This window comes from Natronomonas aquatica, assembly GCF_024449025.1.
In the GTDB taxonomy this organism is placed as follows: domain Archaea; phylum Halobacteriota; class Halobacteria; order Halobacteriales; family Haloarculaceae; genus Natronomonas; species Natronomonas aquatica.
The window spans coordinates 1-109,304 of the sequence record NZ_JAHLKM010000001.1 but is presented as its reverse complement, the minus strand read 5'-3'; the positions used below and the strand labels follow the sequence as shown (position 1 = coordinate 109,304).

The window sequence follows — 109,304 nt, the reverse complement described above, 5'->3', positions numbered from 1 at the left end:
ACCGGTAGATACAGCGTCGACCCCGCGGTGAGGTGTTTGATGTCCATGTTGCCGCCGACCCGCCGTGGCGGTATCGTGCTGTGTTCCCCCGGTTCGGCCGGGGCGACACCGACGATCCCCGGGAACGGCTCCAGTGGGATCTCGATCCCGTTCACGAACCGGCCGACGTCGCCGTCCAGCTCCCAGGTGTGGAGCCCGGGCTCTTCGAACGACTCGGGGAGCAGCCCCTTGTCGGTGTCGCGGGAGTAGAAGTAACTCACGCCGAACCCCTTGTGCTGGAATTCGAGCAACTCGACGGCGAGGACGTCGCCCGGTTCGGCTCCATCGACGCGGATTGGCCCCGTCAGCGGGTGGCCGCCGGACGGTTTCGTCGCCATCTCCTCGACTGTCGATTCGGCGTCGAAGTGGTTGTCGGTCGCGTCCCGACACTCGAAGCGTACGACCGATCCCGGCTCGACGGTGCGGACGGGATCGAGGCTGTTGTCCCAGACGCCGACGTGGACGTTCTCGTCGCGGTCGCTGATACGGTAATCGACCGTATGTCCCATCGCCATATTCACGCCAGCGTGGCGCCGTACATACGTCTGTTGCCGGTCGTCGGTCCCCTCCGCGCCGCCGGCCGTCCGCTTGAACTCTGGTTTCCGGACAGCCCGACCGCGCAAGTATTGCCGTAACTCTCGGTTATAGATGTGTTGAGAGTTATGCACGAGATACATGAACGACGAGCCGGAACTGGGGTTCGGAACGCGGTGTCTCCACGTCGGGCAGGGGCCGGACCCGACGACAGGTGCCGCCGCGCCGCCGATCTATCAGACGAGTTCCTACGAGTTCCCGGACGCCGACACCGCGGCCGCACGATACGCTCTGGAGGACGAGGGCAACGTCTACTCCCGGATCGCGAACCCGACGGTGCGCGCCCTCGAGGAACGGCTCGCGTCGCTCGAGGGCGGCGTCGACGCCCTCGCGACCGCCTCGGGGATGGGCGCGCTCGACGCCGCGACCTCGGTTCTCGCCGAGGCGGGCGACAACGTCGTCTGTGCCGCCTCAGTCTACGGCGGCACACACGGATATCTCTCCCATACCGCCGCCCGGCGTGGGATCGAGGCCCGGTTCGTCGACACGCTCGATCCCGCTTCCTACGCCGAGGCGATCGACGACGACACCGCCTATGTCCACTGTGAGACGATCGCCAACCCCGCTCTCGTGACGCCGCCCCTCGAGGAGATCGCCGACGTGGCCCACGAACGGGGCGTGCCGCTTTTCGTCGACAACACCTTCGGCACACCGGCGCTGTGTCGACCGCTCGAACACGGCGCCGACATCGTCTGGAACTCCACGACCAAGTGGATCCACGGCTCGGGGACGACCCTCGGCGGGATCCTCGTGACCGACGGCTCCTTCCCGTTCGCCGAGTACCCGGAGAAGTACCCCGAGATCGCCGCCCCCAACCCCGCCTTCGACGGTGTCACCTTCACCGAGCGCTTCGGCGACCGGGCGCTCATGATGGCGGCCCGCCATCGGGGCGTCCGGAGCCTCGGCGACCAGCAGTCGCCGTTCGACGCGTGGGTGACGATGCAGGGCGTCGAGACGCTGCCGCTCCGGATGGAACGGCACTGCGAGAACGCCGTCGCGGTCGCCGAGTACCTCGCCGATCACCCGGCGGTCTCGTGGGTCGCCTACCCCGGCATCGAGTCCCACGAGACACACGACCTCGCCTCGACGTACCTGGAGGGCGGCTACGGCGGGATGGTCGCCGTCGGCCTCGAGGGGGGATACGAGGCGGCAAAACGGCTCTGTGAGGGCACGGAGGTCGCGAAGTTCCTCGCGAACATCGGCGACGCCAGAACGCTCGTCGTCCATCCGGCCTCGACGACCCACGCCGGGTTGAGCGCCGAGGAACAGCGGGAAAGCGGCGTCGCCCCCGAGATGGTCCGGCTGTCGGTCGGCATCGAGAACGTAGACGATATTATCACAGACCTCGAAGAAGCACTATGACCGGGCCAGACGGGACAGAGAGAGGAGACGGGACGGACGGCCCGGAGACGGTCTCGCTGGGGGAGTTCACCTTCGAGTGCGGGGAGTCGATCCCCGAACTCGAGATCGCCTACGAGACCTACGGCGACTTCACCGGCGACAACGCCGTGTTGGTCTGTCACGCCCTCACCGGTAGCGCCCACGTCGCGGGCGGCCGCCGCCGGACGGACACCGCAGGGCAGGCCCACGCGTGGTGGGACGACATCGTCGGTCCCGGGAAGGCCGTCGACACGACCGAGTACTACGTCATCTGTGCGAACGTCCCCGGATCCTGTTATGGCTCTTCGGGGCCGCCGTCGACGAACCCCGAAACCGGCGAACCCTGGGGCACCGACTTCCCGGCGGTGACCGTCGCCGACTGGACACGCGCCCAGCGCCGGCTGCTCGATCATCTCGGGATCCCGCACCTGCACGCCGTCATCGGGGGCTCGGTCGGCGGGATGAACGTTCTGGAGTGGGTGAAACGACACCCCGATCACGTCGACCGGGCGATCTCGGTCGCCGCGGCGGCCCGTCTCGATCCCCAGTGTCTCGCGCTGGATGCGATCGCCCAGCGGGCGATCACCACCGATCCGAACTGGAGTGGGGGCGATTACTACGGCGGCGACCCGCCGACCGGGGGGCTGGCACTCGCCCGCCAGATCGGCCACGTCATGTACCTCTCGAAATCGTCGATGGCCGACAAGTTCGGCCGCCGCTCGGCCGGGATCGACGCCGGCCGGGACACCTTCGAGATGGACCCGGCGGCGGGGTTTTTCCCCTACCGGGAGGTCGAGTCCTACCTCGACTATCAGGGCGAGAAGTTCGCGAAACGGTTCGACGCCAACTCGTATCTGTACCTGACGCGGGCGATGGACAACTACGATCTCGCTTCGGGCTACGAGAACGACACCGACGCCCTGGCGGCCTTCGACGGGGAGGCGCTTTTGCTCTCGTTTACCGGCGATTGGCACTTCACCGTCGAACAGTCGGAGGTGCTCGCCGACGCCTTCAGGGCGTCCGGTACCGACACCGCCCACCACGTCATCGACTCCGATCACGGCCACGACGCCTTCCTCGTCGAACCCGACCGGGTCGGGCCGCCTGTCGCCGACTTCCTCGAAGCCGGGATTCGCGGCAAGGCGGTCACCGACACCGACGCGAGCGAGGAAGGCGACGAGTTCGCGCCGGTCCACACGAGCCTGTTTTCGGACTGAATCGGGCTCTCGACGCCCTTTTGAGGGCGACCCGCCTACCGATCGACGATGACAGACGAGCTTCCGGATCGGGCCGTGCGGGCGTTCGAGGGCCACGACGCCTTCGAGCGGGACAGCGAGTGGTTCTCCGTGACGACGACCGCCTTCGACGCGCGGGTGACGGCCGCCGAAACCGACGAGTGGGCGCTCGCCTACACGCTTGAGGTTCGCGCCCCCATGCTCTCGAACGCCGCCGAGGAGACGGTCGGATCGGCGGTCGAAGAAGGGTGGTTCGACACCTACGAACTCCGCCTCGAGGACGCCGTGATGGCGCTCCGGGAGGACCTCGCGTTCGACGACCAGCGCGTCGTCGAGGAGGCCGGTGAGGCCGTCGCAGTCTTCGAGTTCGAGTTCGGCAACGCCGGCCGCGTCCCCGACATCGCGAAGGCGATCGCCGAGTACGCCGAGGGCACCTACGTCGAGGGGATCGTCCCCGGCTACGAGTACGGCCCGCCGGTTTCGGCGCTGCTCTCGCGGGCCAGACAGTCCGACAGCGAGGGCGACCGCGGCCCGATGCCGCTATAGTCGTCCGAACGGTTTTACTGTTCGAGACGGACCTCGACGGCTGAAAGCACCCGATAGATCGATCAGACCACCCGGTTCGCCAGCCCCTCCCCGTCGTCGCGCCGTCGCACGTTCTCTCTGACGAGCGTCGCGATCCGACGGTAGTACGCCCCCGTCGCGGCCGCGGCGTGCGGCGTTACGATGACGTTCTCCATCCCCCACAGCGGCGAGTCGGCCGGCAGCGGTTCGGTCTCGAAGACGTCCAGCGCCGCGCCGCCGATCGTGCCAGTCTCGAGTGCGTCGACGAGTGCCGTCTGATCGAGCACTCTCCCGCGGGCGACGTTTATCAGGACGGCGTCGGACCGCATCGCCGAGAGTTCGGCCGTCCCGATCAGTCCCTCGGTCCGATCGGTCAGCGGGACCGTGACGACGACGAACCGTGCCTCGGCGACGGTCGTTTTCAGTTCGCCCGACGGATAGACCGTCCCGACGTGATCGACCGGGATCGGCGTCCGTTTCACCCCGACGACGTCCATCCCCAGCGCGTCCGCCCGCGCCGCGACCCCGCGACCGAGCGTGCCGAGACCGACCACACAGACGGATTCCTCGCCCAGCGTGAACGGGACGTCCCAGTCCTGTCTGTCCCACTCGTGGTCGGCTTCGTTGTCCCGGTAGTGATGGAGCCCTCTGGCGAACGAAAGCATGTACCCGGCGACGGTCTCACCGACCGCGTCGCCGTGGATGCCGGTGCTGTTCGTCAGCGTGATCCCAGTCGATTCGAGCGCGTCGAACGGGAACCGATCGACGCCGGCCTGGATCGAGTGGATCCACTCGAGGTCGGCCTCCAGAAACGCGTTGTCGTAGGCGAGGGTTACGAGCGCGTCACAGCCGCCCAGATCGCCCGTCGAGACGATGCGTACGTCCGGGTCGATGTCCTCGAGGGCGTCACGGAGCGCTTCCGGCCGAAAGACGGCGCCGACGGACTCGTGGATGCCGATCGTCGAGAGCATGCCGGCCCTTCGGCGGGTACTGATATATAAGCATCCGTCGGTCCGTGACCGGCGCCCGACGCCCTACTTCGGATCCGATCCCCACTCCGGGTCCGGACGCGCCGGCGAGAATACGTCGATGCCGAAAACCCTCGTCTCGCTGCGGTTCTCCATTCCGTGCGGCATCCCGCCCGGAATCACGAACGACTCCTCGGGGCCGATCTCGATCTCCTCGCCGTCGACGAGGAACGTCAGCGTCCCCTCGAGGACGATCCCGGTCTGTTCGTGAGGGTGGCTGTGCTCGGGGATGACCGCCCCGGGTTCGGCCTCGAACGCCTGTGCGCTCGTTTCCTCGCCGACCGACAGTTGCGTGAGAAAGCCCCCATCGACGACTTCGATCGTCTCCTGATCGGTAACGCCGGCGTGTTTCATACCGTCGGTTGCATCCCCGACCGTGATAACTCTTCAGGTCGGCGACAGGACCGGCCCGGTGGGGGTGCACCTGAAAAAGAGAAATTCGAGTAGTCACGTCATTTCGACCGGTGGGTTCGCTTCGACTGGACGTGTAGGGGAATCCGACTCTACCCACCGTGACACTCGACCCCCAACGAGATCGCGGAGAAACAGCGCGGAGCGCTCGCGAAGGCCGTCACCGAAGGATCGAGGAGCGTCACGCTACGATCTGAGCTTCCTGCGGAGTTCGGCTTCGTTGACCCGATATTTGAACGCTGGCCGGCCGTCGACGAGGACATACGGGACGCGATCCCCTATTTCACGCTCCGTGACGACAGCGCCGTCAGCAGTGGCGTCCCACTCGAGGACCTGACCATCGTTGAGGAGGTCGATATAGTAGCCGGTAGAACTGTTTACATACCACTCGCACCGGGATGGCCAGCGACAGCCACGCTGGCCGGACACTCGCGAGTGGATCTGCACTGACTTCTACCGACTACTACAGTGAACGGCGTTTGTGATAGTCCAGTCTCGATTGAACCGAACGGTTCAGTACTGTATAAGCCGTGGCGTGTTGTTTCCACAATTCAAAGGATAACTTCGAGAACGGTGTCACCTGGTCACTCGGTCGATTTCGGTGGTCTCGGATTTTCCGGGATAGATCCCGGAATTTCTACTTAACCAACAATACTGAATCAGACTGTGGGGTATATTGGTTGCGATTGTGATGAAACGCTTCGCGTTTGGAAGGCTTGGAGAACAATATAATGACCCACAGATTATTATTCCCATCTGCCGTTGTTTAGTATATCATGTCTAAGGAGACGCCCCCACCCGGCCGAGTGAGTCCAGATGGTGGTACCGAACGCCGTGACGTAAACGACGTTGTCGTCGAGGAATGGATCGAGGAGACGACTCCCTTCGAGCGAGTCTACGAGACCATCCGCCGGACCTACGATCCGACGTCCGCATCACAGATTGCTGACCGCGCTCGTGTCTCCCCGACGACGGCACGAAAGCACTTGCGGACGCTCGTGAACGCTGGCGAGGTGACGACATCTCGGGAAGGCCAGACGATGCTGTACCGCCGGTCGGAAACGGGTATCGTCACCGAGCATGCACAGTCGCTGCTTGCGGAACGAACACCCGAAGAGATCGCATCTGGGATTGCCGAGATGAAAACGCAGATCCAGGAATGGCGTGACGAGCACGGTGTCGATTCTCCCGAGGAACTCGCTCGGGAACTGGACATCGAAGACGCCGACAGCGACTGTGGTGCGTTGCTCAGAGAATGGCAAACGACCCGCCGCAACCTCGCGCTCGCACAAGCGACACTCGCAATTGGTGAGGCAAGTCGCACTGGCCACCTTACTGGCACGGACACAGACGACGATGGCAACAGCGACACGTCAATTGTCGTATGACCGATGACGAGGGACTCTCTCAGGATAGCCAGCCAGCCGAACAGGCCGAGGTGTTCGGCCCGATTGATGCCGGGGCGTTACGCGAGATCCGGGATCTGGTCGTCAACCAAGAGCCGCTAGTTGAGGCGGCATCATTAGACGATCCGCTGAATCCACAAACACTTTCGGTCGAACTGTCCGACGGCGTCGGAGCGGCATCAACGGCGCGGATAGACATCCGGTGGAGTCTGACTGGGAACTACGCCGCGCACTACACGGACAACCAGGGGCGGGATTTTCGGTTCGACTGCCATCCGAAACCCGACGCGCCGACACGACACTTCCATCCACCACCCGACGCTCCAAGTCGTCCCGTTGGGCCTTCCTGTATTACTGTGCGTGAGGCTCCGTTGTTCACGCGAGCGACCCTCCAACGGTGGCGATACGCCTACACGAACGGCATCTTCGAGGGACTCAACGACGCAGACAATCCGCCATAGAAGCGATTCTTGATCACACAGATTCTTTTACACGCAAGAAGCTTCCCGGATTGGGGGGACACACCGCATTTCCGGTGAAATCGTGCGTGACGCTGCAACTGAACGTTGGCTTCAAAGCCCCGTCGTGGCTTCTTTGCGTCCAGTGAGCCCTTCGGGAACGAGTCGATAGAACGAAAAGTCGATATCTGCGGGTCGCTCGCCGAAGATATCCACGAACGGGATCGTGACGCCTTCGAGTCCCTTGAGCGCTTCCGTGGCAGTCTCCTCGTCCGTCGTCCGCTCGAGGGAGCCCTGTGCCACGACGCTGACGTAGCCGCCGATCGCTTCGTCCGTCCCGTACGTGACGAACGTCACTGCTCTGCCGTCCAGTTCGCCCTTCCGCTCGGGAGGGAGGTCCGCGATACGGAAGTAGAAGACGGTCCGGGCGGCGTTGTATCCGAACGAGACGGGGACGCTGTGTGGGGCCTCGCCGCCCGGCGTTGACAACGAGAGAACCCCGGTATCGACACGATCCAGAAACGCGTCTCTCTCGGACTCGTCCAGCTGGATCTCCTCCGGGCTACTATCGACCATACGTCTACGTACGCGGTCGGATAATAAAAGCCAAAGGGTCGTCTGTATTCGAGGAGAGGGATATCCCGCGACCGGGACGACATACTCTTTTTAACCACATCGAGGAGACAGCTGCCCGGGCCGTTTCCCCCGGGGTTCGCATCCGCGGATCCTCCGGGACCGTCGAGACGTCCGTCCTTGTGTGTGACTCCTTTCGCGGGGACTGGGTGTCCGTGGTCCGCACATCGATCCTTCAAAACAGTTTAATCATTTTTCAACTACAAAGATCCGAGTAGTTGTCAAGATTCGATTTTGTGCTATAAAAGAGCACTTCGGCGGAATCAGTCTGCCCGTACCGAAATCGTTAATTGAATTTCTGTTCAACTATTGATCGATGGGACAAGCTACGGAACGACTCCGACGCTATCTCGACGACGAGATCGGGGAGTGTCGCAACGAGGACCTCGAGCGCCGACTCGAGGAACTCTCCACGCTCGAGGCCGGACTCGGGACGGCACAGGCCGAGGCCGAACTCGACGTCCTGTCCGCGCTCGCAAACGAGACGCGCTATACTCTCGTACGCGTTCTCGTTGCAGCCGGGGAGGAACTCTGCGTCTGTGAACTGAACGCGGTCGTCGACGTGACCGAGAGCGGACTCAGCCACGCCTGCTCGACGCTCGTCGATGCCGGCCTCCTCGAGGGCCGGAAGGACGGCCGCTGGAAGAAGTACCGGGCGACCAACCGCGCGGTAGCGCTCGTGACGGTCCTCGAAGGGAGTGTGGACGCCGATGAGTAACCTCGAACACCAACACGGGCCGGACTGTGACTGCCCGGACTGTGGCGATCCGCGATCGATGGACTTTCTCGACAAGTACCTCACCGTCTGGATCTTCGGCGCGATGGCGATCGGCGTCGGGCTGGGCTTCGTTGCCCCGTCGGTGACCCAGCCGATCCAGGACCTCCATCTCGTCGAGATCGGACTCATCCTGATGATGTACCCGCCACTCGCGAAGGCCAATTACTCGCAACTTCGGTCCGTCTTCAGCAACTGGCGCGTGCTCGGGTTGAGCCTCGTCCAGAACTGGCTGATCGGCCCGACCCTGATGTTCGGGCTCGCCGTGTTCTTCTTCAGTGGGCTCGTTCCCGGACTGCCGGCGCGCCCCGAATACTTCCTCGGGCTCGTGTTCATCGGGATGGCCCGGTGTATCGCGATGGTGTTGGTCTGGAACGAACTCGCCGAAGGGTCGGCCGAGTACGTGACAGGGCTCGTCGCGTTCAATAGCCTCTTCCAGATCGTCACCTACGGCGTCTACGTCTGGTTCTTCGCGCTGTTCCTTCCGCCGCTTTTGGGAATGGAGTCCCTCGTCGCCGGCATCACGACCTTCGATATCACGCCGATGCAGGTGGCCGAGGCGATCGTCGTCTTCCTGGGGATCCCCTTCACCGCCGGGTTCTTGAGCCGCTACGTCGGGACCCGCGTCAAAAGCGAAGCCTGGTACGACGAGGAGTTCATCCCGAAGATCGATCCAGTGACGCTCGTTGCGCTTCTCTTTACCGTCATCGTGATGTTCGCGACCCAAGGTGGCAGAATCGTCGCCTCGCCGGCCGACGTCCTGTTGATCGCGGTCCCGCTGACGATCTACTTCGTCGTGATGTTCTTCGTGAGCTTCGGGATGGGCCGGGGCATCGGCGCGGACTACTCAACGACGACGGCGATCGGCTTTACCGCCGCCTCGAACAACTTCGAACTCGCGATCGCGGTCGCAGTCGCGGTCTTCGGCGTCGGTAGCGGGGTCGCCTTCGCGACCGTCGTCGGTCCACTTATCGAAGTTCCCGTCCTCCTCGCGCTCGTGCACGTCGCGCTGTACTTCCAACGGAAGTTCGACTGGCGCGGCTTCGATACCGGCCGTCTCGATTCCTCCGAGCCCGAGCCGACGACTGACGATTAACCACGAAACATGTCATCAAACACCGACACAGACGATCCGATCCGTATCGCGTTCATGTGCGTCCAAAACGCCGGCCGCTCGCAGATGTCCACAGCGTTCGCGGAACGCGAACGGGACCGACGCGGCCTCGGGGATCGAGTCGAAATCCTCACCGGCGGGACTCACCCGGCCGACCACGTACACGAGGCGGTCGTCGACGTGATGGACGAGGCGGGGTTCGATCTGTCGGATCGAACGCCGCGTGAGATCACGCTGGACGAACTGCGGTCGTGTGACTGCGTGGCGACGATGGGCTGTTCGACACTCGAGGTCGGCGACGTCGGCGGGGACGTCGACGTCCGTGATTGGGCGCTGGAGGATCCCGGTGGGCAGGATCCCGATCGAGTACGTGAAATCCGCGACGAAATAGAACGGCGAGTCGTCGATCTCTTCGAGGAGATAGCCGTCGAACGGGAGTAGTGTTGAAGGATACTTCCCCTATCTCGTCTGTTCCAGCTGTTTTCGCCGTCGTTCGAACTCCTCATCGGAGAGTTCACCGCGGGCATAGCGCTCCCGGAGAACCGAAAGCGGTCGGCCGTTTTTTTCCTCGGAACCGCTGTTGAGAAGCGAGTAGCCGAGATAGAGCGGCACGCCAATCAAAAGCCCCATCCAGAGGAGCCCCCAAAGGCCCATCCCCGCGCCGAAGAGCCTCCAACTGCCGCCCGTCATCCCGCCATCGTAGCCTCCACCACCGTGAGCTGCTGCGGCGCCCGTCGCTGCAACTAACAGCGGCATAGCGAGTAGCGCGATTCGGCGAGTCGTTCGTCCGAGGGTGTTGGTGTAGTGCTTCATTGTGATCGTGGGTTGGTAGTTCGAGTTTCTCTCGTGTCGAACGAGTGCTCCTGGGCAGGGACGCTATAGTAGTCAGTAGAACTGTTTACACACCACTCACAGCCGGATGGCCAGCGACAGCCACGCTGGCCGGACACTTGCGAGTGGATCTGCACTGACTTCTACCGACTACTATAGCAGCCGTGTCCCTGTCCGTTCATCCCGGCGGCGTGATCCTCGTCCGCCATATCTCGTGGCATCTCGTCGACGGTTACGCCCATGTGCGCTTCCATCTCGTCAACGGCGTCCGGTCCCATGTGATCGGTCATGTGACCCTCCATCCGGGCCGCCCACTCCGCTGTATCACCATCGGCTGGCGTCCCTTCAGCTGCCGCCTCGTTCTCCTGGGCCGGGTCGTCACCGTGTGCGCTCACCACCGGCGCGGCGAACGCGAGGCTTCCTCACCCATCGACGGAGGCACCGCCGTCGGTGCCCGATCGGGATCGATCTGCTCCGTCGAGTCGGCAGAGGCCGACTCGGTGAGCTCCCCTCGAACCACGTAATACACACCACCGATACTGCCCGCGACCAGGAGAGTTCCAATCCCGTACCAGAGCGGGTCCGGGCCGTGCATCGTCCCCATGGATGAATCCATCATCGACCCCATCGATCGCTCGATAGCGCGACGCTGTCGATAGGCCTGCCAGGTGAAAACAGCCCCGCCAACCAGAACTGCCGAGACGAGAATTGCAACCACACGATCTCCCCGGCTTCGATTCACCGCTGGCACCCCCATTGATCGATATAATTGGTCATAGTAATCCGTTCACTATTCGGCGTAGAACCGGTTTCGGTTTACAACAGGTGGCTAATGATCCCCCGCACTGATCACGATTGTGTAAGCGACCGTCGAATAGCAGCCATCGAGCGGTCCCGTTCGTCCGAACGTTGCACTGCGAGAGAGGAGCCGTCTAGAGAAGACCCGCCTAGAGCAGACCAGCGAACACGGTGTTGAACAGCACACCCACGGTAACCCCGGTGGCTACCACTGTCGTCGCGTAGATGGCGAGCAGTCGGCGTTCGAAGAGTTTGTTCAGCAGGATCAGGTTCGGGATGCTGATACCCGCGCCACCGATGACGAATGCGATCACGGTGCCGATCGGAACCCCCGCTTCGGTAAGCGAATGTGCGATCGGAAGCATGCCACTGAGACTCACGTAGATCGGCGCGCCGGCGAGCGCCGCCATCGGCGTCGCCAGCGGGTTTTCCGGTCCGGCGATCCGCTGGAGGAACTCGGCCGGAACCGCGCCGTGGATCACCGCACCGATCGCGATCCCGATGACGATGTACGGGAGCGTATCCCGGAAAAACGAGAGCGCGCCCTCCCCAGCCGCGGTCACTCGTTCCCTGTGGGTGCGATTCGCCGAGGAAGCGCTACATTCGTTACAGCCCCCTGCCGTCGCTGCCCCGCCGTCGGTCGCGATCTCTCTACCGCCGGCGGTGATTCGGACGTCTTTGATATACCGGTCGAGATCGAACGTACCGATGACCAATCCACCGACGATGGCTGCACCCAGTGCCGTCGTCACGTACGCGACGGTCACACCGGCCCCGAACAGCCCGAACAACAGGAGCACGGCGATCCAGTTGACGATCGGTGAGGCGAGAAGGAAGGAAAACGCCATGCCGGTCGGCGCGCCGGCACCCAGCAGGCCGGCGAGAACGGGAACGGTCGAACACGAACAGAACGGCGTTACAGCCCCGAGACCGGCCGCGAGGACGTTCCCGCTCCCGTGGTCCCGCGACCGAAGGAGTTCCTCGACGCGTTCCGGCGGGAGATACTCCTGTGCGAGGCCGACGAGGAACGAAGCCCCGATGAAAAGCGGTGTGAGCACGATCGCGAGATGCAAAAAATAATCCCACGAGTCGAGCATCGCGGTCTCGATTCCGGAGGGAATCATTCAGTCTCCCTTCCGAGCGCGACGGCGATATCGAGTAACTGGAGCACGGCGGTGTCCCCGATCCGATAGTACGTCCACTTACCCTGTCGCCGCGTCTTGACCAGTCCCGCGTCCTTCAGTTCCCGGAGGTGGCTGCCGACCGTCGACTGTGGCGCATCCAGTATCGCCTGCAGTTCACACGCACACAGCTCTCCCTCTCTGAGCGCTTCGAGGACGCGAATCCGGTGTTCGTTCGAGAGCGCTTTGAAGACTGCTCGTGTCGTCTCGATCTCCCCGTCGTCGGGCGTCAGCTCGAACAGCGACGTGAGCCGCTCCTCCGAATCGTCGTACAGCCGGTCAAGCGTCTGTCGCGTCGATTCTGAGACGGAATCAGCCATCCTGGATCATTCCCCGCCGTCGACGTCTTCGATTTCGATGCCACAGCAGGCGTCGTCGTCCGTGTCTTTCCCGGTCCCGAACAGCGTGTCCGCGATCTTCCCGAGTAGCGAGTTCACCATACACTTCGATAATTTTCGGTATGATACTAATATCTTTCGCTGATATAGTATTGTGCTCATACGGTCAGTATCTACCGTAAGAGATGGTTTAGGGCCATTAAAAGCACAAACTATGCTATATTTTCTATCGGAATGATTCTATAACGTGTCCCCAATCCAGTATTCCATATCGTTATATATCGAATCGTTTGGGGCTGGGGTGAACAACGTTCTCAGATACTGTATTCGAGTTACGGATCACTCGTAGTCCAACCGGCGCACACGGGGCAGACACGCCACGCTTGCAGTCATATCGGTACAGTAGCCGAGCAGGCGGAACGGAGCCGATCAGGGCACGTTCCGGTGGACGAACGATGCTTGAGGGGGCGGGGACCAAGCCCGTTTTCCGTTCACGGCAGGGGGGATCTCACTCGTAGGTGTGGACGCTGCCGGTCTTGTTCTCCTCGATGTAGTCCCAGTCGTACTCGACGCCGAGGCCGGGGCCGTCGGGGACCGGAACCGTCCCGTCCTCGTCGACGGCATCCAGGAAGTCGGCGTACCCGTCCTCGTACACCGGCGGCTGGGTGTTCTCACAGTTCGGGTGGACCAGCGCCATCTCGTAGTAGTTCGTGTTGCGCAGCGCCGCCATGAGCTGTCGTTGTGCCGGCCCGGGGGCGTGGAGTTCGACGTCGAGCCCGAACCCTTCCGCGACGTGGGCGATCTTGTACGCGCCGGTGATGCCGGCGTCGTACTCGGGATCGGCACGGACGAAGTCGGTCGCCTCGTTGGCGATGAAATCCGTGTGGGGCTCCAGTCCCCGGACGTGTTCGGTCTGCAGTATCGACGTATCGAGCTTGTCGGCCAGTTTCCGGTGGGAGTGCTGGGAGATCCCGCCGTCGCGGTAGGGGTCCTCGAACCAGAAGAACCCCTCCTCGTCGCAGGCCCGCCCGAGCCGCAGGGCGTCGCCGAACGTCTCGGGCTCACAGTAGGGATCGATCATCAGGTCCATCTCGTCGCCGACCCGCTGGCCGACCGCGTGGACGGTGGCGATCTCCCGATCGATATCGCGCATCTCGTCGCTGCCGCCCCAGCCGTGGATCTTAAAGCCCGAGTAGCCCATCTCGAGACACTCCTCGGCGAAGTCCGCGTACGCCTCCGGGGAATCGAGGCCGCCGTTGTCGTCGCCGGGGTACGTTGAGGCGTACGCCGGCAGCCGGGTCCGGTACGCCCCGAGCAACTCGTGGATCGGCGCGTCGTTGTACTTGCCCGCAAGATCCCACAGCGCGATGTCGATCGGCCCGATCCCCATCCGGTCGTACTTGCGGAGCGCCTTCTTCAGTTCGCTCCAGATGCGCTCGCGGTGGAGCGGGTTCTTGCCGACGAGGTAATCGCCGAACATGTTTACCTGCGCCATCGCCGGCGAGTTCCCGCCGACGTACTCGCCGGTGACGCCGGCGTCGGTCTCGATCCGGATACCGAAGATCTTCCGTTCGGTGTTCGCCCCCGGTTCGTATATCGGATTGAACCCGTCCGGGCTGTACCCGACGTCCTCGATCGGATAACTGAACTCCGTGGTCTCGACTCGCGTGATCTCTGGGGCCATGCCGACTCAAAGATCGACGAACGGGTACATATGTTTGGGGGTCCGAACGGCGGCGGGCGTCGGTGTCCCGGCGACACCCTGCCTCGATCGCGGCGCGTGAACGAAGAATATATACATCCGGGATCCGCCGTGAGGGGTGTTACTCATGAGCAGCGACCGAAACGAACCGCGACCCAGCAGGGAGGTTACCGAAGGCCCCGAGCGGGCCGGACACCGCGCGATGCTGTATGCCACCGGGCTCTCGACCGAAGACCTCGATCAGCCGATGGTCGGGATCGCGAACCCGGCGGCCGACGTGACGCCGTGCAACGTCCACCTCGACGATGTCGCCGACCGGGCGGCCGCGGGGATCGAAACCAACGAGGGGACGCCGATGGAGTTCGGCACGATCACGATCTCCGACGCCATCTCGATGGGTCATCTCGGGATGAAGGCCTCGCTCGTCTCCAGGGAGATGATCGCCGATTCCGTCGAGACCGTGGTCTTCGCCGAGCGCCTCGACGCCTTCCTCGGGATCGCCGGCTGCGACAAGAACCATCCGGCGATGATGATGGCGGCCGCGCGGATGGACCTTCCGAGCGTGTTCCTCTACGGCGGGGCGATGGTCCCCGGCGAACTCGGCGGCGAGGAGATCACCAGCCAGGACGCCCTCGAAGCCGCCGGCGCGTACGGGAAGGGCGAACTCAATGAGGCGGATATGGAGGCCATAGAGCACGCCGCCTGCCCCGGCGAGGGCTCCTGTCCGGGGATGTACACCGCCAACACGATGGCGTCGATAAGCGAGGCCATCGGCCTCGCGCCGCCCGGATCCGCCTCGGCCCCCGCCGAGACGGACCAACGCCTCGATGTGGCCTACGATACCGGCGAACTCCTCATGCGAGTCATCGAGCAGGACATCCGTCCCAGCGACATCCTGACGAAGAAGGCCTTCGAGAACGCCATCACCGTCCAGATGGCGATCGGCGGCTCGACGAACGCCGTCCTCCATCTGCTCGCGATCGCCGAGGAGGCCGACGTCGACCTCGAACTCGAGGACTTCGATCGGATCTCTCATGGCACCCCCTGTATCGGGAACTTCCTCCCCGGCGGCGAGTACGCGATGTCGCATCTCCACGAGAACGGCGGCGTCCCGGTGATCATGCGGCGACTGCTCGAGGCCGACCTGCTCCACGGCGACGCGCTCACCGTCACCGGCGAGACGATCGCGGAGAACCTCGCCGGCCTCGAACTCCCCGATCCCGACCCGGACGTGGTCCGACCGCTCGAGGATCCCGTCCACGAGGAGGGTGCGGTCGCGGTGCTCCGTGGGAACCTCGCCCCCGGGGGTGCGGTCGTCAAGATCTCGGGATACGAGGAAGACTTCACCTTCGAGGGGACCGCCCGCGTCTTCGAGTACGAGGAGGCGGCCTTCGAGGCGGTCCAGAACGGCGAGATCGGTTCGGGCGACGCGGTCGTTATCCGGAACGAGGGCCCCCGCGGTGGCCCCGGAATGCGCGAGATGCTGCAGGTCACGGCCGCTATCGTCGGCCGCGGCCACGAGGACGACGTGATCATGGTCACCGACGGGCGGTTCTCCGGGGCGACCCGCGGTCCGATGGTCGGCCACGTCGCCCCCGAGGCTTACGTCGGCGGGCCGATTGGCGCCCTCGAGGACGGCGACACGGTCGAACTCGACATCCCGGAGCGTCGGATCGAGGCGGACCTCACTGACGAGGAGATCGACGCACGGCTCGAAGCTCGGGAACCGGAGCGATACGGGGAGATTCCCCGTGCGCTGAAAAAGTACGGCGCGCTCTTCGACTCGGCGGAGCGGGGCGCCGTGACGCGCCCGCCCGGGGAATTCGAGTAACGAGCGACGCGTCGGCGTCCGTCACCGCCGGTACCGTTCGATCGCCTCTTCGTCCAGCTCGATCCCGAGCCCCGCCCCCGATGGGATCGGTACCCGCCCGCTGTCGTCGGCGACGAACGGGTCCGGGGACAGCTCCTCGCGTAGCGGGTTCGCCGATCGATCGAACTCCAGCCACGGCTCCCCCGGGAGCGTCGCGATCAACGAGAGACTCGCCGCCAGCGCGATCGGCGTCCCCCAGACGTGCGGGACGACGGGTACGCCCGCGGCCCGACACTCCGCCGTTATCCGACGGGCGGCAGTGAGGCCGCCGACGTTGCAGAGATCCGGTTGTGCGACGTCGAACCCACCGACATCGAGGGCTCGGGTGAACTCCTGAGGGGTGTGACACTCCCCGCCGGCGATCCGTACGTCGAGCGTCTCCCGGAGGTCCGCGTAGGCGCCGAGAAGCTCCGGACGGACGGGCTCTTCGAACCAGTGGACGTCAAACTCCTCGAGCGCCCGCCCGACCTCCCTCGCGGTCGCCGGATCGTACGCGTAGTTGGCGTCGACCATCAGTGTCGCATCGCCGACGGCCTCCCGGATCCGGGCGACGAGTTCGATGTCCTCCTCGGCCCCGTACCCGAGGAGCCCGAGCCCGATCTTGGCCTTCAGGGCACCGATCGCGTCCGCGTTCTCGCTCGCCTCCGCCGCGATCCGCTCGTATTGCTCTTCGAGGCTCGCCCCCTGTTTGAAGTAGTGTCCGGTCGCGTACGCCCGTACTCGGTCGCGCCGCGCCCCACCCAGAAGCGCCGTGACCGGGGTATCGAGGAGCCGCCCCTTGAGATCCCAAAGCGCGATGTCGACGCCGGAAAGCGCCGGCAGGGGGACGACCGACTGGTAGGCCGCCCTCGTCCGCTCATAGAGCCGATCCGAGAGCGCCTCGACGCGCGTTGGGTCCTCCCCGATCAGCTCGGGGGCCAGAAGCTCCTCGATCGTCCCGAGGGTCCCCGCGGTCGGCCCCCAGCACTCCCCCCAGCCGACCGTTCCGTCGGCGGTTTCGATCCGGACGAGCGTGGCTTTGCGGGTGTCGACCCACGCCTGGGCGTACCCGAACGGTTCCTCGACCGGCGCCTCCAGCGGTATCGCCTCGACTGTCTCGATCCGGTGTTCGGACATCCTCCAGTCGTTCGGGTCCCAGAGCAAAAACGTTCCGTCGGGACGGCGACCGTCGTCGATGCCCGGCAGATCGGTGTCCGGGGATTCTACTGGAGCGTGATCCGACCCAGTAGCCGCGGGCGCGATAGCGGGCGCTACCGACACACGGTCAGACGCACAGTCACGGAAAAACCGGAAACGAAACGGTCGGAACTGTCAGACTACGGCGCGTTCAGAACGGCGCTTCGGGGCCTTCGTCCTCGTTTTCCCCGCCGCCGTCGCCGGGGAAGGAGGGCGAGGTCTGCCCGCCCGCCATACCCTCGCTGCCGCCGTCCATGCCCGTGTCGGCGTGAACCGTCTCGATTTCGGGGATCTCCTGGGTCATGCGGCTCTTGATCGCCTGGATCGTCATCGGCGAGATGCCACATCCGGAACAGGCGCCGCCGAGCATGACCGTCACCTCGCCCGTCTCGCGGTCGAGGTTCTGGATCGCAGCGCTGCCGCCGTGCATCTGGATCTGCGGGAAGTTGCGGCGGAGGAAGTTGCTGATGCGCTCGCGGAGTTCGTCGTCGGTGTCGGCCGTTTCAGTGCTCATACCTTCACTATGCCGCCCAGGGGTATGAAGATTTGGCTCCGCTCTATCAATCCATCCGGAACGTTCGTGTACTTCCCCCCGTCGGGAGGTGCCGTCCGAACGGGTCCCGCTCCGGCCGTCCGTCCGACCGGTGTCTGACGTGGGTTTATACGCTCCGACGGCTTCGGATAGCGTATGCACACGCGCCGTCACCTGCTCGTCGCTGTCGGGGCCGCCGGGGCCGCCGCGACGGCCGGCTGTACGGGCGCGCTCGGTGGAAGCGAGGCGACCGGTGACGCCGACCGCGTCCGTCTCGGCGAACTCTCGGTCCAGAACAACCACGTCGACCACCACCAGGTCCAGCTGGCGGTCGAGGCCGACGACGAGATGCTCCATCTCGGGACTTACGATCTCGGTAGCGACGGCGAAACGCGGACGATCGAGGGAGTCTGGACCGACGACGCCGGGGGCTATCGGATCCACGCCAGGCTCGACGACGGCGAAATCCAGTCAGCCGACGTGACCGAGGAGGTCGGCTCGAGCACAGACTGCGTCCGGGTGCTGGTGCGGATCGACGCGTCCGGCGAGTTGGCCGTCTGGAACGGCTCGGACTGTGGGACCGACACCGACGCCGGCGAGGGCGAGGGCGAGGACCTCGAGAACGTCTAGCTGAAGGTCCGCTCCAGCTCCGTCTCGAGCTCTTCGATGTACTCTTCGAGTACCGTCTCGAAGCGATCCTCGGCGACGACGACCTCGGTGAGCCGCTCGTATGGCTCGTCGGGCAACTCGACGTAGAACGCCTCCGTCTCGTCGTCGTAGAACGGTTCGGATTCGTTGAGTATCTGCTGGTCGATCCCGTGGACGAGCGTCGAGTCGTACTCCTCGTTCATCCTGTTGAAGACGTTCTTGTACGCCTGTTGCAGCTGCGGGAAGAGATCGACGTACTTCTGCTCGTCGAAGGTTTCGGCATCCATACCCGCCGGTTGGGCGGCGACAATTAAAAGCCGGTCGGAGACCGGGCGCCGTCGGGACGTCGCCGGAGCGCAACCGATTTGTCTCCGAGGGCTGATCGGCCGGTATGTACCGAAGCGGCCGCTTCGTCGCCGACCACGTCGAGCCGACGACCGACGACCAGCTCCAGCCCAACGGCGTCGATCTGACGCTCGGGGCGGTCTTCGAGCAGTCCGGGGCCGGCCGGATCGGGCGGGACGGAACAACCATCGGTGACCGTCGCACCGTTCGGGCGGAGACGATCGATGCCGGGGACGGAACCGAAGCCGACGGCCGGGACGTATACCGGCTTTCTCCGGGTGGGTACGTCGTCCGGTACGGCGAGACGGTTGCGATCCCGGCAGACCACGTCGGCTTCATCTATCCGCGCTCGTCGCTGCTCAGAAACTCCTGTATGCTCGATACGGCGGTCTGGGACGCCGGTTACGAGGGGAAAGGCGAGGGGCTCCTCGAGGTCCACCACGGGATCGAACTCGAGGCGGGCGCCCGCATCGCCCAACTCGTCCTCGCGGACGCCGACCACGAGGGGACCTACGACGGGAGCTATCAGGGCGAGAACGTGTAGACAGCGGTCAGGGAGCGACGCCGACCGTCAGAAGCGTTCCCCACGTCCGGTAACGATCGACCATCGCCTCCCGGGTCTCCCAGGAGTCGGTCGGAAACGCCTCTTCGGGCGGGATCTCGATCTCCTCGTCGGCGATCGTATCCTGGGACGCGACGGACAGTCCGGCATCTCGGAACGCCTCTCGGTACTCTTCGCGCGTCCAGCGTTTCATCTCGATGCTGATATTCTCCTGCCAGCCGTGGGTGTGTTCGCTCTCCTCGAAGAAGTTGACCGCACAGAAGAACGTGCCCCCCGACCGGAGAACACGGCGGATCTCTTCGAGGACCTCGATCGGCCGCTGAGCGTAATAGAACGCCTCCATGCTCCAGACGTGATCGAAGCTATCGGCCCCGAACGGGAGGTGATGGAAGTCACCGCTCACGTACTCGATCCGACCGTCGTCAGTGTACTCCCGGGCGTTCCGCACCATCTCGGGGGCGCCGTCGAGACCGACGCATGCCCCCGCGTCCCGCGTCTCACGGAGCGCACGCAGCGCGTATCCGGACCCCGTCCCGAGATCGAGTATCCGATCGCCAGCCTCGACGGGCATCCGGGCGAGCGCGTGCTTTGCCGTGTGCCAGTGTCGCTTTTCCATCCCGCGGTCCTTGCCGGATTCGGCCCACGAGTCGAACTCCCGTTGGACGCTCATTACGATACGCGAGGGTCCCAGCACAAAAACAGGCGACGGTTTCGGTTCGCGGCCGCCCGAACCGTTCGTCGAGGTCCCTGGTATCGGGCGATTCTCTCCGAGCGTGAACCCTCCGCCCGGTCCCCTACCGGCGCCGCCACTCTTCGAGCGTGAACCGGTCGTAGGCCGTCTCCGAGGTCAGTTCCCACTCGTCTTCGTCCCACTCGGGATAGTACGTATCGCCCTCGTAGCTCCCGTTGACGCGGCTCAACACCATCCGGTCGAGATGTGGCTGGAAGAGTTCGTAGATCCCGCCGCCGCCGATGACGTAGGCGGCGTCGCTCCCGAACGACCGTGCTCGGTCGATCGCCCCCTCGACGCCGTCGGCGTGGACCGCGGTCTCGACGTCGTAGTCCCGCTCGGTCCGGCTCAACACGACCTGTGCCCGGCCGGGGAGGTCTTCGAGCATCGACTCGAACGTCCGCCGGCCGAGAATCACCGGTTCGTCGGCGATCCGCGCCCTGTACTGGGTCTTGTCGGCCGAGATCGACGCCCAGGGGAGTTCGCCGTCGCGGCCGATGACGCCGTTTTCGGCGACCGCGGCGACTGAGACTAGTTCCATATCCTCGATTGGATACGGGGTGGCATACGCGTTTCTCCCCCGGCCATCCCCGCGCCCGTCGCTCCGTCCCGTCCTCCCCCGACGGTTTATATACGAGGCCGGGACCAGACGGCGTGGACGCCGTCGTTCGGCGCGACCGCGGTCGACCGCGACCGTGAGTCCGGCTACGCTCGTGTGATCGAACGCACGGGCCGCATCAACCACACGGGCCGCATCAACCACACGGGCCGCATCAACCGAAATACGCCGCGAGCCGACCGGCCGCTTCCGTGACCCGGGGCGTGACGACGGCGAACCGCAGCCAGTCGGTTCGCGTCTCCCCGAACGCGTTGCCCGGCATCCCCGCGACGCCCGTCTCGTCGATGAGCCGTTCGGTGTTCTCGAGCGTTCCGGGATAGCCCTCGAAGCGCGCCATCACGTAGAACCCACCCTTCGGACGGGTGTACTCCGCGCCCGCCTCCTCTAGGGCCGCACAGAACGTCCGGACCCGCTCGGCCAGCATTTCGCGGTTCCGCTCGTAGTACGCTTCGGGCGTCTCCGACAGTGCATCGAGCACCGCCCGCTGTGCCGGCCGGGAACTGGTGACGTTGACGAGCATGTGTCGCGTCCGGATCTCGTCGACGATCTCGGGCGGGAAGACCCCGTACCCCACCCGGTATCCCGTAATAGCCATCGATTTCGAGAACGAGTTGGTCACGACGAGGTTCGGTGATTCGAACGACAGCGCCGTCTCGAAGGCCCCCTCGTCGTAGACGAACCGGTCGTACACCTCGTCGGAGATGAAAAGCGCGTCGTTGGCTTCGGCGATCTCGACCAGCTCGCGCTTCGTCTCACGGCCGTAGACGCCGCCTGTCGGGTTGTTCGGCGAGTTGACGACGATCGCTGCGGTGTCGTCGCTCGTCACGTCCCGGACCGCCACCGGATCGAGCGTCCCGTCGGCCTCGCTCGTGACGAATCGCGGGGTCCCGTTCAGCATCTCCGTCCGCTTGTGGTAGTAGGGGTACACCGGATCGGCCAGGACGATCTCGTCGCCGCTGTAGGTCTCCAGCGCGGTCGCCATCGCGAGGTAGTTCGCCTCCCCGGCCCCGTTCGTGATGACGACCCGATCGACGTCGACACCGCGGCGTTCGGCGATCGCTTCCCGGAGACCCGAGAGCCCGTCGCTCGGCGGGTACTGGAACGACCGGCTGTCGCCGTCGGCGTACCGCTTCAGCCCGTCCCGGAGCGCTTCCGGGGGCTCCCAGTCCGGGGTACCGGATACCATATCGATGACGTCACCCTCCGCTTCGGCCGCATATTCCATCAGATGGAAGAATACCGGCCGTTCGTACTCGTCCATACGTCCGAATCGGACGGCAGCTACCTCGGTCTGTCGCTTCCGGACGACGCGTTTCGGCTATTGGATCCGGACGTCAGTCCTCGTATCGCTCGCCGGCCGGGATCGCTATCTCGAGCCAGTTCTCCCGGGGTGGGAGCGGACACTCGTAGGCGTCGCTATACGCACAGAACGGGTTGTACGCGAGGTTGAAATCCAGCGCGAACGTTTCGCCGTCCTCGAGTTCTCCCTCGTAGTGAAGCTCTATGTACCGGCCGCCGGGGTATGTCTGTTGGCCCGTCGTCTTATCGCGGAACGGGACGAAAAGCGACCCCCCGGACTGGTCGACCCGCCGGTAGCCGACGAGGGTGTGTTCGGCCGTCTCGCCGCGCTGGTCGGGCAACGCGAAGTGAAGGCGGGCCGCCCGCTCGTGGAGCTGTTCGCCGTCGGCGGTCGTCTCCATCGTGACTGTCTCGTCGCTTTCGTCGAGTTCGACCGTCGCTTCGACGCGATAGTCGGGATCCGGCTCGAAGTATTCGATGCCGTCGAACTCCCGGCGGCCCTCCGGACCCAGCGGCGAGGAGTGGGGGACGCCGAACTTCTCGTCTTTCTCTTCGCGGTACTCTCGGAGTTCCGTACGCCAGGATTCGACGTCGAAGTCCATACCGAGCCTCGGGCGTTCGGACGGATATACTTCCGGATCACACCTCGACGAGGACGATCTGCTCTGTGAGCCACGCCTCCGCCTCGTCGAGGACAGCCCCGTCCGAGTCGCGTATCTTCAGCCGGTTGTGTCCCGCCTCCCGGTCCGGATAACAGCCCACCTGGACCCCGAACCGGTCTCTGACCTCGTCCAGGCGCTCGATGAGGTTGGCTTCCGGCTCTTCGGTGTAGAGCGTCCGGGCGGTGACGTCCCCTTCGAACTCGTCGGCGACGTCCTCGAACATCCGCTTCATCTCGGTGGGGATCCCCGGTAGGACGTAGACGTTCTCGAGCACACAGCCGGGTGACATCCCCGCGCGGTTCAAAAGTGGGCGGGCGCCCTCGGGGATTCTCGCCTCGGCGGCGACGTCGACGTTCAGTTCGGGGTATTTTTCGGCGACCGACTCGAGATGCTTCTCGACGTCGGCCCGCGCGAGTTCGTTCTCGATTAGGCCCCGACCGAAGGCCTTCGCCACGCTTTCGATGGTGATATCGTCGGGCGTCCCGCCGAGTCCGCCCGTCACGATGACCGCGTCGAAGGCGTCGCTGTAGCGTCCCACCGCGTCGGCGATGACGGCCGTCTCGTCGGGGACGGTCAACATCCGCTTGACGGTTACCCCACGCTCCGTGAGTTGCCGTCCGAGCCACGTCGCGTTCGTGTTCTCGGTGTCGCCGGAAAGCAGTTCGTCGCCGACCGTCACCAGTGCCGCGTTCATACCCGACCGCACGCCGGCCACGAGCAAAAACGCCCCGGCTATCGCTCGATAGCCTCTTTTTGGCTATAGCGGTCGGGAGGGAGTCAGAGTCCGATCCGTTCTCTGAATGACTCACGGCGAACGACGCGCAGCCGGTTCGTCACCTCGCCGATCGGTTCGTCGGTGTCGGCCGAAGACAGCGTCCCCTCGATCGTGAGCGTCCGATCGGTCACGTCGGTCAGTTCGGTCCGGACGTGAACCGCTTTTCCGACCGGGATGGCGCTCAGGTGGGTCACGTCGGCGTCGATCCCCACCACGCCGCTCCCGTCGGGGAGCGTCCCGCGGAGCGACTGCCGGCCGAGGAACTCGACCTCGGCGAGGAGCTGTGGGGTGCCCAACACGCGTATCGATTCCTCGGGGGTGGCGTCCGTCGCGGCCGGCGCCCCCGGCGGCGTCTCCTGCTCCCCGAAGAGGTTGGTCGTGTGTCGCCGCTCGATTTCGAACGTCCGTTCGGCGGTGATCCCCGGCTCCGGGAGGTCCTCTGTCATACTCGGACGGAGGGGCGAGACCGACAAAAAACGGGACGCTCCGGCACTGTTTCCGGTCCGTTCCCGGCCTCGCTCGTCGGCCGCGTCCCGGCAGTTTAACGGCCGCCCCGTCGAAGGCGACCCCATGAGTACGCTCCAGATCACCGGCGGGACGGTCCTCCGTCCGGACATGACGGCCCGGGAGGCGGACGTGCTGGCCGACCGCGAAACCGGACGCATCGTCGAGATCGGCGACACCGCCGCGGGCGAGGAGACCCTCGACGCCTCGGGCTGTCTCGTCGTCCCCGGGCTCGTCAACCCCCACTGTCACGTCGCGATGACGCTTCTGCGCGGGTACGCCGACGACAAGCCGCTCGACGCGTGGCTCAGAGAGGACATCTGGCCGGTCGAGGCCGCACTCGAGCCGGGCGATATCGAGGCCGGGACCCGCCTCGGCGCCGTCGAACTGCTGAAAAACGGCGTGACGGCGATCGGCGACATGTACTTCGAGATGCCGACGGTCGCGGACGTCCTCGGGGAAGCCGGCCTCCGGGCCCGGATCGGCCACGGGATCGTCACGGTCGGCAAGGACGACGCCGACGCCCGGGCGGACTTCGAGGAGGGGCTGGCGGTCGCACGTGACCTCGATGGTGCGGCCGACGGACGTATCCGGACCGCGCTGATGCCCCATTCGCTGACGACGGCCGACGCCGACCTCGTAGAAGAGTTCGTCCCCCGGGCGCGGGACGCCGGCGTTCCGCTGCACTATCACGCCAACGAGACCCGCGAGGAGGTCGAGCCGATCGTCGAGGACCACGGCGTCCGGCCGCTGGAGTACGCCGACGATCTCGGGATGCTCGAGGACGGCGATTTCATCGCCCACGGCGTCCACGTCGACCGAACCGAGATCGAACTGCTCGCCGACAGGGATGTCGGTGTCGCCCACTGTCCGGCCTCGAACATGAAACTCGCAAGCGGGATCGCTCCCGTCCAGACGATGCTCGATGCGGGCGTGACCGTCGGGATCGGCACCGACGGGGCGGCCTCGAACAACGACTTGGATCCCTTCGACGAGCTGCGGGACGCGGCGATGGTCGGCAAACTCGGGGCCGACGACGCGGCAGCTCTCGCCGCCCCCGAGGTCGTTCGGGCTGCGACCGAGGGCGGGGCGGAACTGCTCGGGTTCGACGCCGGCCGTATCGAGGAAGGCGCGCTCGCCGATCTGGCCGTCGTCGACTTCGAGAAGCCGCATCTCACGCCGGCGCACGACCCCGTCAGCCACCTGGCCTACGCCGTCCGGGGATCGGACGTCGAACACACTGTCGTCGGCGGCGAGGTCGTCGTCCGGAACCGGCGGGTACAGACCCTCGACGAGGCGGCCGTCCGACGGGAGGCGGAAGCGCACGCCGAGGCGCTGATCCGGCGAGCCGAGGGGAACTGACCGCGTCGGTCGTGACCTTCGGTAGCGTTTTCCCGGCGTCGGCTCATGTATCCGTATGAACCATCCGACGATCACCGAACGGCTCGCCGACCCGGCCGAGGCCCGTGAGTCGGGCCGCCGGAAGATCGAATGGGCGCGCCAGCACATGCCGATCATGACCGCCATCGCCGGGGAGTTCCGCGAGGAACAGCCCCTTGATGGAGAAACCGTCGCCATGGCGATGCACGTCGAGGCCAAAACCGCGGTGCTGACCGAAGTTCTCGCGGAGGCCGGCGCCGAGGTCGCGATCACCGGCTGTAACCCGCTTTCGACCCACGACGACGTCTCGGCGGCGCTGGACGCCCACGAGGCGATCACCTCGTATGCGGAACGCGGCGTCGCCGACGAGGCGTACTACGCCGCCATCGAGGCGACGCTCGAACACGGACCGACGATCACCGTCGACGACGGCGGCGATCTGGTGATGGCGATCCACGACGAGTATCCCGAACTCATCGACTCGATCGTCGGCGGCTGTGAGGAGACCACGACCGGCGTCCACCGCCTTCGCGCGATGGACGACGACGGCGCGCTCCGATATCCGATGTTCGCCGTCAACGACACGCCGATGAAGCGGCTCTTTGACAACGTCCACGGTACCGGCGAGGCGTCGCTTTCCAGCATCGCCATGACGACGAACCTCTCGTTTGCGGGCAAGAACGTCGTCGTCGCGGGCTACGGTTACTGCGGGAAGGGTGTCGCCAAGAAGGCCAAAGGACAGAACGCCCACGTGATCGTCACCGAGGTCGAACCGAGACGCGCCCTGGAGGCCCACATGGAGGGCTATGAAGTCTGTTCGATGACCGAGGCCGCCGAAAAGGGCGATATCTTCGTGACGACGACGGGCAACCGCGACGTGATCGTCGAAGAGCACTTCGAGCGCATGTCCGACGGCGTCGTGTTGGCCAACGCCGGCCACTTCAACGTCGAGATCGATCTCGACGCGCTGGACGATCTGGCCGTCGGTCGGACGGAAGTCCGGGACGGAATCGAGGAGTTCGGGATGGCCGACGGCCGCCGGATCAACGTCCTCGCGGACGGCCGACTCGTCAACCTCGCCGCCCCGGTCGCGCTCGGTCATCCGGTCGAGGTGATGGACCAGAGCTTCGGGATCCAGGCGGTCTCCGTCCGCGAACTCGTCGAAAACGGGGACTCGTACGGCCCCGGCGTCCACGAGGTCCCCGACGAACTCGACCGGGAGGTCGCGGAGATCAAACTCGAAGCCGAGGGGATCGAGACCGACGAACTGACCGACGAACAGGCCGACTACATGGACAGCTGGCAGCACGGAACCTAGTTCTTTGTAGTCGCCGCCCACACGCCCCGGTATGGAAAACACGCCAGTCGACGAGTTCGGCTCGCGCCGATCGACCGTCTACGGCCCGAACGGGGCGGTCGCGACCAGCCAGCCGCTTGCGGCCGAAGCCGGCCTCGAAACCCTCCGGACGGGCGGCAACGCGTTCGACGCGGCCGTCGCGACGGCCGCGACGCTGAACGTCACCGAACCGACGATGACGGGACTGGGCGGCGATGTCTTCATGCTGTATCGTGACGCCGACGGCGAGGTCGGTGCCATGCGCGCCTGCGGGGGCGCACCGAGCGACGCGACGAGAGAGCAGGTCCGATCGGCCATCGCCGACGAGCAGGGACTCGGCCGGGACACCGTAGCGATGCCGGAGACGGGCCCCCACACGGTCACGGTCCCCGGAACGGCCCGCGGATGGGAAGCGACCGTCGACGAGTTCGGTCGCCTCTCGCTCGCCGAAGTCCTCGAGCCGGCCATCGAGTACGCGATGGAGGGCTACCCGGTCACCGAAGTGATCGCCGACCAGTGGACGCAGGCCGAGACGCTATTCGAGTCCGACCACGCCCGGGCGGCGTACCTCGTCGACGGCGAGCGCGCCCCAGAACCCGGCGAGACGGTCCGGCTGCAGCGGCTCGGTGAGTCGCTCCGGGCGATCGCCGAGGAGGGCGCAGACGTCGTCTACGAGGGCTACATCGCCGAGGCCATCGCCGAGGAAATCCAGCGGGCGGGCGGTTTTCTGACCGTCGAGGACCTCGCGGACTTCGAGGTCGAGTACCCCGATCCCGTCTCCGTCGAGTACGGCGACGCGACGGTGTACGAACTGCCGCCGAACAACCAGGGACTCATCGCCCTGGAGGCGCTCGCTATCGCCGAAGAGATCGGCGTCGACGAGTACGAAGCCGGTTCGGCGGCCCGGATCCATTACCTCGCAGAGGCGATGAAACGGGCTTTCCACGACGGCCACCGCTATATCACCGACCCCGACTTCGAGGAGATCCCGCCGCTTGCCTCGGAAAAATGGGCACAAAAGCGGGCGGCGACCGTCGACGGGACGGCGTCGGACGTATCCTTCGGCGTCCCCGAGGCGAACGCCGAGGACGCCGATACCGTGCTTCTGTGTGTCGGCGACAGCGAGGGCAACGTCGTCTCGTACATCAACTCCCGGTTTGCTGGCTTCGGCAGCGGGCTCGTCGCCGGCGAGACGGGGATCGCCCTCCAGAACCGCGGAGCGTCCTTCTCTTTGAATCCGGATCACCCCAATCGCATCGAACCGGGAAAGCGTCCGTTTCACACGCTGATACCCGCCATACTCGAACGCGGTCCCGAGGACTGCTCGGCGTTCGGCGTCATGGGCGGATACATGCAGCCACAGGGCCACCTCCAGACGCTCGTGCGGTTGCTCGACGACGGGGCGACGCTGCAGGAAGCGCTCGACGTCCCGCGGTGGCGCTACCGGGAGTCCGGCCGGTTGGCGATCGAGGCCCGCCACTCGACGGCGGTCCAACACGGGCTGCTCCGGCGGGGCCACGAACTGGAAGTCCTGCCGCCGGGGATGTTCGGCGGCGCACAGATCGTCCGGAACCGGGAGGGAACCCTCTCAGGAGCGACCGAGCCGCGGAAGGACGGGACCGTAACGACGTTCTGAACCGACTCGGCGTCCGGCGGTGTTTACTCGTTTTCCCGCCGTTTCCGCGCCCGCTCGAGCGCCTCGTAGTAGGTCGCCGCGTCGGCCTCGTGGACGAACTGTGCCAGCTCCTCGTGGCCGAGGTCCTGGGCAGCGAAGCCGGCGCCCATGTAGTTGTGCTCGTCGTCCAGGAGATCCGCCTCGAGGACGTCTTCGAGCTGTTCGACGACGGCCTCGGTGATCGGTACGCGGGTCATCCGATGTACCGGAGGTCCTCCTCGCTGGGTGTTCCGCTCTGTTCCATCTGTCGGATGCGTTTGACGACTTCCTCCATCTCCTCGGCGCGCTCGACGAGCGAGTCGTAGCCGATCCCGATCCCGATCGCGGCCTCGATTATCTCGAGGATCGCCCGGGCGCTCTTGGGGTCGACGAGGTAGCCGCTGGTCTCGCCCATCAGACAGGCAGCCTCGTATCCGCGGCGCTCGCCGAGGCCGAGCAACAGCCCCGAGACGCCGACGATCCCGCCGGCGGGCTCGTTTTCGCGGAACTCGACGCCGGTGGCCTCCAGATCCTCGACGAACGCGTCGGTCGTCGCCGCGCCGATTACGTCCGGCTCGTCGACGAGTTCGCCGGTCGGAACGCCGCCGAGGGCGTAGATCCGCTCGACGTCGAAGGCCGCCGCGACGTCGAGGAAGGTCGCAGCCAGCCGGTAGTGGCCGGGGCCGTCGCCGGCCTGGTGGTCGCCGGTCAACACCAGCAGATCACGTTCGGCCCCGGTGATCGCGTACACCTCGGCGCAGGCCAACTGCGTCCGGCCGTCCTCGACTGTGACCTGCGGCGGGAAGTGCTCCGAGTAGATCTGCCGTACCAGTTCGGACTCGAACTCCTCTAGGAGGTGTTCTGCCGCGAGTTTCCCGACGTGGCCGACGCCCGGCAGCCCCTCGATCAGGATCGGATCCCCGAGGTCGGGGTCAGCCGGCCGCTCGATATCGAACTCGTCCATACGGTTCAGTGGGTGGCTACCGCCTTAAGAACACGGCGATACGCGGCGTCGCCCTAGCGACGGCGCGCGCGGCGTCGGTACTCCCCGTAGGGGTCTTCGGGGCTAAATGGGGCCGGCGCGCTGTTTTCGGCGTCGGCGCCACACTCCGGACACGACTCCGAGAGCGTATACACCGGCCGGTCGTGTTCCGCCCGCCACGCCGAACAGACCCGGATGTCGGATTTCGCCATTACTCCTCGTCGGTCCGCCGCTCGCGGTGGAAATCGCCGGTCCCGTCGCCGGCCTCGATGGCCTCGCGGGCGCGGGCGGCACTCTCCTCGAGTTGGCTCTCTGCGGTCTTGTAGTTCGGCGCCTGCACCCGGATCCGGTACTCGGGCGCGCCGACGTAGGCGACCTCGAGATCGACCTCGTCGGGCACCTCGCCGTTGCCTTCGGCGGCTTCGAGTGCCTCCCGGACGGTCTCGACGCCCTCGCCGCCGGCGGCCTCCAGATCGACGTAGCCGGTCACCGTCACGTACGGCACCGAGACGTTCTCGCGGGCGGTATCGACGATGGCGTCGATCTCCTCGTCGGAGAGATCGGTCTTCTCGAGCGCCTCGGGGCCGAGGATCGCCGCCTGCTCGAACCCGTCGTACAGCGACCCGTGTGCGTCGATGAGTTCGTTGGCGATCCGGCGGAAGTCATCGTCGACGATGTCCTCGCCGAAGGCGATCTCCATCCACTTGTCGGCCTTCTGTTCGTTTTTCCACTCCTGGATCTTGTCGGATCGCTGGTGGTCGTTGACGTCTTTGATCGAGAGATCGACCTGCTGGGCGTCCTCGTCGACCTCGATGACCTTACAGACGACCGTCTGATCCTCGCTGACGTGATCGCGGACGTTCTTGATCCACCCGGAGGCGACCTCGCTGACGTGGACCAGCCCGCGTTTGTTCTCGTACTCCTCGAGGTCGACGAAGACCCCGAAGTCCTCGATTTCGTCGACACGACCGACGACGAGTTCGCCGGGCGTGGGCCAGCCACTGTATTTCATACTCCACGCTAGCCGTGTGACGAGAATAAAAGCACCGTTCGCCCGCCGGTTTTCGGCTATCGCGCTTCGACGACTTCGAGGACCTCGCCGTGGAGGTCCGCTTCGCCGCCGGTCGGCGTCGAAAGCGTTGAGCCACAGACAGCACAGTCGACCGCCCCGGCGGCCTTGCCGAATACCACCTGTTCGTTCTCACAATCGTCACACCGGACGCGGATGAAGTCTCCCGCCATCGTTACTCCTGGAAGGTGAGCCGCCCGGCGCGCCATCCCTCGCGGAGGTGGGCTTTCCCACACTCGCTGCAGCGGTACTTCAGGTCGGTCTTCTTGGTCGGCTTGTCGCCGCCGGGCACCTTCGAGAACCGGCCGGCGTTGCCGATGACCGCCTTCCCGCGGCGGGTCCGGCGGGCGTCCCACTTCGTCCCGGAGGAACGACCCGTCCGGACTTTCTCGACCTCGTGTTCGTGGTGGGTATGACAGTGCGGACAGTACGTGTTGAACCGGCGTGGCATCTCCATAGGTACCGATCGATAACGTGCCGTAGCTTAAAACGGGTTTGGTTTCTCCCGCCGTCGGACGTCACCGTTCGGTCGCTCCCGGACAGTCGCCGGCGATCGGGCGGAGACAAGGCTTTCACGCTCGGGTCTGATAGGAGCGATAATGGCAGACGATGGCGGCGAGGCGGTTTATTACGTCATCAGCGATCTCCACATCGGCGGGGACGAACAGCTCGGGGAGGTCGAGTTCCTCGAGGAACTGCTCGGCTTTCTCCGGCGGCTGGAGCGGACCGAAGAACGCGTCGAACTCGTCATCAACGGCGACGCATTCGGGCTCTGGGAGTTCACGGACGTCGACGGGATCGAGAAGTTCGACGTGCTCGTCGAGACGTATCCGGAGCTCTTCGAGCAGCTTCGGGCGACCGGCGAGTCGATCAGGATCACGCTGTTGCCGGGAAACCACGACCACGAACTCGCCGCCTACGACGCCTACGTCGATCGGCTCGCCGAGTACAACGTCGATCTCGTCCCCGAACAGTCGATCGAACGCGCGGTCGGCGACCGGACGGTCCACTTCGAGCACGGCCACCAGCAGGACCCCAACAACCGGATCGAGGACTGGGGGAACCCCTACGCGACGCCGCTGGGCTATTATTACAACACGCTCGTGACGACCCGGGCGGGACAGCTCTCCGATCGGGGGAAATTCAACTGGCTCAAGGACGTCCAGGCGGTCACGCCGACCGAACGGATGCCGGTCTGGCTCGGCTCGAAGTATTTCTACCGGGAGATGAGCCCTCTGCTCCGGTACGCGCTCGTGCCCTTCCTGTTGCTCTTCAACATCAGCGCGATCCTCGCCGTGGTCGCCGGACTCGATCTGATCGGCGTCTGGTCGATGCCGGTCGACCGGACCACGACCTTCCTCGGCCAGTTCGGTGCCGCGGGGACGGCCGCGTGGTTTCTGCTCAGCGTCAACGTCGTCGTCGCCGGGCTCTTGATGCTCGTCGGGATCCCGCTGTATCTCCTCAGACGCGACATCAGGAAGACGATCGACCGGTTCGGGATCTTCGAGACGGGCCTCACCGTCGACGCGGAAAAACCGTACGTCGAGGCCGCCGAGACAGTCTTCGAGGAACGCCCCGAGACTGCGGTGTTCTGCTACGGCCACACCCACCGCCCGCGGACACGGAAGGTAGATGGGCGCCTCCTGGTCAACACCGGGACGTGGCTCAAACGGCTACACCGCCGCGACGGGATCATCGGCATCTTGCCGCCCGTCTTCTATCCCTCCTATCAGCTGTGTGCCGTCCGGATCGAGGCCGCCGACGGCGGCGGCGTCGCCGCCGAGTACGAGGCGATCGAGAAACCGAGCCCGATGGTCGAGGAACTCACGCTGACCGAACGGCTCTTCACCGTCGGCCGGGAGCCGAACGTCGCGTTGCCCGACCGGACGGTCGTCGGCGGCGACGCCGGAACCGAGCCGACGGAATGAGCGATTCCGGCGACCCCGGTGCCGGTATCGGTGTCGAAGCGCTTAACCCGAATTCGGCCGAACGCCGCGTATGAAAAAGCTCATCATCCACGGCGATCCGGGGATCCGGAAGGGGGCCGTCATCGAACACGACGGCGAGGAGTACGTCTGTTTCGGGATCTCCCGACAGGGCGAATGGCACGGCCCCGAGGAGGTCCAGCTGTGGTGTACGATCGGAACGCCCGACGAACGGGGGGCCTTCGAGCGCCGCGAGTTCGTCCCGATGCAGCTTGAGACCGAGGCCGTCGATAGCGAGGACGTGACCGTCATCCAGGCCAAAGGCGACCCCGCGACGGCCTGATCCGGCAACCGGTCCTATTTTTCGGCGACGCCGCTCCAGGTGTTCGTCGCGCCGCCGTCGACGATGACTGACTCCCCGGTGACGAACCCCGACAGCGGGCTCGAAAGATACAGGACCGCATCGGCGATGTCCTGCGGTTGGCCGACCCGTCCAAGCGGCGCGGTCCGCTCGTAGGTGTCGGTGGCTCCCCGGTCCTCCCCGAACATCCCCAGGTCCTGTCTGGTCATCGGCGACTCGATCAGCCCCGGACAGACGGCGTTCGCCCGGATGTCGTGGGGGCCGAGCGCGGCCGCCATCGCGTAGGTCATCACCCGCACGGCACCCTTCGAGGCACAGTAGTGGACGCCTGTCGCCCGTCCCGTCACCCCCGAGATGCTCGCGAGGTTGACGATCGACCCTTCCCGGCCGGCGTCGATCATCCGGTCGGCCGCGGCCTGGGCGCCGAAGAACACCCCCTTCGCGTTGATCTCCATCATCCGATCGTACGCCGCCTCGTCGATCTCGAGGAAGTCTTCGGAGCGGGAGATCCCGGCGTTGTTGACCATGATCGAGACCCCGCCGAGCGTCTCGGCGGCCTCGACCGCCGTCTCCAGTTCCGAGGGCTCCGTGACGTCACACTCGACGTACCGCCCCGTCCCCTCGAACTCGGCGTCGATCCGTTCGTGGGTCGGGTCACCGCCTTCCCGCGGGTCCGACTGGAGGTCAGCAACGACGACGTCCGCCCCGTGTTCGGCCAGCGTGAGGCTGATCCGCCGTCCGATACCGCTCGCGCCGCCCGTGACGACCGCGACGTCTCCGGTGAGATCTATCTCGCTCATCGGCCGATATGTCGCGATAGACCGTTATAAATACCTCCGTCACGGCGGGACATGGCGGCCGTTCACTCGCGGAAAGTCCCCGAACTCGCTTCGGACCTGATCACCACGGCTCGTCTTTCAGCCCGAACGCGTACGCGAGCGCGTTCGTCGAGACGTGCAAAATCGGCGTCAACACGAACACGGCGACGACGATGGGGAGGGTAAACGTCCCGAGGAACCATCCGGTCGCGGCGATCGCAGTCAACACGAGCGCGACGACAACGAAATCGAGCTGGTCGACGAGCGGGAACGACGCTCCCCGTTCCCTGCCGGTCCGGCGTTTGAGAAACGACGCGAGAATGTCACCGAGCAGGGCGCCGGCGGGAAGCGAGACGGCGGCGGCGACCGGGAACGGCCCGACGGGGATTCCCACGAAGGGGTTCAACCGGTTGAGGAGCAACGCCACGACGAGGCCGGCCGCGATCCCGACGGCGGTGCCGCGCCACGTCTTGCCGTCGCCGAGGACCCGGCTTCCGTCCTCGAGCGTCAGCCCGTTGTCGATCGGGCGGCCGCCGCCGGCCAGAACCGCGACGTTGTTCGGGATGTAGGCGGGGAGCATCACCCAGATCGCGACGGCGACCGTTTCGACGACCATACGGCGTCTGTGGCCCCCGACAGTATAAGAAACGTTGGTTCTTCGACCGGCCGTCGTCCGCCCCACTTTATGTACGCCCGGTGACCAAACCCCGTCATGGACCCCGATGCCCTCCGGCCGGAAGTCGAGACGTGGGTTCGCGATGGGATCATCACCGAATCACAGGCCGAGACGATCCTCGAACGCTACGAGGACGACGGCGGCGGCCGCTCCCGTGCCGTCCTCGCGCTGTCGGCCGTCGGCGCGGCGCTCGTCTTCATCGGCGTCGCGCTTTTTTTGGCGACTAACTGGAACGACCTCCCGACCGCCGCACAGGTCGCCGTCCTCGTTGCGGCTCCCGGGTCCGCCTACGCCGGCGGAGCCGTCGCTTATCGCCGAACGCTCCCACGGATCGGCCTCGCCTGTAGCCTGCTCGGGTCGGTACTCGTCGGCCCCTCGCTGTTTTTGCTCGCCGACCTCGCGGCCGTCGAATCCGAGATCGCCCGAACCGGGCTCCTTTTCGTCTGGACGGCGGTCTCGCTGTCGAGCGGTCACGCGCTCGACTCGCGGGCCGGCGTTGGGATCGGATTCGTCGTTCTCGTCGCGCTCGTCGCCGATCTCGCCGGTTCGGCCGACCCGGTCCCGGCGGTGGCCTTGCTCGGAGTCGTGCTGTTCGCCCTCGCGAACCGCCAGGACGATCCCGTCGCCTGGACCTATCGGACCGGCGGCGCGGTTCTGGTGCTGTCGGGGCTGCTCTTTGTGACGACGCTCGAGGGACGCTACGGCCGGTTCGACGTCGATCCGACGCCGATCCTCGTCGCCACCGCCTCGGCGAGCCTCGCCGGCATCGGCTGGCTCGGCCGGCAGGGTGACCGACACGACGGCGCGTGGGCGGCGACGGCGGTCATCGCGGTCGCGGTCGCGACCGGACTGGCGGCCCTCGCGCCGGACCAACTGCCCGGTCTGGCTGCCTTCATCGGCAGTCACGCCGTGACGCTCGCCGCCGTCGGCGCGACCGGATACGTCGGCTATCGACGCGGCTCACGGCGACTCATCGATCTCGCGGCGCTGGCGGCGCTGGGACAGACGCTGTCGTTCGTCGCCTCGACGATCGTCGACTCGCTCTCCGGTTCGGTCGCGCTCGTCGTCGCCGGACTGATCCTGCTCGGTGCCGGTGTCGTCCTCGAACGGGGCCGCCGCCGGCTTCTGGCCCGTCTCGAACGGTAGCCGGAGACGGCTCTCGGCACGCGAAAACAAAGAGAGGATCGGGGTACTCGAACGGGCGATACGGTGTGGGTATGCGGCGTCGGCTGTGGGTGGGTGGTTGGCCGGGCTTACATCATGCCGCCCATGCCGCCGCCCATGCCGCCGCCCATACCGCCCATGCCGCCGCCCATACCGCCCATGCCGCCGCCCATACCGCCGGCGCCGGGTCCGCCGTCCTCGCCGTCGTCGTCGTCGGAGCTACCGCCCTTGAGATCGCCGGCGGCGATGACGTCGTCGATGCGGAGGATCATCACGGCCGCCTCGGTCGCGGACTCGATGGCCTGTGTCTTCACGCGGAGGGGTTCGACGACGCCCTCTCCCTCCATGTCGATGACCTCGCCGGTGTAGGCGTCCAGCCCGGCGCTGTCGTCGCCGTCGGCGTGTTTGCTGCGGAGATCGACCAGCGAGTCGATCGGGTCGAGGCCGGCGTTCTCCGCGAGCGTGCGCGGAATGACGTCGACGGCGTCGGCGAACGCCTCGACGGCGAGCTGTTCGCGGCCGCCGACCGAGTCGGCGAAGTCACGCAGCCCGAGACCGAGTGCGATCTCCGGGGCACCGCCGCCGGGCAGCACCTTGCCCTCCTCGAGGGTGGTGCGAACGACGCCCAGCGAGTCCTCGACGGCGCGTTCGATCTCGTCGACGACGTGTTCGGTGCCGCCGCGGAGGATGAGCGTGACCGCCTTGGCCTCCTCGACGTCCTCGACGAAGATCTTCTCGTCGCCCGCGATGGGCTTTTGCGAGACGGAGCCGGCGAAGCCGAGGTCGTCGGCGGTGATATCGTCGATGTTGGAGACGAGCCGGCCGCCGGTCGCACGCGAAAGCGCCTTCATGTCGGACTTCTTCCCGCGGCGGACCGCCAGGATGCCCTCCTGGGCGAGGTAGTGTTGGGCCATGTCGTCGATGCCCTTCTGGCAGAAGACGACGTCGGCGCCGGCCTCGACCAGCTTGTCGACCATCCCACGGAGCTGTTTTTCCTCCTGTTCGAGGAACTGCTCGAGCTGGTCGGGGTCGGTGACGTTGACCTCGGTGTCGATCTCGGTCTCTTTGACCTCGATCGGCGTATCGAGCAGCGCGATGTCGGCGTCCTCGACGATTGCGGGCATGTTGTCGTGGACGCGCTCCTTGCCGACGAGAACGCCCTCGACGAGTTCGGATTCGTCGACGGCGCCGCCGACGACCTTCTCGATCTTGATGTTGTCCGTGTCGATCCCCTGGTCGTCGGCGACCGCGTTGACGGAGTCGACGACGAGTTCGGCGAGCAGATCCTTGGAGGCTTCCGCACCCTTGCCCGTCATCGCCGTCGAGGCGATCGATTCGAGGGCGTCGATGTCGTCGGCGCCGACGTCGATAGCGATGTCCTCGAGGATCTCTTTGGCCTCGGCGGCGGCCTGACGGTACCCCTGTGCCAGCACCGTCGCGTGGATGTCCTGCTCGAGGAGGTCTTCGGCCTGCGAGAGGAGTTCGCCGGCCACGACGACGGAGGTCGTCGTCCCGTCACCGACTTCCTCTTCCTGTGTTTCCGCGACCTCGACGATCATGTTGGCCGCGGGGTGTTCGATGTCCATCTCTCCGAGGATGGTGACGCCGTCGTTCGTGACGACGACGTTGCCCGTCGAGTCGACAAGCATTTTGTCCATCCCTTTCGGGCCGAGCGTCGTCCGTACGGACTCGGCGACGGCCTTGCCGGCGGTGATGTTCATCGACTGTGCGTCCTGCCCGGAGGTTCGCTGGCTCTCCTCCGAGAGGACGATCATCGGCTGGTTGCCCATCTGTTGTGCCATAGTCGTCCGAATGATTGTCTGTGGTTCTATATAAAGCTTGCTGAAACGGGAACGAAAAACCGCCTGACGGGACACGGACTACCGTGACAACCGGTGGCACGAAAATTTTATATAACGGTTCGTTGCGGTTCGGGACCCCACGCCCTCGGACGGTCTCGGCCGGGTGCCGGAGCCGCTTTCGGTGAGTTATGCCGATCGCGAGCCGTCGGGAAAGCGGTGATACTCGATGTCGTTGGACCGCATCTCGTTGTGCCGCCGTTCGAGGAAGGAGTAAACCGCCCCGTGGGGCGCGCCGTCGAGGATCATCTCGGCGGCGCTGCGGACGGCGTCGACCTGCTCCGGGGAGCCGATCGCCCCGAGCGTCGTCCCGTAGATGACGACGTCGGCGCCGCTGAGTTCGGCCATCAGCTCTCGCGTCCGGCCGTTCTCGCCGATGAGCCGGCCCTTCTTGCGGCGGAGGTCCTTCTTGTTGCGGGTCGCGGCGTCGATGTCGATCAGGTCGAACCGCTGCATCTCGTCTTCCAGGAGTCGGAAGGCGTCCTCCGGGGCGAACCCCCGGCCGATCGCCTTGACGATGTCCGGTCCCTTCAGCCCGAGGATCGGGTCCCCGACCGGCTCGACGCGGACCGACCCCGTCTCGGAGTCGATATCGAGCCGAACCTCCGCGCGGGATTCGATCTCGCGCATCGTCTCACCCCCCTCTCCGATCAGCACTCCGATCCGGTCTTCCGGGACTGTGACGTGTTTCATACGCCCGTTTCGTGATCCGGGCTTTTAAGGGTTCGTTGACGGTCGTGGGATGGTCCGGGGATGGGGCGTCTCAAAGCGGCAGTTCGTACTCGTACTCGGGGTGGATCTCCCCGGCGATCTCCGCGTCGGTCTCGCGGCCCCGCTCGAACCCGACGGCCTCGAAGAAGCCGATCCCGACGGCGTTGTCCGCCAGCACCCCACAGGCGATCCGATCGACGTCCCGCTCGCGGGCCCACGCCGTCACCTCCCCGAGGAGGGCGGACCCGATCCCCTCGCCCCACCGGTCCGGGTGGACGTATATCGTGTGGAGTTCGGCCTCGTCGGCCCACGTCCGTTCGGCGCTCGCAAAGCCGACGACGCCGTCCCCGGCGGCGACGTAGAAGGCGATCTCCTCGAGTTCGACGGCCGTCCCGAGCAGTTCCGGATCGTAGTACTCCTCGATCGCCGCCGCGATCGTCGAGGGGTCCAACATCCCCCCGTAGGCGGCGTACCACACGGCCTCGGCGACGTCGGTTATCGCCTCGATGTCGGCCGTCTCAGCCGGCCGGATCTCGACCTCGATGGTCATATTGAACCGCTGAGTCGGAGGAATTCGAGGCTGTCGTCGTGGGTATCGACGACCGCGACGGTCCGGTGCTCCCCGGGGACCGTCGGGAAGTGCGCTCCGGGGTTGATGACGACGGTGTCACCGACCGTCCGCTCCTCACGGACGTGCCAGTGGCCATGGAGGACGTAATCGTACTCGCCGGACGCCGCGAGCGCGTCGATGATCGGCCGCTTTTCGCCGTGAAGGAGCGCGAACGTCCGACCGTCGAACGTCAGCTCCGCGAACCGGCCGTGGAGCGTCCCGCCGTCGAGATCCCCGAAGGCATCGAGGAGACCCTCCCGTTCGCCGTCGTTGTTACCCCGGACGGCGTGGACCTCGATCCCGTCGCGGTCGAGATGGGGGATCACCGGCGGCGCGACGAAGTCACCACAGTGGACGACCGCCTCGACGTCGGCCGTTTCGAAGCGGTCCATCGCGGTCTCGACGATCGGCACGTTGTCGTGGGTATCGGAGATAGCACCGATCTTCATGAGTGCGGCTACGTACGGGGCCGAAAAGAAGCCTCGGGGACGGAAATCACTATCCCCCCGGCAGCCCACGTCCCCGTATGACCGAACGCAACGTCCTCGGCGAGGAACTGCAACCCTGCAGTACCGATCCAGTCACCGGATTCGAGCGGGACGGCTGCTGTGGGACAAACCCCGGAGACAGGGGACGCCACGAACTCTGTGCGGTGATGACTGCCGAATTCCTCGAGTTCAGCAGGGAGCGCGGTAACGACCTCGTGACCCCACAGCCGGCGTTTCAGTTCCCCGGCCTCTCACCGGGGGACCAGTGGTGTCTCTGTCTCGGCCGGTGGGTCGAAGCTCTCGAGGCGACGCGCTGTCGGCGGCTCCCCGAGACGACGGTCCCCCCGGTCGTTTTGGAGGCGACAAACGAGGCCGTCCTCGATACCGTCGAGATCGAAACGTTGCGGGCGCATGCGTACGATCCCGATTGAGAACGGCCGTCTCCGAACCGGGAGACCGAAACGGTCAGAACGCGATGAACTCCCCGTCGGCGAGGAAGAAGACGATGTAGTACGCGACCAACGAGAGCGCGAGGATCCACTGTCCGAACGTGATCTCGCGTCGCTCGCCGACCGCGGTCTTGATCAGGGGGTAGCTGAGGATTCCGGCCGCGAGCCCGTTCGCGATCGAGGCCGTAAGCGGCATCGCGGTGATCGTGAGCCCGGCCGGGATCGCCCAGGCGGGGTCGTTCCAGTCGATGTCGGTGACGCCCTGTAGCATGATGATCCCGACGACGACCAACGCGAGGTACGTCGCATAGAGCGGCAACAGGCTGATCAGCGGGACGACCGCGAGCGAGGCGAAGAACAGAAAGCCGACGACCAGGGCGGTAAAGCCGGTCCGACCGCCCTCTTCGATCCCCGTCGAGGATTCGATGTACGTCGTGACCGTCGAGGTCCCCATCATCGAACCGAGCGTCGTGCCGACCGCGTCGGCCATGAGCGGCTTGTCGATATCCGGCAGGTTCCCCTCCTCGTCGAGGAACCCGGCGATGCCCGAGACGCCTATCAGCGTCCCGGCCGTATCGAAGAAGTCAACGACGAAGAAGGTAAAGACCACAAGCAGGAAGACGAACGGATCCTCGGTGATCCCGCCCAGGCCTTCGATGAACCCCCTGGCAAGCGGGAGGAAGTTGTACTGGACGTCGGTCAGGAACGCGACGAACCCGACCTCCCGGATGACGCCGATCGTCCCCGGCGGCGCGAAGGCTTCCTCCTGTCCGGGGACGAAAAGCGCCACGAGCCAGCCGACGACGGCCGTCAAGAGGATCCCGAGGACGATCGAGCCCCTGACCCCACGGGCGTACAGGAACAGGGTGAACGCGAGGCCCGCGACCGCGACGATCGCGGTCGGATCGACGAAGAAGTTCCCGAGCGTGACGAGCGTCGCGTCCGCGTCGGCGACGACGTTCATCTCCTGGAGCCCGAGGAACAGCAAGAACACGCCGATACCGGCTCCGACGGCCAGTTTGACCGGTTCCGGGAACAGCTCGATGACGTATCGTCTCGCCCCGACGGCGGTCAACGCGATGAAGAGCAGTCCCTCGACGAACACCGCGGCGAGGGCGACCTGCCAGGGGACGCCGAGCCCGAGTACGACCGTGAAGGCGAAGAAGGCGTTGAGCCCCAGTCCGGGTGCCAGTCCGAACGGCCGTTTGGCGTACAGCGCCATCACCGTGATCGCGGCGATGGACGCGAGGATCGTGACCACGGACAGCATCTGTAACACCTCGGTTTCGCCCATCCCGGCCGGCGGATCGGTCATGATCGCCGGCGTGAGGATCGCAGGGTTCACCACGATGATATACGCCATCGCGAGAAACGTCGTCGTCCCGGCCAGCGTCTCAGTTCTGAAGTCCGTCCCGTGCTCCTCGAAATCGAAGTATTCCGCCAGCGAGTCAGCTATACCCATATTTCTCGTTTGAGCTTACCACAGAAGACGAGTATAAAATTTCCCCTCGGGAACGTACGCAAACATGGGGAACTGCGGCCTCACTCGCGGGAAAGCAACGCACCGACCGGCGCGTCGGTGCGGGACCGTGCACGATCGATCCCCTCCTCGCCGACTGCGATGAGCACGAACACCCCGGTCACGTCCGCGCCGGCGGTCGCCGCGATCTCGAGGAGAAGTTCCTGCGTCTCGCCCGACCGGATGAGGTCGTCGACGACGAGGACGGACTCGCCCGTCGAGATCGCGTTCGCCGGCAGATAATAGTCGATCTCGATGCCCGACGAGAGTCGCCGTCTGGCTTCGATGAACTCCTCGACGGCGGTCTCTCTGGACTGTTTGGCGTACACACAGCGCGCCCCGAAGTAGCGAGCCATCGCCGCCGCGAGCGTGATCCCGTCGGTCGCGGCTGTCAGGACGGCGTCCGGCGGTTCGACCCCGAGCGTTTCGGCGGCAACCGGCGGGACAAGCGACAGAAGCGCCTGATCGAAGACGAGCCGGGAGTTGTCGACGTAGCCCTCGGCGTCAACCGTGATACGGGCATCGAGCTCGTCGGCCAGAAGCTCCCGGCCGGCGTTCTCGACGACCGCCCGGGCGCGGCGCTCGCTCGGCAGCACGTGGCCGTTAACGTACCGGTTGAGATCGCCGGCCGGCAGCCCCGTCTCGGCGGCGAGTTCCTCGTACGTACGCGTCTCCTTCAGCGTTCGCAACACGTCGACGGCACGCAACTGGAGGGCGGCCTTCTCCGAGCGGTTCATACCTTCCAGTGGCTTACGGCACGTTCATGAATACTTCGGTGTCGTACCACGGAGAAATACGCACCAGTCTGGATACCAGTCCCGATCCCACCGGCAATCCGCCGATCAGACGCTCTCGGTGATGTGGCCTTCCTCGCGGAGCTGGTCGGCTTCCTGTTTCTCGTAGCGCCAGACGACGTCGGCTTTCTCGTCCTGCCAGTCCCACGGTTCCACGAGAACGACGTCGTCCTCGCGGATCCAGATGCGTTTTTGCATCCGCCCGGGGATCCGGGCAGTTCGTTCGGTACCGTCCATACACCGTACTTTCACTCGGTTCGCCCCGAGCATGTCGGTTACGATGGCGAACACTTCCTCGCCCTCGGGCATCCGGAGATCCTTTCGCCCCTCGTTATCGCTCATAGTTCAGGGTTGGACAGGAACCGTGTTAAGACTTTATCGACGCGAAACCACACGCCGTAGGGCTGTCGCGCGAAAGCGTGAACTACCCCACCCTACTCGCTCACCGCTTGCGCGGTTCGCTCCTTGAGGGTGGGGCTTCCTGTTTCAATGACGCACTTTGCATCCACGACGGTGGACGAGTCACCAGTCGTAGACGTAGGGAGTGCAGTCTCCGCAGGCGTGACTTCGGCGTGCCCCACACCTAACTCCTGAAGACCACGTTGTAGGACATTGTACGCGGCGTTTTCATCACGGTCAGTCTCGAACCCACAGGTCGGACAGGAATGCTCACGAACCCACAACTCCTTCTCGACCTCAACACCACACTCGGCACATTCTTGCGTCGTGCCTTCAGGTTCGACTTTCACGAAGTGAGTTCCCTCGCGCTCGCACTTGTATTCGAGGAAGTCGATGAACGTTCGCCATGACGCCGACGCTCGGTTCCGACTGTTCGACGGCAATTGCATCATCCCGTGAACGTCAAGGTTTTCCACCGCTACGAGGTCGTACTCACGAGCATAGTACGCTGAGAGTTTGTGCAAGAAGTCTCGGCGTTTCCACACGATGCGAGCGTGGATGCGAGCCACACTACGCCGTTGCTCGTGCCAGTTCTGCGACCCCTGTTCTTTGCGGCTCAACGCTCGTTGCTCGCGTTCGAGTCGCTCGTACTCGGAGTTGAGGGTGAGGCTGCCGACCATCGTGCTGTCGGTGTCGTGGGAGTACTTGATGATGCCCACGTCGATACCAACCATATCCTCGCGGTCAACCTCATCCAGAGCGGGCTTTTCGGGTACGTTGTCTTCGGTTTCGATACCGAATATGGCGTACCACTCGCCAGTTTTCTCTTGCTTGACCGTGACCTGTTTCACACGGGCGTCGTCGGGGATGTCGCGGTGGAGATGTATCGGCATCTCACCAATCTTGGACAGTGAGAGGACGGTCTGGTCACTCGTGTTCTTGAGCTCGAAACCAGACTGATTGTAGGTGAGGCTCCGATACTCTCGCGGTGGCTTCCACTTGAGCATCCCGACTTTGTGCCCGTTCTCCTTCTTTTCTTTGAGGCGGTCGAGGTTGTCACTCACGCGGCGAGCAACCATTTGCAACACTTTCGAGTACACGTCGTTGAGGTCGTCCCACCAGTTTTTCAGGTCGGGCAGCATATTCTGCATCGCAGTGTACGACAGGTACTCGTCGGTGTTGCGAAGTTCGTACAGGAAGTGGTTGTAGAGTTGCCTACAGGTATCGATATGCCGTTCTAACGCGGCTTCGACGGCTTCGTCAGGCTCGATGCGATACCTGTAGTTGTAGTTCATCGCGTTACTCGTCTTGGTCGTCGGTTTCGTCGGGGTCGCTGACGCGGATGACTTTCACGTCTGCGCCGCGCCAGTCTTTGGGGACGGTAACGTGGGCACTCCCGCCGAACTCTTTTGCTTCACGGTCGATGATTTCCTCGCCTTTCAATTCGAACGTGCCCATACACGACTATATATTCAGTATATATTTTATGCGTTTCGGTTGAGTGACAATGGCGTACGGCTGTATCCCCGCCCTACTGCGTCCTCAGAACGCGAAGCGTTCTGATGTGCGAACGAGACGCGCCGCGTCTCGTTAACGCTACTCGTTCGCTCCGCTCACTGCGTTGCTCCTTGAGGACGGGGACTTAGCCTGTAAGAGTTAAACCGATCGGCGACGAGCCCCCGAACGTCATGTCGATGCGAGCCGTGGTCTTTGACGAGCCGGGCGAACTGATGGACGTACAGGAGATCGACCGACCCGAACCGGATCCGGACGGGATCGTCGTCGAGACCGAGGCCTGCGGGATCTGTCGGTCCGACTGGCACGCCTGGCGGGGCGACTGGGAGTGGCTCGGTGTCTCGCCGACGCCCGGACTCGTCTTCGGGCACGAACCGGTCGGCACGGTCACGGCGGTCGGCGAGGAGATCCGGACGCTGAGCGTCGGCGACCGCGTCTGCGTGCCGTTCAACCTCAGCGACGGCACCTGCCGGCACTGCAAATCGGGGCGGGCGAACATCTGTGAGAGCGTCGTCCCGCTCGGGTTCGTCCCGTTCCAGCCCGGCGCGTTCGCCGAGGAATTCCCCGTCCGGTACGCCGACCACAACGTCGTGAAACTGCCCGACGGCGTCGATCCTGTCGAGGTCGCCGGCCTCGGGTGTCGCTTCGCGACCGCCTTCCACGGGCTGGTCCATCGGGTCGACGTCACGCCCGGCGACTGGGTCGCCGTCCACGGCTGTGGCGGCGTCGGGCTGTCGGCCGTCCACATCGCCGACGCCCTCGGTGCGAACGTCGTCGCCGTCGACTTGGCCGAGGAGAAACTCGAGAAGGCCGAGGAACTCGGCGCCGACGAGACGATCGATGTCACCGAAACGGACGACGTGCCGGCCGCGGTCAAAGCGTATACTCCCTCGGATCGCGGCGTCGAGGTCAGCGTCGACGCGCTCGGGATCGCCGAGACATGCCGGAATTCGGTCCAGTCGCTGTGTAAGGGCGGTCAGAACCTCCAGATCGGGCTGACGACGAGCGAGGAGGAAGGCGAGGTCTCGCTGCCGGTCGATACGATCGTCATGGAGGAACGGGAGTTCATCGGCTCCGTCGGCATGCCACCCCACGAGTACGAGGAGATCTTCTCGATGATGGAGCGCGGAAAGATCGACCCCGGAAAGATCGTCTCCGAGACCGTCCCGCTGGAGGAGGTACCGGACGTCATCGCCTCGATGGACGATTTCGACACGGTCGGGATCCCCGTCTGCGACGAGTTCTGAACGGGCGGTGATGGCCGGATCCGGGCCGAGGCGCGCGAACAGTTCGACGCGATCGCCTCGATCGAGGCTGTCGACGAACCGCTGCTTGTCGTTCCGGACGGCACGCCCGAGGAGATCACGGAACTGACCGTCGAGACGCTGGGCCCGAACCGCCGGTAGGCTGTCCCCGTCTATCCCTGGCGGCGCTCCGGGGCGACGCCGATCGATCCGGCGTCCATCGCCCCGTCGAGGTCCTCGATCGCCGAATCGACGACTTCCCCGGACGTGATCGGTGCCGTCTCCCACGCCGGGAGCCGCGTGTCCGATTCCGGCGGTTCGATAGCCTCGGCGTACGCTTCGATCTGGCTTCGTTCCCTCCCCCGATCGTATTCGAGGCTGTTGAACGCTGCATCGAGCGCGTACGCGTCGACGAGCCGTTCGGCGGCCGCCCGATACCTGTCGATGACCGTCCCGTATGAAGGGTCGCCGCCGTTCTCTTCGACAGCCCGAAACAGCGCCGCCGTCACCTGACGGGCCATCTCCGAGAGCCCGCTCGGACCTGACACCGACCGGTGTTCGTGTTCGTGGACGCCGAGATCGACCTGGGCGACACCGTCGGCTCCGACCAGCCGGAACGCCTCGCCGAGGGTCCCGACCTCCAGTCCCCACCCGCGTTGGATCCGGAGCTTTCGGGCCGCCCGGCCGGTCGTCGCGAACTCGCCGGCCAGCGCGTACCGGAAGGCGCCGAGGAAATCCAGTATCGCCGCGTCGTCCTCCCGGGACAGCGCCTCGATCAGCGGCCGGTACAGAAGACGGAACAGCCGACCGTAGAGTCGATCGTTCTCGACGCGGGCGTAGTACCCTTTCGAGAACGCCAGCCCCTCCGCCAGCGGGAAGAGCAGTTTCGGGACGTGGGTTTCGTCGTAGGTCTTCGCGTCGGCGTCGTGGACGACGACGTACTCGCTCGTCGCCGCGACCCCCAGCGCGAGCCACACGTCCCGGCCCTTCCCGCGTGTTCCGTCGAGCCCGGCCGCCGAGAGCAAGCCGGCGATGCGCGGGCCGTCACACCACAGCACTTCGAGGGGCAGTTCGAACCCGGCCAGCCACTCGACGACCGCGCCGACGCGGTCCGGCGACGCCCGGAGCGGGACGACGACCCGATCCGGGGCGACGGTCTCCAGTGCCGAGAGGACCCGCTCGGCCGCGAGCCCCGCATGTTCGCGTTCGGTCATCGGGACCACGACGGACGCCTCGCTCGCCGGGGCGCTCGGCCGGGCAGCCCCGAAATCGTGAAGCGTCGTGATGTCCTCCTGGACGTACTCCATCGATTACCGGGAAGGGCCGGATATCGAAAAAGGCCGGGCTTGCGGCATCGCGTGTGAGGGGTGAACGCGCCGATCGCTCTCGCCGGAGGTTGTCACCCCTTTTCGCTCCGGTAGGCTTCGGTCGCCGCCCGGTATCCCTCCCGGTACGTGGGGTACTCGAACCCGTAGCCGAGTTCGCGGAGGCGGGCGTTCGAACACCGCTTGCTCGTGTGGATACGCCGTCGGGCCGCCGTCGAGAGGTCGCCCTCCTCGATCCGCTCGGCCTTGGATCGCTTCGGGGGGCGGTCGACGCCACACTCGTCGGCCAGCCAGTCGGCGAAGGCGTGTTTCTCGACCGGTTCGTCGTCGACCGCGAGCAGCAACTCCTCGTCGGTCGTCTCCAGGGCGAAGCGGACGACCCCGGCGGCGTCGTCGCGGTGGATCATGTTCAGATACCCCTCGGTCACCGGCCCTTCGAGGTACCGGTCGAGCCGGTATCGGTCCGGGCCGTACAGCCCCGCGAACCGAACGACGCATCCGTCGATCCCGTACTCGGGGGCGACCTCGCGGGCGATCCGTTCGGCCTCCGCGAGCACTCGCGTTTTTCCCGTCGTCGGCGAGAGGTCGGTCGTCTCGTCGACCCAGCCGCCGTCGTGATCTCCGTAGACGCCCGTACTCGAGGTGTAGATCAGCCGGTCGGGCGGGACGTCCCGGGCTCCGAACGCCTCGATCGTCGTCCGGAGCCCGTCGACGTACACCCGTTCGGCCGCTTGGGCGCCCCGACCGCCCGAGGAGGCCGCGAAGACGACGGCGTCGACATCGGGGACGGCTGTGAGACTATCCGGGTCGGTAACGTCGGCCCGCACTGCCCTCGCTCCGGTGGCTTCGACGGCATCGAGCCCTTCGGAGGAGCGCCGGACGCCGACGATCTCGTGTTCGTCGCCGAGCTGGCGGGCGAGTTCGAGCCCGACGTAGCCACAGCCGAGGATCGCGACCCGCATCCTACCGCACCCCTTCGATGTGCTGATACAGAAGCGCGAACTCCCGGAGCGTCATCGGGAACCGTCCCTCGACTTTCGACTGTATCTCCCGTGCTTCCAGCTCCCCGCCGAGCCCGGATTCGACCGCCTCGACATCCAGTACGGCGTTCGTCATCCCCATGAGGAGTTCGTCCCTAGCGAGCGCCGCGATCGTCTCGCCGTCCGGGGCGTCGTCCGGGATCGCGAGGACTGCGGTGCTTTCCTCGAGTGTGATTTCGGGCTCGTCCCCGGATGCGAGTCCATCGAGTGTCCCCGGATCGACGCCCGACTCCTCGGCGACCGCTTCGACCCCGTGCTCGTCGATCACGGACCGGAGCTTCGCGACGTATCGATCGTACAGCTCCAAGGGAGATAGCTCGCCAGGGTCGGCAACGAGTTCGTGAAGCATACCCTTCGTTCGCTTTCCGACCTAAAGTACCGTTCGGGGTTCGATCGCGAGTTGGGTTCACGGCGGCCATCCCGGCGAGCGCCGGTCCATCTTTCCGTCAGTGTTGCCGACGCCCCGAGGCCCCGGCGGGACGACGACGATGACGGCGGTTTTCGTCCGTACCGAGATCCGTTCGGCCGTGCCCAGATGGACCCGTTCCCCGCGGTGGGTGAGGTTTGCCGCCCGTCCGTCGCGAAGATACGTCACCGATCCCGAGTCGCTTTCCCGGTTCGTCCGGACGGCGAAACGCTCGTAGGTGCCGCCGACGTCGACGTACCAGACGTTGACCGTCCGATTATAGATAGTAGAATAATTCTACCAAAATATACGGAGGAAACAAGCAATATTATCTGTATAATTCACTCTAAAATCACTACCTCCGTCCCTTCTTTCGATTAAGCAGAACTATGTTATTCTATGAAACAAATATAATGGTTCTTAATCTGTCGTGTAGGATCACCATTCACCACTAAACGAAACTTCAAGATCACATTCTTCTGTTAAAGTACTCATGGTACGCTTCTTCCCGTCCTGATTAGCATGAGTATCAAGATAGTACCCACCAGCCAATTCTCGATAAGCCCTCATCGCCTTTTCATCGTGGGGAGACGCTGGTTCGTTATTGATTATTGCCTTCTCTCTCCCCGGAATGTAGGGTAGGGGTTCTATTTTTGAAATAAGATTCTCGTTTTCAATCAGATAATCCACAGCATCAGCTATTACATCACTCTGAATCTCATCTTCAAATTCAGCAAGTGTGTTGCCAGCATCATGTATTCGAACTATATATCCACTCTCTATGTCAGAAAGTTCTTCAGTAGATTCAGGTTGTGTGTTGCTAGGTGCTTCAACAGTTGAACTACTGCCATCTGTATCAATCTCCATTTCAATGTCTGTGATAACTCTATCAATCATCTCTTTGGCTTGGGATTCAACAGGAGATGAAATAACATCAGAAACACTCTCTGTCAGTAGATTCGTAATTTCAGACGCTAAGTTGTCCTTCTCACTTTCTAGAGTTTTTCGTGATTGTCGTAGCTCGTTAATTCGGCCAAGAATTCTCGCAGATTCACCTGATTGGATTGAATCAACAGTATATGCTCTCAAAATCGCAATTCGATCTACTAAATCTTCCAGTTGTATATCTGCGACTTGCTGTACACTCACATTGGCTCCGTCTACTTGTCGTTGGAAGAACCGATACCGTTCCCCATTCGTTAATATTCCATAGCTAACATTCTTGTTAGTCATATACGATGAAAGCTGTTCATCATGTCGCTCAGTTAGAGACGTATCAACCCCTTTTGCCTCTATAAACGCAACAGGAGTTCCTTCCAAAATCAGAGCATAATCAACTTTATAGGTTTGTCCAAATGCTTCTACGGAATACTCCAGTTGAGTGTTCTGTGGAATTTTCCAATTGAGAAGATCTAGAAATTCCGGTTGGAGTATCGCCGCTTTGGTATTGGCTTCGTCCATTTGAGGAGAGTCTCTAATAATCTCTTGAGAGTGTTCGATATATCCTCTAACCGACTCTTCATCCATTCTTATGTGACAGCCCTCAGGCAATCATTATTAAACTAGTCCGCTAGTTACTCCAATCAGTCTTCGTGAGAAGAAACTGAGTAACCTTAGAATCCGTTCGTTGCGTCTTCCGATGAAATCCATCTCGTTCGTGGCTAACTTCGCTTAGAGGTTCAATTATCTTTGTATAGTACAGAATTTGGTGGGTCATTTGCTCTAGCCGATGGATACCTCTCGGAATAGGAACGATGGTCAGATTATGGGAGCTACACAGTATTGAGTACCTTCAGCGGCGACGTCCGCTATGTGGCTCCTCCTCAAGATTGGGATCTAGTTTGGTATCGCTTGTTAGCTGGTGGTCACATCGCTCTTTGTGGCCAGCAATAATGAAGGAAGAGAAAGGAAGGAAAAACTTTTGTATATTTTGAAAAGGAAGGAAAAAGAAGAAAGGAATTAAATTAATAAATAATACTAGTTGGGAACTTATAGAGTATTCATCTATAGTTACAAAGAGATCTAGAGCGAAGAGAGTATTATTGTAGTTACCAAATCCCCTAGTGAGCGAACGAAGACATTTCCAGTAGAGTCTATACACAGTAAGTAAATCACTATATTAGGTATTTTACTAGGGATAGGAGATAACGTTGCAAAGCAATATTACTGTTATACTGTCTTATACTACTGTTTTGTGGGGATATAGATGATTACTGTACTAGATACATTGTACCTATTCTAAATTGAGAATATAACTGTATTAGATGATCTACCTTCTAAATTTGGGGAATAAACTATTAACTGACTATGTATTACCTGTTATTAATGGCTAATGAATAGCTGAAAACAGCTTTTCAAAAGATCTATACTTCAATCAGGTTGATTTTCTACACCAATCTGTACCTCTACTTCACCACCAAAGCCAGATTGTGCGATAATAGCAACATGTGTACCAGTAGATATAGCATTAAACGAAGAGCTTTTTTCTGTTTCTATCTGTAATGAACCTACTTTTAATTCAGGGCCTTCTATACTAATAATAGCAAGCCGTCCCTCAGTATTATGCCCCCAGATATTGATCATATCTTCCTCATTAGCTTCAAAAGTAAACTGAGTATTACCTATCACTGTATCATCTACAACAAGATCACCATCTACTTCTGAAGTTGAAACTAAACAACCTGAAAAACTAACAAGGCTAGCTGTTGTTCCGATAGTCGCTAAGTAATTTTTTCGTTTCATTATATTTCCACCCGATAGAGAATGAGTATAAAGATTAGGCAGAGTACTTACCCTAAATCAAAGAATCTATTTTAATGATCATTCTTCTAATTGCTCTGTTTCTAGCTCTACATAGTGTTCATCAGCATTAGAGAACACACCTGTTGGTTCTATTTTAAACTGAAGTTCTGATTCTTCTTCAGGTACTTCAAAAACAGCGGCTCCCTCGGTCGTAACTCCTGGCTGTAGTTGATCAAAAGTAATTCCTTCAACTTGGAATCGGGCGTCTTGTTCAACCCAAATAGATTGCTCCGAACTTGCGTCAAATGTACGATCTTGAGAATCAACTATTGTCAAGTGGTTAGTGGTTATATCAACTGATTCATCACCCACATTTTCCATTGAAAGAATAATGATCACGAACTTTCCATCTGCCTCTTCTTGCTCAAGTCCGGAGTCAATGTAGCTTGTCTCATACGCATTTTGAACGGTATATTGAATTGATTCACTATCGTCACCGACAGTAAAAGACTCTCCCATCTGGTGAGTTATTTCTTCAGTCTCGCCGCTAGAAGTATCACCATTCCCAGTCCCCCCAATCATTGAACCACCAGCAATTACTAACACGATCACAATACCGACTGTTGCCCATCGGTTGATAGCAATACCTTGCGACTGTTTTAACCGTGACCGAACAATTGGGAGTGATAGAATTCCAGCTAATAGTAGAAAGACGCCCGCAGCAACACTCTGTGTAAAGCCTCCTAATCCTGAAAGTAGTAGCAGTATGCCAACTGGATATGCGATAATCTTACCTAGTGTAATGTTTATACCACTGTCATCACTGCTTTCTTCGGAGGAATCCCCGCCCATATGCAATTTCCAGATGGAGTCGGTTATTAAATGTTTGGTAGAGTCTATCTAGCTTTCACTCTAATCTGCTTGCGTCTAATTTTCCCTGAAGATATTGCCCACCTTCTTCGGTGATTCGGTATTTTCCCCGTTCAACCTTCTTAACTAGACCATAGTTGGTTAGTGTAGCTATTCGATCTGCTACTCCCTCCCGGCTCCGATCAATGTTGAAAGCGATAATAGACGGACTTAGTACAAGTTCAGATGAATATAGAAGTTCTAGAATTTCGTCATCTAGCTGGGTCATCCAATCCGCCCGCTCTCGCATGGTGATTTCCATGCTACTATCTATCTTTAATCCCCCTGACTTATAATTCTGCAAACACTAATTAGTAATTAAATAACTACGGATTAGTAGCCAAAGTTTATAGTTAAATGAGGGAATAGAGAACGTATGCCAAACCGGCGTAAAGTCCTGATTGGCCTTGGGGGGTCGATCGCGTTAGCTGGGTGTAGTGGGGAAACAGAAGAACCTGAATCAGAAGATCAAGATCAAACCGAAGAGGATGATTCAGAGGAACAAGGATCCGAGTCTGGACAGCAAGAACAAGAAGGTGAAGCAGTTTTTGAGCTTTCTGAAATAATTGATGGAGAAACCTACTCTCAGGATGAAGAAGTTATTATCGGAGCAAATGTAGAGAATACTGGAGATATAGCCGGTGAACAAACAATTGAAATAAGCTCGGAATGGTACTCTTATGAAGAAACTGTAGAGCTTGAACCCGGAGAGGGTGTACGATTTGGGGCCAGATGGAATAGCCCCGAGGATATTGAAGCCGACAACACGACAGGCAATTTAGAATATACGATTCTAACTGAAGATGATGAGCTAAGTGGGTCAATCACAATTGAGGAACCCGGTGAAGCAGTTTTTGAATTTACAGATGTGGAACCAGATGGTGTAACTGTAAACTATGGTGAAGAAGTAGAACTTGAAGTTACTATTGAAAATACAGGTGATCAGGAAGGGACACAGACTCTTGAGTATTATTTAGATGATGAACTTGTTGATGAATCGCAGATTACTCTAGATTCTAGTGAGAGTACAGCTATTACAGTAGGGATTAATACTGAGCTTTGGTCAGAAGGTGAATTAGAATATAGATTCACTTCTGAGGATGACGAAATAACAGGTTCAATTGAAATTACTATTGATGAACCAGCTACTCAATCTTTCTCTGGTAGTGGTCAATCTGTGGAAGACGGCGTGGAAATTGAAGGTGGATTAACTGTTGTAGAAGCTACTCATAGTGGAGAATCTAACTTCCAAGTGTCTCTTGTAGATGATTCAGAATTTGATGATAACTTCATCAACGTAATTGGTGATTTTGACGGCTCACAAGCTGATTTAATTGATTCTGGAGAATATATGTTAGACGTTAATGCAGATGGAAGCTGGAGTATAGATATTCATCAACCCCGTTCAGGTAGTGGTGAAGACCTACCAAAGTCACTCTCTGGTAGTGAACCAGATGTAGTGGGTCCAATAGAATTTGGTGGAACTCACGTAGCAGATGGTTCTCATTCTGGGGAAAGTAACTTCCAAGTTCAAGTCTATCCGATGGAAGGGAGTTTTGCTGAGACAGTATTTAACGAAATTGGAGAATTTGACGGAGAGACAACATTCAGCTTCGACGGAGTAGGTTGGGTAGATATTAATGCAGATGGAAGTTGGGAGGTTAATATAGAATAGAGTCCTTCATTATTCATGTCTGATTAATAGAATATGATTCAGGATATAGTGGAGACAATAGGATGGGGGTTGGCTATTGGTATGGGATTAGCGTTTTTGCTTCTCTGTGGGTTCATAGCATACTGGATTCTTTCGGTTGGTGGTATTGTCTGAGAAAAATTGTCCTTTTACGGATTTGAGTATATGAATTTTGAATAGATTTTAGACGGCCCAAATTACTTATATCCTCAATATGACAAAGTAAAATGGCTCCCAAGCTCACCATGACATTAGGGGCCAATTGCCACCGTTTCCAGCATTTCCCCACCGGATTCTACCTCCGGTGGTTTTTGCTAAGGTTACAAAGTTGTTTAGTCTAAGCAGAGAGTAGAAGGTCTATACTCTTTGATTTGAAGCATATTCGTATGCATTTTCTAAGCTCACAGGAATTTATCTCGGGTTAGAAAGAGTGATACGGACAGATTTTTTGCTCGAAAACAGACATTTCAATTTCCAAATAATAAGTTGATCCTCTTTATAAGACGAGTCAATCAAACAAACACAAATCTGTTTTCTGTTTCTCTTCTTGATTCTCTTCTCTTGATTCTCTCTTGATTCAATTGCTGATTGTTCTTCGATTCTCTGTCGATTCTTTGGTTCACCCTTCTCTCATACTCTCTTGACTCTCAGAACCGTCATAGACACACATTTTGTACCCTCAAATCCATTCTATGATGTTTCCCCTACAATCTACTCTCGAAGGTCATAGAAAGCCGTTTAGAGTATCATATATTTACCTTAGAATTGACTATAACAGTTTAGCGCTAGTTGTTTCTGAGAGTAGCAGTAGATCCTCTCCCTATGTATTTAACCAACAACAGCGGTTTGAGTAGGAGTGTGTTGGTTAAACGCAAGATGGTCAGAAGGAAACCGACTCTAGCTTCTCTTGAGAATCCTCAACAGAGATAGGTAGATATTCGCGGGTTTGCTTAGCACTGGAATGATTAAGCCTATCTGAAATTGTCGTAATAGTCTGTCCGTCTTTCCATAAGTGCATACCGTGTCCTCTTCGAAAGGCATGGGCTGTAATCTTGTATCTATTTCCCTCATCTTGGGTTTGACCTATCACTTCCTGCATACCCGCTTTCTCTGCTGTTCTCTTGATTACCTTATTCGGGGTTTGTCGATGCATCTTCTCAGCTCTATTTGTGAGAAAGAGATAGTCTGATTCTTCAGCATACGAGAATGCATCCCGGTATCCACCGTTGATATATTGATCTAGATACCAAGCCGTTGTCTCTGGTATCCACAAAGAAACTTTTTCGTCAGTTTTCGAGACATAGATTTTCTCAAGCCGATTTTCTTCGAGATTGATCTCATCCACTTTGAGATGAACAATTTCCGAACACCGTAATCCGGTGGTCCACATTAGCCGAAGCAAAGTTTCGTTCCTGAAAGCGGGAGATGTTATATTATCACAGAGTGTTTCCAAGTCGTCTTTTGAGACATAATACTGTCGCTTGTCCTTGGATTCTCGGCTTTCTTTGGGGAGATAATTTTGTTTGGTTTTGTTTTCTCTTTCTTCAAGCAGTTCAAATGGATCCTCTTCGAGGAAGGCATAACCATTCAGGAGGCCAGAAGATAGCTGTTGATAGAGACGAGACACCCATGTCCACCGACCAGAAATCGTCTCTCTAGCGTATCCTTCGTTCCTAATAGCCTCAAAATAGCTGTTAACCATTCGTGCATGCATCTCCGAATTACCATCCGTAGGAAACGTTCCCTGTTTCTCTTGGCAAAATTTCAGGTAATGGAGTATCCCTGTCTTTGTCTTCCGGTATGAGTTATACTCTAGTTTAGTTTCCAAGTCATGGAGGACGTGAGCAATTTCATCAGGTACTTCTATCTCTTCGCTCCCCCGTTTCCCAGTGGTGAAAGTTTCTACCATAGTCTAATCCTCCTTATAATAGCGGACAGCCCCGGGTTCAGAGCCAATACTTTCCTTCACAACACCCATTTCTTCGTTCATTTCCTCAAGTACATTCGAAACCGTAACGTGATCCACCGGACCACCGATTTTATCAGCGATTTTATGCGGAGATTGTGGACTACTTACGTTCTTAACTGGTAGAGCCGCAAAGATTTCCGAACGGATATGTTTGTCCGGTGGTCCTCTCCCTTCGATTTCTGTTTGTAAATCTTCCACCGTATGATTAAGAGAGGTAAGCTGTTGCTGGGATTGATTGAACATTTCCTTTAGTTCGGCGATATCCTTGCTTGGAGCTTGTTGAGTTGGTGACGGGGAACCGTTAGAATCAGATATTTCTTTCTCAACCGATTGCCGGATTAAATCAGTCATAGAGCTATACCGAGGATTATCTTCTAAATAGTTCTCCCAGTTCTCAGCCTTCTCAGACTTGATTTTGATATTGAATTGCTTTCGGTCAGTCATGAGATATTTTGTCTTTCGGAATCCTCACTTATAGAATTTTGGTATAGTCTACATTCAGACGTTGACCGTCGCGTACTAGTACCCCGGAACCGGGGCGATCGGCAACCCGGCCGGGAGCGCCCCGAGCCGCTCGCCGAGGGCCCGTTTCCGGGCACGTTCGCCGCCCGTCTCGATCCCGTCGGCGAGAACGTTCTCGAGTTCGTCGCTGTACTCGGTTCGGGTCCGCTCCTGGACGGCTGTCGTTGTCGCCTTCCGCGGTCGGGCCGATTCTTCTTCGAGTACTGTCTCGAGTCTCGTTCGGAGCCGCAGTTCGAGCCGATCGGCCGAAACCGTCCCCGAAACCTCCGTCGACGCCCGCTCGATCGTCGTTCCGTCCGTGAGCCGCAACGCCTCGGTCGCACTCGAGCCGTCGTGAGCGAGCGCCGCCCGGGCCTCGTGTTCGGCGACGCCGGCGTCGACCATCTCGGCGATCAGTTCGCCGCGTACGTGCGCTGTCGCGGCTTCGACCTCGCCTTCGAGCCGATCGCGCTTCGGGCCCTCGTCGACCGCCGCCAGCGTTCGGGCCGCCGTCGACAGGGGGACGTGTTCGGTACCGAGAAACGGGATCCGTCCGACGATTCCGCTCGCGACCTGATCGTGTGGTGACGTAAAGAGGTTCACCGTCCGTGTCGAGAGCGGATACACCGTTCCGCCGCCGCGTTCGTCGATCCGGTCGCGGGACACCGCTCGCGTCGTGAGATACGACGGCGCGGTATCGACCGCAAGCGAGAGGTTGCCGGCCGGATCGGACAGCGGTTCAGGGTCGGGACGACGGGCGGCTCTGTGCGCCGCGAGGGCCCCGTCGAGTCGGTCGGTGCCGAGGTACTCGCCGAGTGCGTCCTCGATCCCGTTTCCGGTCCTGTCGTCGATCGACTCCCGTTCCCGCAGTTCCGCCCCCAGCGCGTCGAGATACCGGCGCTGTCCGGCACGGAGGGTCCGTTCTGCCGGCGTCGGACCGGGGGGAGCGAAAAACCGTCCGTCTTCGGAGAGTTTCTCCCGCAGCCGCCGGGCGGGGTCCGCCCGTCCGGTCCCGACCGCCGTCGCTGGCAGCGTCACCGACACGTCCCGGGTTTCCTCCCGGAGCGTCGCCAGTTCGGATTCGACGGTTTCGCGGTCGAATGCCGGCCGCGATTTCGCCGTCGCTTCCGGCCAATCCGTTCGCCCGTCAGCCGCGGTTTCGGCGACGACCCGGAACCCGCCGGCATCCGCAAGCGCTCTCTCGGCCGCGCGGTCGGCGGCCGACTGTAGGTGACCGTCGAGCCGACCGCGGGGAACGCCCTCGATCGGTTCGGTGCGAGCCTGGACGGCCACTCCCACCCGGTAGGTCCGCTTCCGGACGTCTCTCGTTACCGTCGTCTCGTTGCCGCGGACCCATCGCCTTCGCGTCGTCTCCGTCTCGATGCGGGCCTCGACCGTGTGGGCCCGCTCGATGACCGTCGCCAGCTCGTCATCGCCGGTCACGCCGACGAGGTCGGCGAACGCACGATCGGCCGACGCGTTGACGCCGACCGTGACGGTCGGATCGTCGGGTTCGTCCCGCCAGGTGCCGACGGGCTGGTCGGCCGGCGGGTCCGGACCGATATCGTCGGCAGTCTCTAAAACGACGTCCTGCCACTCCTCGTCGCCCCCGACCCCGACGAGCATGTCGGTCGTCGCGACGCGCCGGCCGGCGGCTGCGGTCCCCCGGTGGCCGTCCGGATCCGCCTCGCCGAATGCTGCTCGCTGTTCGGCCAACAGCGCGTCGTTCGTCGCGAGTTCGACGTGGCGCGTCCCGAGGACGGTCGCGATGGGCGCACCACCGTATTGAGCGTACCCCCGCGTCCAGGCGATCGGATACAGCCGGGCGGTGAGTCGCCTGCCGAGTCCCTCACGAGTCACCGGCGCGTTCGCCCGCGTTTCGAACCGCTCGGTGCGGTCATGGAGCAAAAGCGCCGGGTTCGCGACGGTGAACGTCGGCGATCGCTCGATCGTCTCGACGGTCCGTCCGCCTCGGATCGCCGAAAGCGTTACACCGTCGATCTCGACCGACAGCGCGGCCTCGTCCGCGCCGGCTCGCTCTATTTCGACCCGCTCGATTGCGGTCCGATATCCCCGCGTCGTCGGTTCGACGCTCGGAAGCGAGACGCGGACCGTCGTATCCCCGTGGGTCGTTTCGGTTCCGTCGAGCCGTTCGATCGCGTACAAATAGATCCGAAGCCTGAGCGCGTCCCTGAACGGACGGTCGTCGTCAAGCGCTTGACCGGCGACGGTGTCGGCGGGTCGCGTGACGGGCGCCGACGCGGTCTTCGTTGCGGCCTCGTCGGCTGCCGCCCGCAGTTCCGTCGTCGCGATCGCGGTCGCGTCGTCCATCGCCCGGTCGATATCGGGACGTTCCTCGCCGGTCTGGGGAACGACCGTCACGGCGAGCGTCGTGCTCGTGAGCACGAGCAGTACGCCGACGAGCGCGAAGGGGACTCTTCCTCTGTCGTTCACGCTTCCCACCGCCTGACGACGAGTTCGACGTTGTTTCCCGTCCAGTCGCTTTCGGCCTCGGCCGGCGATCCGTAGCTCTCCCGTAGATCCGATTCGAGCCGGTCTGTGAGTGCGTCCGCGAGCCGTTCGTTCGCCCGTCGGGACGACGCGTCCGCGAGCTCGTCCTCGATATCCACCCCGAGTGTCCCGGCGACGGCCCGATACCGGGCCGCCGTCCGCTGTGCGGTCCGGGCATCGACGAGCGCGATCCGGGTCCGTTCCGGCGGGAACAGCCGCCTCAGGTACGCTGTCGCGAACGAAGCCGCGATCGCCTCGAACGACCTGTCCGAACGCGGCTCCCGTAGCCCGCTATCGATCTCCCACCGATTCACCGACACGTCGGCCGTCGACGGCGGCTCGGGCCCGACCGTGAGCTGCCCCCGCAGGGACGCTTCGGGATACGGCCGCCACCGGGCGGTGATGTGGGTCCGCTCGGGGATATCCCTTCGAACCGTCCGCCGAACCGCGTCCGGGTACGTCGATGCCCCGACCCGCTCGCCGTCGTAGGATGCGCCGACGATCGCCGCCGCTGTCAGGTGTCCCGCCAGCGTATCGTGTGTTTGCCGCCCGTCGGTAGCCGGAACCGACGCGGTAACGGTACCGATCGATTTCGCGACCGTATCCCGCTCGGAGTCCGATCGTTCGTCCGCTCCCGGGACCGCGAACACGAGCGTCGTTACCGCGACGCCGACGAGCAACAGACAGACCGACACGTCGAGGACCGTACTCACTGCACGGGCCATACACACACCTCCAATCGCCCCGGGCGGACCTGTCCGGGGGCGATTCGGACGCTGACCGAACGGACGGTACAGTCGGCGGAGTCGACGCGTGGGGGGCCGCCGGTCCAGACCGAACCTTCAGCACGCACCGTTGCGTTCAGTCCGTAGCCGGTCGGACGTGCTGCGGCGACGGCGTCGGCGATCGGCGGGTCGAGAACACCGAACGAGGAGCTTTCGGCGACGAGCCGGTCCGCCACGGCCGGCGTGATCTCGCTGTCGCTCGAGAGCAACGGGAGCGTCGTATCGAGGACGCCGGCGTACAGCGACAGGCCGAGACCGAGCGCGAAGACGGCGACGAGCGCCGCCAGCGGTTCGGTCTGTGCTTTATCCGACGAGGACGACATCGGTTCCCTCCCAGTTGACGCGACGGACGAGGAGCCGGTCCGTCTCCTTCCAGTGCGGTTCGGATTCGCGCGCCTTTCGCGCAGCGTGTTCGAACGCCGAGGGCGTCACGAAGACTGCCCCCGGCGGCTCACCGTGGAGGACGGCATCGAGCTTCGAATCGCTGGAAACAGGTGTCACGGGTCCGTATCCGAACGCCGCGTGTGCCGTTCCGCCGGGGCCCCGAAGCGATACCGAGTCGGTGCCGACACGGACTGTCTTCGCGTTCGAAAGCGGATGTTTCTCGACAGCCGCGTGATCGCTTGCGGCGACGCTATCGACGGTCCGTGCGCTCCCGTCGGCGTCAGGCGGTACCGCCGACGGGAGACCGCCCGCGACTCCGAGCGTTGCGCCGCTGACGGCCGCGAGCCCGATCCAGACGTACCACGCATCGAGCGGGGCCTCGAACATGGGACGTCTGGCCGACCCTTTAGTTATAAACCTCCGGAGACGGCGGCAGTCACCGTGACGGCGACGAGATACGTCACGGTCGCCGTACAGAGCGCGGCGCCGACCCGGTAACCGACCGTCGCTCGATCCAGCCCGCGCTGTAGCCCGGTCGCGATACCGGTGAGTATCACTGAAAGGAGCAGGACGTACACGCCGATCGCGAGCCCGAGCCCGGCCGTCTCGGGTGTACTGCCGTCGAGCGCTTCTGTCGTCCCGACGCTGTCGGCGAGTGCGACGGTGGCGCCGCCGACGAGCGGGCCGAAGAACGCCGCCGTGTTCGAAAGCGTCGATGTCACACGCCCGAGACTCCGTCTGGCCTCCCGTTCGACGCGCTGTAGTTCGTCGAGGTGATCCGCCGTCTCGATGAGCGCCCGACCGGCCGGCGGACCGGCGCCGGCGGCCATCCCGAGCAGCCGGGCCGCGCTCTCGGCCCGCTGGCTCGGGATCGCCTCGAGCGCCCCGTGGTCGCCGACGAAGGCTGTCTCGATGCCGACCCGGAGCTGGCGCTGTCGTCTGGCGGCCGCCTCGAACGTCTCGCCGGCGACCCCTTCGAGTTCCGCGGCGGCGTCTGCGACGGCCCGCTCGACGGCGATCCCGTCGGCGACCCGTCGCCCGACGAGATAGAGCGCGTCCGGCAACGCCTCCTCGAGTTCGTCGGTCCGCTCCCGCACCAATACCACCGGTCGGTATCGGACAAAGAGTCCGCCCCCGATCCCGAAGCCGAGCGCCGCAAGCGGCGGCGTCCATGGGGCGAACACGAGGGATGCCGTGATCCAGCCGATCCCGCCGGCGACAGCGGCGACAGCGCCCGAGAAAAACAGGCGTGTAGCGTCTTCGCCCGCCGCCGTCGGGGGGAACGCGACCGGCCGTTTCGCGAGCAGCCAGCCGCCGACACAGACGAGTCCAGCCGGGAGCAGGACGTCGTACAGGACGACGATGACCGAAAGCGTTGCTTCGAGCCCCGCGGCTCCCGCAGCGGGCAATACGCTGACGAGCGCAAGCGGCAGGAGGACGCCGAAGGCATACACCGCGGTCGACGGACCGCGCAGCGAGTCGGCCGCGTCGGTCGCTCGATCCCGCGTCCCATCGAGGATCGCGTCCATCGATCTATCGAGCGTCCGATCGCGCTCCTCGGGTGGTGCGGCGGCAGCGGCCTCCACGAGCGTTATCGAGCGGTGGAGCGCCGGGAAGCGCTCCCGCCAGGTATCCGCGAACGAGTTCAACCCCGAAAACGGCGTCCCGCGGGCGCGGGCGACGTGATCGGCGAGTCGGTCCCCGAGCCGACCGTCCGTCCCGGCGGCGAACTCGGCTGCTCCCTCGGCAGTCGGCATGATCCGCATCCGGAGGACGGCGCGGCTCACGATCGTCGGCGCCGTCCCGAGCGTTCGGCTCCGCCGTGCGTTCCCGACCGCGACGATCCCGCCCCGCGTGAGGAGCGCGCTCCCGTAGCCGACGGCCAACGCGACGAGAAGCAGCGACGGCGCGCCGACGAGCACGACGGCCACCCCGAGACAGAGCCCGACGACGGCGCCGATCCCGTCGGTCACGGCGACGATCCTCTCGGGATCGCTATCGATGAACGGCTCGACGTCCCGGACGGAATCCGGCACCGACGACCGCGGTGACAGTCGTTCGAGCCGTCGAACCGGCCCTTCGAACACTGCTATCTTCCCTCCAGTTCGGCCTGCCGGCGTTCGATCTCTCGACGCACGTCCGGCGGCTCCTCCATCGGCCCGCAGAACGGTTCGAGCGTATCCTCCTCGGTCAGCCGATCGATCCCGCCGTCGGCGTCATAGAGGCTGTCGAATCCGAGCCCGGTAGCTCCCCGCCGGACCGCTTCGATCGCCCTGAGTCGTCGTTTCCGTCCGCCGCCCTCGTCGTAGGCCTCGACCGTCACGACGAGATCCGTGTCCGCGAAGGCCGACTCCGGGACGCCGAGATCGGTGACGACGCGCTCGCGAACCGATTCGCCGTCGCCGCCGTGGATCGTCCCGAGGACGGTCCCGTCGGCGGCCCCGACACGCATCGCTTCGTAGAGCACCTGTGCCTCCTCGCCGCGGACCTCGCCGACGACCAGGGCTCCGTCCCCGAGCCGGAGGGCGGTCCGGAGCGCCTCGGTCGCCTCGATCGACGCGCCGCCCTCGGTCGAAACCCGGAGCGGCTGGACGTCTCGACCCTCAGTCTGTAACTCCGAGACCGGGAGTTCGGGTGTATCCTCGATGGCGACCGTCCGGATGTCGGCCGGAATCTCCCACAGCAGTGCGCCGAGCAGCGTCGTCTTTCCGGCGCCGCGTGCGCCGGCCAGAAGCGTCGCCGCCCCGCGTGCGGTCACGACCGCGAGAAACGCGGCGGATCCGGCCGGAAGCGTCCCGTTGTCGACCAGATCGGCCAGCCGAAACGCCGACTCGTCGTGGGCGCGGAACGTGAACCCCGTGCCGTCGCTGACCGGATCGGTGACACCGGCGACCCGGATCCGGCGGCCGGAGGCGTCGGCCGTCGCGGCGAGGGTCGGATCGGCCTGCGAGAACGCCCGTCCGCTCGATCTCCGGAACCGCGAGGCGAGCGCTGCGGCACCCGCCTCGGTGAGTCGCACGTTCGTCCGGAGCGTCTCGCCGTCACAGCGGACGCGGATCCGGTTTTCCGTCACCGGCGCGGTCGCAAAGGCGTCCGTGATGTCCGGGTCGGCAAAGCAGTCCTCGAGGACGCCGAGCCCGCGGGTGTGTTTGGTGAGCGTGGCGGCGAGTGTCCCGACGGGCTGGTCGTCGTCCGCGACCGACCGCACGGCGCGTGAGGGGGCCCGCTCGCCGCCGGTGACCACCCCACGGGCCAGCCGACGGTGGGCGGCCGCGAGCGTCGCCGTCGCGTCGGCGTCGAGCCGGTGTTCGGCGGGCGTGAGGTGGTACGTTCCGATCGGATCGCCACCGTACTTGCGGATCACCGCTCCGGTGTCGAGTTCGTATCGGTCGACGAGCGTCACGCCGGCGGGCGGCCGGGTCGCGATCCGCGACCGGGCAACCGTCGGCCCGACGTGTGGGCGCAACGCCGTCGCGTAGTCGGCGCCGAGAAACGCCGAAAGTCCCGTATCCGCGACGAGTCGGGCGAGCCGCTCCTCGCGGCCGACAGCCGCTTCCGCGGCGCCGAGCGGATCCTCCCGCGCCCTCTCGGCAAGCGCTCTGTCGTGGAACCCGACGGCGTCGGCGAAACGGCCGGCGGCGACGAGCAGGCCGGCGGCCCCGTCCTCGTAGGCCCGCTCGAACCCGTCCGCTCGTGTACAGACCGACTCGACGTCCTGTCGCTCCAGCGCCTCGATTACGGTCTGTCGACACGCCGGCTCCTCGGTGAGCCGCCCCGCTCCGGGACAGCCGTCGCTTTCGACCCGGAGCCGGTCGGCCTCGAACGTCGGCTCACAGCTACAGTCGGCATCCGATGACAGCAGTCGGGCAAACACGGGGCGTCTGGCCGCGGCTTCGGATTTAAACCTCCGGTCCCACCGGGCGGGCGAACACGACGGCGGCGCCGTCGATCCGAACGAACGAGAGCCGGAGGCGGAGACGGTCGGCCGCCACGATCGGTGTCTTGACCCGTATCGGAACGGGCGGATCGACGGTATGGTTCCGCCCGCCAGCCGGTTCCCAGTGCAGTTCGTCGTCACGGATCCGGACCCGACCACGGTTCGCGAACGTCGGTTCCGGAACGTCGACGACGACCGTCGTCGCGGCCGGCTTCCTGTCCGGAGCGATCGGATCGTTCTCGGTTACGAGCCGCTCTGCGGCGTCGCCGACCGACTCGAGTTCGTCGGTCGCGAGTGCGGCGTTTCGCTCCCGATCAACCCGCTCGGCGGCCGGGAGGCCGAGCCCGAAAAGCGCAGCGGAGACGACGACTGCCAGGACGACCCGGATCACAGCCGGTTCCGGAGTCGGACGAGCGGGGACGTTCCGTCCCTTCCGTCGCCGCCATCGTCGGCGTCGTCGACCTCCCCGGGGGCGACGTGTCGCTCGACGGCTTCGGCCGTCCGTAGCGCGCGGTCGGCCCGCTGTTCGATCTCCTCGTTGACCGCCCGGACCGAACCGATGTACCCCCGGAGCGCCTGGACGGCGGCCTCCAGTTCCGCGATCCGCGTTTCCAGTTCCGCCAGCCGGTCGTCTCGTTCGATCGGTTCCTCGTCGGTCAGGGCACGTTCGACGGCGTCGAGCCTGCGCTCGACGGTATCGCGGTCGTGATCTTTCGGCGGCACGCGAACGGATGCCTCGCTCTCGGATAAAAAGGGGCAGTTACAGCAGCGACGCGCCGTCGAAGTCGCCCCGGTCGATATCGACATCGAGGGCCTCCAGCAGAGTCGGCGCTATGTCGTAGAGGTCGGCGTTCTCGACCGACGCCTCCGGGTCGTCGATGAAAAGACAGGCGTCCCCGAAGCTGTGCATCCCGTTCCGTGGGCCGGTATCGAACACCTTCTCGTCGCCGCCGAACCCCGCCTTCAGATCGAACCCCTGGTTCGGAATGACGACGAGATCGGGGGCGATAGCGTCGTGATCTCCCCGGAAGGCGTCCTCGCTCGTGACCACCCGGTCGGCAACCGGCCGTCCGTTGGGCCCCTCGAGCGCTTCGAGTTCGGCCTTGAGTTCGGCTCGCACCGACTCGTAGTCGTCTTCCGGGACGGAGCCGCGTGGCTCTCTGCCCTCCAGGTTGAGGTAGAACCGCCCGGGGATGAGCGAGTACGCACGGGTGTCGTCGGCGATATCGCCGAGGTTCTCGTGGTCGTCGTCCTCGAAGGAGAGCCACCCGTTCTCTTCGAGCCAGACGTTGCATTTGACTTCGTAATCCAGCGGCATGAACCCGTGATCGGAGGCGACGACCATCGTCGTCTCCTCGTCGAGCAGCCCCCGGAGAACGCCGAGATACTCGTCGAGTTTCTCGTAGAACCCGAGGAACTCCTCTTTGTACTCGCTGTCCTCGGCGTAATTTTTGAACAGAAAGTGATTCACGCGGTCGGTCGTCATGAACACCCCGAAAAAGAGGCTCCAGTCGTCCTCCTCGATGTAGTGTTTGAACGCCTCGAAGCGGGCGTCGAGCGTCCGGTGGGCGTCCTCGATGAATTTATCCTTGTCGTCTTTGTGGCCGAGTTTGGCGTTGACGTCGATCTTGTAGTCGAGATCCTCGAGCGTCGCCCGGAGTTCGTCCGGGTAGGCCGCCTTCTCGACGCCCGGCGAGAGGAAGCCGCTGACCATCCGCTGGACGTCCCTGTCCGGCGGGAACGTCACGGGGACGTTCATAACCGTCGCCTCGCCGCCGGCGTCGTCGACGCGGGACCACAGTCTCGTAGCTTGGACGTCTTGGCCCATCGGTACGTAGGTGTCGTAGCTCCCGACCTCCCGATCCTGGAAGCCGTAGACGCCCGTCTCGCCGGGGTTGACGCCGGTCGTGAGCGCGGGCCAGCAGGCGCTCGATTCCGGCGGAACGATGGAGTCGATCGAGCCGCCGGTGGCCATGTCGTGGAGGTTCTCGAACGTTTCCTCGTTGTCAGCGATCAACGAGTACGGCACGCCGTCGATGCCGAAGAAGGCGACCCGTGGCCCGTCGTCGCCGCGAAGCCGATCGAACAGTCCCATATGCCCGTCTGGGAGAGGCGACTACAAGAAGTTTCGTTTCATCCCGTAGATACGACGGCGATCACCGACCCCGGAAACCCTTTCCGGGACCGACGGTCGGCTACCCTTCCGATCGGCCGTCGTCGGCACCCGGATCGAAGTTCTCCGGAATGACCGTGAGATGACGAATCCCGAACGTGTCGTGCTCGGCAGTGTTCATACAGGATGGTACGATCTCCCCTGTAAAGTATCATTCCATAATCATAACGTATCCGCGGCTGAGAGATATTCTCGAGAGGAATATCGGGGGAAAAGAGGGGGAATACTGGACTTCTTCGGTATTACTAAAGGGAATATCCCTCTATCCGAACTGCTTCGTGTAGAGTTCCTGGGCGTGTTCGATTGCGTCCATCGCCGCCTGTCGGTCCTCCCAGCCCTGCGTCTCGACCTCCTTGCCCTCCTCCAGGTTCTTGTAGGTCTCGAAGAACTCGTCGATCTCGTCGAGTGTCTGCTGGGGGATGTCCTCGATGTCCTCGAGGTGATCGTATCGGGGGTCCTCGGAGGGGACGGCGATGACCTTGTCGTCCTGCTCGCCGTCGTCGTCCATCTTCATGAGCGCGATCGGACGCGCCTCGATGACACAGCCGGGGAACGTCTGATCTTCGACCAACACGAGCACGTCGAAGGGGTCCTCGTCGTCGTAGTACGACTGCGGGATGAAGCCGTAATCCGACGGGTAGTGGACGTTCGAGTGGAGCACCCGATCCAACACGACGCCGGGTATGTCCTTGTCGTACTCGTATTTGTTGCGTTCGCCCTTGAGACACTCGACGACGGCGTAGATCTCTTCGGGGGCGTTCGGCCCCGTCTCTAGGTCTTCCCACAGGTTTGCGCCGGCCATACCCGATCATGGAACTGACGGGCGCAAAGAGCTTTCGACACGCGACCGTTCCGTTACGGATCCGTCGACCCGACCGTCTCGAAGATCAGCTCCATCGATCGATCGAGCCGCTCGCGCTGTTCGTCGCTCGGCCACGCGTTCCGGGGGAAATACTCCTGACGGAACTCCTCACGTTCGGCTGCTGTCGCGTCCTCGATCGGCTTCGCGTAGTGGTTGCTCATAAACGCCGCGAACGCCGACGCCGTCTCGCCGTGAACGTCGCCGTGGTGCGCCTCGACTGTCGCCGCGATCGATCGGTTGTGTTCGTCGATCTCGTCCCAGTTTTCTCCCGTTCCGGGACCGGACAGCGAACGCTCGATCGCGCGGTCCGTATCCTCGATCCGGTCGAACCGAACCGTTCCGTCCTCGACCCACTTCGTCGGGTAGAGGACCAGCGTCGAACCGGTGTCGTCGTTCCGGATCCGCGCCTCGTATCCGTGGCGTTCGAGGAGTTCGGCCCGCTCCTCACGGTAGGCGTTCCGTTCGTTTTCGTCGACCGCTGCGCGTGCGCGCCGGGAGAGGGTCACGACGCGATCGATCACCGCTTTCGGGATCGGATCCTCGTCACTCATCGAGGGCCTCGTTGGCGAGTTCGTCCGCGCGATCGTTTATCTCTCTCGGAACGTGATCGATCGACCACTCCCCGATCTTCGTCAGGAGTTCCCGGGCACGGAGCCGCTTTTCGCGCAGCGCCGGATCGTTCACGTCCCACTCGCCGCGGACCTGCTTGACGACGAGCTGGGAATCCCCTCTGATCCGGAGTTCCTCGAAGCCGTACTCCGTAGCTGCCTCGAGTGCACTGACGAGCGCCTCGTATTCGGCCTGGTTGTTCGTCGCCCGGCCGATCCGCTCGGAGCCTTCCGCGACGATGCCGTCGTCCGTGACGATGATCCATCCGACAGCGGCTGGACCGGGGTTTCCGCGTGCGGCCCCGTCGAAGTAGACGTGGGCCCGTCCGCCACCGTCCTCGAGCAGGCCGGCGAGCCGCGTCGGATCGCTCCCCTGGACGACGACGCTGTCCTCGTAGGCGACGGCTGTCGCTCCCCCGTGTTCGGCCCGCCACAGTTCATGCTCCGTGTTCCCGGGTCGGACGTCGATCCCTTCGGCCGCCAGCCGATCGCGGGCCGCGTCGGGATCGCAGTCGATGACCGGCATACATCGGGCTTCGGGTAGCCGGGGTTAGCTGTTCCGGTCCTCCCGGCGGTCCGCGTCCGTCCGCGCCCGAACGACTATTAGGAGCCGAGATCCAACGCCGAACATGAACCTCGAGGAGTACGTCGACGGGCTCGATCGCGAGGAGTCCATCGAGGTTCGCAAACTCGCCGAGGAGAAATCCTACGCGATCACGGAGTACCTCGACGACGCGCGGACGCGACTCGACGAGACGCTTTCGGGGGCGACGATGGTCGGATCGACGGCCCCCTCGGTGTTCGTCGGCCGCTCGCGGTATCCTGACGTCTCCGCCGGCCTGCTCGCGCCGGTCGGTGACGAGGCCGACGCCGCCGACTACGCGACGACCAGCGAGTGGTACCGTCAGGGGTACAGTATCGACGACGTCTTCCAGCGACGAACCGGGCTGTTGAACTCCACGCGCCGGTCGAACGTCGACGTCCACGACGTCTGGGACGGGTTCGTCGGCACCCAGCGGGAGGTCGCCATCGCGGATCGCCCGGTCGATATCGAACTCGGGTTGGACGACTCGCCCGGGTTCGATCTCGACGGCTCCCTCGAAGACATCGCGGCACCGAGGGGTCCCCGGGCGAGCGCCGACACCGCCCGGGTGACGGAGAACCCCTCGGTGCCGCGGGCGATCGAGAAGACGCTCTCGGACGACGACTGGCGGGCCGAGGGGGCGATCACGTACCTCTACCGCCGTGGGTTCGACGTCTACGAGATCAACAACGTCCTGTCGGTCGGCGCGCTCGGGCGAGGGGAGAACAGACGGCTCGTTCCGACGCGGTGGTCGATCACGGCCGTCGACGACACTGTCGGTCAGTACCTCCGCGGGACGATCCGAAACGCCCCGTCGATCGACCGGACGCTCGTGTGGCACAACAGCTACATGGGCAACGAGTACTGGATCGTCGCCGCCCCCGGCGACTGGGAGTTCGAGCTTCTGGAGCTGAAAGCGCCGGGGAGCATCTGGAATCCCGATCCGGACGGTCGGCTGTATATGGCCGCGGACAGCGAGGGATACGAGGGTCGGACCGGGTACGTCGAGGAGACGGCCGGCGCGTACTACGCAGCCAGACTCGCCGTCCTCGAGGAACTCGCCGACCGCGACAGGCAGGCGACCGTGTTCGTGACCCGTCACGCCACCAGCGAGTACTGGGCACCGGTCGGCGTCTGGCAGCTCCGTGAATCGATACGGGACGCGTTCGCGACCGAGCCGGCCGTCGCGGAGACGTTCCACGGGGCCGTCCGGAAACTCGTCCCGAAGTTGCCGGTCTCGATGGCGGATCTCCGGCGGAAGTCGACGCTCGCGGCCGGAATCCAGAGCGATCTCTCGACGTTCGGCGGCGGGATCGGCGGCGATTGAACGCTCGCCCGGGAGAAACCACTTAACCGACCGCGTGGAAAGGACACGACGAGGGATGCTGCTCATCCTGTGTGTCGACCTGGACGATGATCTCGGCCGGAAGACGTCGTTCGAGACGCCCGTCGTCGGCCGCGAACGCGTCGAATCGGCCGCCGTCGCGTTAGCGACCGCTGATCCCGAGGATTCCGACGTGAACGTCTGTTTTCAGGGCGTCCATCTCCACGACAGCATCGACGACGAGTCCGTCGAGGTGGCCGTCGTCACCGGAACGGCGAAAGCCGACGTCTCGGCCAACCGGAAGGTCGGTGAGGAGGTCGATACGGTCCTCGCGTCGCTGTCGACCGGCGAGGACGTCCGGGCGATCGTCGTCACCGACGGCGCACAGGACGAAAGCGTGTTGCCGGTCATCCGGTCGCGCGTCCCGATCGACGGTGTCCGGCGGGTCGTCGTCAGGCAGGCGCAGGATCTCGAATCGATGTACTACACGTTCAAGCAGGTGCTTGCGGACCCCGAGACGCGCGGGACGATTCTGATCCCGCTCGGTATCCTGCTTCTCATTTATCCGATCTCGATCGCCGCCGAGACGCTCGGATTACCCGGCTCGACGCTGGGGGTCATCTCGGCGCTTTTGGGGCTGTACGTGCTCTTCCGCGGGCTCGGTCTCGAGGAGACGATCGACGAGACGCTGGAACGGATCCGTGTCGGGCTCTTCTCCGGGCGGATCCAGCTCATCACGTACGTCGTTGCAGCGGCGCTGATCGTCGTGGGGGGACTCGGCGGCACAGAGGCGATCGGGACGCTCCTCGGACCCGATCCCGAACCGATTCAGGCGGCGGCCGCGTTCGTCTATGGAGCCGTCCAGTGGGCCGCCGCGGCCGGCGTCGTCGCCGCACTCGGTCGGATCACTGACGAGTATCTCGCCGGAAGCTTCCGCTGGCGGTACCTCAACGCGCCGTTTTATGTCACCGCCATCGCCGTCGTGTTACACGGCCTGAGCGCGTTCTTTCTCCGGTTACCGTTCGCCGAACTGTCGTATCTCGCGGTGACGCTGACGACCGGCACGTTCATCGGTCTCGCCAGTACGCTGGCGTTCGCCGTCGCCGAACAGCGGTACCCACAGAACCGCGATCGGGAACTCGTCGGATAGGGGCAAACAGGTGGGAATCGCCGCCCGACGGCCCGTCCGCCACACTCCCGTTCGCGGACCGCCGGCGATCGGTCAGGACACGGGCATGCTGGTCCCGTCCCGGTATATAAACCGTGGCTCCGCTGCCGCCCCGACGCGTGCCCTACACCACTGCCAGGCCGGTGACGCCGGGTACGCCGAGCGACCGGTGTCGCCACCCGTCGCCGGCGTTCGCGAGGACGGTCCCGTCGTCGGTGACGGCGTAGACGCCTTCGGTGTAGGCGATACCGCTGATCGTCCCGTCGACCGGTAACTTGACGGCTGTCCACTCGTCGTCGGGTGTGGCCTTTCGGTACAACGTCTCCGCCGTGGCCGCGTGACTCCTCGTGCCGTCGCTGGCGACGACGGACGTATCGCCCTCGAAGTCACACATCCAGCCGTTCGCGAGATAATACAGTCCCGATCCCGTCGCGGCCAGCGGCGTTGCAGTCGTCGAGATGTCCCAGACGTCTTCGAGCCCGACGTGGGTTCCATCGAGCCGGTGGACGCCCGACCGGGCGGCGACCATCCCGCCGTCGATCGCCCGGACGTCCGCCACCTTTCCGAGTTGGTTCCAGTCGGTATCGTACCGGGCAACGTGGCCGTCACCGGCGGCGATGAGATCACCGTTTCCGTCGTATCCCACGGCGCTTGCGGTGCCGAACCCGGTTCCGTGGAACGTTCCGTCGGACCGAACGAGGACGTCCTCCGGCGTGCCGATCGCCAGCCGGCCGCCGGCGGCCGCGATGTCGGTCACTCTGTCCGTCCGCTCCAGCGAGAACCCCCCGACGATGTCGTCGGAGATCGAGACGCGAACGACACCTCGTTCGGTTCCGACGAACGCCGTCGTCGCGTCGCTCGCATCGGTGTAGACCCGCTTTTCGGAGAGGCTGATATCGTCGTCGCTCACGCGTTCGCTTCTCCGGGAACGGTTATACTTCCACCGAACGTTCGAGGGACCGATCGAAGACCCGTTCACCCCACGCGAGCGCGTCGTCATCCTCGGCGAAGACGGCCCCGATCAACACGCCAGTGTCGTAGCCGAACAGCCCGATCTCTTCGTCGTCGAACAGGACGACCGCGAACGCCAACTCCCCGTCGATCCGCCGGAGTTCGAGCCCGTCGGCCGCGGCCGCCGCCGCGAACCGATCGTACGCCGACCGAAGCCGCGAGACCGCGTCCGCCTCGAGGACGACCGTCGCGTTCTGTTCGTCCGCCTCGACGTTCTCGTGGAGGTCAGCTAGCAGCCGTGGCATCCCCGACGGCGAGACGATGCGGAGTCGATCCGCTCGCGATCCGGCCTCCGAGAGCCGATCGAACGGCCGCTCGGGAGCGTGCCGGCCCGGGACGACGATCCGTCCGCGCTCGAACAGCGACGGCGGGAACTGTCTGTCCTCGGGGAGCGTTTCGATCACCCGGCGGCCGGTATCGAGCCGGTGGAGGCGGGCGACGTACTCGTCGTGCCGTTGCCAGGCGAGCCGTCCGAATCCGGTAAGGACGTATCCGCCCGCCCGTTCGGTGACGAGATCGGCTTCGGTCAGTTCCTGGAGTGATTTATAAACTGTCGAGCGTGAAACACCGAGTTCGTCCCGGAGATCGCGCTGGTTTCTCGGCCCGTCCGCGAGCAGTTCGAGAAGCGGTGCGCGCTTGCGGAGGACGTCGGCGACTGTCCCGATCTCTCCCCGATCCCCGTTCGAGACAACCATTTCCCGCGTATACCGCCTTCGCCCACGTGAAACTTTCGCCTCTCGAGACGAATCCGAGGTCTCGAACAGCGTTCGAGCACCGAACGATCCTGCGGTGTATAACCTGAAGTAGTCGCCCTTCGTCCAGTCGGATGGACCTGCTGACGCTCTCGCTCCCCTCCGTTCTCGTCGTTTCCTGTCGCAGTCCGCTTTTTGATTCGGCGAGGTTGCCGCCCCGACACGTGGCGATTGCCCGTCGGAAACCCCTTTGTCATCCGACGCCGAGAGACGAGACATGGACATCTTCGGGTCGAGCGGGGTTCGCGGTGTCGTCGGCGAGGAGATAACCCCGTCGTTCGTCGGCCAGGTCGCGGCGGCGGCGGGAACGGTACTCGACACCGAGAGCGTCGCTGTCGCCCGCGATACGCGAACCACCGGCCGGATGTTCGTCGATGCCGCCGCGAGCGCGCTCGCCGCCGTCGGCTGTTCGGTCCGGCGGCTCGGTGTCGTCCCGACGCCGGGCGCACAGGCGTACGCCGAACGACACGCGGTTCCGGCCGTGGTAATCACGGCGAGCCACAACCCGCCGCAGTACAACGGTCTCAAGCTGATCGGCGCCGACGGCATCGAACTCACCGAACGGACTCTCGAACGGATCGAAACACGGTTGACGGCCGACGGTGTCGATTCCGTCGGATACGCGGACGTGGGCACGAGCCTGACTGTCGAGGGGACACGAACGGCGTACGTCGAGGAACTCCTCGATCGGCTCGAAGCGACCGGCGTGCGCGAACCGATCGCGTCGGCCGATCTCACCGTCGCGCTCGATCCCGGCCACGGCGCCGGCTGTCTCACGAGCCCCCGCTTTTTCGGCGAACTCGGCTGTCGGATCCTGACGCTCAACGCCCAGCCTGACGGCCACTTCCCCGGCCGGAACCCCGAGCCCGTTCCCGGGAACCTCACGGACCTCCAGCGGCTCGTCCGTTCGAGCGACGCCGACGTCGGAATCGCACACGACGGCGACGCCGACCGGGCGATCTTCATCGACGAGAACGGACGTCACATCGAGGGCGAGTCGTCCTTGGCCGCCCTCGCGGCGGCCGAGCTCGAGGCCGACGACGTCGTGGTCTCGGCGGTCAACGTCTCCCAGCGGCTCGTCGACGTCGCCGCCGACGCCGGCGCCGACCTCGAATTGACGCCGATCGGCAGCACACATCTCATCACGCGCATCCGCGAACTCGACGGGGCCGGCGCGAGCGTGCCGATCGCCGGGGAGGGAAACGGCGGCGTTCTGTTTCCCGACTACCGGCTCGCCCGCGACGGGGCGTACACGGCCGCGCGGTTCCTCGAACTCCTCGTCGAGAAACCGGCGAGCGACGTCGTCGCCGAGTACGGCGGCTATACGATGGTCCGTGAGAACGTCGTATACGGCGACGAAACCGAACGGGCGGCCATGCTCGAGGCCGCCGAATCACACGCCGAGGCCGCCGATGCCGAGTTGACGACGCTCGACGGCTACCGGCTGGATTACGGCGACGCGTGGGTACTCGCTCGCCCGAGCGGGACGGAGCCGCTCGTCAGGCTGTACGCCGAGGCTCGACGCGAAGGACGGGCCGAGCGCCTGCTGGAGGAGTTCTACGACGCGATCGTGGCCGCCGGGTCATCCGAGGGCTGACTCGCCCGCGGGTCAGGGATCGTGTTCGTCGAGTGCGCCCTCGAGCCGGTCGAGTTTCTCTCGAGCAGCCGACAGCTCCGCTCCGATCGCCCCGCTCTCGAGTCGCCGCCGTTCGTCGTCAGTGAGTTCGGCGGCCGATTCGGCCGCCCGCCGGAGCCGCTCGTACTCGGAACTCCGGGTCAACGATCGGACTTCCCGCAGCGTTTCGACCGTCGATTCCTCGGCGAACCGCTCGACGAGCGGGAGTAGCTCGCGCGTCCGGAACCACAGGACGTCGTCGGTCCGCGGCGGCCACTCGATGCGGAGTGGATCGGCCGACAGCCGCTCGAGGTACGTCCGGTTGGTCGCGATCCGACGTTTCAGCAGGTCCGCGTCCTCGACGTAATGGGAGAGCTTCGAGGACGAGTACTCGGCGTACTCGAGCAGTTCGTCGATCGTCCGTTCGCCGGCCGGCTGCGTGTGCACGTACTCAAAGAGCTCCTCCGGCGGCGGTTCGTACTCGACGAACGGCGTCCGGGCGGCCTTCCGGAGGAACGACAACAGCTCCCGGGCTGGCGTCTCCCGGCGGAAGGCCTCGAAATCGTCCCGGATAGACTCGTTGTACGTCGCGATCGGCTCTCTGAGCCGTTCGGTCGGGGCGTCGAGATCGGCTTCTCCCAGCGCTTCGATCCGCTCGAGTGCGTCGATCCGATCGCGGAGGTCCGTCGCACGTCGCCGTGCGCGCCGGTATAGCTTCCCCCGCTCTTCGCGTGCGGATTCGAGGGCTTCGTAGGTCTCGACGGCCGAGCGGACCGGCTCCAGGGCCGCCCGTGCGGCGTCGAAGTCTGACTCATCGAGCGACGTCGAGACGCCGCTCGTTTTGACGTGCTCGTCGGCTTCGAGGAACGCGTCACGTTCGGGCACGTCCTCTGGGGCCGCTTCGAGCGTCTCCGCCAGATCGTCCCGGAACTCGACGTAACCCTGGAAGTCGTCCCAGTCGGTCGCCCGCTCCTCCCAGCGGTCCAGAACCGTCTCGACGGACCGATAGATTTCGGCCAGTTCTTCGAGTCTCCCCGTCGGGATGTCTCCGTTTTCCAGTTCGCTACGGAGCGTTTCGATGCGTTTCTCGACGCGCCGCAGTTCGTCGATCACCTCGCTGTCCGCGTCGACGTCTGTGTCGGTACTCGGGGTCATATCCGTCATCTCCTGTTCCGCCAGCTACTCGTAGACCGCATCGGGATCGAAGACCTTCTCGCCGACGGTCTCGCCGCCGATCGTCCGATAGAAGCAGGACTCATAGCCAGTGTGGCAGGCCCCGCCTTCCTGGTCGACCAGATACAGGATCGCGTCGCCGTCACAGTCGACCCGGATCTCCTCGATCCGCTGGACGTGGCCGCTCGAGCCGCCTTTGTGCCAGAGTTCCTCGCCGCTCCGGGAGTAGTAGTGAGCCTCCCCCGTCTCGCGGCTCCGCTCGATCGCCTCCTCGGTGACGTACGCCAGCATCAGTACCTCGCCCGTCTCGGCGTCCTGTGCGATCGCGGGCAGCAGTTCGTTCTCCCCGAAGGCGAGATCGACGCTCATTATCGGAACGAGGCCGCTCGCCCGGATAGGCCTTTTCGTTATCCCGGCGGAACGATTCCTGATCCTCTCGAACCCCCGGGTATCCGCCAGCACCGTGGCATGCGTACGTCTGACGAACGCTTATATATACGGGCGGGACAACTAGAACCGATATGGGCAACAAGAACAAGACGATCTCCTTTCGGGTCAACGAGGAAGCCTTCGAGACCCTCCGGGAGATCGCCGAGGAGCGCGATATCTCGCTTTCGGCCGTGTTCCGCGACTACGTGGACACCCTCGTTGCTCACGACGGCCAGGTCCGGGTCGTCCCGGAACACGAACTCAAAAGCGGCAGCGCCTCCGAGACCGCCTCGGCCGCAGAGAGCTTCCCGCCGAAGGTCGAAGTGCCGAAAAGCTTCGTCCGCGAACACGAGCGGCTGGAACTGGAGGCCGAACACCTCCGGGAACAGCTAGAGGAGTACAAACAGTACGTGACGCGGCTCAGCCAGCAGGTCGAAGAGCAGGAGGCCGAGGACGTGATCCAACTGGAGGATCTCGACGGCGAGGAGAGCGAAGAGGAGCCGTTCCGGCTCGGTTGACGCCGGCTACCGCGACAGTTCCCGCCGCCGCCGCCCGATCGTCCCGCCCGCCTCTTTTCGGCCGTCGACGTCCGCCAGCCGCTCGGCCGCCTCCAGCGTCCGGACGGCGTCGTCCAGAAACGAGAGCACGTCGCCAGGATACGCATACAGCATGTAGTCGTCGCCCATCACGTCGACGATCCCCTCGGAGCCGAGTCCCTGGGCCCGTAACTCGAGCAGATACGAGACGAACTTCCGCTCCGGGCAGCCGCAGTGGGGGTTGGCCTGACAGTCACAGTCGAGGAAATCCTCGGCGAAATCGAGCACGCGATCGCGGGAGGCGTCGTCGAGCTTTGCGATCCCGTCCCCAGAAAAGAGGATATCGAGCGTCGCGCCAGAGAAAGCGCTCTTCGGGAAGCTCGTATCCAACTGGGAGGCGAGCTGACGGTGGTTTTTGACGTAGATTTTGTCCGTTATCGCCACGGTACCGGTCGTAGTCGGTCGGCGCTCAAAAACCCCCGGACGGCGTATGCGGCGGTATTGCACGCGTCCCCGAAGACGAAACGTATATGAATCGGACTGCGCTTATACTGACGTGCGTGTCCGGGTTGGGGTAGTGGTATCCTCCAGCCTTGTGGTGGCTGGGACGTGGGTTCAATTCCCGCACCCGGACCTTCCGTTCTCCGGTGTTTTCCCGTGATTTCACCCGAAGCGACGCCGAGCGATGTGGTCTGCCAAATCGGCCAGAAGCTTTATACAAAAATTGGGTGAAAGACTATGCGGTGTAGTAGCATGGTACACAAGGGTCGGCAGACGGAACGACAGCGAGCCGCGGAGGTCGCAAACGAATTCGTCGAGGAGGGGCTCTTGCCCGACGACATCGAGGACGACGTTATTTCCCGGCTCAACCGGGAGGAGCCGATACGGGCCCTGGAGACGATCATTCAACACCGCAAAGGTCGAGTTTGAACCGACCGAAGCGAGAAACGAGCCCGACGGGATTTGAACCCACGCACCCGACCGCACAGTATGATTGAACGCAGGGTAGACAGATGACGGGAAGCCCGGACCTACGGGAATTGGAGCGTGATTCCTATGACGGTAAAAGGATTACAAAATCTGATCATACTATAGATCCCTACGAATCACACGTTGGATTCTTCATCGAATAGTTTGAAAAAAAAAAGACATAGATGTGTCTGAAATACAGCCGAAAACAATCCTCCATTACAGCACCGGTTAGCGTGCAAGATACAGGGCGCGTACCCATCATAATGTCTTCATCAATCTCTGCGATGTAAGCGTCACTGTAAGCAAATTCCCACCGACGTATACAAACTCGATCTCGCTGTCGAGTTTCTGGATATATCAGTAAACACTCCAAAATCCGACACCTTGCCCGTGCTGCAATAGCGGTCCCGATTTGAGATGGAACTGATACAGTGCTTGATGCAGACGAACTTGATGTCGCATGGACATCCCCCGCCGGGAATACGAATAAACAGCTACACACTGTACACAGCTATCTTAAATAACCTGTTCAACTTTGGCAAGTGACTCAAGCACGTAGTCCGGTCCGTCCGGTACAGCCTTGGAGTAGCTGCGGTCCCCCCCGGATTTGACCAGCGCAGTTTTCGTACCCATCCTTTTTCCGAATTTGATATCGGTTGTGAGTCGATCACCAACTACGATCGCTTCACTGGGTTCGATTTCTCGTTTTTCTTGTATGATATTCGCTGCGATTTTTGATGGCTTTCCGAGTATTTGATCCGGTTCTCGGTCAGCAGATACCTGAATCGCGCCAAGAATCGATCCGGTGCTCGGGAGTGGGTGGTTTTCCCCCGGCCTTGTCGGATCGGAATTTGTTGCAAAATACGGTATTTGATCCTTCTCAAGGGCAATCAGTGCTTCACTGAGCGTCTCATAGTCGAAATCCCGATCCAGCGCCACGACAACGATATCTGATGCTTCTGGATCTGTAGTTACTTCCAATCCTGCTTCCTGTAGCGCTGTATAGAAAGCCGTTTCTCCGATAGCAAATACACTCTCTGACGAGAACTTTGCAGATAAGTACCGGGCAGTAATAGTGCCCGATGTAAATATTTCGTCGGGTTCGGCATAGATCCCCATTTGATACAATTTCGAAACAAACTCTTCTCGCGAAAGGGTTGCATTGTTCGTAAGAAATGTTGTTTGGATACCACTGTCATGAAGCGATTCGATTGTTTGTGGTACCCCTGATACTGACTCTGTTCCACGATAAACTGTCCCGTCAAGGTCTAATATAACATGTTTCATTTTATTAATTAAGTATTTGGTATAGTCATTTGAAAGTAGTATCAACTTATTCAGTCAGATCGCGTATCATGGCGACATCGTTTGATAAGCCTTTTTTTATCTAACACTGTATTCAACGGTAGATTCAGCGTCAAGAATTCAACGTGCTCCAGACCGAACTTGGTAGCCACTGGGACGATCTCTTTGACCGTCATCAGGTCGAACGTTGTGGATCCTATCTTCATGAATTTCTCTTGAATTGCCTATTCGATAGTTCGACAGCAAACTCTACGTTTCAAGATCGATGTAATTCATAATTCGACATTTGATTCAATTTCAGTAGACTCATCAACAACCGTTTTATCATTCGAAATATCATCCTGGTCCTGTGAGTTATCCGACCTATATATCTTATTTTTAACACTTTCGTCGAGTTCATCAGTGCTACCCTCAAAGACGAGCCCCCCATCAGATAGCCCCAGGATACGGTCCGCAAACTGTTCAGCAAGGTTGACTTCATGAATATTGATCAACACCGGGATATCGTCTTCCCGAGCGATTTCGGTCAGGAGCTCCATTACTTTTCTTGAAGTCTCCGGATCCAAGCTACTCGTCGGCTCATCAACCAAAAGTAATTTTGGAGTTTGTAACACTGCCCGTGCGATTCCAACTCGTTGTCTTTGTCCGCCAGACAGTTCATCTACTCGCTTGTCCGCCATCTCCAGCATCCCGACTCGATCTAATGTCGCGTATGCCTTTTGAATATCTTCCTTTGGGTACTTTCGACGAAATGACTTCCAGAAACCGGTGTATCCCAACCGTCCCGATAGGACGTTTTCCATCACTGTTAGTCGTTCAACAAGGCCGTATTCTTGAAAGACCATCCCCATATTACGTCGTTCCCTTCGAAGCCCGTTTTTCGAAAGGGATGTGATCTCAACGTCATCCAGCCACACTTGCCCGCTCGTCGGTTCAACCAGCCGATTGATACAACGAACGAACGTACTTTTTCCCGCCCCACTGGGGCCGATCATCGCTACTATGGAATTGCCACCGATCGTAGTTGAGACGCCATCCAGCGCACGATCTCCGGTCGGATACACTTTGACTAAGTCGTTTATTTTCAACATGGATGTTTTGTATTTGTGTTTGGGTTCGGTGTTCGAGTATTGATCGTCTGTTTCATAACTGCTAAATGAATTTTTTTCGCAGGTATACTGCCACACCTTCGCTGAGCAGTACCACTATAAGTATAACAAGCAGGATCACCAGCGCTTCACTCCATTTGAACGTATTTGTAGCCGTCTGGAGTGCGACGCCGATCCCGCCACCACCAACAAATCCGACTACCGTCGAAGCGCGGATATTCGAGTCCCATCGATAGGTAGCGATACCGATGAAGGCTGGCAGAACCTGAGGGACGATCGAATAAACGAACGTCTGTGCTGTGCTTGAGCCAGTGGATCGAATCGCTTCAACTTGGGTCTTGTCGATCTCTTCGATTGCCTCACTCAGAAGCTTGCCGATGAAGCCGATAGATCTCACGGCTAAAGCCATCACCCCAGCCAGCGCCCCGGGTCCGAACATGCCGACAAAAATCAAAGCCCAAATGATGACATTAACTGAGCGTGTCGCTGTAATGACGAACCGTCCGACAGCATACGTGATGTTATTCGGTGTGGTATTGTTTGCTGCAAAAAAGGCAACAGGGACCGAAAGAACGACAGAAAAGAGCGTTCCAAGGATAGCGATATGCGCCGAGATAATCAGCGGATCAACCAACGAGGGGAGAATCGAGAGGTTTGGTGGCCACATACGACTTCCAAGATCCGCAAGCGATTCGGCTGCCGTTGCAACGTACCGGAGACTCATATCCAAATGCAGCACGGAAACGAAGAGAACAGCAAGCACGACTATTGAATACCCGAAGCGCGCGCTCCGCTGTTTTGCCGTAAACCGATTCCACGTAGTGTAATCGAAATCGAGTTTGTCGCTACTGGTCTCGGTGCCGTGTTCGGATCCGGTTTCAAGCCGGGCTCGTACAGTTGCGCTCAGCACTTCACCCAACAAAACTAAACCAACAATAACGATGACAATCGCTAGTGTATAGTCGTACTCGAAGCTCTCAAATGAATTGATCAGAACCTGACCGATCCCACCGGCACCAACGATACCGACGATCGTGCTCGTCCGAATATTGATATCCCATCGATAGATGGTCAGTGCCACAAACCGGCGGGTGATTTGTGGTAATACGCCGTAGACTAACGATTGTGCCCGACCGGCACCCGTGGCTCTGATCGCCTCAAGTTGGGTTGGATCGATATCCTCAATTTCTTCGGAAAGTAGTTTTGAAAAGAATCCTATTGTTTTGATAGACAGCGTAATTATTCCGGCCAACGGTCCAAATCCAACTGCCAAAACTGCGATGATTGCAATAACTAGTGCGTGGAACGCCCGAGCACTCGCCACAAGAAATCGGCCGATATAATAAATGGGTGCCGGAACGAGATTTCGCGATGCAATCAACGCAAGCGGAAGGCTTGCAACAATGCCTACCGCAGTCGAAATGGCGGCCATCGCGAGTGTTTCTAATGTTTTGTTCCATATTGTCAGCCGATTTTCAGCGGAGAAATTCGGGGGCCAAGCTGAATCCGCTAACGCTGCACCTTCCTGTAGCCCATAAGCGAACCGCTCCGGCGTGATTCGAACCGTCCAGAGACTCCACAACAAAAACAGGGTGATAACGCCATAGAATCCCCACTTTACATATTGGTTATAAAAAAGAATCGGCTTTTCCCACCGCGAATCGTAGTTATCAACGTCTTTTAGTGACACAGTTTTGTTATATAAGTTAGTGATTTATTTCCAGAATCGATACTCTTGACTGGAGATTATTCTCCGAGATTTCCGATCTCGTATTCGACATCCAGACTCTGCTGAATCAGCAGAACTGGATGGTGGTGGGTCGCATAATCGAATTCGACATATTCGGTCCCGCCTGCGTCTTCGACAGACGTCCCCGAGTAATCGTACTCGAAGTGGGCCCTTCGTATTCCTTCCACGATCTCCGGTTCGAGATTGTATCTGTACTGTACTGGCAGGGAGGGAAACGGTTGACTTGCATAAATCACCCGCACGTTCGATGGGTCGACCTCGTCGGCGGAATACATGTCACCGAAGATACTGCTCGCGGCGTTAGCAGCTTCAAAATCCTCCGAGATGACGCCTCTAATCGAGTTATCGTGGCCACCAGAGTACGTTACCTCGTAATCCTCACCGGGAGTGAGCCCTTCTTCTGGCAACAGCGCTCGCGGGGCCAAGTTTCCTGAATTCGAAGTCTCAGACGAGTGTGCGACTGTTAGCCCCTCCAAGTCGGATAGTCCAGTAATATCGTCGTTATCGACGTGAGCGATGGTCCACATCCGATACCCGAATGTCCCTTGATTAACTAGCATAGAAAACGGGACGCCACCTCCGATATTAACCAAGTACGGAGTAGTCCCCGCCCCAACAGAGCTGACGTGCAACCGTTCGGCCCGCATTGCTTCAACCACGGCAGTAGGGTTATTCAGGGTGACAAATTCGACGGGTTTGCCTGTCTCTTCCTCGATATTGTCCATGAGGGGTTGCATAGCATCCTGATAGATATTTGCTGCATCTCCCCCTTGACCGTATGCGTAACTGATCGTATCGGGGTCGATGTAGTCTTCCCCTGTTTCTTCGACAGACAACGGAGGATTTCCATGCACCGGTTCCTCCCGAGACTCCATATTCTGAAGCGTCTCGGCAGTTCCGACATCGAAGTCGTTTTCAAAGAGGGTTAGTGCGGTTTGAGGAAGCGATTCGATCGGATTGTTTGGATCAAATTCCCCAAACCCATCATCGCCTTCGCTGCCGCTGTTTTCTTCGTTATTGCTATTTCCATTTCCACTGTCGCTTCCATCGTTACTCCCACTGTTGCTGTTTGCATTACCGTTACCACCATTCCCGTTCCCGTCCCCGTTCCCGTTTCCATCCCCATTATTTGAGCTGCAACCGGCTAATGCTGTGGCTGCAACGATACCAGAAGATAGGAGGAATTTTCGTCTCGATGCCGCAGTCGACCGCTCTGAACCACGCGTCATCAACTGAATTGGCACAGCAGTTGATTAAAACCGCTTATAATAGAGATATATCCGACTCGATGCCCGTATGTTTAGCTATACTTCAATCAGAGCGATACAAAAAAGAATATATGAATATATAGAAGCTATCCTGACTCTGCTGTCAGACATTAGCGTCTTTGTTTATTGTTCTCGATGGTGCTCTATACTACGAAACCTGCTTCCCGTTCAACCAATCGGAAATGATCGCGGTAATCGAGTCGGATCGATATACCGAACGACAGAAGATACTGATCTAATGGATGTACCCCCGGAAGTGATCGACGGTCACAAAAGCAGATTCAATCGACTATCGAATACGTAAATAAGATTCAAGAAACGACCGATCACTTCTGATTTCTATTTTCATTTTATTTTTATACAGGGTGTCATAGAACTATTCGCAAGGGCTTGATTTCATTCAGGATTCAATGAATCAACCGTCAGAACGCTCTTGCATGTGTTGGCAGTGAGAAACACGTCAAAATTAACATTCAGTAGTCTAAACAATCACGAATATGTCGAAGCTGTCTCTCATAAGTATAATGCTGGGGATTGTGCTGCTCGGAGTTGCTGGATACATGGCATACTCTCAGCAACAAAGCCTCTCGTCCGGGGTGCAGATTGAAGCCACGGTAGAGAGCAAAGAAGTCACCATGGATTCCTCAAAAAGCGGGGACAGGTACACACCCCACGTCACTTACAGCTACACGTACAACGGAACCCAATACACTTCCGACAACATCAGCCCGGGAATAGGAACAAAAGCGTCCGACACAAGGACTGCCGCGGAAGACAGAATTGACCAGTACAATGTCGGGGAGACAACCACGGCCTATGTCGTGCAAGGCTCACCCTCGAAATCGTATCTTAAAAAAAAGAGTAGCCCTCTACCACTTATATCCGGCATCTTAGGCCTATTCCTGATCGGAAGACCAGTGTATAAATCCGTCGCTTCTTAATTTCGAACCGCTCCGTTAGGGTGATGTCCTTCCGCTTGGTTGCTGAATCACTGCTTCATCTTCTGGCTCTAAGTCTCGCACGTGATTCGTAACAATATTATGGTATTTTTGAGTGTCGGGCTGGTATGTGGGTATCCTGTACTGACCGATTCACGGGTCGGTCAACGGGGTATGTGAATCGTTCTATGACACCCTGTTTATAGCTAAATAATGTATTCGTTACGTCACGGGTCGAGATACTTGTAAGCCGAACGTACAAAATTTATAACAAGAAGCCCCACATCACATGATTCCGGAGCGTACTATGAAAAGGCGAGCCCGACGGGATTTGAACCCGCGACAACCAGGTCCGGAACCTGGCACTCTGTCCACTGAGCTACGGGCTCTCGTCTTTCGGTAGCGCCGGGGTGGCTATAACGGTTGTGAACCGGCTCCGGCAAGAGCGGGCCATCGACGTGCAAGCTATCCGTCGCCGACACGTATCGGACGTATGCATCAGTTCATCGACGGCGAGTGGGTAACCGAGTACGAGGCGACCGACGAGGACGGTTCTTTCGACAGACAGCCGACATCGTTCCGGGACTCGATCGACCCCGGAGCGGCCGAACCGGGGCGGTATCACCTCTATGTGAGCTACGCCTGCCCGTGGGCCCACCGGACGCTCATCACCCGGAAGCTGCTGGGGCTGGAGGACGTCATCTCGGTCGACGTGGTCGACCCCTACCGCGCCGAGGGCGGCTGGCAGTTCACACCCGAAAAGGAGGGCTGTACGGCCGACTCGATCAACGGCTTCGACTACCTGCGTGAGGCCTACATCGAAGCCGACCCCGAGTACACGGGTCGGGTGACTGTGCCGGTGCTGTGGGACACCGAGGCGGGAACGATCGTCAACAACGAATCGAGAGAGGTCATGCGGATCCTGACGACGGCGTTCGCCGATCTCGGCAACGGCGTCGACCTCGCGCCCCCGGAGCGACGCGGGGAAATCGACGACGCCCTGGACCGGATCTACGAGCCGATCAACAACGGCGTCTACCGGACGGGCTTTGCCGACACCCAGTCGGCCTACGACGAGGCGGTAGCCGAACTCTTCGAGGCGCTCGATTACTGGGACGGCGTCCTCGAAGAGCAGCGCTACCTCGTCGGCGATCGGCTCACCGAGGCCGATATCGCGATGTACACGACGCTCGTCCGGTTCGACGAGGTCTATCACACCCACTTCATGTGCAACCACAAACTGATCCGCGAGTACGATCACCTCTGGCCGTACCTGCGGGACCTGTACACGACGCCCGGGTTCGGCGAGACGACGCACATAGACCACATCAATGAACACTACTACACGACCCACCCGGACGTGAGCCCGAAACGGATCGTCCCGATGGGTCCGGACCCGGATTTCGGGGCCCCCCACGACCGGGACGAACTCCCCGGCGAACCGCCGGTATAGGCGATCGCCGCGTCGGGCGGCCGTCCGCGTCCCGCCGGTAGGATTATATACGACCATGGTATAGTATACCATAGACATGGGCGACACGAAACGAGGACGCGAACGCAAGGGCCGAACGAAGCGAGAACAGCGGGACCGGTATCACATCCGGCGGACGCTCGAGGCGAGGAACCGCGAGCGGGACTTCGAGGAACTCTACGAGGAGACGGAACTGGAACTCGATATCTGAACGCGGCCCGTCCGTTCCGATCACGACCCGGGGCCGGATCCCCACTGGTGGACTTATTTTCCCGTCGGCTCCAGTACGCCTATGTCCGAAACGACGCTCGCGGAGTTGCTCGAACGGAACCGCCGTCACGTCGAATCGCTCTCCGAGGGCTACTTCGGGGCCGTTCGGCACGGACAGAAGCCGGCGGTCGTCTCCGTCTGCTGTTCGGATTCGCGGGTCTCACAGGAGGGGATGTGGGATATCGATACCCCGGGCTGGCTCTTCACTGCCAGCAACATCGGAAACCAGGTCCGGGACACCTACGGGGGCGAGCGCGTGCTCAGCGGTGACGTCCTCTATCCGATCCGGCACGCGGAGACGGAGGTCGCGGTTGTCGTCGGTCACACCGGCTGTGGGGCCGTCACAGCTACCCTCGAGGCGGTCCGCACCGACGGATCCGGGTCCGGGGAGGGCAGGGAAGACCCGCCCGGGATCGAAGCGCGAATCGAGTCGCTCCGTCCGGTCGTCGAGGACGGACTCGCGGACGGCCGCGTCTCCGGGGAGCGAGACGTCGGCCTCGTCGACCAGCTCGTCGAGTACAACGTCGACCGGCAGGTCGCGTTCCTCCGGGCCGATACGGCGGTCCCGGATCCCGTGACCGTTCTGGGGTTCGTCTACGATTTCCAAGGCGTCTACGGGGACGCCGAGGGACGGTGTTACCTCGTAAACCACGACGGGGAGACCGACCTCGAACGGCTGTACGAGGCGGTCCCCGGGGAGTTTCGCTCGCACGTCGGCCGTCTGTTATGACTCGTTCCGTCGGGTGCGTCTCCGACGCTCTCTCCGGGGGCGAGGGCTCGAGACGGCGCCGCGGCTGCCGGACGAGAAAAAACTGTTCGAAAGGCGATACAGCCGCGGTCGGCGTTTACAGGCGCGTCAAGTTCGTCGCGCGGGGGCCCTTCTCGGCCTCCTCGATGTCGAACTCGACTTCCTGCCCTTCTTCGAGGTCGGGACCGCCGACATCCTCCATGTGGAAGAAGACGTCCTCGTCCGCGTCCTCAGTGTCGATAAAGCCGTAACCGCCAGTGTCGTTGAAGAAATCAACCGTTCCGGTTGCCATCTCGTGAACGATAGACATCGAGGTATATAATGTTTCCGGATCACGGGTATTGGGACGGCGACGGGGCTTTTCGGTCAGCATCGACTAGACATCCCACCACGGATGGGACACCGGAACACCGCGCTCTCGAACGAACGCCGAGTCCTTCGCGCCCGATGACCGACGGTGAGTCGACGAAGGTTGCGATCGCCTGTCAGGGTGGCGGCAGCCACACCGCCTTCACCGCAGGGGTACTGAAAGGCCTGCTCCGCGAATGGGACGAGGGGTACGAACTGGTCGGGATCAGCGGCACTTCCGGCGGCGCGTTCAACGCGCTCGCGGCGTGGTACGGGCTGGTCACCGCCGACGAGGAGGCGGCGGCGTTCTACGACCGATCGCGGTAGGCCCGCCGGTTGTCGAACGAACCGGGAGTACGCTGATTAGCCGTCGGCCGGAATCCCCGGTATGTTCCGTCGACTTCGGGAGACCGGCCCCGCCTTTTTGATCCCGGCGGCGTGGGGGACCACGGCCGCCGCTCACCTCGGTATCGTCACGCGGCGGCCGGTCTTCGTGATGCATGGGGTGATGTGCGTCCTGCTGGTCGCCTTCGTCGGCGCCTCCTGGCGGGAGATGGAGGCCGGCGTGTTGCGGACCTGGCGGCGGGTCATCCTCGCCGGAACGCCCGTCGCGTTCGCTGGCCTGGCTGGATTCGTCGTTCCGGCCGGCTCGAGGGCCCTCTTTGCCGTGTCGATCTCGGGGTGGATGCTCATTCCGGCGGCCGGGTTCGTCTCCACCGCCCGGCAGGTCCCGGCAGGGGCATCGATCTATCGGGGCGGCGCGACGCTGTGTGTCCTCGGTGCTGTCCTGTATGCGTCCGGGACGGTCTTCGGGTACGGCGCGTTATCGATCGCGGGACTCGGTTCGGTCGCCGTCGGACAGACGGCCGGGATCCTCGATGCGGTCCTCCGATACTGACGGCCTACGGCGTGACGATGATCTTCCCGACCGCCTCGCGGTCGCGCATCGCGCCGAATGCCTCGTCGGTCGCCCCGAGCGGATAGGTCGCCTCGATCTCCGGTTCGAGGTCGCCGCTCTCGACGAGGTCGACGAGCCGCCGCAGTTCGGGCTGGGTGCCCATCGTGCTGCCGATCACGCGTTTGTGCCCGAGGAACAGATCGGGGATATCGATCTCGCTTTCGTTGCCGGCGGTTCGGCCACAGACCACCATCCGCCCGCCGCGACGGAGGAGATCGAGCCCGACGTCGGTGTAGGGGCCGCCGAGGTGGTTGATCACCGCGTCCGGCGTCCCGATCGCCCCGACCGTCTCCCGGAGCGTTTCGGGGTCGACCCCCTCGACGGCGTGATCGAGCCCCAACTCGCGGAGCCGATCGAGCTTTTCGGCCGACGACGAGGTGCCTATCGTCCGGGCGCCGAGAGCATCGGCCAACTGGACGCTCGCGACCCCGACGCCGCCGGTCGCGCCGGGGACGAAGATCAGATCGCCGGCCGCCACGTCCGCCTGTCGGAGCATGTGGCGGGCGGTCAGATACGCCGTCGGGAGCGCGGCGGCGGCCGTCGTTCCGACCGACGCCGGGAGCGGAACGAGCCGGTCGGCGTCGACGCGGGCGGCCTCGGCGAGCCCGCCGTGATACAGCGAGAACTCCTCACAGTGGTTCTCCGGGCCTTCCCGGCAGAACTGACAGCGGCCACAGGTCTCGTTCGGACAGAGCACGACCCGATCCCCCGGCTCGATCCTCTCGACCCCGTCGCCGACGCTCCGGACCACGCCGGCGACGTCGAGGCCGCTCACGAAGGGCAGGTCGTCGGCGTCGACCATCGCCGAGTCGCCCTCGAGGATCCAGAGGTCGTGGCGGTTGATCGAACACGCCTCGACGTCGACGACCGCCTCCCCGGCCCCCGGATCCGGTGTCGGTTGTTCGATGATCGTTACGCCTTCGGGTCCGATCAGATCGCTGAACGCTGCGGCGCGCATCACGTCAGTCTGCGCCCGACAGCGGTATAACTGTTCGTGGCTCGTGGTCACGTCCCCGCCCCGAGCGCCTCCGTCGCGAGCACCAGAAGCGTCAGGAAGACGTGTTCGCCGTCGATCACGAACCCATAAAAAAGCGGCCCCCGATCCTCCGTGGCGAAGGGAATGTAGGCGGCGACGTAGGCGAGAAAGCCGAGCAGTACGAGAAACCGGCGGGGAACGACCCCGACGGCGACGAGTCCCACGAGGCCGACTCCGGCGGCGACGGTGACGGCCAAGGCGCCGACCCGAGTCGCCTTCGGCCCGAAGACGATCGGGACGGTCCGGATCCCCCCGGCTCGGTCGCCCTCGATGTCCTTGATGTCGAAGACGGCCGCCGCGACGGTCAGCATGACACTGAAGAATCCGAACGGGACGAGGATCCCGGGGACGAACACCGCGCCGTAGTAGAACCCGACACCGAGCGGGATGATCCCCCACGAGAGCCCGACGATCAGGTTCTTGACCAACAGGAGCTGTTTCACCCGAAACAGCGAGTACAGGGCGGCGACGACGACCGGCAACACCAGGAAGGGCGCGCCCGGGAGCCCGAGAACGAACGCCCCCCCGACCGCGAGAAGATAGAGTGACACGCCCGCCAGAAAGAACAGCCGTCCGTACCGACCGATAAACGCCGCCCTGCTCGGGACGTTCCGGACGTCCTCCTCGATGTCGGTCAGGCGGTTGAGGCTGTAGACGAAAAGCGTCGCGGCGAAGACGATGAAAAGCGGGAGGAATTCGGGCGAATGGCCGGCGAGCAACGTTGTCGACAGCGCTACGCCGGTCGCCGCGACCGAAATGAACAGGTTGCTGTGGACGAGAAAGGCGGCGACCGACCGAAACACCCCACCCTCGATTTTGCGCCCGCTCGTCGCTTCCATCCGGATATCACGCCGACTTCGGCCCCGACGTTGAAAGCTCTGTTCCGTCCGGCGCGCCTCGCCGCCACCGTCGTCGGTCGAAGCGCTGATTACAGACCGGTGTGACATACCACCGAATGCTGTCGCCCTCGTGGAAGCGGGACATCGCAAGCGGGCTCGTGGTTCTCGTGCCGCTGCTCGTCACCGCCTACGTCGTCGCGTTCGTCTATCAGGCGATCGCGAACCTGCCGTTTCTGGAGACGACTCTCGATGGGCTTCCGGTCGTGGTTCGGGTGTTCATCACGCTCATGCTGTTCGGGCTGCTCGTGCTCGCGGTCGGTTACCTGATGCGGACGACGGTCGGTGATCTGCTTGAGGGGGCACTCGACGACCTCATGAACCACCTGCCGGGGCTCCGAGTCGTGTACAACGCCTCGAAGATGGCGGTCGAAACCGCCGTCAGCGGCCCCGACGAACTCCAGACGCCGGTCAAACTCGAGACGTGGGACGGGATGCGGATGACCGCGTTCAAGACCGGAAAATCGACCGAAGACGGCCGGGACGTCCTGTTTTTGCCGACCGCCCCGAACATCACGACCGGCTACGTCGTCGAGGTCGAACCGGACCGCTACACCGAGATCGACGAGAGCGTCGAGGACGCCCTGACGCGGATCCTCAGCGCCGGTTTCGGCGAAAACGAGGACCGCGGTGTCCGGATCGACGTCACCGAAGAGTTTCTCCCCGGAGACGATACACGCGAGGAATGAGACTGATCGGGCTGGATGGCCGGTCCGACGGCGGCGCGTCGAACGACGATCAGACGTGCGGGCTCGGCATCAGCTCGCTGTCGTCCCGCTCGGCGAGCCACTCACAGAGCCGGACGAGTTGATCGGTCGCGGCCTCGAACATCTCTTCGCCCTTCTCGGCGGTCGCGTCCCTCTGGTCGCCGAAGACGCCGTTGTCGCTGTTCTCGATCGCGTCGTAGTAGGTCCTGGCGCCGTGTTTCGTCGTATCGGCGGCCTCGACGCTTTCGACCCCGTCGTCGCGTGCGTCCGCGAGGCGATCCTCCCGAACCAGTTCCGGCCGCAGATACTGGATCATCGCCGTCTCCTTGGGCCCGCCGTGGGGACCGTTCTGCTCGAAGAGATCGTCGACGAGTTCGGGAATGCTGTCGTTCCACATCCACTCCACCGCGTACAGCACTTCCTCGTCCCTGAGCCGGCGACCGACCTCCCGGAGATGTTCGACGTTCCCGCCGTGGGCGTTGACGTAGACGACGCGGTCGATCCCGTGGTACGCCAGGTTCCGCGTGAGCGATTCGACGTAGTCCCGAAACACCGGCGCGTCGACCCACATCGTCCCGTCGAACTGCCGGTGGTGGGGGCTGACGCCGATATCGATCGTCGGCGTACAGAGATAGCCGGTCCGGTCGGCGGCTTCTCGGGCGAACCCCTCCGCGATCAGGTGATCCGTCGCGAGGGGGAGATGCGGTCCGTGCTGTTCGGTCGAACCGAGCGGGACTATCGCGAGCGACTCGTTTTCGAAGTAGTCCCCGAGTTCCGGCCACGTCTCGTCGGCGATATACATGCTGTCAACTGGGTGGTGGCGACCCCTTAAATGCTGTACGTTCGGCGCGGCGGCCGAGGAAGGCGCTGAGCTGTCAAATCCTCGGCGCTTACGGTGCGCCCGCGATGGCGACCCGAACCGGGTCGTCGCCGGCGTTTTCCAGACGGCGCCACGTGTCGGCGGCGACGCGGATCGCCTCGCCGGCGGCGAGCGTCTCCTCGCTTTCGAACTCGCCTTCCGCCTCGCCGAGTTCGACGGTCAACTCGCCGTCGACGACCAGATACACCTCCTCGTGGTTCTCTCCGGCGTGGTCGTGCGGTTTGCCCTCCCCGCCGGGTTCCAGTTCCAGAAGCGTCATCCCGAGGTTCTCACAGCCGAGCGCGTCCCGGAAGAACCACATCCCGCCGAACTCATCGGGGACGACGCTGTCGATTACGTCGGTGCTGGAAACGCTGTATTCCATACCGGCGTCTGTGGTCGCCGGCTACAATACGTTTCGGGCCTCGGCGTCGCCGTCGGGACCGTCGCTATACTGTCGCGAGGAGTTCGTCGTAGGCGGTTTCGTAGGCGTCGGCGACGACCGAGCGGTCGTCCCGCTCGTCGCTCGACAGCGCCGGCAGCGTCACCGACGCCCTCGGCTCTAACAGGTCGATCACGTTTTCGACGCGCTCTTCGAGCCGTCCCTCGCGGGCGCTACCGCTTGCGACCTCGCAGGCTTTCGCGTACCGATCGCCCTCGTAGACCCGACACCGCCGGGGTTCGACCACCGCGACGCCGTCCGGTTCGATCCCCGACAGCGGCCGAGCGATGTCCGAGTAGGATTCGACGATCGCCGCGTCCCGGTTTTCGATCTCCCCGGCCAGCGCCTCCAGCGCCGGCGCGTGGCGATCCGCCATCAGCTCGTTGAACTGCTCCAGCGACCCGACGACCGGCGCTTCGTCAAGCGGGAACGCCCGCTTTGCTGCGGGCGGGACCTCGACAGTCCCGTTGACGAGGTAGGTGTCTCCCTCCAGTGTCACCCGATCGAGGAGGAATTGCCGCCCCGCCTGGCCGAGGATGCCCTTTCCACGGCCGGGGGTCGGCAGCCACAGCCGGTGGACCGGGTTGATCGCCTCCGGGCGGACGTTCCCGGGCGTGGCGGCCGCGATCCGTTTCGCGTCCTTGCCGTAGAGGCGCCCCTCCTCGATCGCCCGCCGGTAATCGTCCTGGTCGTACCAGTACCCGTTGCCGGCACGCGGTTTGTACCCGCGGACGCCGGTCCGCTCTATGAGGCCGGCCGTGAAGGTCGTCTTGCCGGCGTCGACCTCGGCGCTTCCGGCGACGAGCAGCTTCATTTGAGGCCGTAGTACCCCGGTTCGTCGTCGGCCTCCGGCTCGGCGAAGACGAACGAATCGCTGTGATCGAGCATCCACGGGATCGCCCAATCGAGCAGGACGTTCTCGGTCTCGGGGTCGAGTTCGGCGTCCGGTTCGACCCCCTGCAGCAGGCGGGCGATCTCGTAGACGGTGTACAGCGAGTCCCGATCGAGGACCGTCTCGGGCTCGCGGAACTCGAACTCGCGGAGGTCGTCGAACGCCTCGCGTGGTCTGGGCATACCGCCCGGTAGGCGTCGTTCCGGCTAAAAGCGTGGCGGCTTCGTCCGGGCGGGCGACGCGGGGCCGGACGGGGTCAGGCCAGCGCTTCCCGGAGCTTCTCGACGGGGTGGGCCGGCCGTTCGCCCTCGAAGTCGTCGTCGGCCAACTGCGACCGACAGGAGGCTCCGGGGGCGACGACCGTTTCGCCGGGACTCGCTTCGATCTTCCCGTAGAGGATATCGCCGATCGACTTCGAGAGGTCGTAGTGTTCGGCCTCGTAGCCGAACGAGCCGGCCATCCCACAGCAGGAGGAATCGAGCGCGTCGACCCCGTAGCCGGCCGACGCGAGCGCGGCGGCGGCGTGGTGATCGCGGTTCAGCGCCTTCTGGTTGCAGTGGCCGTGATACGTCAAATGCTCGTCGGGGGCATCGAACTCGACGGCGTCGGTGACGGCGTAGGTGTTCAGGTACTCACAGACGCCGTAGGCGGAAACGGCGAGGTCCTCGACGCGGTCCTCTGAGAGGAGATCGACGTACTCGTCCTGAAACATCACGGCGTCCGAGGGCTCGACGAACAGCACCGACCAGCCGTCCTCGACGTACGGCGAGAGCGCCTCGAGGTTCGTCCGGGCGCGTTCCTCGGCCACGTCGAGCAGCCCCATGGAGAAGGCCGCCCGGCCACTGGCGGCGATCTCCTCCCTGTCGAGGACCCGGACGTGGACGTTCGCCGCCTCCAGTACCTCGATCGCGGCCTTCCCCGGTTCGGGGTAGTTGAAGTTCGTGTAGGTGTCCGGAAACAGGAGGACCCTGTCGTCGGCTTCGGCCTCGGCGACTTGCGGCCCCCGCGATTCGAACCACTCCGTGAGGGGTTCCTTCGAGAACGTCGGAAGGTCCCGTTCGGGGGCGATCCCCAGCACCTTCTCGGCGATCAGATCCGATCCCGGAAGCTTCTGGGCCCAGTTCGACACCGGCGCGAGCGCACTGCCGACGGCGTTGACGTGGTCGACGTTGCCGAACAGCCGCGTCCGGAGGCTCGTCCCCTCCGTTTCGTGGTAGTCGTGTTTGACCTCGGCTTTCAGTTTCGCGAAATCGACCCCGGTCGGGCAGTCGGACTTACAGCCCTTACAGCCGACACAGAGATCCAGAACCTCCTTTTGGAACCGCTCGGAGTAGATCTCGTCTTCGGGGAGTTCGCCGCTGATCGCGGCCCTGAGGGTGTTCGCCCGCCCGCGGGTCGTCTGAACTTCCTCGCGGGTGGCCCGGAACGTCGGACACATCGTGTTCTCGTCGGTCTGTCGGCAGGTCCCACAGCCGTTACAGAGCTCGACGAGGTGTGAAAAGCCCCCCTCATCGGAGAAATCGAGCTTCGTCTGTGGCTCGATCGACTGATAGCTCGACCCGTACCGGAGGTTCTCCCGCATGTCGGCGCCGACGCCCCGGTCGCCTTCGGGGCCGATATCCTCGGGCCCGTCCCGGTAGACGACGTTGCCGGGGTGGAAGTCCCAGTCGGGATCGAAGGTCGTCTTGAGTTCCTTGAACGCGTTCCACAGGTCCTCGCCGTACATCTTGGGGTTGAACTCGGTGCGAGCCATCCCGTCGCCGTGTTCGCCCGAAAAGGAGCCGTGATGTTTCAACACGAGATCCGTCACGTCCTCGGTGATCGAGTGCATCGTCTCGGTGCCCTCCTCGTCTTTGAGGTTCAGGATCGGCCGGATGTGGAGCGTGCCGCTGCCGGCGTGGGCGAAGTACGCTGCGGAGGTGCCGTGGGCCTCCAGTACGTCCTCGAACTCCTGGACGTACTCGGCGAGCTCTTCGGGCGGGACCGTCGCATCCTCGATGAACGGGTACGGCTTCGGGTCGCCCTCGAGGCCCATGAGAAGCGGGATCGCGGCCTTCCGGAGCGACCAGATGTCCCTCTGGGCGTCGTCGGTGTACGCCTCGATCACCTCGAACGCGGCGCCGTCCTCGACGAAGTGGGCGTTCGTCGCCCCGATGGCCGCCTCGAAGTCCGCCTGGAGCTCCGAATCGTACTCGAGCATGAGCGCCGCGGCCGTCCCCTCCGGGATCGGCTCGACGTACTCGCTGTAGCCGTCGGATTCGGCGGCGAGCCGGAACACCTCGTCGTCCATCAACTCGACGGCACCGACGCCGAACTCCAGCGCTTCGGGCACGGCTTTCATCGCGTCGACCAGATCTTCGAAACAGTACAGCGCGAGGGCGGTTTCTTCGGGGACCGTCACGAGGCCGAGCGTCGCCTCGACGATGACGCCGAGCGTTCCCTCGCTGCCGACGTAGAGCTTCGCGAGGTTGATAACCTCCTCGCCGTCGTCGTTCTGGTAGATCACCCGATCGAGGTTGTAGCCGCTGACGCGGCGCTTGAGGTCGGGGTATCGGGACTCGATCTCCGCTTCGTTGTCCTCGACGAGCGCCCGAACCGTCCGGTAGATCCCGGCTTCCCGGTCGTCCTTCGAGACGATCCCCTCGTATTCCTCGCTGTCGAGGACGACCTCGCGAGCGTGGAGTACGGATCCGTCCGAGAGTACGGCCTTGATCTCCTCGGTGTAGGCGTCGGTGATCCCGTATCGGACCGAGTGGGCGCCCGTCGAGTTGTTCCCGATCCCGCCACCCACCGTCGAGCGGTTCGAGGAGGCCGGATCCGGGGCGAACTTCAGGCCGTACTCGGCGAGGTGGTCGTCCAGATCGTCCTGGACGATCCCGGGCTGGATCCTCGCGGTCTGCTCGTCGGGATCAACCGAAAGCAGTCCGTCCATGTGACGGGACATATCGAGCACGACACAGCCCGGGCCGACCGTCTGGCCGGCCAGCGAGGAGCCGGCCCCTCGGGGAAGGATCGGCGTTTCGTGATCGATGGCCGTCCGAACGGCGGCACGCACGTCGGCGACGTCTTCGGGATAGACGACACCCGCCGGGCGGGCCTGATAGATACTCCCGTCGGTCGCATACAGCACCTGTGCGTACTCGTCGAAGCGGACGTCCCCCGAGACGGCCTCCCGGAGGTCCGCAGCGAGGGCCTCGTACTCGGCGGCGCTCTCGCCCGGCTGTCGGGCGAGGTCGGACGGATCCCTCGGCGGCTCGGCCGGCCTGACCGTCGGTTCCTGGTTGTCGGCACCCATGCGTTCGAATGACGGGCGTGCGGGATAAAGACTGTCGGTCACACGGACGTTTCGCCGCGATCGAGGGCGGCGACCGCCCCTTACAGTCGTCGCAGGGTCGCGACGACGCCGGCGACGGCCCCACACAGCAACGTGAAGTTGAGGCCGGCGCGGGCGATCGGCTGGTATCTGTCGGCGACCCAGACGTCGATGATCGCCCCGAGACTGCTGTAAAGCCCGCCTCCGGCGACCAGGATCACGACCCCGAGGACGAACAGCACACCCCACCGGAGTGAGGTGGCGAGCCGCTCGCTGTCGATCCCGAAGACGGTGTCGCGTCCGCCGTTTCGGTCGTCCTGATCTCGGGGGTCCGACGTTTCGGCCTCCGTCCCGTCCGACGCTTCCGTCCCCGGTTCGATCCCGTCGTTCGGCGCCTCCTCCTCGCGGTTCATCGCGACCACCGCCGGGCGGCGACCGCTCCGAAAAGCAACGCGACGACCGCGACCGGGGCGCCGAACCCGGGCTGGGATTCGGCTCCGCCGGCTGCGTCTTCCGTTTCGCCCCGCGGACGCCCGTCCCGGTCGGTCTCGAACTCGCCGGCCTCGAAGGCGACCGATTCGGTCCGTTCCTCGACGTCGACCGTCCGCCGCGGATCGAGGTTCGCGGCGGTCCGGGCCGAATCGAGGACGACCCCGTCACGCCACAGCGTCACGTCGAGGTAGTAGTTCGACTCGTTCGGGACCGTCACCGCCGTCTCGACGAACTCGGTCCGGCCGGCGGCGACCGATCCGACCGACGTTTCGGCCCGGTCGGCGACGACGTTGGCCGCCGCGTGCCGGGCCGTGACGGTGATCCGAAAGCCCGACTCGGCCTCGTCGCCGCCGTTGGTGAGATAGCTCGTCACCGCGAGCGTCACGTCGCCGTCGTCGGTCGAGTCGATGGTGTACTCGACGGCCGGCTGTCGGTCGAACCGATGGAAGCCGACGTTCGTCTCGGCGTACGGCGGCGTCAGCGCCTCGACGCCGCTCACGCTCGCGCTCGCGACGTCGACCCGCTCGCCGTCGACATAGAGGATCGTCCGGATCTCGTAGCCGCCCTCCCGGGGGACGGTAACGGGGACCGGAAACTCGTGTTCGCCGTCGCCCTCGAGGGTCCGGCGGTCCTCCCGTGCGGTATCCGAAACGACGCCGCTGTCGTCGATCGCCCGGACGACGACGCTGACGTTCTCGGCGGGGCCGCCCCGGTGGGCGACGAACGCCGTCACGTCGAAGGTGACTGTCTCGCCGGTTACCTCGCCGGTCTCGAGGGTCGTCTCGGCGACGTCGAGTCTCGCCGGCGGGTCGTCGGATCCGGGCTCGGCGACGAACCCGGGAACGACGAGCGCGGCGCCGACGGTCACGAGCAACGCGGCGGCGGCGACGGCTGTGAGGAGGGCTTCAGGGCGCATGCCGGTTGCTTGCCGGATTCGATTTAAATGTTTTGTGCCCGCCTGCCTCCGCCGATCGCCGTACGGAGCCCCGGTTGCAGGAACTATCAAGTCGATCCCCTGCGTATCGGTTCGTATGTCAGAACCGCTTCAGCCGGCGATCAAACGCGCCGAGTCGATCGAGTACGAACCCGTCGACGCCGCCGAGGGGCTCTCGAAGGGCGTCCTCGTCGGCCCCGGGGACGACGCCCCGAACTTCGCGATGCGTCGGTTCACAATCGATCCCGGCGCGAGCGTCCCGAAACACACGAACGCAATCGAACACGAACAGTACGTCCTCGAGGGCGAGTACGTCGTCGGGATCGACGACGAGGAGCGGACGGTCTCGGCGGGCGATTCGATCTTTATCCCGGCCGGGACCGTCCACTGGTACCGGAACGAAGGCGATACCCGGGGGGCGTTCATCTGTGCGGTGCCGAACGGCGACGACGAGATCGACGTCGTCGAGTAACGTCACACGGTCGCGGTCGGCCGCTTTATTGCCGACCACGACAATACATACTCGAGTCGGGGTTTCAACCCGCCCGTGCCGACTAACAATAGAACAATAAAGGGCGCGAACGAGGTCCGCGATATGCGTTCACTCGATAACCTGATGGTACGGCTCGTCCACGAACAGAGCGGCCGCGATCCCGCAACGCCGGCGGACGTCCGTGAGTCACCCGGCTTCGAAGGCGCAGGAGCGGCGTCGATATGAGCGACTCGACTGCCCCACCCGAATCGTTCGAGACCGTCGCCGTCGTCGGTGCCGGGCTGATGGGACACGGGATCGGCGTCGACTTCGCCGTTTCGGGCCTCGATGTCACCCTCTATGACGCCGACGAGGACGTCCTCGCCGACAGCGAAAGCCAGGTTCGATCCGCGCTCGAAACGCTGGAACGCAACGGCCGCATCGAGGACGTCGAGTCGGTGTCCGATCGTGTCTCGTGGAACGATTCGCTTCCGGCGGCGGTCGCGGGCGCCGACCTCGTGGTCGAGGCGGTGATCGAGGACGCAGAGATAAAACAGACCGTCTTCGAGTCGATCGACGAACACGCCCCGGCGGATGCCGTCCTTTCGACGAACACGTCCGGGCTGTCGATCACCGAAATTTCGGAGGCGGTCTCGGATCCCGGACGTGTCGTCGGCACACACTGGTTCAACCCGCCGTACATCGTCCCGCTCGTGGAGGTTGTCGAGGGCGAGCACACCTCCGACGCCGTGGTCGAGGCGACCTACGACTTCCTGGAGGCGACGGACAAAACCGCCGTTCGCGTCCGAAAGGACATCACGGGGTTCATCGGCAACCGGATCCAGCTCGCGATGGCGTACGAGGCGTTCTCCCTTCTCGAGCGCGGCGTCGCCAGCGCCGAGGAGATCGACAAGGCCGTGAAAGCGGGCTTCGGGTTCCGGCTCCCGGCGCTCGGTATCTTCGAGAAGGTCGATCAGTCGGGACTGGAGGTCCACCACGAGGTCGAGAAGTATCTGATGCCGGAGCTCGATCGCGGCACCGACCCCTCGCCGGTCCTCGAGGACCTCATCGAGGAGGGACGGACCGGTATCAGGAGCGGCCGGGGGATCTACGATTGGGACGATTCCGACCCCGAGGAGGTGTACGAGAAGCGGGACGAGACGCTTTTGTCGTATCTCGAAACCTTCGAAGCGGTCGATTCCGATCCGGAGTGATGTTTCCCGGTCGTTTCGGCCGGACCGATCAGTACATCACCTGTCCGGAACTCACGTTGAGGTCCTGTCCCGTGATGTGTTCCGCGCGACGCGAGCAGAGAAACAGGACCGTGTCGGCGATATCGGACTGCTGGACGAACGTCTCCATCGGGGAGGCTTCGACCATCTCCCGTCTGGCCTCCTCGTAGGGGATGTCGCGGCTCCGTGCCTGGTTTTCGATCACGGCCTCGATACGATCGCCCTCGACGCTCCCCGGACAGATCGCGTTGACTGTGACGTCGTGGGGTGCGAGTTCGAGTGCGAGTGTCCGTGTGAACCCGACCACGCCCATCTTTGCGGTCGCGTACGGGGTCCGGTGTTCTAGCGGACGCTTCCCGCTGATCGACGCGAGATTGATCACCCGTCCGGCGTCGCTCGCCTTGAGATGCGGGATCGCCGCCTTCGTCGCCGAGAACTGTCCGCCGAGGTTGACCTCGAGCGTCCGCATGAACTCGTCGTGGCTCACCTCCTCGCAGGGTTTCGTCGGCCCGGCGATACCGACGTTGTTGACGAGTATATCCAGCCCCCCGAACCGATCGACGGCGCGGTCGACCAGTGCCGCCATATCGTCCGGCTCCGAGGCATCACCTTGCACCGCGAGCACGTCGCCCGGCGTCTCGGCGAGTGCCGTCTCCGCCTCCGAAAGCGCGTCGGCGTCGATGTCGTTGACCGCGACGTCGACACCCGAGGCCGTCAGCTGACGGGCGATTTCGCGTCCGATTCCGGTTCCGGCTGCCGATATCGCCGCTCTCTCGCCGTCGATCGGTAACTCCGCCTGAGGCATGGGCCTCCTTCGAAATCCCTCAGCAAGAAGGTTGTGTCGTCCGGCCGGATCCCGTCGAGGTATCGCCACGTCTCGCGCGGGAGACAGACAGCCGCCGCTTTGGACGTTGCGTCAAAAAACTGGACGGTGTGACTACGGCGCTACTGCTGAATCGCCTTTTCGTACTGCTCTGCGACGTTGTCCCAGTCGACGACGTCGAAGAAGCCGTCGATGAACTCGCCGCGGTCGGGACCGTAGTCGTAGTAGTAGGAGTGCTCCCAGACGTCGAGCGCGAGGATGGGGTGGCTGCCCCACAGCGCGCCCTGGTCGTGTTTGTCGACGACGAGGTTGCGCAGCTGGTCGGCGACGGGATCGTAGACCAAAAGCGCCCAGCCACTCGCGTCGCCCGCAGCGGCCTCGAACTCGCCCTTCCAGCCCGCGTAGGAGCCGAAGTCCTCCTCGATGCGGTCGGCGAGGTCGCCGGAGGGTTCGCCGCCGCCGTTGGGATCCATGTTCTCCCAGAACAGCGTGTGGAGATAGTGTCCGCTGCCGTTGTGGGTGACGTTCCGGATCGCGGCGGCGGAGCCGCCGAACTCGCCGGCTTCGCGGTTCCCCGCGAGCGTCTCCTCGGCCGACTCTATACCGTTTACGTAGCCCTGATGGTGGGTGTCGTGATGCCACGTCACGACCTGTTCGGAAATCGACGGCTCGAGGGCGTCGTAGTCGTACGGGAGCGGCGGCAACTCGGGGTTGGAATGTTCGGGCATTTATATCGTCCTCCAATTGTATTACACTCTCGCAAACGTGTTAAAACTTCATGGAGATGTGATACCACACCACTCCTCCGGAGGGGGTCAGACCCGGTCGGCGAGCGAGCCGAAGTTTTCGAATACCCGCCCTGCGGACACGTCGTCGAACGTGTATCTCCCGTCGTCCCAGCCGAAGGATTCCACGAGCCGTGGTCGATGCTCGGCCGTGATCTCCGGGTGGAACTGGACCGTCCACAGCGGCGCCGATCGGTGCCGGGTCCCGAACACCGACGCGTGATCGGCGGCGGCGATCCGCTCCATCCCGTCACCGGTCGTGGTGACGATGTCGCCGTGGATTGCCGGGACGACCCGTGAAACGCCGTCGAAAAGCGGTACATCCTCGAGGTCGGCCGTAACGAATCCGGCAGTGAGTCCGACGTGTTCGACGGAGCCACCGAGCGCGGCGTTCGCGAGCTGGTGGCCGAAACAGACGCCGAGCGTCGGTACGCTCCGATCGACCAGCTCACGAACGAGCGTCTCCTGCTCGGGGATCCACGCGTATTCGTCGCGCTCGTACACCCCGGCCGTGCTCCCGCTGAGGACGACGGCGTCGGCGTCGTCCGGATCGAACCGCTCGCCGGCCGGGAAATCGATTCCGACGGCGCCGGGAAAACACTCCGCGAGCGCATCGCAGTGGTACTCTCGATCCGGATCCGGCTCGCTCCGGACCACGTACGTTTCGTGCGTCACGGGTCCGTCTACGTGACCCGGAACAAAAACTCCCTGGCCGGCGGCTGTCGTCCCGAAAGCGACCCATCGGAGAGAGATATCGGCGGACTAGCCGTCCAACGCCGTCCATTCGGCGGGCGGATCGGTGTCCAGAATCCCCCACTCGTGGCCCGGAAGGATCCTTTCGCCGCGGTCGAGCACCGCCTGCGCGCTCTTCCACCAGTCGAAGTCGTTGACGCTGAGCCCCCGTATGAGCGGTGCGGACTCGGTTCCCTCCATGTTCTCGAACGTCGGGATCGCGTCGGCAGCGACGACCGTCGTTTCGTCCCCGGTGTCGACCGCGACGGACTGGTGGCCGACCGTGTGGCCGGGCGTCGGAAACGCGGTCACGCCGGGGTACAGCTCCGTCTCGCCTTCGATCGGCGTCAGGTCGGCCTCCAGCCACGGCGGCGTCCGGCCGAGGGATTTCGCCTCGTAGCCGCCAGCGTGCATCGGGTACGGGGCGATCGCGTACTCGAGTTCCTCACGCTGTACGTAGATCGTCGCGTCCTCGAACAGCTCGAGGTTGTAACAGTGGTCCCAGTGGAGATGCGAGAGCACCACCGTCTCGATATCCGCCGGCTCGTACCCGTATACGTTCAGCCGTTCGGTGAGCCTGTGGCTGTCCGGCCGGGAACAATCGAAGGCCGGGTGTAACCGATCCATCAGTTCGACGTCGCCGAAGCCCGTATCGACGAGTATCGGCCCCGGTCCGGGGTCGCCCTCGATGAGATAGCAGATAGAGGGGACCGGGACGGTGACGCCGGAGTCTACCTGGGTCGTCAGAATGCTTTTGTCCAACCGCAGCGTTCCACAGTGCAACGGCGTGACGGTGTATGTCATGTCCCGGACGTCGGCCGCGGATCGTATCAATTCTTGGGCGTTACCCGTTTCGACCCGTGCTCGTCGCCGGTCCGGGGCGTCAGCGACCGATATCGCCCGTCGCCGAGCTCTATGGCACGCTCTAACGCTGGAATTATATTACAGACGCTCCCTGTACTGGGCATGCGTGTCAGTACGCTCGGATCGGGTGATCCACGCGTCGCCGTCGTCGGCGCGGCCCACGGAGACGAGCCGTGCGGGGCCCGCGCGATCGACCGGTTCATCTCCGAGGACCACGACGTCCAGCGCTCGGTGAAGCTGATCGTCCTGAACGAACCCGCGCTCGCGGAGAACGTTCGATACATCGACGTCGACGTGAATCGCGTCCTCCCCGGCGATCCGAACAGCGACCTGTACGAGGAGCGGCTCGCGTACGACTTCGTCAACGAGATCGCCGGCTGTGTCGGCATCGGCATCCATTCGACGTTCTCCTCGGCCCTGCCGTTCGGGACGATCGCCAACCCGAACGCCAGAAAGCGCGACCTGTTCGCGTCGCTCGGCCGTGTCGACCACATGGTCGATTTCACCGCCGTCAGCAGCGGGAGCCGGGGCGTCGATCTCCCCTGGTATGTCGACTTCGAGGCCGGCTTACAGCAGTCGGACGCAGCGACGGAGAACGCCTACGAGTGTATCGTCGACTTCCTCACGTTCGCCGGCGTCCTCGAGGGGGACATCGAACGGACGGACACGAGAGAATACACTGTCTTCGATACGTTCTGGAAGGAAGACGGCGACGAGTACCACTTCCGTGCCGAGAACTTCGAACTCGTCGAGGAAGGCGAGGTCTACGCCACGCGGAACGGAACGGACATCGTCGCCGACCGGCCGTTCTATCCTGTGCTCTTTTCGGACGACGGCCACGAGGAGATCTTCGGGTACAAAACGACGATCCGAGAATAGTACGGGTCGCGCCCCCGCTTCGATCCGAGCCGTTACTCGTCCTTCCAGGCCGGGTGTCCCCGCGACGGACTGAATATGTCGATGTTTCGCACCGGAACGTCGCCCTCGTTTTCGACTTCGTGATAGGTTTCGCCGGGCAGGTCGTACGACTGGTGTGGCCCGAGCGTGAACTCCTCTTTTTCCTCGCCGATCCGGAACGTGGGCGTTCCCTGCAGTATGTATCCGGCCTGTTCGTGTGGGTGTTTGTGCATCGGCGCTTTGGCTCCCGGCTCGAACAGGACGTACTGAACGCTCATGTTCTCGCCCGAGGCGAGCTGTTGGAGGTACAAGCCGTCTTCGGCTTCCACGAGCTGGTCTGATTTCAGGTCAACCTGATCCATAGGGCCTACTGTCATCGTGGTCGAAGATAAAACTATCCCACGTCCCCGGTACGCGCCGTGGACGCGTGGTCGGGTAGGGGAGCCGCCGATCCGTGGCTCGGTAGTGAATCAGAACTGCGGGCCGTAGGTTTCGATGTCCCACTCGGAGACCGTGCTCTTTGAGTTGTTCCACTCGGTCCGTTTCTCGGCGACGTACCCTTCGACCAGCGTCTCCCCGAGCTTTTCAACCAGCACTTCGTCGCTTTCCAGTTCCTCGAGCGCTTCCCCGAGCGTTTCCGGCAGCCGCTCGATGTCACGCCGGTCGCGCTCCTGCTGGGTGAGCGCGCCCGGATCGCCGTCGACCGGTTCCCCGGGTTCGATCTCTCGGTCGATGCCGTCCTTGCCCGCCGCCAGAATGCCGAGCAGCGACAGGTACGGGTTGGCCGTGTTGTCCGCGGCCTTGAGCTCGATCCGGGCCGTCGACTCGGGGTCCTCCCACTGGGTGGACGGCACGCGAACGAACCCCTCGCGGTTGTCATACCCCCAGGCGGTGAACGCTCCCGACCACGAATGGGGTTGGAGGCGTTTATACGAGATCACCGACGGCGCGGTGAGCGCCACCAGCCCCTTGGCGTGCTCAAGCAAGCCGCCGATGAAGTGTCGACAGGTGTCCGTGATGTCGTACGAGCCGCCGCCCTCGCTGTCGTAGAAGGCGTTCCGGTCGCCGTCCCACAGCGAGACGTTCATATGACAGCCCGACCCGAAGTCGTTCTGGAACGGTTTCGGGAGGAAACTCGCCTTCACGCCGTGTTCGGCCGCGATCGCCTTCGCCGTCTGTCTGTACAGGACGTGGTTGTCGGGTGCCTGCAATCCTGTCCCGGGATCGATCACCAACTCCTGTTGGCCGAAGCCGCCTTCCGAGTAGTACACGTCCAGATTCATGCCCTGCGCTTTCAGCGCCCTGATCGTATCGAGGATGATCTCGTGGGCGCTCTGCATCCCATCGGCGGTGTAACACTGTGTGGTATCGAACGGCTCGTATCCGTCCTCGGTCTCCTCTACGAGGAAGTACTCGCTCTCGTACGCCGTCATCGGCGTATACTCGAGGTCGTCGATGAAGTCTCCGAGGACCGTACGCGGGTCGGCGTCCCACCGCTTGCCGTCGACCGTCAGCTTATCACAGAGCATGACCGCGGTGCTTTCGGCGTACGGAAGCTTCTGGAACGTGTCGGGGTCCGGTATCAGGCGGATTTCCCCCGACGCGCCGAACCGACCGCCCTCGGTGGGCGTGTTGAAGGGTGTAAACCCCTGTACGACTTTGGCCATGTTCGTCCCCCCTTCCAGCACGTCTTCGATGTCGTCGGCGTCCTTCGTCCGGCCGCGGACCATGCCCGCGTAACCGGAGTGTAACAATCGGACGAGTTCGATGTCCTCTGCCTTACACGCCTCTATTACATCGGACTGTGTTGACATGCTGCACGGTTCGCGTAGCTATTTATTCAAATTTTTGGAAGAGATAAAAAACACCGATTACAGGAAAAGGGGCCTCATACCCCGAGGCGGCTGTTCGCATCCGTTCCCGGCCACCGTTCGAACTGTCCGGGCGAGGACTCTATGCCGTGACGAGACCCGTCCATACTGTCGATCATGCGTTCGAATGCGAGCGGTAGTATCAGCTATCCTCGCCTCTGGCCCGCTCGAACATCGAAAGCGCCGCCTCCCGTCGCTCGCTGTGGTCGACGATCGGGGCGGGGTAGTCAGGGGCGGCGTTTTCCCGCTGTGTCGGCGTCAGTTCGTGCCACGAGTGGATCACCTCGGGATCGACACCACTGAGTTCGGAGACGTACGTTTTTATATACTCGCCGTCGGGATCGTAGCGTTCGCCCTGCGTCATCGGGTTGAAGATCCGGAAGTACGGCTGGGCGTCGGTGCCGGTCGAGGCGGCCCACTGCCAGCCGCCGTTGTCGTTGGCCGTGTCGTGATCGACGAGCCGCTCCCGGAAGTGCTCGTAACCCGCTCGCCAGTCGATCAGCAGGTCCTTCGTCAGAAACGAGGCGACGATCATCCGCACCCGGTTGTGCATGAACGCCTCGGTCCGGAGCTGGCGCATGCCCGCATCGACGATCGGGTAGCCGGTCTCGCCGCGTTTCCAGGCCGCGAGCAGTTCCGGGTCGTCCTCCCACTCGATCCCGTTTTCGTACGTCTTGTAGTTCTCCGTCACGACCTCGGGGTTGAAATACAGGACGTGGGTGTAAAACTCCCGCCAGGCGAGCTGTGACCGGAACTCGACGACCGACTCGCGCTTTTCGCCCTCGACGGCATCGCGGGTCTCTCTCACCCGTCTATCGAGTTCACGGATCCCGATCGTCCCGAACTTCAGGTGCGGCGAGAGCCCCGAGGTACACCCCTCGGCGGGGTAATCGCGCGCCTCGTCGTACCGGAAGACGTCCTCCTCGAGGAACGCCTCGAGGCGTTCCCTCGCGGCGTCGGTTCCGGCGGGCGGCACGCTCGCGTCGGGCGGGTCGAAGCCGAGATCCCCGACGGTCGGGATCGGCGTTTCCCCGTCGGCCTCGCTCCCGATGTCGGCGAGCTCCGGAACCGGATCGGGCTCGTCCTTCGGTCGGTCGCGCCACTTCTTCCAGAAGTACGTGTACACAGAGTACGGATCGCCGGCGTTCGTCGTGATCGAGCCCGGTTCGTGACAGATCGCGTCGTGGAACTTCTGGGGAGTCACACCCTCGTCTCGCAGTGCGTTGGCCACCCGATCGTCGCGTTCGTTCGCGAGCCCGGAGTAATCGCGGTTCCAGGAGACGAACTCGGCGTCGTATCTGTCGGCCATCTCCGGGAGGACACTCGCGGGATCGCCGTATCGGACGAGCAGTTCCGATCCCCGCTTGCGGTAGGCTGCCCGAAGCCGCTCGAGCGCCTCTAGCATGAACACAACCCGCGGCGGGCCCGCGTGATCCAACACCCTGTCGTCGAAGACGAAGAGACCGGCTGGCGAGTCCGGGGCCTCCGCCAGCCCCCGATTGTCCGCGAGCCGCAGGTCCCGCCGGTGCCAGTGGAGTCGCATTACGAACGCCCAGGAGTGGCGACGGCCTAAAGCTACGGATCGAAGAACCCGAAAAAGAACGAAACCGCGAGCGTGGTTATTTGTGTGCGTCCAGCAGGTCGTAGCTCCGCTCCCACTCGTAGTCGTCGTCGTGGTACCGCTCGGCGAGCGGGTCTTCCGGCATGTCGCCGTGGGCCCGTTTCTCCTGGCCGTAGGTACGGCGTCCTTCCTCGCGGTAGAACCGCCCGGTCAGAACTTCACCCTCGTACAGCGCCGACTCGGTATCGTACATCATCTCGGCGGCTTCCTTCCGGTCGGTAACGTCGAAGTCGTACTCGTCGTTCTGCTGGATGTCGATGTACGGGACGTACTGTTTGGCGTCCTTGTTCCAAGTCGGACACTGCGTGAGGAAGTCGACGTGGGCGAACCCGTCGTGTTCGATCGCTTCCTTGACGATCTCTTGGGCTTGGTTCGGATTGACCGCGGCTGTCCGGGCGACGTAGGAGGCCCCGGAGGTAAGCGCCAGCGAAAGCGGCCGGATCGGGTCCTTCGCCGAGCCGTGCGGTTGGGTCTTCGATTTGTGACCCTTCGGGCTCGTCGGCGACGTCTGGCCCTTCGTCAGTCCGAAGATCTCGTTGTTGAACACGATGTAGGCCATATCGTGGTTCTCGCGGGCGGTATGCATGAAGTGGTTGCCGCCGATCCCATAGCCGTCGCCGTCGCCGCCGGCGGCGACGACTTCGAGGTCGGGATTTGCGAGTTTGGCTGCTCGTGCGACGGGGAGTGCCCGCCCGTGCAGCGTGTGGATCCCGTAGCTGTCGAAGTAGCTATTGAGTTTGCCCGAACAGCCGATTCCGGTCGCGACGAGTACTTCCTCGGGATTCTTGCCGAGATCAGTCATCGCGCCCTTCAACGCCTTCAGCACGCTGAAGTCACCGCACCCGGGGCACCACGTCGCCTGGGGCTCGATGCCGGGCGTGAAGTCCTCTCGCTCTACCTCTCGTTTCTCACCGATCGCGTTGAATGCACTCATGATTAATCACCTGCTGCGGGGACGAACTGCGTCGTCGGCGCGGGTTCGTCCTCTCCGATTATACTCTCGAACCCGTCGACGATCTCGCTGGGTTCGAAGGGGTTGCCGTTGTACTTGAGGAGGCTGTGCATCTTGGGACCGAAGCGGCCCAGTTCCTTCTGGATGAGACCGCGGAACTGCGCGGAGCCGGTCATCTCGACGACCAGCGCCTCGTTGACCGACGAGAGGAACTCGCTGATCTCCGCTTCGGCCAGCGGCATCATCCCGGAAACGCCGAGCGACTTGACGCTGTGGCCCTCGTCGGTCAGCCGGTCGACGGCCTCCTCGACCGTGCCCTGCTGGCTGCCGAACGTGATGATCCCGTAGTCGGCTTCCTCGGGGCCATGGTACGTCTGGTGGCTCGACTCCTTGGCGTCGAGTTCCTCGCGGATCGACTCGAGCTTTCGCATCCGCCGCTGCATCTGTGCGGCGCGGTTCGCGGGATCCTCGCTGATGTGGCCCTGCTCGTTGTGCTCGTTCCCGGAGGCGAGATGTCGGCCGCCCTTCTGGCCGGGGAGCGACCGCGGTGAGACGCCCCGGTCGTTGTCGGGATCGCGCTGGTAGCGACTGAACTTCCCGGAGGCGTGGTGGGCCGCTTCGGCGATCTCTTCTTCGGTGAGCGTTGCCCCCAGATCCGGGTCCGGCTGGCGATCGAAGAAGGACTCGTCGACGTTTCGCAACTCACCGGAGAGTTTCTGATCGTAGAGGACGATGGCCGGTAGCTGGTATTCGTAGGCCATCTCGAAGGCCGATCGGGTCTGCTCGTAGGCTTCCCGAACGTTTCCGGGGGCGAACACGACCCGATTCGAGTCGCCCTGGCTCGTATAGAGGACGTGTTCGAGGTCGCTCTGTTCGGGTTTGGTCGGCATTCCGGTCGAGGGCCCTGCCCGGGTCGCCTCGATCAGAACCACCGGCGTTTCGGTCATCTCCGCCAGTCCCAGCGGTTCGCTCATCAGCGAGAAGCCGCCGCCACTGCTGCCGGACATCGCCTTGACGCCGGCGTGTGAAGCGCCGATCGCGAGCGCCGCGGCGGCGATCTCGTCTTCGACCTGTTCGGCGATCCCGCCGACTTCCGGGAGATGCTGGTTCATCAGGGTGAACACCTCCGTCCACGGCGTCATCGGGTAACCGGCGATGAACCGACAACCGGCATCGAGGGAGCCGTAGGCGATCGCGTTGCTGCCCGAGAGTAGCACCTGCTCTTCGTCGTGCTCGCCGGTCGGCATCCGGAGATCGTGTGTGAACTCCATCTCCTGGACGTCCTCGTAGGCATCCTTCAGGATCTCGAGGTTCGTCTCCAGGACCTCGCCGGACATCGCGTCGGCCATCAGGTCCTCGATGTGTCCGAGGTCGTACTCCAACAGCGCGGCCGTCGCGCCGACCCCCGCAGTGTTGCGCATGACCTCCCGGCCTTTCTCTCTCGCTCGGGCACGCAGGTCGATCGGGTATACGTGCCAGTCGTTCTCCTCAACCCGCTCCTCGAAGTCCGGGATCTCGTCGATGTCGATCAGCCCCTCGTCGTAGACGATAACGCCGCCCTCCCGGAGTTCGTCGAGGTTCTCGGCCAGCGGCTTGGTCTCCTCGTCGCCGTAGTAGGCGTCCTCCTGTGGGTTCCGGGCGAAGGAGTCACCCAGCGCCAGAAGGAAATTGTACCCGTCGCCGCGTGACCGGACCGGCTCCGGGCCCGCTCTGATCTCGACGTAGGTGTGGCCACCGCGGATACGCGACGGGTAATGCCGGTGTGTGAACACGTGCAATCCCGACCGCATCAACGCTTTCGCGAAGTTCTGGCTCGTCGAGTCGATCCCGTCGCCGGAACCGCCTGCGATTCGCCAGACGATGTTTTCAGTCATTGGTATCACTGCGCCCGGTGGGGCGTTATCGCATCATTCGGATGCGCATAATAAAAGCGTTTGCTACTCTTTAGCATACATTAATTATGATATTACTGTTTTATCGACCTCCCTCAGACGGGCTGGAACCGGCCGCCGGCCGGTTTCGGCTCCCGACCGTGACCTGTATAACGCCCGGCGGCGATGGCTATCGTATGAGCGAGACTCTCGACGACGATCTGTACGCACGGACGAAGGCCCTCCTCGACCCCGGCGAGATCCAACTCAACGGCGTCATCGTTGACACCGACCTCGCGAGCGACGAGGAGCCGACGCTCCATCAGGCGACGATCGACGTCGGCGACGTCATCGCCGAGGCGGCCGGCTTCGAGCCGACCGAAACCTACGTCTACTCCGGGACCGACGACGAGGAGTTCGGGGTCAACCAACACCAGGGGCTCACGCTCGACGACGACGCCTTCGTCTGGGAGTGTCAGCAACTAATGCGGGAGGGCACCTACGACGTCGTCTTCTATTATGAGGCCGACGCCGACCAGGAGGCGATCGTCGAGGGGATCGAAGAACTCGGCTTCGGGGCGACCAGCGTCTACGGGGAGTAGCCTACACGTCCCGATCGACGACGAAATCGGCGAACCCGGCGAGCTTCTCGGCCGGTTCGGGCGCCAGCTCCAGCCCCTCGAGGTGAGCCTTCGAGGACACGGCGAGATCGACCGCGGCCTCGCGGGCGTACTCGATGCTGCCGGTCGCGCTGAGGATCCCGATCGCCTCCTCGATCTCCTCGCCGGTGTTCTCTTCGGCCCACCTAAATCAGCGAGGGAGTCCCGCCGTTCACGGCGGGCGGGAATCGCGTAAGCTCCGAAGGGCAAACAACACTC

The 109,304-nt window shown here is 62.9% G+C and carries 121 protein-coding genes, 2 tRNA genes and 3 pseudogenes (1 of these 126 running past the window's edge); 38 read left to right on the top strand and 88 right to left on the bottom strand.

Annotated elements, in window-relative coordinates; genetic code table 11:
• A protein-coding gene (locus tag KM295_RS00625; RefSeq protein WP_256027899.1) for an acetamidase/formamidase family protein crosses the window boundary here: on the bottom strand, window positions 1-554 show its 5' portion. The gene continues 430 nt to the left of window position 1, outside the view; only the first 554 of its 984 coding nucleotides appear in the window; it begins with the start codon at window positions 552-554; the stop codon falls past the left edge of the window.
• Window positions 555-714: 160 nt separating this feature from the next.
• On the opposite strand from KM295_RS00625, the gene KM295_RS00620 reads away from it, so the two are divergent.
• Genes KM295_RS00620 through KM295_RS00610 form a run of 3 tightly spaced genes read left to right on the top strand, consistent with a single transcriptional unit; the run spans window position 715 to window position 3,794 of the window.
• Window positions 715-1,995: an O-acetylhomoserine aminocarboxypropyltransferase/cysteine synthase family protein gene (locus KM295_RS00620; RefSeq protein ID WP_256027897.1), complete on the top strand. Its 1,281-nt coding sequence runs from the start codon at window positions 715-717 to the stop codon at window positions 1,993-1,995.
• Window positions 1,992-3,230 (top strand): homoserine O-acetyltransferase MetX, encoded by a 1,239-nt coding sequence (metX, locus tag KM295_RS00615; protein ID WP_256027894.1) that lies wholly within the window; start codon window positions 1,992-1,994, stop codon window positions 3,228-3,230. The genes KM295_RS00620 and metX overlap by 4 nt, the downstream gene beginning before the upstream one ends.
• 48 nt (window positions 3,231-3,278) lie before the next feature.
• Window positions 3,279-3,794, top strand: coding sequence for a DUF5813 family protein (locus KM295_RS00610; protein ID WP_256027892.1), 516 nt, complete (start codon window positions 3,279-3,281; stop codon window positions 3,792-3,794).
• 62 nt (window positions 3,795-3,856) lie between these two features.
• Here KM295_RS00610 and ddh read toward each other — a convergent pair whose 3' ends face one another.
• The 3 genes from ddh to KM295_RS16885 all read right to left on the bottom strand — a co-directional run bounded on the left by ddh (window position 3,857) and on the right by KM295_RS16885 (window position 5,698).
• Complete coding sequence (gene ddh / locus KM295_RS00605) at window positions 3,857-4,783, bottom strand: D-2-hydroxyacid dehydrogenase (protein WP_256027889.1); 927 nt, start codon at window positions 4,781-4,783, stop codon at window positions 3,857-3,859.
• Between the two features lie 63 nt (window positions 4,784-4,846).
• Window positions 4,847-5,194, bottom strand: a complete 348-nt coding sequence (locus tag KM295_RS00600) for a cupin domain-containing protein (RefSeq protein ID WP_256027885.1) — start codon at window positions 5,192-5,194, stop codon at window positions 4,847-4,849.
• A gap of 243 nt (window positions 5,195-5,437) precedes the next feature.
• A complete protein-coding gene (locus KM295_RS16885) occupies window positions 5,438-5,698 on the bottom strand; it encodes a hypothetical protein (protein WP_256027877.1) in 261 nt (86 codons plus the stop codon).
• A 329-nt stretch (window positions 5,699-6,027) separates the two neighbouring features.
• Between KM295_RS16885 and KM295_RS00590 the strand changes: the two genes are divergently transcribed.
• A complete protein-coding gene (locus tag KM295_RS00590) occupies window positions 6,028-6,639 on the top strand; it encodes a winged helix-turn-helix domain-containing protein (RefSeq protein ID WP_256027874.1) in 612 nt (203 codons plus the stop codon).
• Window positions 6,636-7,118, top strand: coding sequence for a toxin-antitoxin system TumE family protein (locus tag KM295_RS00585; protein WP_256027873.1), 483 nt, complete (start codon window positions 6,636-6,638; stop codon window positions 7,116-7,118). Before KM295_RS00590 ends, KM295_RS00585 begins: the two co-directional genes overlap by 4 nt.
• Before the next feature lie 111 nt (window positions 7,119-7,229).
• Here KM295_RS00585 and KM295_RS00580 read toward each other — a convergent pair whose 3' ends face one another.
• Entirely contained in the window at window positions 7,230-7,691 is a 462-nt protein-coding gene (locus tag KM295_RS00580; RefSeq protein WP_256027872.1) for a pyridoxamine 5'-phosphate oxidase family protein, read from the bottom strand.
• 373 nt (window positions 7,692-8,064) lie between these two features.
• On the opposite strand from KM295_RS00580, the gene KM295_RS00575 reads away from it, so the two are divergent.
• The 3 genes from KM295_RS00575 to KM295_RS00565 are packed head-to-tail and all read left to right on the top strand — an operon-like array spanning window position 8,065 to window position 10,078.
• Window positions 8,065-8,466, top strand: coding sequence for an ArsR/SmtB family transcription factor (locus KM295_RS00575; protein ID WP_256027871.1), 402 nt, complete (start codon window positions 8,065-8,067; stop codon window positions 8,464-8,466).
• Window positions 8,459-9,619 carry an ACR3 family arsenite efflux transporter gene (gene arsB / locus KM295_RS00570; RefSeq protein WP_256027869.1) on the top strand — a complete coding sequence of 387 codons (1,161 nt, stop codon included), beginning with the start codon at window positions 8,459-8,461 and terminating at the stop codon, window positions 9,617-9,619. Before KM295_RS00575 ends, arsB begins: the two co-directional genes overlap by 8 nt.
• 9 nt (window positions 9,620-9,628) lie before the next feature.
• A complete protein-coding gene (locus tag KM295_RS00565) occupies window positions 9,629-10,078 on the top strand; it encodes a low molecular weight phosphatase family protein (protein ID WP_256027868.1) in 450 nt (149 codons plus the stop codon).
• A gap of 18 nt (window positions 10,079-10,096) precedes the next feature.
• Here KM295_RS00565 and KM295_RS00560 read toward each other — a convergent pair whose 3' ends face one another.
• The 6 genes from KM295_RS00560 to KM295_RS00535 all read right to left on the bottom strand — a co-directional run bounded on the left by KM295_RS00560 (window position 10,097) and on the right by KM295_RS00535 (window position 14,469).
• Window positions 10,097-10,393, bottom strand: coding sequence for an SHOCT domain-containing protein (locus KM295_RS00560; protein ID WP_256027866.1), 297 nt, complete (start codon window positions 10,391-10,393; stop codon window positions 10,097-10,099).
• A 218-nt stretch (window positions 10,394-10,611) separates the two neighbouring features.
• A complete protein-coding gene (locus KM295_RS00555) occupies window positions 10,612-10,863 on the bottom strand; it encodes a hypothetical protein (protein WP_256027864.1) in 252 nt (83 codons plus the stop codon).
• A complete protein-coding gene (locus KM295_RS00550) occupies window positions 10,860-11,186 on the bottom strand; it encodes a hypothetical protein (protein WP_256027862.1) in 327 nt (108 codons plus the stop codon). Before KM295_RS00550 ends, KM295_RS00555 begins: the two co-directional genes overlap by 4 nt.
• Window positions 11,187-11,415: 229 nt before the next feature.
• Window positions 11,416-12,390, bottom strand: coding sequence for a permease (locus tag KM295_RS00545; RefSeq protein WP_256027860.1), 975 nt, complete (start codon window positions 12,388-12,390; stop codon window positions 11,416-11,418).
• Complete coding sequence (locus KM295_RS00540; protein WP_256027859.1) at window positions 12,387-12,767, bottom strand: ArsR/SmtB family transcription factor; 381 nt, start codon at window positions 12,765-12,767, stop codon at window positions 12,387-12,389. Before KM295_RS00540 ends, KM295_RS00545 begins: the two co-directional genes overlap by 4 nt.
• 526 nt (window positions 12,768-13,293) lie before the next feature.
• Window positions 13,294-14,469, bottom strand: a complete 1,176-nt coding sequence (locus KM295_RS00535) for an enolase C-terminal domain-like protein (RefSeq protein WP_256027857.1) — start codon at window positions 14,467-14,469, stop codon at window positions 13,294-13,296.
• Between the two features lie 145 nt (window positions 14,470-14,614).
• Between KM295_RS00535 and ilvD the strand changes: the two genes are divergently transcribed.
• A complete protein-coding gene (ilvD, locus tag KM295_RS00530) occupies window positions 14,615-16,318 on the top strand; it encodes a dihydroxy-acid dehydratase (RefSeq protein ID WP_256027855.1) in 1,704 nt (567 codons plus the stop codon).
• 21 nt (window positions 16,319-16,339) lie between these two features.
• On the opposite strand, the gene KM295_RS00525 is transcribed toward ilvD, so the two are convergent.
• A complete protein-coding gene (locus KM295_RS00525) occupies window positions 16,340-17,473 on the bottom strand; it encodes a mandelate racemase/muconate lactonizing enzyme family protein (RefSeq protein WP_256027850.1) in 1,134 nt (377 codons plus the stop codon).
• A 211-nt stretch (window positions 17,474-17,684) separates the two neighbouring features.
• Window positions 17,685-18,047: a NifU family protein gene (locus tag KM295_RS00520; RefSeq protein WP_256027848.1), complete on the bottom strand. Its 363-nt coding sequence runs from the start codon at window positions 18,045-18,047 to the stop codon at window positions 17,685-17,687.
• A 174-nt stretch (window positions 18,048-18,221) separates the two neighbouring features.
• On the opposite strand from KM295_RS00520, the gene KM295_RS00515 reads away from it, so the two are divergent.
• Window positions 18,222-18,695, top strand: a complete 474-nt coding sequence (locus KM295_RS00515) for a hypothetical protein (RefSeq protein ID WP_256027847.1) — start codon at window positions 18,222-18,224, stop codon at window positions 18,693-18,695.
• Here the strand turns inward: KM295_RS00515 and KM295_RS00510 are convergent.
• The gene (locus KM295_RS00510) at window positions 18,692-19,000 is read right to left on the bottom strand and encodes a DUF5783 family protein (RefSeq protein ID WP_256027846.1); all 309 of its coding nucleotides are present in this window, start codon (window positions 18,998-19,000) and stop codon (window positions 18,692-18,694) included. The two genes, KM295_RS00515 and KM295_RS00510, sit on opposite strands and share 4 nt — an antisense overlap.
• 104 nt (window positions 19,001-19,104) lie before the next feature.
• Here KM295_RS00510 and KM295_RS00505 point away from each other — a divergent pair, with 104 nt between their 5' ends.
• On the top strand, window positions 19,105-19,602 hold the full coding sequence (locus tag KM295_RS00505; protein ID WP_256027845.1) for a deoxyuridine 5'-triphosphate nucleotidohydrolase: 498 nt from the start codon (window positions 19,105-19,107) through the stop codon (window positions 19,600-19,602).
• Between the two features lie 7 nt (window positions 19,603-19,609).
• Here KM295_RS00505 and KM295_RS00500 read toward each other — a convergent pair whose 3' ends face one another.
• The 6 genes from KM295_RS00500 to KM295_RS00475 form a co-directional block, all read right to left on the bottom strand.
• Entirely contained in the window at window positions 19,610-20,290 is a 681-nt protein-coding gene (locus tag KM295_RS00500) for a class I SAM-dependent methyltransferase (RefSeq protein WP_256027844.1), read from the bottom strand.
• Between the two features lie 124 nt (window positions 20,291-20,414).
• Window positions 20,415-20,891, bottom strand: coding sequence for a dihydrofolate reductase (locus tag KM295_RS00495; RefSeq protein WP_256027842.1), 477 nt, complete (start codon window positions 20,889-20,891; stop codon window positions 20,415-20,417).
• A gap of 232 nt (window positions 20,892-21,123) precedes the next feature.
• Entirely contained in the window at window positions 21,124-22,230 is a 1,107-nt protein-coding gene (locus KM295_RS00490; RefSeq protein ID WP_256027840.1) for a pyridoxal phosphate-dependent aminotransferase, read from the bottom strand.
• A 73-nt stretch (window positions 22,231-22,303) separates the two neighbouring features.
• A complete protein-coding gene (locus KM295_RS00485; RefSeq protein ID WP_256027839.1) occupies window positions 22,304-22,870 on the bottom strand; it encodes a DUF1684 domain-containing protein in 567 nt (188 codons plus the stop codon).
• Window positions 22,871-22,907: 37 nt separating this feature from the next.
• A complete protein-coding gene (locus KM295_RS00480; RefSeq protein WP_256027838.1) occupies window positions 22,908-23,624 on the bottom strand; it encodes a competence/damage-inducible protein A in 717 nt (238 codons plus the stop codon).
• An 83-nt stretch (window positions 23,625-23,707) separates the two neighbouring features.
• Window positions 23,708-24,151, bottom strand: coding sequence for a thioesterase family protein (locus tag KM295_RS00475; protein WP_256027836.1), 444 nt, complete (start codon window positions 24,149-24,151; stop codon window positions 23,708-23,710).
• 124 nt (window positions 24,152-24,275) lie between these two features.
• On the opposite strand from KM295_RS00475, the gene KM295_RS00470 reads away from it, so the two are divergent.
• From KM295_RS00470 to ggt, 3 genes are read left to right on the top strand one after another with little or no spacing between them, the layout of a single operon-like run.
• The gene (locus KM295_RS00470) at window positions 24,276-25,571 is read left to right on the top strand and encodes an amidohydrolase (protein ID WP_256027835.1); all 1,296 of its coding nucleotides are present in this window, start codon (window positions 24,276-24,278) and stop codon (window positions 25,569-25,571) included.
• 55 nt (window positions 25,572-25,626) lie between these two features.
• The gene (locus tag KM295_RS00465) at window positions 25,627-26,907 is read left to right on the top strand and encodes an adenosylhomocysteinase (RefSeq protein WP_256027833.1); all 1,281 of its coding nucleotides are present in this window, start codon (window positions 25,627-25,629) and stop codon (window positions 26,905-26,907) included.
• Window positions 26,908-26,938: 31 nt separating this feature from the next.
• On the top strand, window positions 26,939-28,561 hold the full coding sequence (gene ggt / locus KM295_RS00460; RefSeq protein WP_256027832.1) for a gamma-glutamyltransferase: 1,623 nt from the start codon (window positions 26,939-26,941) through the stop codon (window positions 28,559-28,561).
• 23 nt (window positions 28,562-28,584) lie between these two features.
• Here the strand turns inward: ggt and KM295_RS00455 are convergent, their stop codons facing one another.
• Genes KM295_RS00455 through KM295_RS00430 form a run of 6 tightly spaced genes read right to left on the bottom strand, consistent with a single transcriptional unit; the run spans window position 28,585 to window position 31,087 of the window.
• On the bottom strand, window positions 28,585-28,797 hold the full coding sequence (locus tag KM295_RS00455) for a hypothetical protein (RefSeq protein WP_256027831.1): 213 nt from the start codon (window positions 28,795-28,797) through the stop codon (window positions 28,585-28,587).
• Window positions 28,794-29,543, bottom strand: a complete 750-nt coding sequence (locus tag KM295_RS00450) for a proteasome assembly chaperone family protein (RefSeq protein WP_256027829.1) — start codon at window positions 29,541-29,543, stop codon at window positions 28,794-28,796. Before KM295_RS00450 ends, KM295_RS00455 begins: the two co-directional genes overlap by 4 nt.
• Window positions 29,544-29,596: 53 nt before the next feature.
• Window positions 29,597-29,773 carry an RNA-protein complex protein Nop10 gene (locus tag KM295_RS00445; RefSeq protein ID WP_256027824.1) on the bottom strand — a complete coding sequence of 59 codons (177 nt, stop codon included), beginning with the start codon at window positions 29,771-29,773 and terminating at the stop codon, window positions 29,597-29,599.
• Complete coding sequence (locus KM295_RS00440) at window positions 29,773-30,573, bottom strand: translation initiation factor IF-2 subunit alpha (protein WP_256027823.1); 801 nt, start codon at window positions 30,571-30,573, stop codon at window positions 29,773-29,775. The genes KM295_RS00445 and KM295_RS00440 overlap by 1 nt, the downstream gene beginning before the upstream one ends.
• A 56-nt stretch (window positions 30,574-30,629) precedes the next feature.
• Window positions 30,630-30,803: a 30S ribosomal protein S27e gene (locus KM295_RS00435; protein WP_256027822.1), complete on the bottom strand. Its 174-nt coding sequence runs from the start codon at window positions 30,801-30,803 to the stop codon at window positions 30,630-30,632.
• Between the two features lie 2 nt (window positions 30,804-30,805).
• Window positions 30,806-31,087, bottom strand: coding sequence for a 50S ribosomal protein L44e (locus KM295_RS00430; protein ID WP_256027821.1), 282 nt, complete (start codon window positions 31,085-31,087; stop codon window positions 30,806-30,808).
• A 142-nt stretch (window positions 31,088-31,229) separates the two neighbouring features.
• Here KM295_RS00430 and KM295_RS00425 point away from each other — a divergent pair, with 142 nt between their 5' ends.
• On the top strand, window positions 31,230-32,558 hold the full coding sequence (locus KM295_RS00425) for a metallophosphoesterase (RefSeq protein WP_256027820.1): 1,329 nt from the start codon (window positions 31,230-31,232) through the stop codon (window positions 32,556-32,558).
• A 70-nt stretch (window positions 32,559-32,628) separates the two neighbouring features.
• The gene (locus KM295_RS00420) at window positions 32,629-32,898 is read left to right on the top strand and encodes an HAH_0734 family protein (protein WP_256027819.1); all 270 of its coding nucleotides are present in this window, start codon (window positions 32,629-32,631) and stop codon (window positions 32,896-32,898) included.
• A 14-nt stretch (window positions 32,899-32,912) separates the two neighbouring features.
• Here the strand turns inward: KM295_RS00420 and KM295_RS00415 are convergent, their stop codons facing one another.
• Both KM295_RS00415 and KM295_RS00410 read right to left on the bottom strand, forming a co-directional pair.
• Window positions 32,913-33,716: an SDR family oxidoreductase gene (locus KM295_RS00415; protein ID WP_256027818.1), complete on the bottom strand. Its 804-nt coding sequence runs from the start codon at window positions 33,714-33,716 to the stop codon at window positions 32,913-32,915.
• A gap of 100 nt (window positions 33,717-33,816) precedes the next feature.
• Entirely contained in the window at window positions 33,817-34,350 is a 534-nt protein-coding gene (locus KM295_RS00410) for a CDP-2,3-bis-(O-geranylgeranyl)-sn-glycerol synthase (RefSeq protein ID WP_256027817.1), read from the bottom strand.
• A 96-nt stretch (window positions 34,351-34,446) separates the two neighbouring features.
• Between KM295_RS00410 and KM295_RS00405 the strand changes: the two genes are divergently transcribed.
• Entirely contained in the window at window positions 34,447-35,556 is a 1,110-nt protein-coding gene (locus tag KM295_RS00405) for a DUF2157 domain-containing protein (RefSeq protein WP_256027811.1), read from the top strand.
• 107 nt (window positions 35,557-35,663) lie between these two features.
• Here the strand turns inward: KM295_RS00405 and thsA are convergent, their stop codons facing one another.
• The 4 genes from thsA to KM295_RS00385 form a co-directional block, all read right to left on the bottom strand.
• Window positions 35,664-37,364 (bottom strand): thermosome subunit alpha, encoded by a 1,701-nt coding sequence (thsA, locus tag KM295_RS00400; RefSeq protein ID WP_256028168.1) that lies wholly within the window; start codon window positions 37,362-37,364, stop codon window positions 35,664-35,666.
• 198 nt (window positions 37,365-37,562) lie between these two features.
• Entirely contained in the window at window positions 37,563-38,126 is a 564-nt protein-coding gene (locus KM295_RS00395) for a KH domain-containing protein (protein WP_256027805.1), read from the bottom strand.
• A 70-nt stretch (window positions 38,127-38,196) separates the two neighbouring features.
• On the bottom strand, window positions 38,197-38,694 hold the full coding sequence (locus KM295_RS00390; RefSeq protein ID WP_256027803.1) for a GNAT family N-acetyltransferase: 498 nt from the start codon (window positions 38,692-38,694) through the stop codon (window positions 38,197-38,199).
• Entirely contained in the window at window positions 38,691-39,203 is a 513-nt protein-coding gene (locus tag KM295_RS00385) for a metallophosphoesterase (RefSeq protein ID WP_256027801.1), read from the bottom strand. Before KM295_RS00385 ends, KM295_RS00390 begins: the two co-directional genes overlap by 4 nt.
• A gap of 77 nt (window positions 39,204-39,280) precedes the next feature.
• Here KM295_RS00385 and KM295_RS00380 point away from each other — a divergent pair, with 77 nt between their 5' ends.
• Complete coding sequence (locus KM295_RS00380; RefSeq protein ID WP_256027800.1) at window positions 39,281-39,673, top strand: DUF2237 family protein; 393 nt, start codon at window positions 39,281-39,283, stop codon at window positions 39,671-39,673.
• A 34-nt stretch (window positions 39,674-39,707) separates the two neighbouring features.
• Here the strand turns inward: KM295_RS00380 and KM295_RS00375 are convergent, their stop codons facing one another.
• The 5 genes from KM295_RS00375 to KM295_RS00355 all read right to left on the bottom strand — a co-directional run bounded on the left by KM295_RS00375 (window position 39,708) and on the right by KM295_RS00355 (window position 43,861).
• On the bottom strand, window positions 39,708-41,153 hold the full coding sequence (locus tag KM295_RS00375) for an NCS2 family permease (protein ID WP_256027799.1): 1,446 nt from the start codon (window positions 41,151-41,153) through the stop codon (window positions 39,708-39,710).
• An 80-nt stretch (window positions 41,154-41,233) separates the two neighbouring features.
• Window positions 41,234-41,947, bottom strand: a complete 714-nt coding sequence (locus KM295_RS00370; protein WP_256027797.1) for a phosphoribosyltransferase family protein — start codon at window positions 41,945-41,947, stop codon at window positions 41,234-41,236.
• Between the two features lie 105 nt (window positions 41,948-42,052).
• Entirely contained in the window at window positions 42,053-42,346 is a 294-nt protein-coding gene (gene eif1A / locus KM295_RS00365) for a translation initiation factor eIF-1A (protein ID WP_256027796.1), read from the bottom strand.
• Window positions 42,347-42,438: 92 nt separating this feature from the next.
• Window positions 42,439-43,698: an RNA-guided endonuclease InsQ/TnpB family protein gene (locus KM295_RS00360; RefSeq protein WP_256027795.1), complete on the bottom strand. Its 1,260-nt coding sequence runs from the start codon at window positions 43,696-43,698 to the stop codon at window positions 42,439-42,441.
• Window positions 43,699-43,702: 4 nt separating this feature from the next.
• Window positions 43,703-43,861, bottom strand: coding sequence for a DUF2080 family transposase-associated protein (locus KM295_RS00355; protein ID WP_256027793.1), 159 nt, complete (start codon window positions 43,859-43,861; stop codon window positions 43,703-43,705).
• 236 nt (window positions 43,862-44,097) lie between these two features.
• Here KM295_RS00355 and KM295_RS00350 point away from each other — a divergent pair, with 236 nt between their 5' ends.
• Window positions 44,098-45,165, top strand: a complete 1,068-nt coding sequence (locus KM295_RS00350) for a zinc-dependent alcohol dehydrogenase family protein (protein ID WP_256028167.1) — start codon at window positions 44,098-44,100, stop codon at window positions 45,163-45,165.
• 170 nt (window positions 45,166-45,335) lie between these two features.
• On the opposite strand, the gene KM295_RS00345 is transcribed toward KM295_RS00350, so the two are convergent.
• The 7 genes from KM295_RS00345 to KM295_RS00315 all read right to left on the bottom strand — a co-directional run bounded on the left by KM295_RS00345 (window position 45,336) and on the right by KM295_RS00315 (window position 51,527).
• Window positions 45,336-46,469 carry a glycosyltransferase family protein gene (locus KM295_RS00345; RefSeq protein WP_256027791.1) on the bottom strand — a complete coding sequence of 378 codons (1,134 nt, stop codon included), beginning with the start codon at window positions 46,467-46,469 and terminating at the stop codon, window positions 45,336-45,338.
• 92 nt (window positions 46,470-46,561) lie between these two features.
• Window positions 46,562-47,449 carry an SDR family oxidoreductase gene (locus KM295_RS00340; RefSeq protein WP_256027790.1) on the bottom strand — a complete coding sequence of 296 codons (888 nt, stop codon included), beginning with the start codon at window positions 47,447-47,449 and terminating at the stop codon, window positions 46,562-46,564.
• 1 nt (window position 47,450) lies between these two features.
• Window positions 47,451-47,876: a DUF5791 family protein gene (locus KM295_RS00335; RefSeq protein WP_256027788.1), complete on the bottom strand. Its 426-nt coding sequence runs from the start codon at window positions 47,874-47,876 to the stop codon at window positions 47,451-47,453.
• Window positions 47,877-47,933: 57 nt separating this feature from the next.
• Window positions 47,934-48,218, bottom strand: a complete 285-nt coding sequence (locus KM295_RS00330; RefSeq protein ID WP_418904728.1) for a DUF7286 family protein — start codon at window positions 48,216-48,218, stop codon at window positions 47,934-47,936.
• Window positions 48,219-48,371: 153 nt separating this feature from the next.
• Window positions 48,372-49,460, bottom strand: a complete 1,089-nt coding sequence (locus tag KM295_RS00325) for a type I restriction enzyme HsdR N-terminal domain-containing protein (protein WP_256027784.1) — start codon at window positions 49,458-49,460, stop codon at window positions 48,372-48,374.
• Between the two features lie 843 nt (window positions 49,461-50,303).
• Window positions 50,304-50,675 (bottom strand): hypothetical protein, encoded by a 372-nt coding sequence (locus tag KM295_RS00320; protein ID WP_256027783.1) that lies wholly within the window; start codon window positions 50,673-50,675, stop codon window positions 50,304-50,306.
• A gap of 78 nt (window positions 50,676-50,753) precedes the next feature.
• On the bottom strand, window positions 50,754-51,527 hold the full coding sequence (locus KM295_RS00315) for a DUF4352 domain-containing protein (protein ID WP_256027782.1): 774 nt from the start codon (window positions 51,525-51,527) through the stop codon (window positions 50,754-50,756).
• A gap of 433 nt (window positions 51,528-51,960) precedes the next feature.
• On the opposite strand from KM295_RS00315, the gene KM295_RS00310 reads away from it, so the two are divergent.
• Window positions 51,961-53,259 carry a CARDB domain-containing protein gene (locus tag KM295_RS00310; protein ID WP_256027780.1) on the top strand — a complete coding sequence of 433 codons (1,299 nt, stop codon included), beginning with the start codon at window positions 51,961-51,963 and terminating at the stop codon, window positions 53,257-53,259.
• An 898-nt stretch (window positions 53,260-54,157) separates the two neighbouring features.
• On the opposite strand, the gene KM295_RS00305 is transcribed toward KM295_RS00310, so the two are convergent.
• The 14 genes from KM295_RS00305 to rnhA form a co-directional block, all read right to left on the bottom strand.
• On the bottom strand, window positions 54,158-55,186 hold the full coding sequence (locus KM295_RS00305) for a tyrosine-type recombinase/integrase (protein ID WP_256027779.1): 1,029 nt from the start codon (window positions 55,184-55,186) through the stop codon (window positions 54,158-54,160).
• A gap of 3 nt (window positions 55,187-55,189) precedes the next feature.
• Window positions 55,190-55,690: a hypothetical protein gene (locus KM295_RS00300; protein WP_256027778.1), complete on the bottom strand. Its 501-nt coding sequence runs from the start codon at window positions 55,688-55,690 to the stop codon at window positions 55,190-55,192.
• A gap of 75 nt (window positions 55,691-55,765) precedes the next feature.
• Window positions 55,766-58,201: a DUF7286 family protein gene (locus KM295_RS00295; protein ID WP_256027777.1), complete on the bottom strand. Its 2,436-nt coding sequence runs from the start codon at window positions 58,199-58,201 to the stop codon at window positions 55,766-55,768.
• Window positions 58,198-58,983, bottom strand: coding sequence for a DUF7284 family protein (locus tag KM295_RS00290; protein ID WP_256027776.1), 786 nt, complete (start codon window positions 58,981-58,983; stop codon window positions 58,198-58,200). The genes KM295_RS00295 and KM295_RS00290 overlap by 4 nt, the downstream gene beginning before the upstream one ends.
• Window positions 58,968-59,366, bottom strand: coding sequence for a DUF7285 family protein (locus tag KM295_RS00285; RefSeq protein WP_256027775.1), 399 nt, complete (start codon window positions 59,364-59,366; stop codon window positions 58,968-58,970). Before KM295_RS00285 ends, KM295_RS00290 begins: the two co-directional genes overlap by 16 nt.
• Complete coding sequence (locus tag KM295_RS00280) at window positions 59,347-59,814, bottom strand: DUF7283 family protein (protein ID WP_256027773.1); 468 nt, start codon at window positions 59,812-59,814, stop codon at window positions 59,347-59,349. Before KM295_RS00280 ends, KM295_RS00285 begins: the two co-directional genes overlap by 20 nt.
• 23 nt (window positions 59,815-59,837) lie before the next feature.
• Window positions 59,838-61,514 carry a type II secretion system F family protein gene (locus KM295_RS00275; RefSeq protein WP_256027771.1) on the bottom strand — a complete coding sequence of 559 codons (1,677 nt, stop codon included), beginning with the start codon at window positions 61,512-61,514 and terminating at the stop codon, window positions 59,838-59,840.
• A gap of 2 nt (window positions 61,515-61,516) precedes the next feature.
• Entirely contained in the window at window positions 61,517-63,301 is a 1,785-nt protein-coding gene (locus KM295_RS00270) for an ATPase, T2SS/T4P/T4SS family (protein WP_256027764.1), read from the bottom strand.
• Window positions 63,302-63,326: 25 nt separating this feature from the next.
• On the bottom strand, window positions 63,327-63,755 hold the full coding sequence (locus tag KM295_RS00265) for a DUF7311 family protein (protein ID WP_256027762.1): 429 nt from the start codon (window positions 63,753-63,755) through the stop codon (window positions 63,327-63,329).
• A complete protein-coding gene (locus tag KM295_RS00260; protein ID WP_256027761.1) occupies window positions 63,752-64,087 on the bottom strand; it encodes a DUF7310 family coiled-coil domain-containing protein in 336 nt (111 codons plus the stop codon). The genes KM295_RS00265 and KM295_RS00260 overlap by 4 nt, the downstream gene beginning before the upstream one ends.
• Before the next feature lie 37 nt (window positions 64,088-64,124).
• Window positions 64,125-65,459 carry an alkaline phosphatase family protein gene (locus KM295_RS00255; RefSeq protein ID WP_256027759.1) on the bottom strand — a complete coding sequence of 445 codons (1,335 nt, stop codon included), beginning with the start codon at window positions 65,457-65,459 and terminating at the stop codon, window positions 64,125-64,127.
• Between the two features lie 340 nt (window positions 65,460-65,799).
• The gene (locus KM295_RS00250; RefSeq protein WP_256027752.1) at window positions 65,800-66,339 is read right to left on the bottom strand and encodes an inorganic diphosphatase; all 540 of its coding nucleotides are present in this window, start codon (window positions 66,337-66,339) and stop codon (window positions 65,800-65,802) included.
• A gap of 53 nt (window positions 66,340-66,392) precedes the next feature.
• Window positions 66,393-66,950, bottom strand: a complete 558-nt coding sequence (locus KM295_RS00245) for a DUF7108 family protein (RefSeq protein ID WP_256027751.1) — start codon at window positions 66,948-66,950, stop codon at window positions 66,393-66,395.
• Complete coding sequence (rnhA, locus tag KM295_RS00240) at window positions 66,943-67,533, bottom strand: ribonuclease HI (RefSeq protein WP_256027749.1); 591 nt, start codon at window positions 67,531-67,533, stop codon at window positions 66,943-66,945. Before rnhA ends, KM295_RS00245 begins: the two co-directional genes overlap by 8 nt.
• A gap of 103 nt (window positions 67,534-67,636) precedes the next feature.
• On the opposite strand from rnhA, the gene nreA reads away from it, so the two are divergent.
• Window positions 67,637-68,917, top strand: coding sequence for a DNA repair protein NreA (nreA, locus tag KM295_RS00235; RefSeq protein WP_256027747.1), 1,281 nt, complete (start codon window positions 67,637-67,639; stop codon window positions 68,915-68,917).
• A gap of 55 nt (window positions 68,918-68,972) precedes the next feature.
• Window positions 68,973-70,064: a DUF373 family protein gene (locus KM295_RS00230; RefSeq protein ID WP_256027746.1), complete on the top strand. Its 1,092-nt coding sequence runs from the start codon at window positions 68,973-68,975 to the stop codon at window positions 70,062-70,064.
• Between the two features lie 142 nt (window positions 70,065-70,206).
• Here KM295_RS00230 and KM295_RS00225 read toward each other — a convergent pair whose 3' ends face one another.
• Together KM295_RS00225 and KM295_RS00220 are read right to left on the bottom strand one after the other, a co-directional pair.
• On the bottom strand, window positions 70,207-70,992 hold the full coding sequence (locus KM295_RS00225; RefSeq protein ID WP_256027741.1) for an HVO_0234 family beta-propeller protein: 786 nt from the start codon (window positions 70,990-70,992) through the stop codon (window positions 70,207-70,209).
• 22 nt (window positions 70,993-71,014) lie between these two features.
• Complete coding sequence (locus KM295_RS00220) at window positions 71,015-71,788, bottom strand: helix-turn-helix transcriptional regulator (RefSeq protein WP_256027739.1); 774 nt, start codon at window positions 71,786-71,788, stop codon at window positions 71,015-71,017.
• 274 nt (window positions 71,789-72,062) lie between these two features.
• Between KM295_RS00220 and glmM the strand changes: the two genes are divergently transcribed.
• Window positions 72,063-73,442 carry a phosphoglucosamine mutase gene (glmM, locus tag KM295_RS00215; protein ID WP_256027738.1) on the top strand — a complete coding sequence of 460 codons (1,380 nt, stop codon included), beginning with the start codon at window positions 72,063-72,065 and terminating at the stop codon, window positions 73,440-73,442.
• A gap of 12 nt (window positions 73,443-73,454) precedes the next feature.
• Here glmM and KM295_RS00210 read toward each other — a convergent pair whose 3' ends face one another.
• The gene (locus tag KM295_RS00210; protein WP_256027736.1) at window positions 73,455-74,615 is read right to left on the bottom strand and encodes a DUF7118 family protein; all 1,161 of its coding nucleotides are present in this window, start codon (window positions 74,613-74,615) and stop codon (window positions 73,455-73,457) included.
• 24 nt (window positions 74,616-74,639) lie between these two features.
• Entirely contained in the window at window positions 74,640-75,002 is a 363-nt protein-coding gene (hisI, locus tag KM295_RS00205; RefSeq protein ID WP_272494274.1) for a phosphoribosyl-AMP cyclohydrolase, read from the bottom strand.
• A 152-nt stretch (window positions 75,003-75,154) separates the two neighbouring features.
• Here hisI and KM295_RS00200 point away from each other — a divergent pair, with 152 nt between their 5' ends.
• A complete protein-coding gene (locus KM295_RS00200) occupies window positions 75,155-75,580 on the top strand; it encodes a DUF8146 domain-containing protein (protein ID WP_256027735.1) in 426 nt (141 codons plus the stop codon).
• 6 nt (window positions 75,581-75,586) lie between these two features.
• On the opposite strand, the gene KM295_RS00195 is transcribed toward KM295_RS00200, so the two are convergent.
• Window positions 75,587-76,042, bottom strand: coding sequence for a DUF5814 domain-containing protein (locus KM295_RS00195; RefSeq protein WP_256027734.1), 456 nt, complete (start codon window positions 76,040-76,042; stop codon window positions 75,587-75,589).
• Between the two features lie 119 nt (window positions 76,043-76,161).
• Between KM295_RS00195 and KM295_RS00190 the strand changes: the two genes are divergently transcribed.
• Both KM295_RS00190 and KM295_RS00185 read left to right on the top strand, forming a co-directional pair.
• Window positions 76,162-76,232, top strand: a tRNA-His gene (locus KM295_RS00190).
• A 104-nt stretch (window positions 76,233-76,336) separates the two neighbouring features.
• Window positions 76,337-76,528, top strand: coding sequence for a hypothetical protein (locus KM295_RS00185; RefSeq protein WP_256027733.1), 192 nt, complete (start codon window positions 76,337-76,339; stop codon window positions 76,526-76,528).
• 558 nt (window positions 76,529-77,086) lie between these two features.
• On the opposite strand, the gene KM295_RS00180 is transcribed toward KM295_RS00185, so the two are convergent.
• The 5 genes and pseudogenes from KM295_RS00180 to phnD all read right to left on the bottom strand — a co-directional run bounded on the left by KM295_RS00180 (window position 77,087) and on the right by phnD (window position 81,963).
• Window positions 77,087-77,857 (bottom strand): HAD-IIA family hydrolase, encoded by a 771-nt coding sequence (locus KM295_RS00180; RefSeq protein WP_256027731.1) that lies wholly within the window; start codon window positions 77,855-77,857, stop codon window positions 77,087-77,089.
• 290 nt (window positions 77,858-78,147) lie between these two features.
• Window positions 78,148-78,966 (bottom strand): phosphonate ABC transporter ATP-binding protein, encoded by an 819-nt coding sequence (phnC, locus tag KM295_RS00175; RefSeq protein ID WP_256028165.1) that lies wholly within the window; start codon window positions 78,964-78,966, stop codon window positions 78,148-78,150.
• 61 nt (window positions 78,967-79,027) lie between these two features.
• A pseudogene (phnE, locus tag KM295_RS16960) lies at window positions 79,028-79,804 on the bottom strand (phosphonate ABC transporter, permease protein PhnE); the annotation flags it as partial.
• Between the two features lie 72 nt (window positions 79,805-79,876).
• Window positions 79,877-80,674 (bottom strand): annotated as a pseudogene (gene phnE / locus KM295_RS16955) (phosphonate ABC transporter, permease protein PhnE); the annotation flags it as partial.
• A gap of 56 nt (window positions 80,675-80,730) precedes the next feature.
• Entirely contained in the window at window positions 80,731-81,963 is a 1,233-nt protein-coding gene (gene phnD, locus KM295_RS00165; RefSeq protein ID WP_256027723.1) for a phosphate/phosphite/phosphonate ABC transporter substrate-binding protein, read from the bottom strand.
• Window positions 81,964-82,526: 563 nt separating this feature from the next.
• On the opposite strand from phnD, the gene KM295_RS00160 reads away from it, so the two are divergent.
• Entirely contained in the window at window positions 82,527-82,943 is a 417-nt protein-coding gene (locus tag KM295_RS00160) for a DUF3592 domain-containing protein (protein WP_336272582.1), read from the top strand.
• 313 nt (window positions 82,944-83,256) lie between these two features.
• Here the strand turns inward: KM295_RS00160 and KM295_RS00155 are convergent.
• Window positions 83,257-83,329, bottom strand: a tRNA-Arg gene (locus tag KM295_RS00155).
• Window positions 83,330-83,433: 104 nt separating this feature from the next.
• Here KM295_RS00155 and KM295_RS00150 point away from each other — a divergent pair.
• From KM295_RS00150 to KM295_RS00140, 3 genes are all read left to right on the top strand, one after another.
• Window positions 83,434-84,393, top strand: coding sequence for a glutathione S-transferase family protein (locus KM295_RS00150; RefSeq protein ID WP_256027718.1), 960 nt, complete (start codon window positions 83,434-83,436; stop codon window positions 84,391-84,393).
• Window positions 84,394-84,469: 76 nt separating this feature from the next.
• Entirely contained in the window at window positions 84,470-84,622 is a 153-nt protein-coding gene (locus KM295_RS00145; RefSeq protein ID WP_256027717.1) for a hypothetical protein, read from the top strand.
• An 81-nt stretch (window positions 84,623-84,703) separates the two neighbouring features.
• Complete coding sequence (locus KM295_RS00140; protein ID WP_256027715.1) at window positions 84,704-85,411, top strand: carbonic anhydrase; 708 nt, start codon at window positions 84,704-84,706, stop codon at window positions 85,409-85,411.
• Window positions 85,412-85,526: 115 nt separating this feature from the next.
• Here the strand turns inward: KM295_RS00140 and KM295_RS00135 are convergent, their stop codons facing one another.
• Complete coding sequence (locus KM295_RS00135; protein WP_256027714.1) at window positions 85,527-85,721, bottom strand: cold-shock protein; 195 nt, start codon at window positions 85,719-85,721, stop codon at window positions 85,527-85,529.
• Window positions 85,722-85,876: 155 nt separating this feature from the next.
• Between KM295_RS00135 and KM295_RS00130 the strand changes: the two are divergent.
• Both KM295_RS00130 and KM295_RS00125 read left to right on the top strand, forming a co-directional pair.
• Window positions 85,877-86,080 (top strand): annotated as a pseudogene (locus KM295_RS00130) (patatin-like phospholipase family protein); the annotation flags it as partial.
• A gap of 85 nt (window positions 86,081-86,165) precedes the next feature.
• Window positions 86,166-86,675 (top strand): hypothetical protein, encoded by a 510-nt coding sequence (locus KM295_RS00125; protein WP_256027713.1) that lies wholly within the window; start codon window positions 86,166-86,168, stop codon window positions 86,673-86,675.
• 4 nt (window positions 86,676-86,679) lie between these two features.
• Here the strand turns inward: KM295_RS00125 and KM295_RS00120 are convergent, their stop codons facing one another.
• Both KM295_RS00120 and KM295_RS00115 read right to left on the bottom strand, forming a co-directional pair.
• Window positions 86,680-87,693, bottom strand: a complete 1,014-nt coding sequence (locus KM295_RS00120; protein WP_256027712.1) for an alcohol dehydrogenase catalytic domain-containing protein — start codon at window positions 87,691-87,693, stop codon at window positions 86,680-86,682.
• 47 nt (window positions 87,694-87,740) lie between these two features.
• Window positions 87,741-88,610 carry a UbiA family prenyltransferase gene (locus tag KM295_RS00115; RefSeq protein WP_418904727.1) on the bottom strand — a complete coding sequence of 290 codons (870 nt, stop codon included), beginning with the start codon at window positions 88,608-88,610 and terminating at the stop codon, window positions 87,741-87,743.
• Between the two features lie 116 nt (window positions 88,611-88,726).
• Between KM295_RS00115 and KM295_RS00110 the strand changes: the two genes are divergently transcribed.
• A complete protein-coding gene (locus tag KM295_RS00110; protein WP_256027710.1) occupies window positions 88,727-89,356 on the top strand; it encodes a DUF502 domain-containing protein in 630 nt (209 codons plus the stop codon).
• A gap of 49 nt (window positions 89,357-89,405) precedes the next feature.
• On the opposite strand, the gene KM295_RS00105 is transcribed toward KM295_RS00110, so the two are convergent.
• The 7 genes from KM295_RS00105 to KM295_RS00075 all read right to left on the bottom strand — a co-directional run bounded on the left by KM295_RS00105 (window position 89,406) and on the right by KM295_RS00075 (window position 96,288).
• Window positions 89,406-90,176 carry a creatininase family protein gene (locus KM295_RS00105; RefSeq protein ID WP_256027709.1) on the bottom strand — a complete coding sequence of 257 codons (771 nt, stop codon included), beginning with the start codon at window positions 90,174-90,176 and terminating at the stop codon, window positions 89,406-89,408.
• 88 nt (window positions 90,177-90,264) lie between these two features.
• Window positions 90,265-90,618 carry a cupin domain-containing protein gene (locus KM295_RS00100; RefSeq protein ID WP_256027708.1) on the bottom strand — a complete coding sequence of 118 codons (354 nt, stop codon included), beginning with the start codon at window positions 90,616-90,618 and terminating at the stop codon, window positions 90,265-90,267.
• A 64-nt stretch (window positions 90,619-90,682) separates the two neighbouring features.
• The gene (locus KM295_RS00095; protein WP_256027707.1) at window positions 90,683-91,489 is read right to left on the bottom strand and encodes an ATPase; all 807 of its coding nucleotides are present in this window, start codon (window positions 91,487-91,489) and stop codon (window positions 90,683-90,685) included.
• A complete protein-coding gene (locus KM295_RS00090; protein WP_256027706.1) occupies window positions 91,486-91,749 on the bottom strand; it encodes a DUF5827 family protein in 264 nt (87 codons plus the stop codon). The genes KM295_RS00095 and KM295_RS00090 overlap by 4 nt, the downstream gene beginning before the upstream one ends.
• Before the next feature lie 74 nt (window positions 91,750-91,823).
• Window positions 91,824-94,862 (bottom strand): FAD-binding and (Fe-S)-binding domain-containing protein, encoded by a 3,039-nt coding sequence (locus KM295_RS00085; RefSeq protein WP_256027705.1) that lies wholly within the window; start codon window positions 94,860-94,862, stop codon window positions 91,824-91,826.
• Window positions 94,863-94,942: 80 nt separating this feature from the next.
• A complete protein-coding gene (locus KM295_RS00080) occupies window positions 94,943-95,293 on the bottom strand; it encodes a DUF8060 family membrane protein (RefSeq protein ID WP_256027704.1) in 351 nt (116 codons plus the stop codon).
• A complete protein-coding gene (locus KM295_RS00075) occupies window positions 95,290-96,288 on the bottom strand; it encodes a DUF7490 domain-containing protein (RefSeq protein ID WP_256027703.1) in 999 nt (332 codons plus the stop codon). Before KM295_RS00075 ends, KM295_RS00080 begins: the two co-directional genes overlap by 4 nt.
• A 115-nt stretch (window positions 96,289-96,403) precedes the next feature.
• Here KM295_RS00075 and KM295_RS00070 point away from each other — a divergent pair, with 115 nt between their 5' ends.
• The 3 genes from KM295_RS00070 to KM295_RS00060 all read left to right on the top strand — a co-directional run bounded on the left by KM295_RS00070 (window position 96,404) and on the right by KM295_RS00060 (window position 97,992).
• Entirely contained in the window at window positions 96,404-96,778 is a 375-nt protein-coding gene (locus KM295_RS00070; RefSeq protein ID WP_256027702.1) for a cupin domain-containing protein, read from the top strand.
• Window positions 96,779-96,901: 123 nt separating this feature from the next.
• Window positions 96,902-97,024: a hypothetical protein gene (locus tag KM295_RS00065; protein WP_256027699.1), complete on the top strand. Its 123-nt coding sequence runs from the start codon at window positions 96,902-96,904 to the stop codon at window positions 97,022-97,024.
• Window positions 97,021-97,992 carry a 3-hydroxyacyl-CoA dehydrogenase family protein gene (locus tag KM295_RS00060; protein WP_256027697.1) on the top strand — a complete coding sequence of 324 codons (972 nt, stop codon included), beginning with the start codon at window positions 97,021-97,023 and terminating at the stop codon, window positions 97,990-97,992. Before KM295_RS00065 ends, KM295_RS00060 begins: the two co-directional genes overlap by 4 nt.
• A 28-nt stretch (window positions 97,993-98,020) precedes the next feature.
• Here the strand turns inward: KM295_RS00060 and KM295_RS00055 are convergent, their stop codons facing one another.
• The 4 genes from KM295_RS00055 to KM295_RS00040 all read right to left on the bottom strand — a co-directional run bounded on the left by KM295_RS00055 (window position 98,021) and on the right by KM295_RS00040 (window position 101,154).
• A complete protein-coding gene (locus tag KM295_RS00055) occupies window positions 98,021-98,815 on the bottom strand; it encodes an SDR family NAD(P)-dependent oxidoreductase (protein ID WP_256027695.1) in 795 nt (264 codons plus the stop codon).
• 140 nt (window positions 98,816-98,955) lie between these two features.
• Window positions 98,956-99,561 carry a superoxide dismutase gene (gene sod / locus KM295_RS00050; RefSeq protein WP_256027694.1) on the bottom strand — a complete coding sequence of 202 codons (606 nt, stop codon included), beginning with the start codon at window positions 99,559-99,561 and terminating at the stop codon, window positions 98,956-98,958.
• An 87-nt stretch (window positions 99,562-99,648) separates the two neighbouring features.
• Window positions 99,649-100,293, bottom strand: coding sequence for a glutamine amidotransferase-related protein (locus KM295_RS00045; protein WP_256027693.1), 645 nt, complete (start codon window positions 100,291-100,293; stop codon window positions 99,649-99,651).
• A gap of 87 nt (window positions 100,294-100,380) precedes the next feature.
• A complete protein-coding gene (locus tag KM295_RS00040) occupies window positions 100,381-101,154 on the bottom strand; it encodes an N-acyl homoserine lactonase family protein (protein WP_256027691.1) in 774 nt (257 codons plus the stop codon).
• 162 nt (window positions 101,155-101,316) lie between these two features.
• On the opposite strand from KM295_RS00040, the gene KM295_RS00035 reads away from it, so the two are divergent.
• Complete coding sequence (locus KM295_RS00035; RefSeq protein WP_256027689.1) at window positions 101,317-102,093, top strand: M14 family metallopeptidase; 777 nt, start codon at window positions 101,317-101,319, stop codon at window positions 102,091-102,093.
• Window positions 102,094-102,125: 32 nt separating this feature from the next.
• Here KM295_RS00035 and KM295_RS00030 read toward each other — a convergent pair whose 3' ends face one another.
• From KM295_RS00030 to KM295_RS00010, 5 genes are all read right to left on the bottom strand, one after another.
• Window positions 102,126-102,473: a cupin domain-containing protein gene (locus KM295_RS00030; RefSeq protein ID WP_256027687.1), complete on the bottom strand. Its 348-nt coding sequence runs from the start codon at window positions 102,471-102,473 to the stop codon at window positions 102,126-102,128.
• A 108-nt stretch (window positions 102,474-102,581) separates the two neighbouring features.
• Window positions 102,582-103,925 (bottom strand): gamma-glutamylputrescine synthetase, encoded by a 1,344-nt coding sequence (glnA2, locus tag KM295_RS00025; protein WP_256027685.1) that lies wholly within the window; start codon window positions 103,923-103,925, stop codon window positions 102,582-102,584.
• 199 nt (window positions 103,926-104,124) lie between these two features.
• On the bottom strand, window positions 104,125-105,525 hold the full coding sequence (locus KM295_RS00020; protein ID WP_256027684.1) for a cryptochrome/photolyase family protein: 1,401 nt from the start codon (window positions 105,523-105,525) through the stop codon (window positions 104,125-104,127).
• A 76-nt stretch (window positions 105,526-105,601) separates the two neighbouring features.
• On the bottom strand, window positions 105,602-106,537 hold the full coding sequence (locus tag KM295_RS00015; RefSeq protein WP_256027683.1) for a thiamine pyrophosphate-dependent enzyme: 936 nt from the start codon (window positions 106,535-106,537) through the stop codon (window positions 105,602-105,604).
• Between the two features lie 2 nt (window positions 106,538-106,539).
• The gene (locus tag KM295_RS00010) at window positions 106,540-108,429 is read right to left on the bottom strand and encodes a 2-oxoacid:acceptor oxidoreductase subunit alpha (RefSeq protein ID WP_256027682.1); all 1,890 of its coding nucleotides are present in this window, start codon (window positions 108,427-108,429) and stop codon (window positions 106,540-106,542) included.
• Window positions 108,430-108,623: 194 nt separating this feature from the next.
• Here KM295_RS00010 and KM295_RS00005 point away from each other — a divergent pair, with 194 nt between their 5' ends.
• Window positions 108,624-109,028: a DUF5778 family protein gene (locus KM295_RS00005; RefSeq protein ID WP_256027680.1), complete on the top strand. Its 405-nt coding sequence runs from the start codon at window positions 108,624-108,626 to the stop codon at window positions 109,026-109,028.
• Window positions 109,029-109,304 lie beyond the last annotated feature (276 nt).

Bases quoted from the DNA above. Each gene is read 5' to 3' on its own strand.
- KM295_RS00620 (WP_256027897.1), top strand. From the start codon at position 715: ATGAACGACGAGCCGGAACTGGGGTTCGGAACGCGGTGTCTCCACGTC.
- metX (WP_256027894.1), top strand. From the start codon at position 1,992: ATGACCGGGCCAGACGGGACAGAGAGAGGAGACGGGACGGACGGCCCG.
- KM295_RS00610 (WP_256027892.1), top strand. From the start codon at position 3,279: ATGACAGACGAGCTTCCGGATCGGGCCGTGCGGGCGTTCGAGGGCCAC.
- ddh (WP_256027889.1), bottom strand. From the start codon at position 4,783: ATGCTCTCGACGATCGGCATCCACGAGTCCGTCGGCGCCGTCTTTCGG.
- KM295_RS00600 (WP_256027885.1), bottom strand. From the start codon at position 5,194: ATGAAACACGCCGGCGTTACCGATCAGGAGACGATCGAAGTCGTCGAT.
- KM295_RS00590 (WP_256027874.1), top strand. From the start codon at position 6,028: ATGTCTAAGGAGACGCCCCCACCCGGCCGAGTGAGTCCAGATGGTGGT.
- KM295_RS00585 (WP_256027873.1), top strand. From the start codon at position 6,636: ATGACCGATGACGAGGGACTCTCTCAGGATAGCCAGCCAGCCGAACAG.
- KM295_RS00580 (WP_256027872.1), bottom strand. From the start codon at position 7,691: ATGGTCGATAGTAGCCCGGAGGAGATCCAGCTGGACGAGTCCGAGAGA.
- KM295_RS00575 (WP_256027871.1), top strand. From the start codon at position 8,065: ATGGGACAAGCTACGGAACGACTCCGACGCTATCTCGACGACGAGATC.
- arsB (WP_256027869.1), top strand. From the start codon at position 8,459: ATGAGTAACCTCGAACACCAACACGGGCCGGACTGTGACTGCCCGGAC.
- KM295_RS00565 (WP_256027868.1), top strand. From the start codon at position 9,629: ATGTCATCAAACACCGACACAGACGATCCGATCCGTATCGCGTTCATG.
- KM295_RS00560 (WP_256027866.1), bottom strand. From the start codon at position 10,393: ATGCCGCTGTTAGTTGCAGCGACGGGCGCCGCAGCAGCTCACGGTGGT.
- KM295_RS00545 (WP_256027860.1), bottom strand. From the start codon at position 12,390: ATGATTCCCTCCGGAATCGAGACCGCGATGCTCGACTCGTGGGATTAT.
- KM295_RS00540 (WP_256027859.1), bottom strand. From the start codon at position 12,767: ATGGCTGATTCCGTCTCAGAATCGACGCGACAGACGCTTGACCGGCTG.
- KM295_RS00535 (WP_256027857.1), bottom strand. From the start codon at position 14,469: ATGGCCCCAGAGATCACGCGAGTCGAGACCACGGAGTTCAGTTATCCG.
- ilvD (WP_256027855.1), top strand. From the start codon at position 14,615: ATGAGCAGCGACCGAAACGAACCGCGACCCAGCAGGGAGGTTACCGAA.
- KM295_RS00525 (WP_256027850.1), bottom strand. From the start codon at position 17,473: ATGTCCGAACACCGGATCGAGACAGTCGAGGCGATACCGCTGGAGGCG.
- KM295_RS00520 (WP_256027848.1), bottom strand. From the start codon at position 18,047: ATGAGCACTGAAACGGCCGACACCGACGACGAACTCCGCGAGCGCATC.
- KM295_RS00515 (WP_256027847.1), top strand. From the start codon at position 18,222: ATGCACACGCGCCGTCACCTGCTCGTCGCTGTCGGGGCCGCCGGGGCC.
- KM295_RS00510 (WP_256027846.1), bottom strand. From the start codon at position 19,000: ATGGATGCCGAAACCTTCGACGAGCAGAAGTACGTCGATCTCTTCCCG.
- KM295_RS00505 (WP_256027845.1), top strand. From the start codon at position 19,105: ATGTACCGAAGCGGCCGCTTCGTCGCCGACCACGTCGAGCCGACGACC.
- KM295_RS00500 (WP_256027844.1), bottom strand. From the start codon at position 20,290: ATGAGCGTCCAACGGGAGTTCGACTCGTGGGCCGAATCCGGCAAGGAC.
- KM295_RS00495 (WP_256027842.1), bottom strand. From the start codon at position 20,891: ATGGAACTAGTCTCAGTCGCCGCGGTCGCCGAAAACGGCGTCATCGGC.
- KM295_RS00490 (WP_256027840.1), bottom strand. From the start codon at position 22,230: ATGGACGAGTACGAACGGCCGGTATTCTTCCATCTGATGGAATATGCG.
- KM295_RS00485 (WP_256027839.1), bottom strand. From the start codon at position 22,870: ATGGACTTCGACGTCGAATCCTGGCGTACGGAACTCCGAGAGTACCGC.
- KM295_RS00480 (WP_256027838.1), bottom strand. From the start codon at position 23,624: ATGAACGCGGCACTGGTGACGGTCGGCGACGAACTGCTTTCCGGCGAC.
- KM295_RS00475 (WP_256027836.1), bottom strand. From the start codon at position 24,151: ATGACAGAGGACCTCCCGGAGCCGGGGATCACCGCCGAACGGACGTTC.
- KM295_RS00470 (WP_256027835.1), top strand. From the start codon at position 24,276: ATGAGTACGCTCCAGATCACCGGCGGGACGGTCCTCCGTCCGGACATG.
- KM295_RS00465 (WP_256027833.1), top strand. From the start codon at position 25,627: ATGAACCATCCGACGATCACCGAACGGCTCGCCGACCCGGCCGAGGCC.
- ggt (WP_256027832.1), top strand. From the start codon at position 26,939: ATGGAAAACACGCCAGTCGACGAGTTCGGCTCGCGCCGATCGACCGTC.
- KM295_RS00455 (WP_256027831.1), bottom strand. From the start codon at position 28,797: ATGACCCGCGTACCGATCACCGAGGCCGTCGTCGAACAGCTCGAAGAC.
- KM295_RS00450 (WP_256027829.1), bottom strand. From the start codon at position 29,543: ATGGACGAGTTCGATATCGAGCGGCCGGCTGACCCCGACCTCGGGGAT.
- KM295_RS00445 (WP_256027824.1), bottom strand. From the start codon at position 29,773: ATGGCGAAATCCGACATCCGGGTCTGTTCGGCGTGGCGGGCGGAACAC.
- KM295_RS00440 (WP_256027823.1), bottom strand. From the start codon at position 30,573: ATGAAATACAGTGGCTGGCCCACGCCCGGCGAACTCGTCGTCGGTCGT.
- KM295_RS00435 (WP_256027822.1), bottom strand. From the start codon at position 30,803: ATGGCGGGAGACTTCATCCGCGTCCGGTGTGACGATTGTGAGAACGAA.
- KM295_RS00430 (WP_256027821.1), bottom strand. From the start codon at position 31,087: ATGGAGATGCCACGCCGGTTCAACACGTACTGTCCGCACTGTCATACC.
- KM295_RS00425 (WP_256027820.1), top strand. From the start codon at position 31,230: ATGGCAGACGATGGCGGCGAGGCGGTTTATTACGTCATCAGCGATCTC.
- KM295_RS00420 (WP_256027819.1), top strand. From the start codon at position 32,629: ATGAAAAAGCTCATCATCCACGGCGATCCGGGGATCCGGAAGGGGGCC.
- KM295_RS00415 (WP_256027818.1), bottom strand. From the start codon at position 33,716: ATGAGCGAGATAGATCTCACCGGAGACGTCGCGGTCGTCACGGGCGGC.
- KM295_RS00410 (WP_256027817.1), bottom strand. From the start codon at position 34,350: ATGGTCGTCGAAACGGTCGCCGTCGCGATCTGGGTGATGCTCCCCGCC.
- KM295_RS00405 (WP_256027811.1), top strand. From the start codon at position 34,447: ATGGACCCCGATGCCCTCCGGCCGGAAGTCGAGACGTGGGTTCGCGAT.
- thsA (WP_256028168.1), bottom strand. From the start codon at position 37,364: ATGGGCAACCAGCCGATGATCGTCCTCTCGGAGGAGAGCCAGCGAACC.
- KM295_RS00395 (WP_256027805.1), bottom strand. From the start codon at position 38,126: ATGAAACACGTCACAGTCCCGGAAGACCGGATCGGAGTGCTGATCGGA.
- KM295_RS00390 (WP_256027803.1), bottom strand. From the start codon at position 38,694: ATGACCATCGAGGTCGAGATCCGGCCGGCTGAGACGGCCGACATCGAG.
- KM295_RS00385 (WP_256027801.1), bottom strand. From the start codon at position 39,203: ATGAAGATCGGTGCTATCTCCGATACCCACGACAACGTGCCGATCGTC.
- KM295_RS00380 (WP_256027800.1), top strand. From the start codon at position 39,281: ATGACCGAACGCAACGTCCTCGGCGAGGAACTGCAACCCTGCAGTACC.
- KM295_RS00375 (WP_256027799.1), bottom strand. From the start codon at position 41,153: ATGGGTATAGCTGACTCGCTGGCGGAATACTTCGATTTCGAGGAGCAC.
- KM295_RS00370 (WP_256027797.1), bottom strand. From the start codon at position 41,947: ATGAACCGCTCGGAGAAGGCCGCCCTCCAGTTGCGTGCCGTCGACGTG.
- eif1A (WP_256027796.1), bottom strand. From the start codon at position 42,346: ATGAGCGATAACGAGGGGCGAAAGGATCTCCGGATGCCCGAGGGCGAG.
- KM295_RS00360 (WP_256027795.1), bottom strand. From the start codon at position 43,698: ATGAACTACAACTACAGGTATCGCATCGAGCCTGACGAAGCCGTCGAA.
- KM295_RS00355 (WP_256027793.1), bottom strand. From the start codon at position 43,861: ATGGGCACGTTCGAATTGAAAGGCGAGGAAATCATCGACCGTGAAGCA.
- KM295_RS00350 (WP_256028167.1), top strand. From the start codon at position 44,098: ATGCGAGCCGTGGTCTTTGACGAGCCGGGCGAACTGATGGACGTACAG.
- KM295_RS00345 (WP_256027791.1), bottom strand. From the start codon at position 46,469: ATGGAGTACGTCCAGGAGGACATCACGACGCTTCACGATTTCGGGGCT.
- KM295_RS00340 (WP_256027790.1), bottom strand. From the start codon at position 47,449: ATGCGGGTCGCGATCCTCGGCTGTGGCTACGTCGGGCTCGAACTCGCC.
- KM295_RS00335 (WP_256027788.1), bottom strand. From the start codon at position 47,876: ATGCTTCACGAACTCGTTGCCGACCCTGGCGAGCTATCTCCCTTGGAG.
- KM295_RS00325 (WP_256027784.1), bottom strand. From the start codon at position 49,460: ATGGATGAAGAGTCGGTTAGAGGATATATCGAACACTCTCAAGAGATT.
- KM295_RS00320 (WP_256027783.1), bottom strand. From the start codon at position 50,675: ATGAAACGAAAAAATTACTTAGCGACTATCGGAACAACAGCTAGCCTT.
- KM295_RS00315 (WP_256027782.1), bottom strand. From the start codon at position 51,527: ATGGGCGGGGATTCCTCCGAAGAAAGCAGTGATGACAGTGGTATAAAC.
- KM295_RS00310 (WP_256027780.1), top strand. From the start codon at position 51,961: ATGCCAAACCGGCGTAAAGTCCTGATTGGCCTTGGGGGGTCGATCGCG.
- KM295_RS00305 (WP_256027779.1), bottom strand. From the start codon at position 55,186: ATGGTAGAAACTTTCACCACTGGGAAACGGGGGAGCGAAGAGATAGAA.
- KM295_RS00300 (WP_256027778.1), bottom strand. From the start codon at position 55,690: ATGACTGACCGAAAGCAATTCAATATCAAAATCAAGTCTGAGAAGGCT.
- KM295_RS00290 (WP_256027776.1), bottom strand. From the start codon at position 58,983: ATGGCCCGTGCAGTGAGTACGGTCCTCGACGTGTCGGTCTGTCTGTTG.
- KM295_RS00285 (WP_256027775.1), bottom strand. From the start codon at position 59,366: ATGTCGTCCTCGTCGGATAAAGCACAGACCGAACCGCTGGCGGCGCTC.
- KM295_RS00280 (WP_256027773.1), bottom strand. From the start codon at position 59,814: ATGTTCGAGGCCCCGCTCGATGCGTGGTACGTCTGGATCGGGCTCGCG.
- KM295_RS00255 (WP_256027759.1), bottom strand. From the start codon at position 65,459: ATGGGACTGTTCGATCGGCTTCGCGGCGACGACGGGCCACGGGTCGCC.
- KM295_RS00250 (WP_256027752.1), bottom strand. From the start codon at position 66,339: ATGGCCGGCGCAAACCTGTGGGAAGACCTAGAGACGGGGCCGAACGCC.
- KM295_RS00245 (WP_256027751.1), bottom strand. From the start codon at position 66,950: ATGAGTGACGAGGATCCGATCCCGAAAGCGGTGATCGATCGCGTCGTG.
- rnhA (WP_256027749.1), bottom strand. From the start codon at position 67,533: ATGCCGGTCATCGACTGCGATCCCGACGCGGCCCGCGATCGGCTGGCG.
- nreA (WP_256027747.1), top strand. From the start codon at position 67,637: ATGAACCTCGAGGAGTACGTCGACGGGCTCGATCGCGAGGAGTCCATC.
- KM295_RS00230 (WP_256027746.1), top strand. From the start codon at position 68,973: ATGCTGCTCATCCTGTGTGTCGACCTGGACGATGATCTCGGCCGGAAG.
- KM295_RS00220 (WP_256027739.1), bottom strand. From the start codon at position 71,788: ATGGTTGTCTCGAACGGGGATCGGGGAGAGATCGGGACAGTCGCCGAC.
- glmM (WP_256027738.1), top strand. From the start codon at position 72,063: ATGGACATCTTCGGGTCGAGCGGGGTTCGCGGTGTCGTCGGCGAGGAG.
- KM295_RS00210 (WP_256027736.1), bottom strand. From the start codon at position 74,615: ATGACCCCGAGTACCGACACAGACGTCGACGCGGACAGCGAGGTGATC.
- hisI (WP_272494274.1), bottom strand. From the start codon at position 75,002: ATGAGCGTCGATCTCGCCTTCGGGGAGAACGAACTGCTGCCCGCGATC.
- KM295_RS00200 (WP_256027735.1), top strand. From the start codon at position 75,155: ATGGGCAACAAGAACAAGACGATCTCCTTTCGGGTCAACGAGGAAGCC.
- KM295_RS00185 (WP_256027733.1), top strand. From the start codon at position 76,337: ATGCGGTGTAGTAGCATGGTACACAAGGGTCGGCAGACGGAACGACAG.
- KM295_RS00180 (WP_256027731.1), bottom strand. From the start codon at position 77,857: ATGAAACATGTTATATTAGACCTTGACGGGACAGTTTATCGTGGAACA.
- phnC (WP_256028165.1), bottom strand. From the start codon at position 78,966: ATGTTGAAAATAAACGACTTAGTCAAAGTGTATCCGACCGGAGATCGT.
- phnD (WP_256027723.1), bottom strand. From the start codon at position 81,963: ATGACGCGTGGTTCAGAGCGGTCGACTGCGGCATCGAGACGAAAATTC.
- KM295_RS00160 (WP_336272582.1), top strand. From the start codon at position 82,527: ATGCTGGGGATTGTGCTGCTCGGAGTTGCTGGATACATGGCATACTCT.
- KM295_RS00150 (WP_256027718.1), top strand. From the start codon at position 83,434: ATGCATCAGTTCATCGACGGCGAGTGGGTAACCGAGTACGAGGCGACC.
- KM295_RS00145 (WP_256027717.1), top strand. From the start codon at position 84,470: ATGGGCGACACGAAACGAGGACGCGAACGCAAGGGCCGAACGAAGCGA.
- KM295_RS00140 (WP_256027715.1), top strand. From the start codon at position 84,704: ATGTCCGAAACGACGCTCGCGGAGTTGCTCGAACGGAACCGCCGTCAC.
- KM295_RS00135 (WP_256027714.1), bottom strand. From the start codon at position 85,721: ATGGCAACCGGAACGGTTGATTTCTTCAACGACACTGGCGGTTACGGC.
- KM295_RS00125 (WP_256027713.1), top strand. From the start codon at position 86,166: ATGTTCCGTCGACTTCGGGAGACCGGCCCCGCCTTTTTGATCCCGGCG.
- KM295_RS00120 (WP_256027712.1), bottom strand. From the start codon at position 87,693: ATGCGCGCCGCAGCGTTCAGCGATCTGATCGGACCCGAAGGCGTAACG.
- KM295_RS00115 (WP_418904727.1), bottom strand. From the start codon at position 88,610: ATGGAAGCGACGAGCGGGCGCAAAATCGAGGGTGGGGTGTTTCGGTCG.
- KM295_RS00110 (WP_256027710.1), top strand. From the start codon at position 88,727: ATGCTGTCGCCCTCGTGGAAGCGGGACATCGCAAGCGGGCTCGTGGTT.
- KM295_RS00105 (WP_256027709.1), bottom strand. From the start codon at position 90,176: ATGTATATCGCCGACGAGACGTGGCCGGAACTCGGGGACTACTTCGAA.
- KM295_RS00100 (WP_256027708.1), bottom strand. From the start codon at position 90,618: ATGGAATACAGCGTTTCCAGCACCGACGTAATCGACAGCGTCGTCCCC.
- KM295_RS00095 (WP_256027707.1), bottom strand. From the start codon at position 91,489: ATGAAGCTGCTCGTCGCCGGAAGCGCCGAGGTCGACGCCGGCAAGACG.
- KM295_RS00090 (WP_256027706.1), bottom strand. From the start codon at position 91,749: ATGCCCAGACCACGCGAGGCGTTCGACGACCTCCGCGAGTTCGAGTTC.
- KM295_RS00085 (WP_256027705.1), bottom strand. From the start codon at position 94,862: ATGGGTGCCGACAACCAGGAACCGACGGTCAGGCCGGCCGAGCCGCCG.
- KM295_RS00080 (WP_256027704.1), bottom strand. From the start codon at position 95,293: ATGAACCGCGAGGAGGAGGCGCCGAACGACGGGATCGAACCGGGGACG.
- KM295_RS00075 (WP_256027703.1), bottom strand. From the start codon at position 96,288: ATGCGCCCTGAAGCCCTCCTCACAGCCGTCGCCGCCGCCGCGTTGCTC.
- KM295_RS00070 (WP_256027702.1), top strand. From the start codon at position 96,404: ATGTCAGAACCGCTTCAGCCGGCGATCAAACGCGCCGAGTCGATCGAG.
- KM295_RS00065 (WP_256027699.1), top strand. From the start codon at position 96,902: ATGCGTTCACTCGATAACCTGATGGTACGGCTCGTCCACGAACAGAGC.
- KM295_RS00060 (WP_256027697.1), top strand. From the start codon at position 97,021: ATGAGCGACTCGACTGCCCCACCCGAATCGTTCGAGACCGTCGCCGTC.
- KM295_RS00055 (WP_256027695.1), bottom strand. From the start codon at position 98,815: ATGCCTCAGGCGGAGTTACCGATCGACGGCGAGAGAGCGGCGATATCG.
- sod (WP_256027694.1), bottom strand. From the start codon at position 99,561: ATGCCCGAACATTCCAACCCCGAGTTGCCGCCGCTCCCGTACGACTAC.
- KM295_RS00040 (WP_256027691.1), bottom strand. From the start codon at position 101,154: ATGACATACACCGTCACGCCGTTGCACTGTGGAACGCTGCGGTTGGAC.
- KM295_RS00035 (WP_256027689.1), top strand. From the start codon at position 101,317: ATGCGTGTCAGTACGCTCGGATCGGGTGATCCACGCGTCGCCGTCGTC.
- KM295_RS00030 (WP_256027687.1), bottom strand. From the start codon at position 102,473: ATGGATCAGGTTGACCTGAAATCAGACCAGCTCGTGGAAGCCGAAGAC.
- glnA2 (WP_256027685.1), bottom strand. From the start codon at position 103,925: ATGTCAACACAGTCCGATGTAATAGAGGCGTGTAAGGCAGAGGACATC.
- KM295_RS00020 (WP_256027684.1), bottom strand. From the start codon at position 105,525: ATGCGACTCCACTGGCACCGGCGGGACCTGCGGCTCGCGGACAATCGG.
- KM295_RS00015 (WP_256027683.1), bottom strand. From the start codon at position 106,537: ATGAGTGCATTCAACGCGATCGGTGAGAAACGAGAGGTAGAGCGAGAG.
- KM295_RS00010 (WP_256027682.1), bottom strand. From the start codon at position 108,429: ATGACTGAAAACATCGTCTGGCGAATCGCAGGCGGTTCCGGCGACGGG.
- KM295_RS00005 (WP_256027680.1), top strand. From the start codon at position 108,624: ATGAGCGAGACTCTCGACGACGATCTGTACGCACGGACGAAGGCCCTC.